Here is a 115343-nt window from a genome sequence, read left to right as displayed (position 1 = left end):
GAAAAGCTTCTTGACATCTCTCCAGAAAGTGATGAAGGTTTCTGAACCTCTGTAAGCGTTTAAAGCATCCGTACCCGTCCAGTGGCTGTAGGTCAAAATCATGCCTTTGTCTTTAATTCCACAGCTTATTTCGAGGTAGCTACAACCGTCCATTGCTCTTACTTTCGGAGCGATGGCTTCCAGTTTTTCCAAAGCCAATGGCAGGTTTTCTTTTTCAAATTTGAGCTTTACTACGCGTACGATCATTCACCAAAAATAGGCAGAGTCATTGAATAGTTGTGTTTAGGAAGACGTGGCCGCCTATCTACCGAAGTAGCGCACCAAAAGTACGATGACACAAATCAGAAACATGAAAATGGAGATGCGGTTAATTCCGTGCATCATTCTCAGATTAACGTTTTCTTTTCCTTTTTTGAAAAAAGTGGCGGGATTCAGATAATGCAAAATTTTCTTTAAAATCATCGCTTGGTGTTCTGTGTTTTGAGGATTCAAGGTAAGCAATCAGTAGATTTGTCCTTCCAATGAAATTTAAACTCACATCCGAATTCGAACCTACGGGCGATCAGCCTCGAGCCATAGAACAGTTGGTCAAAGGAATTGTTGAAGACGATCGCCATCAAACCCTCCTCGGTGTTACGGGATCGGGTAAAACTTTTACGGTGGCGAATGTCATCAACCAAGTGGAACGCCCCACGTTGATCCTTTCGCACAACAAAACGCTGGCAGCTCAGCTTTACAGCGAGTTTAAAAGCTTCTTCCCTGACAATCTGGTGGAATACTTCGTCTCCTACTACGACTATTATCAGCCCGAGGCATTTATTCCCACTTCCAATACCTTTATCGAAAAGGACCTCAGCATCAATCAAGAGATTGAAAAGCTGAGACTGAGCGCCACCTCTGCCCTACTCTCGGGCCGAAGAGATGTGATCATCGTGGCTTCCGTATCCTGCATTTACGGTATCGGAAATCCCAATGAGTTTCACAAAAGTGTCATCCCCATTGAGAAGGGGCAGCTCGTTTCGCGAAACTCCCTCTTGCACCTTTTGGTGGCCAGCCTCTACTCGCGGAATGATCATGAGCTCGATCGGGGAAAATTTCGGGTGAAAGGTGATACCGTCGACATCTTTTTGGCATACGCCGATCATGCCATTCGGGTAGAATTCTTCGGAGATGAAATAGACAATATCAGCAGCTTCGATCCGGAAAGCGGTGCCACCATTGCCGAATTTGACAAGCTCAATATCTACCCTGCCAACCTCTTTGTGACCACTAAGCAAACGATGAACGATGCCATTTGGCAAATTCAACAGGATATGGTGGCGCAGGTGCAATTCTTTGAAGACCAAGGACGCCACCTCGAAGCCAAGCGACTGGAAGAACGCACCACCTACGATCTGGAAATGATGCGCGAACTGGGCTACTGCTCGGGGATAGAAAATTACTCGCGGTACTTCGATCGTCGCGAGCCGGGACAAAGACCTTTCTGCCTCTTGGATTACTTTCCCGAGGACTACATGATGGTCATTGACGAAAGTCACGTAACCGTGCCCCAAGTCCGGGCCATGTATGGGGGTGACCGATCGCGAAAGGTAAACCTGGTGGATTATGGTTTCCGACTGCCTGCCGCCATGGACAACCGCCCGCTCAAGTTCGAGGAATTTGAAGATATGCGGGGTCAGACGCTTTTTGTCAGCGCCACCCCCGCCGATTACGAATTGGAGAAATCCGAAGGTATTATCGTGGAGCAATTGATCCGACCCACGGGCCTCCTCGACCCGAAGATTTACGTGCGGCCAAGTGAAAATCAGATTGATGACCTCTTGGAGGAAATCAATGTGCGAGCCGAGAAAGACGAACGTGTTTTGGTGACCACGCTTACCAAGCGAATGGCCGAGGAACTGCAAGCTTACTTTGACAAAACGGGCGTAAAGAGCCGCTATATCCATAGCGATGTGGACACGCTCGATCGGATTGACATCATCGCAGATTTGCGCGAGGGAGTCTTTGATGTGCTGATTGGTGTCAACCTGCTGCGTGAAGGGCTCGACCTTCCCGAAGTATCACTGGTGGCCATCCTCGATGCCGACAAAGAAGGATTTTTAAGAAGCGAGCGCTCGCTGGTGCAAACGGTGGGTCGCGCTGCGCGAAATGTAAACGGAATGGTGATCATGTATGCCGATAAGATTACCGACAGCATGCGCATGACCATTGACGAAACGGACAGACGCCGCTTGACGCAACAAGCCTACAACGAGGAACACGGCATCACGCCGACACAGATTAAGAAATCGGCTGCGGCTCTGGTGGGCCAAGGCAAGAAGCGCCAAAGCAAGGCATACGTGGAGCCCGACGGAATGAACATCGCGGCTGACCCCGTGATGAAATACATGAGCGCCGACGACTTGGATCAGACGATTGACATCACCCGAAAGAAGATGCAAAAAGCCGCCAAGGATCAAGACTTTATGGAAGCCGCCAGATTGCGGGATGAGCTGTTTGCGCTGATGAAGGCGAAGGAATAGGTTGTCAGGCTTCAATTCAAAATTAAAGTGGTAAAGCACTTAAAGTCCGACTGTCATCTAGGGTGAAGAAGACTATTGTCGATTCCTTTTATCCACTCCCAAATTGAAAAACCCTTCTTAGCGATAAGAGGGGTTTTTATTTCTAAAAAAACCCCGCGCAGAGCGCAGGGCTTTTATAAATTACTAATTAAACTTTCGGCTTATTCAGCTTTAACAATTCTACCGGTATCCATTAATTCTCCATCTATAAACACGGAGTAGATCAACACTCCCGATGGGAATGCGGAACCGTCGATCACGATTTGTGGATTTACTCCATAGTTTTTTTCAAATACTACCCGACCGAGTAGATCATATATCACGACACGTGATTCATCATACTCTTCAGAGTAGTTCAATCCTAAGACAAAGTTGACGTTAAAAGGATTTGGTCTCACCTCAACAAGAGATGGTAAATCTGTCTCAGAACTATTCGCCTTACCTTCTTCATCACCACCGAAACTATCGGGAAGTTCAGCTTCAATTTGCATTGGGTAAGGCAAGAAGAATTTATCATTTTCCGCATACAAACTCACTAAAGCTGAAGTATTGGCAGCCGAATTGAAAAAGGAATCATCCAATACTCCTCCTATTTCAATAGGAAGAACAGCTGCCGTGAATAATGCCAATTGATCAGCATCAAATTCGGCAATATGATTATCTTTTTCTCCAACCCATATCGGTACTTCAACTCCGAGTTCAATAGATAAAGCCGAAGCGAATCTGGCGGCGACAGATGAGGGTTGATATTCGTTCAATAATTCCAAAACTTCAACCTCAGGGAAATGACCCAATGTATCCCATTGAGTCGCACTAATCATTCCATTCCACAGGTAGTATTCTTGATTCCTCAAATTTCTGATTTCACTTTTAATGGATTCATCAAATTCTGCAAAACCCATTTCGCTTTGCTCCATCATATCGATAACACTCACATTTTCCTGATAAAGCACTGATACGGCATCAGCATAATCTTGTAAAGTCGGCGACTCAATATCCCCTAAACCATTTGACTTTCCACCTTCAATACCACTACCGCCTTTGCCGGGAGGTGCGGCCGTATTCTTAATGGGACAATCATTTTGAGTAGGGAATAAAGCAGGACACATCTGTGGATCGACACGTTCTTGTGTTGGATAATTCGTGTAGGTGAGTGGTTCAAGCCTTAGCACTAACGGACTCCCTCCTGTCACATCATGGAAATTGTACTCAATGTCAAAGAATACATTATTACAAGTCAATATATCATCAATACGAACTTTGATATCGAAACCATTGGTAGTATGACTAAATATATTTCCGGCAGGCGCAGGCGTTGAGCATTCTCCTTGGTCATCACTAACGTTACCGCTGTACACATAAATGTCGGCAACAGGAATAGTCTGTTCAAATCGATTACATATCCACCTCAAGCCATTTTGATAGGTACTTACACAATCAGCATTTTGACCAGCGCTTGCTATCCCCAAAGCAATATTCTTGAAAATATTATTGTAAATCTCATTCATGGCTTCTCCTGAATTTTGTACGTAGATTCCAATGTTGGTGGCTACGGGAGATAGTGCCATGGAAGTAAAGTAATTATTTTCTACCATATAACCGGTTGAATTGGTCAACGTTATGCCCGACCTGTTCGTCGTGTTGGGCACTTTAAAATCGTTATCCAAGAGTTTAGGGTTCTCAAGACCTATAGCATGAATTCCGATGTAATTGTTTTCGTAAATGCCATATCCTGCTTCTAAAGTTCTGGTAGAGCCCGAAGAAGTTGCATTGATTCCTTTAACCATATTAAGGAATTTGGACCTGACGATATTGCCACAATTCACCGGTTCCGGATTTTCATTGCACAACCATCTCTCTACTACTCGGGAGTTAACTATGTTAATACCAATTCCTCTGGAAAGCGGACTGAAGGAAGTCCAATCCTGTAGTTCGTAAAGGTTTCCTCTTAGAGTTATACCGCTGGACTTGTAGATGTCTACATGATATTTCAGCGAGTAGCTAAAATGAAGTAGAGTATCCGTCCAAAAGAAATGCATATTGTTTATCTCAGCTAAATTGAAAATTTCGCTCGTACCATCAGTTGCAAAGTACTTGTCAAAACGGATGCCTGTCGGGCAATCTTTGATAAAAGAATCTTTGATGCGGACTATACCTCCACCATACTGATTGAATTGCTCATGTCCCGCCAGAATTCCAAGCTCTGCAAACTCAAGAGTCGACCCTTTGTCCATATTCAAACGACCTTGTTTGGTTGGACTTGATATGGATTGTGATAAATCATCATGGCCTTCCACTCGGATTCCCTGCCAGAATATGGCTTTGCAATCATCAGAATCGGGGTCGGGACAGTTGTATTTCAATTCACTGCAGCGAAAATCAGTAGTGATGTGGGTAGAATCTGTCAGGGTTAAAACAGCACCATCTGTGGTCTCGTTACCACGCTTTACCACTATCACGCCCTCTTTTCCAAATCTGAAGTTAAGGTCACTGATCCTTAAATTAACCCCTTCTGATACATAAATGGAATCTCGAATAAAAATAGTATCGGTAGACAGTGCATCCCAAGGATTACCATTTAATCCCGGAGCCCAAGTGTCGCTTACCGTTACGATTAGGCTCGTGTCCTGCTTAGGCTTTGCATAAGCATACTTGCGGCAGCAGTCACAGGATGCCTTGACAAACATGGAGTCATAGTCCATATAATCGATTTGATCGGGGACGATTCGTTTGATGTCTTCCAGACTGGTTGAAGGATTTCCTCCCAGATTGGATGAATATCCACCACTTAATGCAATAGCATTTGGATTCCAAGTTCCTGTTACGGGAAAATCAGGATCGGATAAGGTACCAAGATGGCTCCCACTTGCCAAGTAAAGGGTATAATTGCCCGGTGATCCGCTTATCTGTATCTGCGAACGTTCAAAAGCTGATATTCCCGTAAAATTGAGATTTACAAGCTGGTCTGAGCTGAAATCGTACACGCTAAAGGGACTCGGGTAGCCCGGCATGGGATCGTGTATAAAAAACAATGCGCTCCCATCAGGCGAAAATTCCATTCCATGAACATAGGATGGAACAGCATTGATTTGGTCGGGAAACTCTATATCTACTCGACTACCGGGAATGACATTACCTGTTATTGAATCAAGGTCGACCACCATTACTTTTACATCACCTGTTGTTAGTGATTGTTGCTTGTAAGGAGTAGCTACTCGAATGACATTATTCGCAGTGTCTTCAAACAATTCCATCTCACTACGCCAACCTTGCTCCACTATGTCATCAGCTCCCGGTGCGATGGTGTAATTCCACCCATAAGAAACAAGCCCGTTACACGTGAGATGAACCCGAAAAATCTTGTGACCACTTGACACAAGAACCCACCTCTCCCCATTGGCAAACTCATTCGTAGCAGCAAAATGTACACCTTTTACACCATGATCAGTATTTCCCCAATTGGAAATAAGCGAAAAGTCCGTTACCATATTCCACGAGGTTTTGTAGACTCCATTCGGATCGTCTTCGAGCAAAATGTTTAACGTATCATCGTAGACTGAAAAGTGTGGAAACTCCGAGGTTTGACCGACTCCTTCAGCCTTGCCTTGAAAAATGTAAAACCGATTACAACTACCGGGTTGAGGCACAACCAATGCTTCACTGGTGCCTTTGATTAAGTCACTACCATCATCAAACTCCGATCTTTCTTCTCCCGTCTTATCATACAGTCTGCCATCTACGGCAAAAAACAGTATCTCCCCATAGGGATCTTTTAGCCCCACGTGGACGTAATCGGCCTCCTGACCTGTGTAGTCGTCGGTGGGGAGGGGGTTTATACCAAGTCCTGGTACGTCTAGTCCTTGCTCAGGAAAAGTCCAAAACGGGTTTTGTGCGAATGCGTTGATGCTTATTGCGCACAATAATACTATGGCGTATATGCCTTTATCTATTTTCATAATAGTCTTTTTTTAATTAGTTGCCTCCATTATGGAGGTCTTCGTAGATACACGGATGTGAACAACGGATAATATAAATTGGCGATCTTAGAAATATCGCTCTACCTTTGTCATCTCATTTGCACCTCCCTTCTATTTCGCGATGGATACAGGACAAATATTATGGCCTGAACGGGTGTATGTGATGGCCCGAAAGGTTGGAGCCTTTCGGGCTTACTTATGCATGCATTTGTGGATAGTCGTCTCATTTATTTTGGTCAGAACCGTAAGGTAAGAATTATCCTTATAATTCTGATTACAAGCGTTCAGAAATAGAACGCAATTGTATACACTTCTAGCAAAGTGCTAAAAGTCATAGTGTCTCCCATCATTTTATTCCTTAAGTGTTCATAAATTCGGGTAAATCACTTAGTCTTCGAGTACTTGAATTCTGCTTCAGTTCCGAGAGAGATTTCATTTAAGCTGTTCACACCATTCTGACCGTTGCTAAATTGGAAAGTCGTTAATAGGTTACTTTTCACTATATTTGAATACGATGCATGAAAGACGAAAACCATACCATAATTTTTTCTTGTTGGCGATTTGGTGCGTCTTGCTTCCGTACTTTGCTTCAGCACAAAATCTATTCTTGGAAGAATGCTTTACAGGCGGAGTAACAGCTGCTGGACGAACGGGCACTCTTGGGGCGACAAACGGAACATTTCAGATAAAGTGGGAAGAAGATTACATATTGAGAAAAGCCATTGCGCTGACATATCGCTACGGCAGACCAATGGATAATGAAATTATTCTCAACGGGGTTTCCGTGCCTCTCAATATGTCTAGTCAAATAGGTGATGAACAACCTGACGGCCCGTTCGTCGAACTGTTTGCTGTTAATGGAATCGATATCACTGATCTCGTTGAAATAACGGACAATAGCATTTCTGTTTTTTTAGATGGGTTTGATGACACCATACCCGTGAATACTGGATGGTGGAGTGTGATGTGTGTTTTTCTTTATGAAAGCCCAACTGTCGATCAGCCAATGTGTTTGAGAGTTTACACGGCCGACCGAACTCAGTATGCTCCACAAGAGTACAGCTTTGCAACACCGCTTTTCGATAACGATAAAGATTTTGGGTTTTCTCTTTATTCTGATCGAGTTGGAGCAGATGAAAGTGACCGATCAATCGTTGGCATCAATTCTGAATTTCTCGGTAATATTGGAGGATCGGATGCCACTAACCCAATGTCTGGTTTTAATGATGGCGGAGTTAGAGGGCATTTCTACTACGAAAATGGAGAACTATTCGGATTGGACGACGATGTTCCGAACAATACGGTGGATGAGTCAGATGGTATAGCTGTAATTAATGGTTATCTTGTGTCTGACGTTCAACAAGATTTATATTTGAGCGCTCTAAGCTACCCAATTAACTTCGGCAGATTCAACCCCCACCCTGCCTTTTTCCTCACCTACACTCCCGATTGCACCGACTTACCTGACTTGGGTTCATTGCAGCGTGCTTATGACTTCTGCCGTGGCGACACCATCCAACTCACTACCACCACAGAATACGACACCCATTCTTGGAGCACCTCTACAGGCATAAGCGACTCCACCCTCTCCAATCCCCTTTGCTTTGCCGATAGCAGCCAATGGTACACCGTAACCATGTGGAACGAAGGCGAGGAAGGCTGCAGCCAGACCATTCCCATCTTTGTAGAGGTGAATGCTATTCCCAGACCTGCCAGTCTCAATGTCAATCCTTCTTCTTGTCCCGACCCTACTGGGCTGATCCAAGCCAATAGCCCTGCGGGCAGATCGCCTTTTACCTATCGGCTGGATGGGGCAGTACAAAGCAACAATGCTTCGGCGGGTTTGTCTCCGGGTACCTATAAGTACCGCATCAACTCTGCGGCGGGCTGTCGGTGGGATACGACAGTAACCGTACCCCTCGACCCGCTGCAAGAAGCTTCTTTTGATCCTTTTCCCACCACGGGTTTCTCGCCGCTCTTCGTGGGCTTTGCCAATACTTCTACCAATGCCACCGGCTACCAATGGCTGATAGACGGTGTGCCCATCTCCACCAGTGAAGACATGTCCTACACCTTTCCCGATTCGGGGAGTTTTGAGGTATCGCTTATCGCCTACCGCCTGGAAGAGTCCTGCGCCGATACGGCCACTTTTACCCTTAGGGTAGAGCCGGGTATCCAAGTCTTAATGCCCAATATCATCACCCCGAATTCTGATGGCCGCAATGATGCGCTGATTGCCCAAGTGCAGGGCGTGGCCTCTTGCCGCTGGGTGATCTACAACCGTTGGGGAAATGAAGTGGCGTCAGGTTCAGACGGTGCGCCCTTCCAAAAAGTAGAACTCTGGAAACCCTCGAGCGACGTCGCAGCGGGGCAGTACTCGGTAGTCTTCATCTCCGAAGGGCTGGCAGGACAGGTGGAGAAGATGGTGTTTGAGTTTACCCTTACTAAGTAAAGAATTAAGAATGTTCAATTAAAAATGGTAAGGCGAGGGTAGCGCTGAGTACTCAGAGATAAGGGACAAGCAAAGCCTAATACCGTGAGGTCGCTGAGCATCGCTGAAGCGATGATTTGAGAAACCGAACACTTGTCTTCTGTAATCGCTCTACATCTCATCCGAACGCTTGCGTTCCTCTGTGCCCTCATGTTTTCGGACTTTGCTATTCATTTATTCTCTGTGTGCTCAGTGTAAAAATCGGCTGCACAAAAACATTCTTATTAATCTAGTGCAGAGTATTCAGAGAAAACGGACAAGCAGAGCTTCATACCGCTATGGCGCTGAGCGCGGACAAAAAGCGGAGTCGAGGTGGAGACTAAGCAGAATTCGTAATTCGTAATTCGTAATTCGTAATTGAAAATTCCAAATTCACCTCGTAAAAACCAAATCCCTCGAAAACTGCCCCGTGATCAATGCCTTGGTCAATTCTTTTCTCGGGTTAAAAGGTTTGCCATTGATAAAGGAGCACTTGTAGCCTTTGAACGCTTTTAGCAGGGCTTGGTGCTTGGCAAAAAAAGCTTTTCGAATTAGCGATGTTTTGAGTTTTCCTGAAGGAATTTCTGCGCTGAGCTTTTCAAGAAGAAATTGAGGATGGAGGCTGATAAGAAAATTGGCATTTGGCAAAGATTGAATTGTATATCCCAAAGCGGGTAGGATTTCGTATTCAAAACCCTCTACATCCATTTTTACAAAGAGTTTCTCATCAGTCAATCCACGTTCAGAAATAAAGTCGCTGAGATTTACCGATTGCACCTTGGTGCTTCCTTCAGCATTTCCGAGAAGGACGCTGGACATGGAGTCTCCGCTTTCGTGGCGAAAACCAATACTTACCGAACCACTCTCGGGTGCAATCGCTGCTTGAATAACTTCGGTATGAGAATACCAAGGGGCTGACTCGTTCTGAGAAAGATTGGAAGACAATTCTTTAAAAGCCACTTCATCGGGCTCAAACACAATGGACTTTTTGACCAACTGTGAAGCATAGAGAAATGTGCTGCCAATCCAGCCACCGATATCCAGAAAGACGGTATCCTTATCGAGAAAGCGATCGAAAACGTCAAAGGTATCTGACTCCCACTTGCCCGATTCGAGTTCTTCCCAAAACCAAAGCTTATCGGTGACTTCCACGTGAAAAGATCTATTGCGAAAAGAAACTTCTTTGAGTGGAGGCTCAGTAAAAGATTCGGCATTGTCGAGAACGAATTCTTTGAGTTGATCTGAGAACGCCAAGAGTTCGGTGGCATCCATTTTCTCAACGATTGCGTCGTTGCTCAGCAGAGCGGCACCATTGTCTTGTTTTTTGATCTTCATCCTACTAGAATCAAGATCAAATTTACCCTTCCACATTGAGGCTACCTCAAAAGGATATTACTGTTTTTCAACAACCGATAAAAACTAGAATTCGAGTAAGGCAGCACCCCACGTAAATCCCGAGCCAAAGGCGGCCAAACAGAGCATATCGCCTCGCTTGAGTTTACCCTCTTCCAGCGCTTGCGCCATGGCTATGGGAATGGAGCCTGCCGTGGTGTTTCCCACCGTTTGAATATTGTTGAAGACTTTTGAATCAGGCATTTTGAAATGCCGCTGCACCATCGCGCTGATGCGTAAATTGGCTTGATGCGGAATCAGTAGGTCAATATCGTCGGAAGTCTTTCCCGCTTTCTCTAAAACTTCTTCAATGGCTTCGGGCATCCGTGTAATGGCGTGTTTGAAAACAAAATTTCCGTTCATATGCGGACGCCAAGAAGCCTCATTGGGGTCATCAGCAGCTAGGATTTCATCAACCCAATGAGAGGTGGTAGGACCTTGTATCATAAGCTCCTCCGCATACTGACCTTCGGAGTGCATGCAGGTAGAAAGAATTCCTTTCTCATCTCCTTCGGCAGCTGAGAGGATGACGGCACCGGCACCATCTCCAAAAATGACGGAGACCGCTCTACCATTGGTGGTTTTTTCCAAAGCCCCGCTGTGCAGCTCACTGCCGATCAGGAGAATGTTCTTATACATTCCCGTTTTGATAAACTGATCGGCTACAGACAAGCCGTAAATAAAGCCTGAGCATTGATTCCGCAAATCCATGGCACCAACATTTTTAAGCCCCAAGTCTCGTTGGACCAGTACACCGCTGCCCGGGAAATAATAATCAGGAGATAAAGTGGCGAATATGACGAAGTCAATGTCTTCAGGACCTATGCCTGCCATATCCATGGCTTTCCTAGCGGCTTTAACGCCCATGGTGCTGGTAGTCTCCTTCACGTCGTCTACCCAACGTCGTTCTTTGATACCGGTGCGCTCTTGAATCCACTCATCATTGGTATCCATGAGTTTTTCCAAATCTGAGTTTCGGATCACGTTTTCGGGAAGAAAGCTCCCTACTCCTTTTATAATTGTTCTGTTCATTTTCGAGATAGATGGTGACCTAAAGGTAATTAGACAAGTCGAAACTATTGAACAAATCTGCATTTCGGGAAGAACTCTCTACAGCAAATAGAAGATTTATAAGGTCTTAACATTTTACCATGTACTCAATTTCCTATTTTTCTTACATTTGCCGGGCAAAAAAAAAAAATAAATTCAGATACTTATGAAACAGATCTTGCTTAGAGCAACGTTTTTAGCTTCAATTTTGTTGATTGCAGCTTCTTGTAACGATGATGATGATGACGGGAATTCTACTCCGACTCCACTTCCATACACATTTACCGCAACTGAAAATGATCCGATTAACAATACCAACTCTGATTGGGTTGCTACTTCGGCTTCTGCTCAATTGAATTTGGACGGAACATTTGAAGTGACTGCAACAAATGGTTCAGACGAAGTTTTCTTTAAAATTTCAGGAAATCAAGTTGGTGCTTTCGTAGTGGATACTTTGAGCGTATTGAGAGATGACAATTACTATGTAGCTTCTAACAGCGATGAGTTTGGAATCACTGATAGCACGGGAACCTTGAGTTTCGTAATTACTGCAAACGATGTAGACAACCAAATGATCAGTGGATCTTTCAATGCTGTATTCTACAACTTGGATGGTTCTTTGGATTTGGTTGTGTTGCAAGACGGAGTAGTTATCGACTTGCCTTACACTATTGAGACTCCTGATCTAGGAGGCGCTGGTTCTATTTCTTTCACAGCGGATGGCACCAATGTAGTTCTTGATCAAATTTTCAGTTCAAACAATTCAGGAATGGTTCAGCTTACAGCTTCTTCTTTGAGCAGTCCTACTACATCTTTGACGATGTCATTCCCTGAAGATATTGCTCCGGGTGATTACGACTTGTCGAGCATATTCAGTGATGTTTCAGTGACGTACTCTTCAGGTTCACAGGTATTCTTTTCAGACTCGGGAACTATGACGGTTTCTTCAAATGATACGGATGCCGATCAATTAGAAGGTACCTTCAACCTTACAGGTTCAGAACTTCTAGGATCAGGTACAGTTACTATCACCAATGGCGTATTTGATATTGAGTACTAGTCATTAACCTATTTTTTAAAAAACCGCTTGAAAGGATCAAGCGGTTTTTTTGTTTTCGCCTAGGTCATCGGCAACAGGTTCTGTGCGATTAATTACATTTACCACGCGAATTAAACAAGCAACATTACTATGAAGCATACCCTGCTACAAGCGACGGCTCTGATCTTTGTCCTTTTGTTTTCAGCATCTTGCAACAACAGTGAAGATCCCCCTGCGGCGCCTGCGCCTAGTTTCAAGCTCAGCGGGCAACTTGTTGATCCGGCAACCGGTGAAACCTCAGCTTGGTCAACGAACACGGTTACGGCAGAACTTGATGCTGAAGGCTTTCGCATAAAGGCCGTAAGAGGCTCAGACACCTTATTTATTACCATAGCCGCAGCTGATTCGGGATCCTATTCCATTACTCAACAATCTCCTCTTGGATCGTTGAACAGGGTTGAGTCAGTTGGTGAAAACGGACTGACACTTTATACCTTCCAAGCTAACGGAAACGGTGGCGGTGTTTTTAACATCACCAATAGTGACTCTTTAAACAAAACCATCACGGGTGATTTCTTCGTGAAGTATTTTAACCCGATTAATAATTCTGACTTCTTCGAACTGACCGATGGACAGTTTAGAAATATCTCTTACAATATGGGGGATGATGGTCCCGATATTGAAAATCCGGGAATAGGAACGATCAGTTTTATGGTTGGAAGCAGCAACTATGATTTTAACATGGCGACGGGGGATGCAGCAGCATCCGTCATTACACTTACAGGAGTCACGCCACCCTTAAGTGTCCCTTCGATTAGCCTTACCATGGCTCAGGACATCGAGCCCGGGACATATGCACTCGACGGAACTTCTTCAGTCACGGGACTCTTCGTACAAAGTGTTACCGAGTTTTTTGTTGCTGATTCGGGTTCAATGGAAATTACTGCACACGATACGATCAACAATAATATCTCTGGAAATTTTGCCTTCAAAGGCCTACTCACATCAGGCGGTCCCGATTCTATTCAGGTTACAAATGGAACCTTCGAAATGAACTACATCGAGTAGTAAAACGTCACCGAAAATCAACTTTCTACAACCCACTTTGCATCCGCCTGGTGGGTTTTTTTGTCTTTTTGGGAACTAGCAAATAAGCTAACAGAGCCGCAAGCAAGCCGAAGGTGATGGGATCCAATCCAAACGGCAATTCAATAGTGAGAATGGTGAGTGCCAAAGTGAGGCTTCCGCCAATGATCATGGAAAATAGTGCGGCGGTTTCGGAAGGACGTCGAGAATAAAGCCCGAACAATACAGGAATAAAAAGCCCGGAAACCATAAAGGCATAAGAATGCAGCATGAGTTCGAGAACACTCTCCATATAAAGTGCTATCAACAAAGCCACACCACCGATCACCAGGGTGGCCCATTGACTCAATCGCAAATCATCTTTTGCCCGAAAGACACCGAATCGCATCATTATATCTGACACAATATTTCCAGAGCACGCCATCAAGCAGCTATCGGCGGTAGAGAGAATCGCACTGAAATAGGCAGACATCATAAGCCCCATAAGGCCCACAGGGAGGATGGTCCGCAATAAGAGAGGTAGGCCTATTTCGGCATCCATTCCCGCAGCTGACGCATAACCGATCTCTGCAAACATACCTTGCTCGGCTGCTACTTTGGCAAAAAGCCCGAGAAGCACTCCCATAAAAGCCATGATAGGCCATTCAAAAAGCCCGGCGATGTACCAAGCCTTCTTAGCCTGCTTCACATCTCGAGAAGCATATATTCTTTGGTAGAGCGTCATACCGATAAACCAAATGGGTATGATCGTGATGGACCAGTTGACCATATTTTGCCAAGAAAGATTGGTCAAACTGAGGAGCGCTTGATCCGTCTCGGCGTGCAACCCTTCCATTCCACCTATGGAAATAAAACCCAGAGGAAGCCCAATGAATATGAGACCGGCTAAGAGTATAATCCACTGAATGGTATCAGTATAAATGACCGCCTTCAAGCCTCCCATGACCGTGTAGACTACGGCGACTATTCCCATAATCAAAAGTGCCTGATCAAGGCTAACGGAAGGGAAAGTGGCAGATGCCAATTTGGCCCCTGCCAACATTTGTGAGGAAGTAAAACCCAAGTAGCCTATGGCAGATATAATGGCGGCTAGCAGGGCAACCCGTTTTCCATAGATCTCGCCAAAAACCTGCGGAAATGTGAAGAGGTTAACCCTTCTGCCCAACTCAAAAACCTTTGGGATGAGAAAGGCAGCAGCGAGCCAAGCACCGATTAATCCTGTGAATAGCATCCAACTACCGCTGATGCCCATGGTAAATCCCAGCCCTCCGAGACCGATAGAGAATCCACCTCCAACATCGGTAGCCACCACGGACATCCCGATATGCCAAGGACCCATATTTCTGCCTGCGAGGTAATAGTCTTCTGATCCCTTATTTGATTTCAGGAAGTAGTACCCAACGCCCAGCATGGCTATCATGTAGACAAAGAAAATAGAGAGATCTATCCAGTTCATGCAATGTATTTAAATGCGAAAGGCTCAAAGCTTATATAAAGCCTTGAGCCAATCATAGTATAATAAAATTGAATTAATTCACAACGAAAGTCCTTCGAATCACTGATCCATTCTTACTCGAAACGGACAACAAATAGAATCCATTTGACCACAAAGAAACGTCCAGTTTGATCGATCCTTTCTCCTCCGAATTGATTGATTGAGAATGAATGATTCTTCCATTCACATCAAATACGTGCAACATATCCGCATTGATGGAGGAAACAGTCAAAACATCTGTAGCTGGATTGGGATACAAAACTATTTCTTGATCAGAAACAGCACCCGAGAATACGTCACCTGAAACGGACGAGCCAAAGCTGAAGAAATCAGTAGACGACCAAGGGCCCACTACCAAAGGATTGGCCGAACAGCCGCATCGCACTTGCCACTGATACTCAGCACCTGATTGGATGGCAGTAGCAGGCACAAAAAACCCGGATGCATTGGATTCAAAAACAGTTACAGTAGTTTGAAATCCGACAGAACTCAATCCTGCTCTGATCTGACAGCCAATTGATCCCTCAATGGGGGTCCAAGAAAGTTGAATACCGTTTGCAACAGTGTTGCTTGACAAATTTGAAACTTCGGGGTAAGGCGCTTGACAATCGGCTACATCACCTGAGCAGGCATTGCTTGAGAGAAGTTGAACCCTGCGTGGGCTGTTTAACAATACGGCATCAACACGCGCTTTTTGATCTTGAGTGAAAATATTCATGCAAGCGTCATCGCTGTAGTCCATGTAGTTTTCGACCATATCAATCGAACCGCAAGAGCTCGAACCGATTTGGCAACCCGCATTGGAGCCATTAGATTCGGGCGTATCCAAGCAGAAATCATCTACACTGCAACCACCATCACCCCAAATATGGCGCAGGCCAAAGAAATGTCCTAGTTCGTGAGTCAGTGTTCGTCCACCACCAACTGCTCCTCCTGAGGGATTGGGAAAAGAGATGGAACCAACAGTCTCAGTGGAAACGACAACACCATCGGTCGATGCTGCTCCTTCATTGGCATTGAGACCCGCAAGTCCCGAAGCACTGGGAAATTGGGCATACCCAAGCACATTAAAGAAGAATAAATTAATGGGCGTTATCCAAACATTTACGTACTGTTCAGGATCCCATATCGTTGCGGGCTTAACGGTATTGTCCATGTAGCCTGTTGTGTAGCCTGGGTTTTGCAATCCATTGGCAGGAGCATTGATGCGATCTATACCGGGCTCAGCCAAAACATTGCCATCAGGATCGACTACCGCCATACAAAATTCAATTTCTAAGTCTGCCCCTACAGGATTGGTATTGAATCCAGCCGTACCGGGAACTCGTCTGAAATCATCGTTTAACTGCTGTAGTTGTGCGTTGATAAAACTTGAGGATAGATTCAAACCGCTTCCTACTGCAGTTCCCGAATGTAAAACGTGAAAAACAATAGGCAGCACAACGACTCCCCTCTCCGATTTCATTTGATCGTTTTTCAATTCCTCTGATATCCATTCTTCAAATTGCTCAAGATTGGCTCGATCAGAATATTGTTGTTGCAGCTCTAGCTCATGTTCCGTGGAATAGCATTTTATAGCTTCTTGCGCATTGGCCGAAAAAGTTAATAAAGCAACGAACAATGCCGCGTACAATTTTTTCATATTATTTAGTTTTACAGAAGTGGATTTAAAAGGTTGGCGCAAGGTATTGATGATATTGTAAAAACGCGAATATGTCAACAGAGTCATGAAAGATTCGTTCAAAATAGTAAGCAAGCTTACCTCGATACATAGTGATCTTTGGTCGAATATTCTACCTGTTGAAAATTCAGTTGCTGACCAATTGATTGAAGGTAAGGATAGGCGAATCATCTGCAGTATCGAGGGAATCAGGCCATTCCATTGTGCACTACTGCCCGATGGAAACGGCTCGTGGTATATCTTACTCAACAACAAAAGGAAGAATGAATTGGGAATAAGAGACGGAGAGGAAATCTCTGTGGTGCTCGAAAAAGACCGGAGCGAATATGGGATGGAAATGCCCATAGAACTGCGAGAAGTGCTGGACCAAGATGAACATGCCGACACCCTTTTTCACAAACTCACCCCAGGGAGGATGAGAAATATTATTCACGCCGTTTCCTCGGTTAAGTCTTCGGAAATCAAGATTCGCAGAGCATTGGTCTATGCCGAACACTTGAAGAAGAACAAAGGAAAAATTGAGTTCAAGGAGCTGGGTCAAGAGATGAAAGAAGCAAATCGAATAGCCCGCGACTTTCCATCTTAAGTTGGAATTGACTAACTTCAAGCCAACCATCAACCACATGTCAGATCTTACTTTCAGACCACGATTCAGGATAGAAACATCCCTATCTTGTGAGGAGACAGAGGCTCTTATTGATTCCAAATTGAAATCAAATAACCCCGAAGGCTTTGGCTCAAGCCATATAAAAGGCCACATCATCCTGAGTATACATGCATCGAAAAGGCATTTTTGGTCTCCACAAATGGATATCTCCATTCGAAAAGATGACGATGACGATCATACCGTCATTCGCTGTTTGCTCGCGCCTGCGCCTGTCGTTTGGACCATGTTTATGTTCTTTTATGCTTTGACGGGATTCGGCGCATTGGTCGGTTTTATGATTGCTTCATCTCAATACAGCTTAGATAAAGATATGTGGGGTCTCTGGATGGCGCTGGGTTCGGTGGTGCTCGGAGTTGTGCTATTTCTGGTGGCTCAAGGAGGGCAAAAGCTCTCCAAAGATGAAATGTATCGTCTTCGACATTTCATAGTGGACTTGAACTTTCCGCCTATACAGGAAGCCGAGGGTACTGAGCAAGCCCTGATTTGAATGACTATATCTTTCGTTTATATTTATGCACAGATCAGCCTTGTGCAAATTTTCTCAACGATAGATTAAAATAAACCAAGACTCAACTTGAAGCGGATTTACAAACTAGCCTTAGGACCTATCGTTTTTTTACTGCTGGTCTTTTTGGTTCCGCTAGACTATTCGCAAACCAAAGTAATCGGGGTTGCAGGGTGGATGATCACTTGGTGGATCACCCAAGTGATACCCATCGGAGCCACGGCTATACTGCCAATGGTTCTATTTCCCGCTTTGGGCGTTGAAAGCTTAAAGTCGGTTACGTCAAATTATGCGAACCCGATCATCTACCTCTTTTTCGGCGGGTTTGTTCTGGGCTTGGCCATTGAACGTTGGAACCTCCACCAAAGATTTGCTCTGGTCATACTTAAGAAAAGTGGGAATCAGCCGAGAATGATCATTTTTGGAAGCATGCTGGCCACGGCTGTTATGTCAATGTGGATCAGCAATACAGCTTCTACCATGATGATGCTGCCCATTGGCTTGTCCATTACGCAGCTTCTACAAGATCAATTCCCATCGGAAAAGGCCTGTAATCAATTCACGCTCTGCTTGCTTTTGGGATTGGCCTATGCAGCAAATATCGGCGGAATAGCTACCCTGATCGGAACCCCGCCCAATCTCGTTTTAGCCGCCTTGGCAGGCGAAACCTTGGGCATTGAGATTGGTTTTACCAACTGGCTCATCATGGCGCTGCCGATAACGATTCTACTGTTTTTCCTTGCCCACTTTATCAATACACGGATTCTATTTCGGGTTCAGAGCAACAGACTGGTGGGTATGCGGGAGCTTTTGGATCAAAAAATTGAAAAGCTTGGGCCTCAGGGGTCGGGCGAAAAACGGGTGCAATTGGTATTTTTGGCTACTGCCTTACTTTGGATTTTCAGAACACCACTGTCAAAGCTACCCGGAATGGATTTTCTCAGCGATCCGATCATAGCAGTAGCCTCAGCAGTGAGCCTATTCATTATCCCTAGCGGAGAGCGAGGGCCTCTGCTAATTTGGGACGATACCCGATCGCTTCCTTGGGATATACTGTTGCTATTCGGCGGCGGACTATCCATGGCTTCAGGTCTCGCGAGCAGCGGGCTAGTGGAGTTATTGGGCAGTGTACTTTCAGACTCAGGAGCTATTCCATGGTTCCTCGTTATTGCCATCATCGTACTCGCTGCGATCTTTTTTACCGAGGGAATGAGCAATGTAGCTTTGGTTTCCATATTGGTACCCATCGCTTTTGCCGTAGCTATTCCGCTTGGAGGAGACCCGATGGAACTGGCTATACCTCTCACCATAGCAGCCAGTTGTGCCTTTATGCTACCCATTGCTACACCTCCCAATGCCATCGTTTTTTCCAGTAATTGCATTACTATGCAGGAAATGATGCGCGCGGGATTCTTGTTAAATATTTTGGCAGCCATGATTATTTCAGCCTATGCCTATTTCATCGTTCCATTGATATTTTGATGGGATCGAAAAGTAAAATCTCAGCTGTTCTGGGCAGTTTGGGTCCTGGCTTGCTTTATGCAGGAGCGGCAATCGGTGTATCGCACTTGGTACAATCTACCCGGGCGGGCGCCTCCTATGGCTGGTGGCCAGTCATTGCCATCATCTTCATTCACTTGGCAAAGTATCCTTTTTTTAAAGCAGGTCCCGCATACGCATTGTCAACCAATACGAGTTTGATCCAAGGCTATTTCAACCGTGGCAAGGTCTACGTAGCGCTGTTTCTTCTCTTCACTATCGGAACCATGTTTGCCATTATAGCCGCGATCGTTGCAGTGACGAGTGGAGTCTCCGCTTTCTTCTTTGGCATTGAAGCCTCTTCACAAATAGTGGCAGGAGGAATTTTAACAATCGCCGTCGTCATTCTCTTGATCGGTCAATACAAATGGCTGGACCGATTCATCAAGCTCATCATCTTCTTATTGACCATTTGTACGCTGGTGGCATTTGGCTCTGCGCTTTTTGATCCGTCGCCTCACAAGCTCGAAGCGTTGGGCCCTGTTTTCGACGGGCTATTCCTGGCCATGCTGGTGAAGCTGATGGGCTGGATGCCCGCACCGCTGGATCTTTCCGTGTGGCACTCGCTTTGGGCACTGGAGAAAAAAGCTGAGTTGGGAGGAAATTTGACCAAAGCAGAATCTTTACGTGACTTCAATTTTGGCTATTGGGGCACCATGATCATGGGTGTTCTTTTTTTGGGAATGGGAGCTTTAATTCTTTACGGAAGCCATCAAGAAATCCCGTCTTCGGGTGTGGCTTTTGCCAATATGCTCATCGGAATGTACACGACCCAATTGGGCCAATGGGCCTTCTACATTGTAGGACTAGCCGCCGTTGCAACTATGGCGAGCACAACGCTCACTTGCATGGATGCCATTCCGCGCTCTCTGGCAGAATGCAGAAAAATTGCCTTTAGCAATGATAAGAAGTGGGCTTATCCTACTTTCCTGATTATTCTGGCAGTCGGTTCTTTTACTTTGCTTTCGATCCTCTCAGCTTCGATGACCACGATGGTCGATATCGCAACTGTTATTTCGTTTTGTTCCGCACCGGTAATTGCTTGGATGAATTTCAAAACGGTAAGGGGTCATGAAGTTCCCGAAAAGGATCGGCCGTCTCAAATCTCCACGATTTGGGAAATTGCATCAATTTTTTCACTCGTGGCGCTCACGGTTCTGTTCTTCGCCTTCGGCTAAAAAAGAAACACCGCCGCAGGATTTCTCCTTTGGCGGTGATTCTCGCTATGAAAACAGCAGCTAACCTAAAACTGTATCCTATACATTACATCAGGAAAGAAGCCGATTTGGTTTACATCGTTGATTTCATCCGTTACAGGATTGTATCGTTTCACGAAGATGTTTTCTCGATTCGTCACATTTTGAAGATCTACGAAAAACTGGTGGCTCACTTTGCTCTTTTTTCCGTTCAATCGAAATCCGAATTTTACGTCCCAGCGGAAGTAATCAGAATATGTTTCGCTGAACGCCAGTTCTTCAAACAATACTTCTCGACCGTCATTCTCTCTGGTGGCTTCAAGATCGATAGGTGTGTAAGGACGACCTCCTGAAAAAGTCACTTTAGTATCGAAGGTGAGGACATTTCTCTTTTCTTTTCCAATAGGCCATTCCTTACCAAAGAGAGCATTAGCGACGTACTGATTATTGAAGGCGGTACTTCTTTCAACCCCATCGCTACCTTCATACTGAGAATCAAAGAGAGAGATGGTTGCCAATCCGTAGTATCCATTGCTAAAGAATTTTTCGGCTGTAAATTCCACCCCCACATTCATTCCCGTTCCTTCGTTTACCAAAGAACCTCTTGGGTCAAAAGCGAAGTCAGCACCTTCGTTCAATACAGAATAACTGGAAGAAACCGACTCAACCGGTGCATCGAAAATACTTTGGAGGTATGCCTCAGCCTTGAATCTCCAGCTTGGACTTGGTTTGAAATCATAACCTACCACCACATGGTGACTTTTGGTAAATTCAAGCTCGTCATTGGTGGTCTCGAAAACACCATCCCCAAGGTTTTCTTCAAATGCCAGTATAGGAAGTGGAACCATTTGGCCATGCAATCCATAAGCTACCGAGAATCTATGCTTTGGATTGAGTTGGTAACTCAGGGCCGTTCTGGGACCCACCATAGCGTCTCCCGTCAACTCAAGAAACTGTCCGTGCAATCCAAATGTCCAACTCAACTTGTCTGAAAACTTATACTCGCCTTGGGCGTAAAGCTGAGTTAGTGGTGAAGAGTTGTCCACGTCTCTTAGTGGAATGAAGAAGTCTGGAATTCCGTCACCATTATCGTCAGGGATTTCAGGTCGGCGGTCTCTATCCAAAACCGTGCTGTTGAGGTTGTAAAGTTCCATTATACCACCGGCTCTTATGTTAAAGCGTGCGTTGAACTTTCTATTGTACTGAGAAGATATGGTGTACCGTGTTTCAATATCATCAACCTCAGTAGCTCTATACTTTACGTTTCGATCATCGGTAGTGTAGTTATCTTGATTAAAAGAACTAGACATTAGTGTAGCACCAACCGTTGTTTTCAAGTATGACTTGTTTTGAAATAACAGTGTGTGATTGATTCCTACCAGTCCCAATTGGTTTTCTACAAAGGCATCCTCATTGGGATCTGCAAAAAGATCATCCTCTTCAATTTCATCACCCAAAAAGTCGATGCTACTAATTCCGCCCATACCGAATAGCTCAAATCTTCCAAGTCTGGTTTCTCCAAAATTGAACTTAAACGAGAGGTCTTGATAAAAAGGCACGGCAGATGTTCCCGTCGCTGCCACACTGGCTATGCCGTATCGGTATGAAACAAGGAAGGAAGCTCCTTTATTAAAATTTAGCGGTCCTTCTACCATTGCCTCAGCCCCGCTAAATGCGGATACTTGACCAGTGAATTCCAATTCCTCAGAATTTCCATTTCTGAACTTCACATCAAATACAGCGGCATTGGCATTCCCATACTCGGCTGGGAAGGCTCCTGTAATGAAATCACTCGTTCTCAAAAGGTTCGTGTTCAAAGCACTAACCGGACCACCTGTTGTACCCAGAGTAGAAAAATGATTAGTGGTTCCGATGGGCAATCCCTCAACTCGCCATAAAAGTCCGGTTGGAGAGTTTCCGCGAACAACGAGGTCATTTCTAGAATCATTGGCACCGCTAACTCCTGCAAAGTTTGTGGCAAGCCTTGCGACATCATTTCTACCTCCACTGAATCTTGTCACTTCCTCTAAGCTGAATGTTCTGGCACTGACTTTTGCCATCTCATTGTTGGGTAGATCTTTATCCGAATCAGCCGTAATAACGACTTCGTTTAATGCTTCAACTGATTCTTCCAATTGGATATTCAGAACCACTTGCTTTCCTGCGGTTACAAGCACGTTAGGAATCGTTTGAGATTTGTAACCAATGTATTGGACCAGAAAGTTTTGCCGACCAACCGGGACACCTTCTATCCGAAAGTTTCCATTCATATCGGTGACGCCTCCCAAAAAGGGATCAGAATCAATCAAGATGATGTTTACACCGGGTAAAGGTGTTTGAGAATCCATATCATTAATGGTTCCTCGTACTATTTGTGTTTGAGTTTCCGTTTGAGCGAATATCGTCGCGGAAATAAGAAATAAGGTAATTTGTAAAAGCGTTTTCATACCGAGAATATTTGTTTGAGGCCAAATCTATTTCGGACATAGTGCCCTCAGAAGGAATTTTTCGGTAAGCGGAAAACGAGTAATATGAAACCCGAAATAATTCAGCTGAAATGAAAACAATTGGCCAAATGACTTACCTTCCATTTTAAGTCCATGTTTTGCCGTTTCAGGGGCAAAAAGTTCCGTCTCAGCCCACCACATTATTCTCTTTTGAAATGGAAAGTCGTAATTTGAACTCGATGAAAATTTCATTCCTCATAAAAGAGCCTTGGCCTCGGATCATCGGTATACCAATAGTTGGGGTAATTGCTGCCTGGCTACATAACGGATGGCCTCTTCCATTTGAAAGCTTCCTACAGGCTACTGTATTTACTGCTGTAATGTGGAATGGAGACTACTTTATTATCAAATTTTTTAGGAAAAGATGGCCTTCACTTGATGCTACTCACAAGCGGATTCTAACCACTATTTTGGCTGTCTGTACTTACAATATTCTTGCTGACTACGCGCTATGCTACCTTTTTAATTCAGCAGAGGAATCTCAGGAATATTGGGGTAGTGAAATGGCATCGAATCTTCTAAAGAATTTGATGCTGACCGCTATTGTGGGTACTTTGTACGAAGCGGGCTATTTCTTCTCTAAATGGAAAAAGCAAACCATTGAAATGGAGCAGCTTCGGAACCAGCAACTCCGATCTGAATTGAGTGTATTAAAAAACCAAATCTCTCCTCACTTCCTTTTTAACAGTTTGAATACCTTGGTTACTTTGATTCACGAGAATCAGGATCAAGCGGCCAAATTCACTGAAAAACTTTCAGAAGTCTATCGATACATATTACAGTTCAAAGACAAGGAGCTAGTGCGATTGAGTACGGAAATCAAATTCTCAAAGGCATTCATATACCTTCTCAAAATGCGCTTTGAAGAAGGCTTGGAAATTGAAATTAACTTGGACATAGTGGATCAAGATAGATATGTGGCACCGCTTACCATACAAATGCTGATCGAAAATGCAGTCAAGCATAATGTGGTTTCAAAAAATCAACCGCTTCACATCAAAATCTATTCGGAACAAGGCAAATCTCTGATTGTGAAGAATAATCTGCAGCACAAACCTGCCGATGGAAAATCAACTCATACGGGATTGGAAAATATTCAATCGAGATACGCGCTTTTAACGAATAGAGAAGTGGATATCATAAAAACACAAAGTCATTTTATGGTAGCGCTACCTCTGGTGGAGCTCGTTTTGGATGACGAAGGAATCTATGAAGAAGTGAAACTATGATTCGAATCTTGATCATAGAAGATGAAGCGCCGGCTTACAGAAGACTCGACAACTTATTGCGGAATCAAGATTTGGATTTTGAAATCGCAGACGTTATAGACTCCATTTCAGATTCAGTGAAATGGCTCAACAACCATTCTACTCCTGATCTGATCTTCAGCGACATTCAGCTCTCTGATGGGTTGAGTTTTGAGATTTACAAACAGGTCGAAGTACACTGTCCCATCATTTTCACCACAGCCTTTGACGAGTATATGCTGAATGCTTTTCAAACCAATGGAATAGACTATTTGCTCAAGCCCATTCAAGAAGAGGAATTAAAGCGCAGCCTTGAAAAATTCAAGCGCTTCAGGTTACAAGAAAATGCCGATTCAGGAAAGCAAGTAGAGAAACTCCTGGAAGTTCTGGAAAGCGGTGAAAGCCGATTTCGCAACCGTTTTCTTGTGCGGCTAGGCGATAGACTCATCCCTGTTAAAACTGAAGCTGTAGCATACTTTTGCTATAAAGATGGCGCAACAGAAATGATTCAAAGCTCGGGTAAACGTTATGTCATCGACCAACCATTGGACGAGCTCGAAAAACAACTCAACCCAAATAAGTTCTTTCGATTGAACAGGCAGTTCTTAGCCTCAGAAGAATCCATTGGTTTGATCCACCGCTATTTTAAGGGAAAGCTCAAAGTTGAGCTGAGCCCTGAGGCGGATGATGAAGTTATCGTGAGTCGTGAAAAAGCCGCCAAGTTCAAAATTTGGATGGACGGGCAAGTCCTCTAGGGTTTTGACTGAATCAGCTGCTCAAGTTGTGCAAAAAGCTTTTTCTCGTCAAACTTTTCCTGCAAGATTTCCCACCCTTTATTTTGGATCGACGCGTACTTCTCAGGACTTGCCCTTAATTCGAGCAAAAGGGTTTTTATGTTTTCGACCTCATATGGTTTGACTAAATACCCATTAACATCGTTTTCCACGATTTCTGAATTGGAAGCGATATCGTAGCAAATAATGGGTTTTCCATATTGCAAAGACTCTAGCATGGCATTGGACAGTCCTTCGAATCGAGATGGGAAAACGAAATAGTCGATAAGCGGAAAAAAATCAGGCGGTTTCACTTCTCCTAAAAGTGTGATGTGGTTTTGAAGTCCTAATCGTTCGATCTCATTTTCTAAATCAGACCGCAACGGTCCTTCTCCACCGATGTGAATATGGAAATCCGTACCTTCAGACTGAAGCAGAGCACCCAGCTCAATAAGATCTGACTGACCTTTTTGTTCAACTAATCTACCAAGATTTCCAATTAATAGTTTTTCGCTACGAGGAGGACTTTTCTCCATGGCTTTGGAGATGTCTATTCCGTTTGGGAGAACCGTGATTTTCTTTTCCAATTCGGGAATGAATCTGAAAACGCTACGCTTTACATCTTCAGAATTAGCAATAATATCGGTGATAAAGGTCTTGTAGATATACCTATTTAGCCAAGAGGCCTTTATAGGATGATTCATCCCTCTACGGTAGATGATTTTCTTTATTCCGGATTTAGATGCGGGTTTTGCAAACACCTTCACATCACTCGGCAAATTCATGATAATAGCATCAAATTGCTGAGTGTTGAAAAGTTTTCTTAATCGTTTAAAAATCTGAGGATTAAGAAAAGAAAGCTTCCCTATTTTAAATTCCAATACTTCTACAGAATTCCGCAAAGCTTGAGCTAGAGATGAATTCGGATAGGCAATCATAGTAACCTCGTATCCTTTTTTGGCCAGTTTAAGCGCTGTTTGTGAATGCCATTTTTCGCCTCCACCCCACTTTCGGTTTGTATTAATCAAGCATACTTTCACAATAAATTCTATATTGGCACGCAGTTGTTTTTAACCAAAACCGATCTGCTCTCCAAGATTACATCATTTTATCTGAATATCTATCCTGGAGACCGCTTGGAACATTTATTCTATCTGCCAAGTCAGTTTTCAAGCAAGAATAAAGAGAAAATCTGTGAAACTCTAACAGAGATTTCTCGTATGTCAATCTACCACTTTAAACTCCCTTATGTCTTTAATCAAACTTTCTTCTGCCTTCCTAGGCATTTTTTGTGTCAGCTTGAGCTATGCTCAACTTGAAGTCTATAACGATTACGTGGGTGGTGGACATTCACAAGATATCATCATCAGTTCAAGCAGTAGTTATTCTGACCCCGATTGGGTTGATAATTCGGTACCGTTAAAAACCATCAATGGCGAGGGTTTGGATGGAAGAAAAGCCGAGGCTACAAGATTTCTTTATCAAGCTGCTCTCGGCGGTCGAAAAGTTGATATAGAGAGTCTATCTGCTACCCTCGATTTCGAGGGGTGGATTGATGAGCAAATGGAACTACCACAGACCAATTTTCTTTCCTTAACACGTCAAACATACTTGGCCGCAAGACAACGCAACGAAGATATAAATGGCACTTCAGCAGAATACGCTTATAATGAAGTCCACTTTCAGTTTGCATGGTGGCAAGCTGCGCTTTCCAGACAGGATGTGCTCAGGCAAAGAGTTGCTTTCGCTCTAAGCGAAATATTTGTCATTTCTACAGACTCAGATATCAGAAATGATGGTGACGGGGTGGCATCCTACTATAATATGCTCATGTCTAATGCATTCGGAAACTATCGCGAACTCATAGAAGATGTGACCTATCATCCGGCTATGGGAATTTACCTAAGTCATTTCCGAAATAGGGTTACAGATTTGGAGAATAATGTTTATCCCGATGAAAATTACGCCAGAGAAATCATGCAATTGTTTTCAATCGGTTTGTTCGAACTTGAGCAAAATGGCGCGCTGAAGCTAAACTCCGAAGACCTCCCCATACCTACCTACGATGCAGAAGATATAAGGAACATGGCAAAAGTGATGACAGGCTTGGGTGCCGGAGCAATTACAGACGAGGGAGTAGAAGATGGGAGAGAGTTAAATTTTAACTCTACGGCCAATATTCTCGACTACACCGTACCATTAGTCATGTACGACGAGTACCACGAAGAGGGGCAAAAAATTATTTTGGGAGACAAAGAAATTCCCGAAGGCCAAACGGGTGAAGAAGATATTGATATGGCATTGGACTATTTATTCAATCATCCCAATGTAGCTCCATTCATAGCCAGGAGACTGATTCAACAATTGGTGAAATCTAACCCCAGCCCATCATATGTATTGGATGTGGCTCAAACTTTCAATAACAATGGAGATGGAGTTCGCGGAGATCTTGCTGCAGTTGTAAAAGAAATATTGTTACATGAAGAAGCCAGAGATTGCTTATGGAAAGAGGAGCCAACGAATGGCAAGCTTAAATCGCCGGTAGGAAGATACATTCAAATGGCGCGAGAATTTGTAGATCGAGAGAATGTTTCAAAGTATTGGACATCCGGTTTTACTTTTGAAAATGAAACCTACCAGTTGCCCTTATCATCTCCATCGGTATTTAACTTCTATTTACCTGACCATCAACCAAACGGCGATATTTACGATCAAGATTTGTATGCGCCTGAGTTCGAAATACACAACTCGGTAACATCTCTTGGTTTTGCCAATCAGGCAGACATATGGGCGCGACAGCAGCAAAGCATCTTCTCAATATTCGACTTGGAGTATTTCGTACCACTGAAACAAGATGACTTGAAAGATCTTGCCAAAAATCCCGAGGTATTGGTAAACGAGATGGATATGCGCCTTTGTCATGGCGATATGACTGCCGAAACCCGCAGCACTATAATAGGAGCGTTAGAAGAAATGAATTTTGGAACTGAATATCTTCAAAACAGGGTAGAACTCGCATTTTATTTAACATTAATCAGTCCCGATTTTGCAATTCAGAAATAACCTATGAGCCCTAAGAACAAAAATATTCAGAGCAGACGGACATTCTTGAGAAATACAGGATGTGCTGCATTGGCAAGCACAACCCTGTTTTCTTCTTTGGTCAATATGAAAGCGATCGCAGCGGCAACACTTGACAAAAAAGAAGAATTTGGTGACTACAAAGCAATGGTGTGCATATTACTGGCGGGTGGAGCAGACTCGCACAATATGCTGATCCCTCGCGGTGGAATTGAATACAATGAGTATTTAACCACTAGGTCGAATCTAGCCATTCCACAAAGTCAAATCCTACCACTGAACCATACCGCAGTAAGCGGGAAACTTTTCGGAGTGCATCCTGAAATGCCGCAAACACAAAGTCTTTTCAACTCGGGAAAACTAGCCTGGTTGTCAAATGTGGGAACCTTGATTGAGCCCATTACTAAGGCACAATACGAATCAAATTCAGCATTAACCCCTCTTGGGCTTTTTTCACACTCAGATCAAATTAAGCACTGGCAAACAGGTAGGCCGGGAGATAGAACCGTACATGGTTGGGCAGGAAGAATGGCCGATTTGATTCAATCTCAAAATGCAAACAAAAACTTATCAATGAATGTATCATTGAGCGGAAACAATTTCTTTCAGAGTGGAAATAACACAAATGAGTTTTCTATAAAGTCATCAGGCGAGTTTGGTCTGGACGGATACGCTACTGAAAACAACTACCACACTATAAGAGACGCCGCAATTAATGATATGCTGGAACGAGACTATGCAGATATTTACAAAAAGACTTACATCAATACAATGAAGAAATCTCTGGAAGGCAGTCTGGAGATGGAAGAAGCTCTGGCTTCTGTTGGAGAATTTAACACGCAGTTCTCAAATACTAAGCTTTCAGATCAGCTAAAAATGATCGCAAAAGTAATAGGTGCTCGTGAGGAGCTAGGGTTTAGTCGACAGACCTTCTTTATTAATCTCAGTGGGTGGGATCACCACGATGAAATTCTTGAATCTCAACAAGAGCAATTACCAATATTAGATTCTGCATTGGGTGAATTCATGAGTGTCTTGGAAGAGCTTGGAGTAGACAATGATGTGACCACATTTACCATATCCGATTTCGGACGCACACTCACTTCAAATGGTGATGGTTCCGACCACGCTTGGGGTGGAAATGCAATGGTAATGGGAGGAGCAGTAAACGGCGGACAAATTTTCGGTGAGGCACCTTCACTTGAATTGGGTAGCGATTTAATGCTCCCGAGAGGAGTATTAATCCCAACTACTTCAGCTTCAGAATATTTTGCCGAATTGGCCGCTTGGTATGGTGTAAGTCAAGGAGATATTTTTGAAATTTTCCCCGATCTGGAAAACTTCTACTCGCCCGGAAGTGGATACCCCATCGGATTTATGGACCCAAACGCATAATAAAATGAAAAATCTCACACTGGTTTTAGCTCTTTTGGTGTCTGTGCAATTGTATTCGCAATGCTATCCTGATCGACACAATACATCTTGGAATGATGCTTGGTACTCTTGTGAAGAGTCCGAAAATCCTAATACTGAAAGAGACATGGGTCACTGGATCATGTATGATTTCAGACACAAATACAAGTTGGGACAAGGAAAGCTTTGGAATATAAACGCACCTGATCGATTGACCGATGGCTTCAATAGCTTCACTGTCGATTACAGTCTTGACGCTGAAAACTGGGAAACTCTCGGGGAGTTTACTGCATCGCAAGGCCCTGGAGATCCTCTGTACGAAGGCGAGGAACTATTTAATTTTGCAGGAGATTCAGCCAGATACGTACTACTAACTGCTGCCTCAAATTATGGAGGTGACTGCTACGGTATCGCCGAAATGCGCATAGATGTGGTAGACTTGGTGGAAGATTTAAACGAGACTCAAGACGAGTGCCTTTATGTAGATGTCTATCCTAATCCACACGAATCAAATTTCACACTGAATGTGGGAAGTTTTTGTGAGGGCCCCATATACTACCAATTGTATAATTCTTCGGCTGTTCAAGTAAAACAGGGTAATATACCCGAGGGTGGAATACAGAATTTCCAAATGACAACATCAGGAATTCCAAGCGGTGTGTACTATTTAGTGGTTATTCAAAACGGAAATTCCAAACAAACTCCGATTGTGAAAATCAACAATTGATGGTCTGGCGCTTTGCTCAATGTGTTTCTATTGCTAATTTCGGCAGAAATACTTCCCTATGAGCACTATGTCTGAAAAAACCGCTTCCGCGAAATCCGGTGCAAAAAAATTTCTACGTCGACTACTCGCAATCGTCATTGTCCTTTTTATTGCAGTTATGCTATTCTTCTATTATGGAGTTTACAGCTCAGGCGTAAGAGCTGGCGTAGTTCTAAAAGTCAGCAATAAAGGAGCGATCTTCAAAACGTACGAAGGACAGTTAGACCTACTCAGTTTTGGAGCGGTAAAAAGCGATAATCAACTTTCACAGACATTTGAATTTAGTATCGAAAAGGATAATACTGATTTAATTCAGGAATTAGAGGCGGTCGCACTTAGCGGAGAACGAGTAAGACTTCGTTACGACGAGAAATACGTCGTATTGCCTTGGAGGGGTGACACAAAGTATTTCGTAACTGAAATTGAACGAAGCGAAAAACCTGCTGTACCCAATAGAACGGGAGGAGAGTTTCCTCAATAAAGGTTTAGATCGACTTCACCTCGGTCATTACAAAACTACTTCTAACCTGACTGATATTTTCCAGTGAGGCGAGTTTTTTAGTGACGAAGTTTTGGTATGATTCCATGTCAGGAGTCATTACTCGAAGGAGATAATCAAATTGTCCCGCAACGTGGAGGCATTCGGTCACTTCGTTAAAGTCGACAATCTCCTTTTCAAACTTTGTCAAAAACTCCGTTCGGTGTTGATTCAGCGAAATGGAACATATGGCCATAATACTTCGCCCCATAAATTCACGATTCACCTTTGCACGGTAACCCAGAATCACACCGCTTCTTTCCAATCGTTTGATTCGTTCAAACACGGGAGTAGTACTCAGTCCAACTTTGATGGCAATTTCTTTTGTTCTAAGCTTCGAATCTGCTTCTAGCAACGTGAGAATTTTCATGTCCACGGAATCGAGAGAGATATTCATTCTGTTGAGTTCTTTTTGACCAACCTTAGCAGGTTTTTAATTCCATAATTTGAACTAATTTAGAATTATATTCTATTATATGAAATTCATTCAGACATTTCATACTTTTGAATAAACACTTTTGTCATGAAAAAATTGAAGCCCGAAAGTCTTATGATGTCCTATGGGTATCACCCTGAATGGTCAGAAGGAGCGATCAAATCACCCATATTTCAAACCAGTACATTCGAATTCAAGACCGCTGAAGAAGGCAAGCGATTTTTTGAAGTTGCTTACGGACATAAAAAAGCAGAGCCAAATGAAAAGTTAGGTCTGATCTACAGTCGGATCAACAACCCCGATTTAGAGATTCTAGAAAACAGACTCTGCCTTTGGGATGAAGCAGATGATGCAGCCGTTTTTGAAAGCGGTATGTCTGCGATATCTACGGTAATGCTTGAGTTTTTAAATCCGGGAGATTTACTCCTAATGAGCTCACCTGTCTACGGAGGTACTGATCACTTTACCAAGCACGTGTTGGATCGCTTCAAGATTAACGTGCTGGAGTTTTCTGCGCATGATTCTAACGAAGAAATTGAACAGCGACTAAGTGAATCGGGCTTAGCAGATAAGTTGGCTATGATCTATGTAGAAACACCTGCCAATCCTACCAATGCGATGATAGACTTGGAGGCCCTCTCAGCACTAGGAAAACAACACAGTTCGGAAGAAAGACAAGTTGTATTTGCGGTGGACAACACTTATATGGGGCCGCTGTGGCAACATCCGTTGAAGCACGGTGCCGACTTGGTAATATATTCGGCTACCAAATACATCGGCGGGCATAGCGACCTTATTGCGGGTGCTGTTTTGGGCTCAAAAGAACTCATGGGAAGAATTAAAACCTTACGCACTTTCTTGGGAAATATGGCAGGGCCTTGGACCGGCTGGTTACTCATGAGAAGTCTCGAAACGTTGAAAGTACGAATGACTCAACAAGCACAAAACGCAGAAGAGCTAGCAGTATTTTTAGATAATCATGCCCTTGTAGAAAAGGTTTACTACCCGTCGATTATGCGAAAGTCTGACGATCACCTTGACAAAATCATGAAGAAGCAGTGCCTTAGTAATGGCGCCATGATCAGTTTTGACGTGCGTGGGGGGGAGAAAGAAGCATTCGCTTTTCTCAACCGCTTGTCGTTGGTGAAATTGGCGGTAAGCCTCGGCAGCACAGAGAGTCTGGCTCAACATCCCGCCACTATGACCCACGTAGATGTTTCAGAAGAAGGGAGGCAAAAAATGAATATCACAGGTAAGTTGGTAAGGCTTTCTGTTGGAGTAGAAAATGTAGAAGACCTTAAATGGGATTTAGGCCAAGCACTTGAAGCCATTCAAGAAATAGAAAAGAAGCAAGTTCCGGCTTAAGTTTTGTTTGGTAACAAAATGCATTCTTCACTTGTTACTAAAAATAAAAACATGAGATTTCTCTTCTTTCTGACCTTTTCATTCTTGGTATCTTGCAGCACTGCACAGTACGAAAAGGACGAATCATTTGCCGAACTTCCGAAAAACACTGAAAATCTCTCCATAGCTACTTTTGCGGGAGGATGTTTTTGGTGCACTGAAGCTGTCTTCGAAAGAGTAGAAGGCGTAAAGTATGTCATCTCAGGGTACTCAGGAGGAGAGGGTGCCAACCCTACCTACCGCGAAGTAAGTACAGGAACAACAACCCATGCTGAGGCTATTCAAATATACTATGATGCTGATGTGGTAAGTTTCGAGACACTACTCGAAGTCTTTTTTCTTGGAGCCCATGATCCCACTCAAGTTAATCGGCAAGGACCCGATCGTGGACCACAATACCGGTCGATAGCTTTCTACAGAAATGACAGGGAAAAAAAAGCCATCCAATCCAAAATTGAAGAATTGGAAAACTCTAAGTTCGACAAACCAATTGCCACCCAAGTGGTAGAATTTAAAGTATTTTATCCGGCTGAGAAATACCACCAAGACTACTACCCCGCCAATCAAGGAAACGGCTATGTTCAGCAAGTCAGCAAACCAAAAGTGGAGAAATTTGAAAAATCTTTTCCGCAACTTCTTAAGGATGAATACAAGAAATAACCTTTCTTTAAACTCTAATTACGCTCACCCGAAAAAAATCAAAGTATGAACAAACTTTACACTCTTTTATTCTCAATAAGTATTGCGACAATTGTTTCGGCACAAACCACACACAATGTTACGGTCTTTAATTTTGGGTTTGATCCCGAAGTTCTCACCATTGACCAAGGCGACATTGTGATATGGACCAATACCGAAGGGTTTCACAATGTAGACGGTAATACAGAAACATTCCCTAATAATCCTGTGGCCTTTGGCAATGAGGCGAGCAGTGAACTATGGACATATCAATTCACATTTGAAAACGTCGGGAACTATGACTACCAGTGTGCTATACACCCTGCGCTAATGTCTGGGACTGTGATCGTTCAAGGTGTAAACAGCACTGATGATAAAGAAAAGCAGATCATGCGCGCTTTCCCCGTTCCTGCAAAAGATTTTGTGGTAATCAATGGACTGGAGGATTTCCCGGGCAAATCTCAACTCGTAGTATTTGACATAACGGGAAAGAAGACAATGGAGAAACTCGTATCAGCTAACGAACAAATAAATGTCAGCTCGCTAAGGGCAGGAATTTACCTCTTCAACCTTACGACCAGCGACAACGTCCGTTTTACCGGTAAAATATTAATTCGGTAGAATCGAACTCATTCGAATGGAATTATTCGAACCGTATCTAAGCTCAACCGAACAAGCATAAGCTCGTTTAGTTGAGCTTCTTTTTTGAGCCGGTTTTTCTTAGAAAGCTTGGGATCCCACTTTACCAAAAAGCTCGGAATGGTATCCACTCCATTCGTTTGAAAGTCTTTTTCGAAAGATGTAGCATAGGCTATGCTCTTGAGTTCAGAAAAAGTGATGGCCAGCTCCTTGCTCAAAACGTCAATATTAACTTCTGATTGAGCTCTGCGATTGAGTTCCCGCTCCAATAATCTGATTCGCTCTTCCTTGTCTTCCAGCAGCGCCTCGTTTCGATCATAAATATCTTTTACGATGTCTGCTCGAATACTGGCTTGGAGCTTTCCCGAAAGCAAGTCCAACTCTTTTTCATCATCTCTATTATCCCCATCAAAAACTTCAAGCTGACAGGTTTCCAGCCCGTAAGTTGGCAATTTTGAACGCCATTTAACTATTGTATCTTCAGGTATTTGAGAACCAAAAACAAAAACTTCAATGGTAGAAAGAGAATCGTTGTAAACAAAGTTTTGATTGACAATTCTGGCACCATCCATTTTGACCACCTCGGCTACGAAACTCTCTGCATGCCCTTTGAACCATGACTCTTTCAATACTCCCCAAAAAATCCAAAGACTAGGGAGAATTACGATAGTTGTAAAAAGAGCCATGTAAAATCTCACTCTCTTTTCTCGCTTGACATTGACGAATTTCCGCAGAGGAAATCGCAAGTATCTCACTCCAATCAAGGTCGCTGCACAAATGAAAATTGAGTTAAGTAAGAAGAGATAAAACGCTCCAAAAAAGAATGGCCAATTACCTGTAGCCAATCCAAATCCCGCAGTGCACAGCGGAGGCATGAGTGCCGTGGCTATCGCTACACCTGGAATTACATTGCTCTTCTCTTTTCGCGAACCTGCCACGATTCCTGCCACACCTCCAAATATGGCAACAAAAATATCGAGCGTGGTCGGTTTCGTCCTTGCCAAAAGTTCAGGCTGATATTCAACCAATGGAGTGAGAATAAAATATACTGTACTCGTGATCAAACTAATGCTCACCATCACACCAAAATTCTTCAAGGATTTGATCAACAGCTCGTCGTCGTTGGTACCAAGAGCGAGACCGATTCCCAAAATTGGCCCCATCAGCGGAGCAATAAGCATGGCTCCGATTATTACAGCGGGAGAATTTAGGTTGAGTCCGATAGAAGCTATGAAAATGGAACAGATAAGAATGTAGACCGTGTGACCTCTAAATGATACATCCTTGACAATTCCCTCTCGGGTTTTCTCGTAGTCGGTTTCTTCTCTTATGCTGAGTAAAGCAGAGAAAAAACGATAGAGTTCTAACCATAAAAGCGAAAAACGCCTTGCCAGATTTCTACTGCTCTCCTCTACTTTTTTCTCTTGCCCAATACGGGCGGTGTCCTCGTTTGATTTTGAATGTTCCTCTGCCATATGCCAAGATATAATCAGGCAAAATAGCAGAATTTTTCCTTCATTTTACTGAACGGAAAATTTCAAGACCTCAATTTCGAAAGAGTCTTGAATTCTTGCGACGTAGAATCCTTTTGGCAAAAAGGAAATATTGACACTTCCGCTAAAATCAGAGACATTATGTTCCAATACCTTTTCCCCTCTGATGTTTTGGATTGAAACATTTGCGAGCCCTCTTGAAGTGCCATAGTCCAAAGTCAATCCGTTCTTGTTATTCAATGAAAGGGACAAGGCAGAACCTGACTGCCAGCTACTAAAACTCCCCAAACCTTGCGCCGGGCAAAAAGCTCTGATCCTAAACTGTAAATCCAGTGTATTGTCTAATTGAGTCACTGAGAAAGAGGTGCCAAAAGAATTGATCGATCCAATAATGTTTCCGTCCAAACGTGCTTGAATTTGATACCCCAGTGCATCTTCTACCGGCTGCCAATCCAAAACAAAACCTGCTGCTTCTTCAGTTATCAGAAAAGATTGGGGTATTTCACAGTCAGCAGCACAAAGGAGAAAATCTCCTCCGAACACTTGACTTGTCCATTTGCCTTCGGCTTCTCCTGCCTGCAGTTCCGTTAGGAAGAATTCCCCTGACGAGCAATTTGAACGTAGATACTGATCGAGCCAAGGCAGCAATACATCAAGTACGCGCTCGTGCTGCTCCGATAAGGAAATAAATGGACCTGACGCAATGCAAGGAAATACCTCTCCTAAGTAGCAAAGGCTAGCACTGCCATCAGTAAAATTGCAATGAGAAGCATTGTCAATAGTTACCAAAGCCTTCTCTCCCGAAGGTAAGTTTTCAAAGATAGGCGACTGATTGGAAGCAACAGGCGTAACGCAATCCTCTTCGGCTGCAATTACGAGAGATGGCACATTTACATTTAAAGCTGCAGAAATCGCTGATGGATCTGTGTCGGCCGCAGCAAACGTTATCGTGGTGATGACATTGTCAGATTCAGACGCTCCCAAATAAGTCGCTCCTCCTCCCATGGAATGCCCCATAATAGCATACCGAGGTAATACTTTTCCTGAAAGGGGATTTCCACTGAGTTCACTTAACCGAATGATTTCCTCGGCACAAAAGCGAATGTCACGACCAAAATTCAAATGATCAGGAGCAGGAAGCAGTTGAGCTTCCGTCGAGGGCAAAACCAAAATGTAGCCATTGGTCGCTAAAACCTCACCTAACCACCCATATGCCGCAGGCTCAATGACGAAGCCATGCCCAAAAGACACCACGGGAAATCCGAGGGTAGAATTGGCAGGAGCGGTATTCGCACCACTCGTGTTTGACGGATAATAGAGCAATGCAGGGATCTCTCTATTTCTTTCGGAATCAAAAAAGGTGTATTCAGCAGTTCCGACTTCAAAGGATTGGGCATTACCAGTTATTCCCAAAAAGATAAGGGCAGCTGTAGCAAATAATTTGTGCATGACTAAACTTCGGTTTGAGACAATATCGTGGGTTTTTGTAAGATTTTCAATTTTTTGTCAAAAAGCTCTTCTGATGAAGGGCTTTTTAATACCTCGCTTTTTAACTTGGCACCCATGAAGTACATGGCAGCAATAATTATTAGTGTGTTCGTATTTAGCGCAAACGCACAGGATTATATCAAAAAGCGAGTCGTGAGCGAAGAAGGGATTCCACTGCCCTACTCCTCCGTCAGACTTCAACCGATCAGTGCGGGCGTGATTGCCAATGAAGATGGCTTCTTTTCCATCTCAAAAACCGTGCTTTTTGAGGCAGAATTCGTGCACATATCACACTTGGGATATAAATCGCTCAGTCTAAAACCAACTGAACTCGAAAAACTACCGATTGTCGCCTTGACGAAATCGATCAATGAATTAGGCCAAGTGAACATCTTGGCTGATAGTGAAAAAAAATGGGCTGAAATTATTTTTGAAGCTTTCCAAAAACGGAGAAACGAAGAATTGGAAGCTCAGGTCATCGGTCAGCTTACCGTGCGGTCATACCTGGAAGCCAGACCAATAGAAATTTTGGAAGGAGAAGGAATTGTACTTATCGACAATACCGGCGTACCTGAAGATTTGGAGTTTGCCTTTGTGCAAAGCAACGTTGATCCAACAAACGAAATTCAGTTTTTCAGCATTCACACCGCTGGATTGCTCAGTAAATTTTCGCCTTTTGAAAGGTCAGAAGTATCCGTTTGGCCTTTGCATCCCGGTAGACTCGGTAAAAGAAGTTTGCACAAGGATTTCCAAATAAATCTGGTTAATTACAATCATGAGACGGGCATATCAGAATTTGAACTTATCTCAAAATCACCTGAATTTCTTTCTGCCAAAGTCTGGATCTCCGAAGATGATCTTACCATTCTTCGATACGATATTTTTGGAGACAATCTGTCGAAACTGCCCATTCAATCCATAATCAAAGACAAGTCCATCACTGATTTCTCGATGAATCTCACAATGGATTTTGGCTCAGAATCGGGTCGACTCAATTACCTTCTATGGAATTACAATTTCAAATACGGAGATAAGGATAGAATTAATACTCAGGTAAAATTGCCGATAGTCAATGGTCAAATTGAACTCCCACGATTTCTTCGCAAGGACGAGTACCATGACTACGCTATGGCAGCCATTTTGCCACAAAAGGTGGAAGAGATAAATGAAGAAATGGCCAGAAGTCGATCGGCAAAGGATATTAAAGCTTTGGAAGCTCTTCAAACAGGTAGCAATTTGTTGGATATGGGGCTAATATTTTGGGGCAGGAATTTACCGCTTGACGTTTCAACCATTCCCGAAAACACTGAATACGAAAAGGTCTCATACGACGCATTGGCAGACCCCTCACAAATCCAGTCTCTGAAAGATAAATTCAGACTCGCGTTCAACTCGGTAGTTTATGAAACTTCCGGAGGAAAATATGAGCACCGCACCTTCCTTGACCAAATGAATTCAGCCATCCCCGCTATTTCAAATTTGGAAGTGGCGCTGCTCGTCAACTTAATTTTCGACGAACATGACTATGCAGCTCAGCGCATTTCTAACGCAGCTACCAAGGAAAACATAAATGCACTAACAGAGTCTGAACGGGATGAACTCCAGCTAAGAACGGACAGGCTTCTGATAAATTCCCGTGGAGCCACTGACCTGGTTTATCTACTCGAAAGAAACTACTCTAATTATGAATTGCACCGAATTGATCGATTCTATCAACTGAACCAAAAGATACTGGACAGTGCCATTTTTGCGAGATTCAACAAACACTTGAACCCGGGATTTACCGAAGACCTCGCCTTGGCTTTCATGCTGAATGGCGAATACGACAATGCGCTAAAGGAAATAAAATCGGTAAAAGACCCAAGTGCACAATCTATCTATTTGCAGGCTTTGATTTATTACTTTAGTGGTGATTGCAAAAAGTTCAGAATCCATCTGAAGAAGGCCACTGAAGAAGGTTACAAAATACCTGCAGAAGTGACTGACTTCTGTCTATAATTAAAAGTTATTACACTTTCGCAATATGCCTGAAACCTTGGATAAAATATCGGTTCACAAAACTCCCATTACACCTGACGTCTTCGATCTCAAGAGAGCTTTTTTTGATACCGGCTCAACTCTCGAATTCTCTTTTCGATCGACACAGCTGGAGCGTTTAGAGCAAGCTATAAAGCGAAATGAAAAAGAAATTCTCAAGGCTCTTCACGCAGATTTGAGAAAATCAGAAATGGAGGCCTACATGACCGAAATATCAGTCGTTATAGATGAAATTAAGTACCTCCGAAAAAACCTTGAGGAATGGATGAATCCTGTAAAACGGGATACTCCATTGGCCATGCAGCCTTCTACCACTGCCATGCGCTACGAGCCAAAAGGAGTGGTGCTCATCATCGCCCCTTGGAATTACCCTTTTCAGTTGGTGATGGACCCACTGGCAGGGGCAATTGCAGCAGGTTGTTGTGCAGTCGTAAAACCGAGCGAAGATGCTTCGGCGATAGCCAGAATTGTTGAAGACATTATCTCGGAAGTCTTCGAACCTTCCTTCGTCAGCACGGTTCAAGGCTTGGGACACGAGGTAGTACCCGAGTTGATGAGTTCTTTTCAATTCAATCACGTTTTCTTCACAGGAAGCCCACAAGTAGGAAGTGCTATTGCGAAAATGGCTGCAGAAAAACTCACTTCTACCACTTTGGAATTGGGAGGGAAAAGCCCGGCCATAGTTGATGGCACCGGAAGTATGAAGACAACAGTAAAGCGACTGCTTTGGGGAAAATTCATGAATGCCGGACAGACTTGTGTCAGTCCCGACTACGTATTAATCAAGGAAGGATTTCGCGATGAGTTTCTTGAGGAGGCAAAAAAAGCGATTGAAGAATTTTACGGCACGGATCCAAAGAAGAGTGAATCCTTCTCTCGCATCGTAAACTTGAAGAGGTTTGACGCCATTAAGAAGTTGATGAATTCAGGAGACATCATGATCGGTGGACAATCAGATCGTGATGATTTGTACATCGCCCCTACCCTGCTGGCGAATGTTTCGATGGACGATGACGTGATGAAAGAAGAGATTTTCGGACCTGTATTACCTATCCTTACATGGCAAACGGAAAAAGAAATTCTCGAAATCGTAAGAAGAAATCGCTATCCTCTGGCCTGTTACTACTTTGGAAAGAATAAAGCATTGCGGGATTTCGTTTTGTCTCGAATAGAATTCGGCGGCGGCTGCATCAACAATACGTTGCTACAATTCGGTAACCCCGACCTTCCCGTGGGCGGTCTCCAGCAAAGTGGAAGTGGTCATTACCACGGTTTCTATAGCTTCGAGTGTTTCAGTAATGCCAAAACCATTGTCGATTCAGCAACGTGGATCGATCCGTCCATCAAATACCCGCCGTATACCAAAAGTAAATTCACCTGGATCAAGCGAATTCTAGGCTAATCCAAGAAAAAAATCTCTTCCACTTTCTTCTTCAGTTCTCGGCAGATTTTAAGTGCAAGTTCGGTAGAGGGAACATATTTTCCTTTTTCGATGGCATGAATACTCTGCCTGCTAACGCCCGTCCTTTCTGCTAAAGCTTGCTGAGAAAGGTTCTCACTCATGCGAATTTCTCTGAGTCTATTCTGCATGAGCTGACTTTTTAAGTTTCATTAATTGGAAATGATAACGGCCGATGTAGAAAACGTAAAAAGAGACCAGTGCAATCATCATAAACTGCAAGAAGGCAATATTATAAAGGAACAAAATGGCCAAAAGCAAAAGAAGAGACTGAATTTTCAACGCCCAAATTAATGACTTGAATCTGAGCTGCTGAAAAAACTCATCTTCCACCTTTTCTTTTGAAAAAGCGATGAACACTGACCCGATTAGCACGAGCAAGGCAACGATCTCGTTCGTGAAATTATCGTTTATAAAAATCGGAAATGCGGCTTCATCCTGACCCGAAATGAGAGAAATCTCCTCTCCAATGCCTAGAACTTTAAATTCCAGCCAAGGAATGGAGAACTCAAAAAAGACCACAAAAAAGCCGAGAATCAAGCCTGCAATCAACAGTGGCCAACCAATGTAACGGTATGAATAGGGAAATAAGGTAGATTTCATAATGTAAAGTTTGCTTTACAAATGTAAAGAATACTTTACATAACTAACAAACCGTTTAACACTTTTTTCATTGAAGCAATCGAAAAAGAATTCATCTTTGGTACCAGATGAAATTTATTCCCTTCGTCTTCTCTTTTCTATTTCTGGCACAAAGTCAATTCCATGACTCGGCTCCGAAAGAAGCACTATTCTCCTTATCCACCACAGATCCTGAGGCAACTTGTGATGTGGATGTGGTGACAATTCCTTTTAAGCGAGCCGGGAGATTACTGATCATAGAGGCTCAAGTCGATTCACTTCGGGGAAATTTCATTTTTGATACGGGTGCCCCCTATCTGATATTGAATCGCACCTATTTCAGAGATTATAAGAAAAGAAAGAGCGCAAATGCGAAGGGCATAACGGGAGCATCTAACTTGATCGATTTGGTTAGAGTGGAAAGCTTAAAACTCAAAAATATAAGCTACGCCAACTTAGACGCCGATTTGATAAACCTTGGGGAGATAGAAAATGTAAGAGGTATCAAAGTTCTAGGACTCCTCGGCCTTAATCTCTTCAAAGGTTTTGAAATGGAGATTGACGTCAGAAACAATGTTCTCAAATTGTACAAAACGGATAAAGATGGAAACTGCATAAAAGCTCCACCGACTTTTAAGTGTGAAATCACACAAAGCATCGGCGTCTTTGACAATACGGTTTTTACCGATTGCTACATAGCAGGAAAAAAACTTCGCTTTGGCTTCGATACGGGTGCTGAGACCAACGCATTGAATTCAAGAGTAAACAAGAAAGTACTGGAAACCATTTCGATTACTGGCCGTCGCAGTTTGAGCGGTGTTGGAGAAGGAAACGTTGAGATCCTCTTTGGCCGATTAAATGACTTTCAGATAAGTAACAATACCATTTTGGGAATGCAAACGCTCATCACCAATCTCGATGGAATAAGCGATGTTTACGGAACTCAAATAGACGGTATGCTCGGATTTGATTTTCTAGCCAAAGGAGTGGTTAGAATAAACTGCAAGAAAAATTACCTCAAGCTGTGCTTATTTGATAAATTTAGTAGCGAATGAAGATGTGCGTAAGACATATAGCACTATTGGTCTTCATGGTATTTAGCCTTGTGGCAAAAGGCCAAGACGACGTTTGTGTGCTCGAGGATGGAAACTTGGTGTTCTACCTTCATAAAGATTGGGATGTGAAGAAGCGCGCAGAAGTGAGTTTACAATATGGATTGGACTCACTGATGCTCGAACAAATTTTGAGCACGGCATCAAATGGCAATTTCGAATTTGAGGGAGAAGATTGGACTGTCCTACAAGTCAAAGGCGGTAAGATTAAATTATCCAAAACCATTGGGGATATGAAAGGTCAAATAAACTGGAAAAATGATGTGATTTTTTCTCCAAATGATCCTGTCTCAGGTCTGGATGGAGGTCCCGGTTATGTAGATATGGATTACGTGACTTACGGTGTTAACCGTTTGACAGAACCGGTGATTGTCCAATACCCAAGTGGCAAGACTAAGTTCATAGTACCGAAATACGAAGATGCGGAAGAGGTCCTCATTTCAGGATCGTTCAATGGCTGGAGTACTTCAGGCCTGCCCTTAAAAAGAACGGGAGAAGGCTGGGAAATCGAGCTAAACTTATTACCAGGAAAGTACCTGTACAAATTCATCGTGGATGGAAATTGGATTAAAGCTCCCGGCAATTCACTGAGCGAGAATGACGGCTGGGGTGCTGAAAACAGCGTCTTCTACAGGTACAATTACAAGTTCGAATTGGATGATTTTCAAGATTCCAAAAAAGTCTATTTAGCAGGTAGCTTTAATGGATGGAACAAAAAGGAACTCAAAATGGCTAAAACTTCGAAAGGTTGGGTTTTACCAATGTTCCTAAAAGAGGGTACTCACGCTTACAAGTTTGTGGTAGATGGGGAATGGGTTACGGATCCTGAAAATCCAATTGTACGACCCGATGGTGCGGGAAACTTCAACTCTTTCATGGCGATTGGAGATACCACAATGTTTCGTCTTAATGGTCATACGGATGCCAACCAGGTAAGACTAGCAGGAAACTTCAATGCTTGGAATCCGGAAGAGTTGGTCATGACTAAAACAGCCGGCGGATGGGAGCTACCCTACGTATTGCCTTCCGGAAATCACGAGTATAAGTTCATAGTAGACGGCGAGTGGATTACCGACCCCAACAATCCTTATCTAATGCGCCATGGTGAATACGAAAATAGTTTCATTGCCCCTGATGCAAACTGGACTTTTATCCTTGAACAATATGCCGATGCTACTGAGGTTTTAGCTACGGGAACTTTTACAGGTTGGAGCGAAGAAAACAATCGAATGATAAGAGAGGATGGCGTTTGGAAATTTCCCATTCATTTAAAACCAGGAAAGTACCTCTATAAATTCAGGGTAGACGGCGAATGGATTATCGATCCTTCAAATCCTGCTTATGAGGAAAATGAATTCGGGACGGGTAATTCCGTTTTATGGATAGAACCTGAAGGGTTTACTCCCTAGTTTCATCTTCTATCTCGTCGAAAAGACAATTAGCGCCGTCTCGGTGCAGAACAAAGTCAAGGATAAATCCAGCTCTTCTCAAAGAATAAAACCAGCTGTCTGAATAGTTCGCAATTTTTCGGTTTCCCGTGCATCTTTTCAATCTATCGTTCGTCAAAATTGTGAAACCGTTAGGTCCACTATTGTGGACAATTATTAGTAGACATTTAGATGCGATATTTTTACCTTCGCAGCACCTTGCAAGAGCTCATTATGAAAGTAATAGTTTCCTTTTTTTTCATTTCCTTTTCACTCCTTTGTTTTGCCCAAGAACAAGGGGATCGTCCTGACAGATGTCATACGAATCAGTACCACGAACAAATGATGCAAGACCCTGATTTTGCTGAAGCGCACGAGCAAAAGATGGAAAACATCCGTCAATGGCTTAAGGTGAACAAAGATGAGTCGAAAATGGATTGTGATGAAATACTCTACATCCCGGTGGCCGTTCACTTTCAAAACAGCGGAGGAACCAGTATTGGCGTAACTGCTGCCTGTGCTGAAGAAATGGCGCTAAGCCAAATTGCGGCAATTAATGCTGACTACGCAGCAACAAATACCGACATTACCAAATGGGAAGATAGCCAAGGTACTTGGCCCGGTATTAACAACAAAGAATCTTGTATTCAGTTTTGCCTCGCCACGTTGAACCATCCTGTAGGCTCAGGCATTGCCGAGGGAGACTATGCGATAACAATTGATGAATACGACGAAATCGAAAATATCCCCGAATGGAGTGGATACATGAATTGGTATGTGCGCGATATGGCAAATCCACTAGGATTCTCCCCTTTAGGAGGAACTGGAAATGGAGACGGAGTGGTATGTGGCCTTCCTTATTTTGGAACCAGCAATTGTAACGGGACACTAAGCGGCCAATTCAACTTGGGTCGAACTATTACTCACGAAGTCGGTCACTACCTGTCTCTATCGCACCCGTTTGATTCAGGAGATTGCGTTACGGACGGAGATGGAGTTGCAGACACTCCACTTACCGATCAAGCCACCTTCGGGTGTTTTCCGGATGGAGAAGTTATAGTAAACTGCACGGATCCCGTGCTTTGGCCTACTTATATGGAATACTGCGACGACGCTTGCCTATACATGTGGACGGAAGATCAAGTGATTCAAATGGAAGCTCACGTCAATGCCAACCTTCAAAATTTATTGGGCAATGCCACCACTGTTTGCGAAGACGCCGCATGTCTTGGAAAAGATTTGAATATCACCGTTTCGCAAGAAACTTGCTTGAATGGAACCGATGGATCTATTGCACTTCAACTTGTAGGAGGAGCAGATCCGATTGAATATTCGTTTAACGGTGGTCAATCTTTTCAAGCCAATAGCACCTTGCCAAATTTGGCTGCCGGGCGTTACGATGTGACGGTTATCGATGCAAGTGGATGTGAATTGATCGATAGTGTATTCTTGAGCAGAGAAGTGCCACCTATTGATATAACGAGCATTACGAATTCCTTCTGTGGAAATCCTGACGGATCAGTATTTGCAGAGGTAGATTATCCCGATGTCTTTGAATACAATCTAGGCTCGGGATGGCAAGACACTGCCTTCTTTGATGGGCTAATATCAGGGCCATACATTTTAAGCGTGAGAAATGATGCAGGATGCACGAATAATATAGATGTAGTAATCAATGACGACACAGATCTCAATCTCGCCATTGAACGAATCAGACCAGTAAATTGTCCGCTATTCGACAATGGTTTGATCGATGCAAACCTCCGAAATGGAGTGCCTCCCTTTGAATTCCGTTTGAACGGAGAGGATCCAAAACCAAATGGATTCTATGAAAACCTTTCCACAGGTCTTTATACTTTATCAGTTGAAGATCAACGAGGATGCAAAGAGAATTATGACTTTGCCATCAATATTTCTTTCGCCAATATTGCCGACGATTGCCCTTGCGAAGTGTTTATCCCAAATGCCATGACACCGGGTGGAAATGACGCCCTGAACAATACATTTAAACCAATACCTTCATGCCCCATCACCGATTATACTTTTCAAGTATTCAATCGATGGGGAGATATTGTGTTTGAATCCAGAAATATCGAAGAGGTCTGGAATGGTGGAGATGGAGATTATTTTGGTCAGAACCAGCTCTACTTTTACAAGATGACCTATCGCTGGGGAGAGGAAAGAAACGAAAGTTTGGAACTTCAGCAAAAGACTGGTTTTATTACTGTTTTGAGATAAAAAAGGCCCCGAAATCGCGGGGTTTTTTATTTTCCTGAGCAACTATTTCATAGTAACAGCGGTCATATTACCAAACCAATTAACCCAACTATGAAATCCTACCTCATCGCCATCTGCTGTCTTTTTTCGGCAACTCTTTTTTCTCAAAACCCAGGAGTAATTGTTCAGATTGATCTTTTCAATCCTCCTCAAGAACCTGTTATCGCAACGGTTGATTTTATCGGATCCACGGAAACAGAATCTTACACTGTCTTTTTGAATGATGGACTATTTTCAACCTTCTATTTTGATCCACAGATCACTTGGGGAGAAGGACTCGTTCACATAGAGGATTGTAATGGTGACTCTCTTTTTGATTCATTTGCCAACATTGATAGCACAGGCTATTACTACACCTCATTTTTCTACTGCGAATCTGACTCGATACTCGGCTGTACAGATCCATCAGCCCTAAACTTCAATTCCTTCGCAACGATCGATGATGGCTCTTGCATCTACACCGGTCCTGAAAATGACCTTTGCTCAGGAGCGCAGCCTTTAGAGCAAGGAACAATTTTAATTGACAATTCATTCGCAACTCAAAATGAAGGAATTTTTGGAGAGTGCTGGAACTTTGGTTCAGGCGAAGGAGAACAAAGCAGCTTATGGTTTACATTTACCACTCCTGCCACACCCGCTCAAATAAGTATAGAAGCCATAGGTGATGGATCGTGGACGCTCACAGACACCCAATTCGGGCTCTTTACAGAATGCGGCGGCGAGATGATATATTGCGACGGAAATTCGGGCGAAGGATTGCTATCAGCATTCGAATTTTCATGTGGAGAGCTTGACACGAATGCCACTTACCTTCTCATGGTAGATGGATGGAATGGCGATGCAGGAACTTGTTTTCTTGAATACGAGGTGACCAACCCTTGTGCAGAACCACTATTCGGTTGTACTGATCCAAGTGCCGCTAACTTTAATCCGGATGCCACGGTAGATGATGGTTCCTGCATATACGATTGTACAGAGGTTTACCTGGGCTTCGATTTTTTCGGTGGAGCACCACAGGATAGTTCGTTTATGTCTTGGACCATTACAAATGATTTCGGTGAAATAGTTGAAGACGGTTTCTTTTACAACTGGGCTCCTCAGTATGATCTATGCCTGGGAGATGGCTGTTATTCACTTAACATCTATAATATTGACCCTGATTGGGCTGGTATTTACAGCATCTTCATACTTGACCAAAGCGAATATTTCGGCGAGTTTGATGGTTCTTCAAATCAATTTACCGTTCAATTTGGAGTGAACAATACCGAATGCGGTGAACCTGTTGATATTGAAGGCTGTACTGACCCAACGGCACTTAACTACAATCCATCTGCAACCATTGACGATGGCTCATGTGAGTACTTTGAATGTGAAAACAACGAGGTCATCGTTTTGATTAATACTCAAAACTGGGGATACGAGATTTCTTGGAATATCAGAAACGATGAAGGCGATGAAGTTGCCGGATCAGGAGATTACCCTAGTTATTCGACCATAACTGAATTGGCTTGCCTGGAAGACGGATGCTATACCTTCGAGCTTTTCGATTCATTTGGCGACGGATGGAACGATGGTACTTTTGAACTCATCCTGAACGGAAATACCCTGGTTTCAGGAACACTGGAAGATGGAGAATTCGGGTCAGTTCCTTTTGGCGTGAATGCAGAAGGATGTGAAGAAGTAGTTCTCGGATGTACCGATCCCGAAGCTCTGAATTACAATCCGGATGCCACCGAAGATGACGGAAGTTGTGAGTACTTCGAGTGCGAGAACAATGAAGTAATGGTGGTAGTTTTCACGGAAAACTGGGGCTATGAAATTTCTTGGAACATCAGAAATGAAGAAGGCGATGAAGTTGCCGGGTCTGGGGATTACCCGAACTATTCAACCATCACTGAATCGACTTGTCTTGAAAACGGTTGCTACACCTTCGAACTCTTCGATTCTTTCGGTGACGGATGGAATGGAGGTTCTTTTCAAGTCATCTTAAACAACAATATTTTAGCTTCGGGAACGCTGGCCGATGGAGAGTTCGGATCTGTAGCTTTCGGGGTGAATACAGAAGGGTGCGAAGAAGAGGTTTTCGGTTGTACCGACCCTCTTGCAATAAACTACTCCCCTGAAGCTACCATTGATGACGGATCTTGCCAATATGCTTGCACTGAGGTTTATCTGGGATTCGACTTCTTAGACGGAGCGCCTGACGATAGCTCTTTCACTTTTATGAATTGGGTTATTTTAAACCAATTTGGCGAACAAGTGGCCAGTGATTACTTCTACAATTGGGCTCCGCAATACAACTTATGCTTGGAAACGGGCTGCTACACTTTTGCTATCTACAATGTATCTCCCGACTGGAATGGGATCTACAATATTATAATGTTCAATGAGGTTCTCGCCTCGGGCGAGTTCTCAGGAGCAGATGAAAGCTTTCAATTCAACTTTGGAGTGAATGAAGAAGGCTGCGGAGACCCACAGGAAATATACGGATGTACAGATCCTGAAGCTCTGAACTACAATCCGGCAGCAACTGTCGATGACGGATCTTGTGAGTATGAGTTTGAATGTGGAATCAGTTTCGATGTAATTGCAGATAGCACGGGAGAAAACACGTTCTACATCATTCCTTCTGATAACATTGTTAACGCATCTAGTGTTCTTTGGGACTTCGGTGATGGTGGGACATCAAATGAATACTACCCTACACACATTTATGAGGATGATGGACCATACGTCCTCTGCCTGTTTGTGACTTTCGGGGATTCAATCGGAAATTTGTGTCAGATTTCATACTGCGAAGTCTTGGACGGAAGCGCATTGGGAGGATCAGGAGTGCTTTCAGGCGGGTTCAATATAAACGTGATTCAGCCGGGAACGCTTAGCGACAATATTGACTTTGCAGAGAAAGAGATTGCCGTATACCCAAATCCTACCAATGACCTCACGACAATCAGCTATCAATCCGACCGAAGCGAAGAACTGACATTAAGAGTGACGGATTTAACCGGAAAAGTACTGAAGCAAAGAGTTCTTTCGAGTTCTATTGGTCAACAGAAAATACAAGTCGATCTGTCCGAATTCCCTCAAGGAATATACTTGATAGGACTAGAACAAAAAGGATCAAGTTCTTACGCCAAAGTGGTTAGGCGTTAAAATACCACCATCTTAAACCTTAAAAATGAGAGACTCCTGCCTTACGGTGGGAGTTTTCATTTCAGGGCTTTGAGCAAAATCTCAGCAGGGTGAAAGCTTTCTTTGTGCACACCATCTTTGATTTGATGGCGACAGCTGGTTCCCGCCGCCACGACTAAGGTTTTATCAGAGAGAGCTCTCAGTCGCGGAAATAAGATCTGTTCCCCTATTTGGTTGCTCATTTCAAAGTGCTCTTCCTCATAGCCGAAGCTGCCGGCCATTCCGCAGCATCCAGCAGGAATTTTCACGGCCGAATAATTCTTGGGGAAATTGAGAATTTCCAAGCTGTACTTTGGGCTTGACAAAGCCTTTTGATGGCAATGAATATGAACTTCGATATTCTGCTTTTCTTCTGTAAAAGCCTGTTGGGAAATAGCTCCGTTGCTTATCTCGCGTGCCACGAACTCTTCAAAAGTGAAGGCGAGTGACGATAGCTTTTCCACCGCTCGCTTTTTATCACTGGTAAAGAGACGTTTGTATTCATCCCTAAATCCAAGTATTCCGGATGGTTCCAGTCCTATGATGGGTAGGCCTTTCGAAATGAAACCATCGAGCTTCTGAAGAACTACCTCGGCACAGTTTCTTGCCTCTTTCAGTAATGACTTAGAGAAATAGGCTCGCCCTGAAGGGGCATATACCACGGCGAATGAATAGCCCAACTGCTGGAAAAAATCACCTGCGGCTTTCGCAATATGCGCATCTTGGTATTGCGTAAACTCATCGATGTAAAGCACAAATTGGGGAGATTTGGTCTTTTTTGGATTGATCAAAGTGGTGGCTTTCTTCCTTGACAATGGCGGGATGCTTCGTTGATCTGCTATTCCGAATCTGGATTTGAAGACCTTCTCAAAAAATGGAATCCGTAATAACACATTACTCAAGGGAGCTAGTGCGCTTCCCCACTTTGCGCTTTTGTGAAAAGCGCCAAAAAATTTATTCCTCTTAGGGATTCCGTTTCTACGGTAATAGTGGTAGTCAGACTCCATTTTTAAAAGCGACATATCCACCGAACTCGGACATTCACGCTTACAGGCCTTGCAACTGATGCAAAGATCAAGTACCTCATGAACCTCATCATTATCAAACGGAAACGCCTGATGTGTAGATTGTGTCAATGCCTCCCGAAGTACATTTGCTCGAGCTCGAGTGGAGTCCTTTTCGTTTCTTGTGGCGTGATAGCTCGGACACATTGTAGCCCCTGTGTATGGAAGTCTACGGCAATCTCCTGAACCATTGCACTTCTCAGCCAGAGAGAGCATTCCACCTTCTTCCGAGAAATCAAAAAACGTAGGATAATTAAAAGTGCGCTGATTTTCTTCATAGCGAAAGTCAGCATCCATTGGATCCGGATCTACGATTTTTCCAGGGTTGAAAATATTCTTTGGATCCCAAATCTCCTTGATCCTTTTGAGTAATGCGTAATTTTTCGGACCAATCATTTCGGGAATAAACTCTGCACGCACCCTACCATCCCCATGCTCTCCGCTCAATGAGCCTCGGTACTTATTCACCAATTTGGCAGAAGCCTCTCCGATCCTACGAAAATCTTCCCTTCCTTTCTTGGCCTTCAGGTCTAAGACAGGCCTTAGGTGCAGTTCGCCGGCACCTGCATGAGCATAATACACCGCCTTCTGACCAAAGCCATCCATAAGTTTTTCGAAGTCGACAATATACTCTGGTAGATCTGCAAGTTCTACCGCGGTGTCTTCAACGAAAGCCACTGGTTTGGCCTTTCCCTTCAAGTTGCTCAAAACACCCAGACCAGCAGCCCGAAGTGTCCAAACTTTTAACGTTTCGGGCGCATGAACGATTGGAAAAGCAAAACCCAATTCTTTTTCTTTTAGTCGCTCAATCAACATAGAGCATTCCGATTGAAGCAATTCTTGAGTATCAGCTCGAAGCTCGATACACAAGATCGCGCCGGGATCGCCTTCGACAAAAAATCTATTCTCAGCTTGTTCGGCATTTCCTTTCGTCAGATCGAGAATGGTTTTATCCATCACCTCACATGCATATGGCTCACTTTTCATAGCTTCTACTGTAGCCGTCATGGCCTCATGAATACTTTCAAAATGGGCGCAAACGACAGCCTCAAATGAAGGCGGCAGATCGTCGAGCTTCAATTTCAATTTGGTCACAGCACAAAGCGTCCCTTCGGATCCGGCGATGAGCTTAGCCGGATTAAAGGAATCTCCATTAGTATTAAAAGGCTGCATTTCTGCCAAGAGGTCTATGGCATACCCTGTATTTCTTCGGTGAATTTCTTTTTTAGGAAATCTCTCCTTAATTTCCGTTCTAACCGTTTCAGGACTAAGCTCTTTGATGATCGAATTAATGATGTTAGCTTCGGGAGCAGTAGATTCCAAAAGCCCCGCCAGCTCTTCTTGATTGAGTTCCTTTAGTGTCGCTTCAGAACCGTCAGCCAAAACTACCTCTAGTTCTATCACTTTATCTCTCGTGACTCCATAGCGAATGGAAGTTGTGCCTGAGGAATTGTTGCCGAGCATCCCTCCCATCATACATCGATTTGCAGTAGACGTATTTGGCCCGAAGAAAAGACCGTCTTTCTTCACAAACTCATTTAGCTCATCGCGAATCACGCCAGGCTCCAAAACCACCCACTTCTCGACTGTATTCACCTCGAGTATCTTGGTCATAAAACGCGAAAAATCTATCACTAAACCTTCACCTACGCATTGGCCCGCAAGAGATGTTCCTGCCGTTCGGGGTATCATAGAAACAGACTCAGATTGGCACCACCGCACTATGGCGACCACATCTGATTTTCCGTGAGGGTATGCAACTGCCAAAGGAACCTTCCGATAGACGGAAGCGTCAGTGGCGTAAAGAACTCTGGTAAGGTGATCGAGGTGTAACCTTTCGCCCAATGCATTTTGTAAATTTTGCCAATTCGGATTCTTTTCTTGATTTCTCTCCATAATGCGTCAGGGTGAAACTAAGAAAGAAGATTCGATTTCACTTTCTTTGAAAAAAAATTCGGCATGGAAATCAGTAATCTCAGTATCGCCATAATTGGAGCAGGAAATTTAGGACAAGCAATGGCCCTTGGGTTAATTGATTCAGGCTATCCTGCCGCCAAACTTACCTTGACAAGAAGGAATGTCGGTAAACTCGGTGCCTTCACGGACAGAGGCTGCTCTGTGTTGATGGACAATTCTGAAGCCGTAAAAGGGTCAGAGCTAATTATACTTGCCGTAAAACCTTACAACGTTCGTGAAATATTGGCAGGCGTAGCAAAGGATATCGATCCGAAAAAACACGTTGTAGTCAGCGTAGTAACAGGAGTTGGGATGACGGAGTTGACCGAGATTCTTCCGAAAGGCACGCCCTTCTTTCGAGCCATGCCGAATACAGCCGCAGATGTAAATGAATCTATCACCTGCATCTGCCACACCCATGCCGGACCTGAGCAAATCGATGTGGTGAATTCAGTATTTACTACCATGGGTGAAACCACTTTTATACAAGAAGAATTGATGGATGCCGCCACGGTTCTAGGCGCTTGCGGAATTGCTTATGTGATGCGTTTTATAAGAGCAATGGTACAGGGCGGCATCGAAATAGGCTTTGACGCCAAAACGGCATCGTCCATTGTAACCCAAACGGTGAAGGGAGCGGCTGAACTATTGATCGAAAGAGGATCCCATCCCGAAAGCGAAATTGACAAGGTGACAACCCCCAAAGGCTGTACCATTGCAGGTCTCAATGAGATGGAACATCACGGATTTAGCTCGGCACTAATCAAAGGAATTCGAACTAGCTACGAAAGAATAGATTAGCCTATTCACATCCTATCTTAGCGATTCTAGCTTCCAGACTGTCGTTAAAAACTCTCTTCTGGTCCAGGTTCATCTCGCCTGTCAAATCATCAAGCCTCAGTCGAATCTGCTCGGCGAGCTCACGACTTTGACTTGCCAACGCATTCTTTAGGCTATCAGGGTTACTCACATAGTTTTCGTCCTTCCTAAGCTTTTCAGCCAAAGTGAATCGCTCATCTTTGAGCTTTCGCGCTTCGCAGTTTAAATCCAGAAACTCCCCAAATGCAGGTTGATCGTAAACACTCTCCTTGTCAGAAACCTCGCAATTCGCCAAGCCTAACAAGAGAATACCAAGAAAAATATACCTCATACCTTACTCTATATTGTCTGGCCAAGAAATGTCATTTACAACAGCATCTCCCACAGCGAAACCGAGATCCAATCCTTTTGAATTGTCCATCTCAAAGTGAATACCACCGTAAAAACGAGAAAGGGCGCACTCATCGGCCATTTCATAGAAATTGTCATAGGTCCGAGCTGAGAAACCATATTGAAGCTGACTCAAATCAGTGAATGTATAGTCTCCGTTTTCTTCAGAGAAAAGATGAATCAGCACCTTTACTCCGGCTCCTATTTCGGCAGAGTGACCGGAAGTATAAGCAGGAAATGGAGGTGTTCCGATTGTAGTCTCAAAACTAGGATCGATATATTGCTTGATGTAAGTAACGGGTCTGATCAAGATATAGTCATACTTCGCCTTCCAGCAAGAAATAAAAGCGTCGTTCTCAGCAACTGCCATCATCCCAAGACCTACAGCTGTCTTCTCGAGAGTCGCGTTGGCTTCGCCTAGCAATTGATTAACAATATTAAATGTATGACCTGCCGGTGTGCAAGTAGCGAATGGATCATCTGCCCAGTACTCAGCGATGGTTCTTTCTTCATCCGTATTAAATTCGACAACCTGCTGATAAGTATCATAGGCTTGACCGTAAAATTCAGAGGTAGGTTCAGTGGAAAAGGGAACGTGTGCTCCGGGCTGACTAGAATTGACAATGCCCGAGATAAACGACCTGTTGTCCATCCAATAGGGAGACAAGGGTTGTAGCGTATTATCAGTGGGAGCCCAGCAAAAATCATCAACTTCTACAGTGTAAGGAAGTTGAAATGGATCCAAATAAGACTCATGGCCACCATCTGTGATAGAAGCATCATAAATTGCTTCAGCCACGGAAATACCATAAGCAATGGATCGGTCTATAACATCTTGCGTTTCTCCGATGCTCAGATTTGCCAAATTATCACCTTCCATTGCATCAATCTCATTTCGATTTTCATCTGAAAGATTTAGGTCGAACATAAGACGCATAATTTCAGCAGTAGCTGCATTGCAAGAGATGGCCCAATTGTATTTCAAGTTTGAATCAGGATTAGGAATACTTCCTTCACTGATTCCGTCGAGCTGCCCTTCCATTCGGTATGCAGGGTCGATTCCGTAGACCACCGACTCATATGCAGCAACACCAATGTAGCCGTATGCTCGTGCAGCTTGGGTCGGGAAAAAACCATCAGTAGTTTGGGCTACTTTACAAGTAAGAGTAATGTAATCCTGTAGAAATTCACCTTCGTAGGTTTTGGCTTTAGCGCTCACGGGAGCATTGACGGGATCTTCGTTTTCATCGTCATTTTGGCACGATGAGACCAATAGTGCGAGGATTAAAAAAATACTTAGACGCTTCATTGAAATAGTAGTATTGATAGGTTATGAAAACAAAGATATGTCGTCTTGTCGACAAATGAAACTATTTCGTCGACACAATAAGCTACTTCAGGAGTAAGGCATCACGTACCCATTCTTTTTGTTTAACATTTTAAACCCATCGTTAAACAATATGATTTTCCTGTGTGTTAAAGAATCATAACTAAAAACAAATAATTATGAGATCAGTCTTACTTGATGTTATGGCGATTCCGGCAGATGATCCGGTAGCGTTTACATTCTTTACAGGTTACATGGCAATGTTGGCCGCTTCGATTTTTTTCTTTTTTGAACGCGGTAGAGTAGATGGCAAATGGAAAACGAGTTTGTTAGTAAGCGGTCTCATCACCGGGATAGCAGCAGTCCATTATTATTACATGCGCGATTATTACGCTGCCACAGGTAGTAATCCAACTGCGCTTCGCTACATTGACTGGACGTTGACAGTTCCATTAATGTGTGTAGAATTTTATCTACTCACAAAAGCTGCAGGAGCTAAAATCGGATTGCTATGGAAGCTAATTATCGCAGCAGTTTGGATGCTTGTCTTTGGTTACATAGGAGAAGCATTTGTTCCATTGAATCCAGACGGAACCGCCGCTGACGGAGCAACAATGCACAGTGTTATCTATGGTGTGCTGTCTACCCTCGGTTATGTATACATTCTGTATACAGCCTGGTTTGGAGAAGTGAAACAACTTGCTGAAAAAACCAATAATCCACTCGTTTTAAAAGGTATTAAAACCTTGGCGTGGTTTGTTTTGGTAGGATGGGCCATTTATCCAATTGGGTATATGTGTATGCCAGGCGGATGGCTTAATACTGGTTTGGGCTGGGAAAGCAGCAGTGTAGATTTATTCTATAACATAGCCGATGCCGTGAATAAAATAGGATTTGGTTTGGTTGTATATAGCATTGCGATTAATTCTTCTTCTACAAGTGATTCGGCTGCTACTGCCTAATTCGTAGGATTAAACAAACAAAACATTAAAGAAAGGCCGATGTAGATCGGCCTTTCTTCGTTACTACATGCTACGACCTATGCTAAGGTAAAGAACCAACGTGGCCATCTATATTGAACAATTTTTATCGCATTTTTGGATCACTCACAACAATCACCTACCTTGCAGGATTGCGAGTTGGTTCATAGCCCTAACGCAAAATATCATAGCATGCAAAACCCGGGTAAGCACCGGGTTTTGTGTTTATATACTTTTCTCCAGCTTCCTGAATTCTTCAAATTGTTTTAAACCTGTTCATAAGCCGACGCTTTAGGAAGCGGCGAAAACTATTTGGTTACTTATTTTTGTTGCTCAAAACGTAGAGCATGAACTTTTTTATAGACACGGCAAATCTTGATCAAATAAAAGAAGCCCAGGATTTAGGAGTATTGGATGGGGTGACGACTAACCCATCGTTAATGGCAAAAGAAGGCATCACGGGTGAGGCAAATATCATTGACCATTATTTAAAAATCTGTGAAATCGTTACGGGCCCCGTAAGTGCCGAAGTTATCGCTACAGACTTTGAAGGAATGGTAGAAGAAGGCGAGCGCCTTGCCAAACTCCACAAGAACATCGTGGTGAAAGTACCCATGATTAAGGATGGAGTAAAAGCGTTGAAATACTTTTCTGATAAAGGAATCAAAACGAATTGCACCTTGGTCTTCTCTCCCGGTCAGGCCCTTTTGGCCGCTAAAGCCGGAGCGACTTACGTTTCTCCTTTCATCGGAAGGCTGGACGACATATCCACAGACGGACTCGCTTTGATCGAGCAAATCCGACTGATCTATGACAACTACGCATACGAGACCCAAATTCTAGCTGCCTCAGTGAGACATACCATGCACTTGATTCAATGTGCAGAAATTGGAGCTGACGTCATGACAGGCCCACTAAGCGTTATCACCGGTTTGCTCAAGCACCCTCTAACGGATAGTGGTCTTCAGCAATTCTTAGCTGACCATAAGAAAGCGGCAACTACAGTTTAACAATTAAGAACAAACAAACTCAAATCCGCGCTCTTAGTGCGGATTTTTTTGTTTCAGAATAGTAATTTTAGTCTTCAATACTCTCGCTTATGATTCTCAAGATCTATCCGGATAATCCCAATCCAAAAAGAATTCAAGAAGTTGCAGACATTCTAAGGAATGGAGGTCTCATTATTTATCCCACCGATACCGTATACAGTATCGGTTGCGATTTGATGAATCAAAAAGCAATAGCCAAAGTTGCAGCAATAAAAGGCTTGAAGCCTGAGAAGGCTAACTTTTCTATCATCTGCTACGATTTGAGCCACATCAGCGAATATGCCAGAGTGAACACCCCCGAGTACAAACTATTGAAGAAATCACTTCCCGGAGCTTTTACCTTCATTCTCAATGCTACCGGAAACGTTCCTAAAATCTTTAAGAGCAAAAAGAAGACCATCGGAATCAGAGTTCCTGATAACAACATCGCCCGCGAAATTGTGAAAGAATTCGGTAATCCAATCATCGCTACTTCGGTGCACGATGATGACGAAATACTGGAATACACCACAGATCCCGAATTGATCCATGAAAAGTACGGTAAACTGGTCGATGCAGTGATAGATGGTGGCATGGGAAATAATGAAGCCTCAACCATCGTAGATCTTACTGATGGAGAGCCTGTAATCGTGCGGCAAGGCCTCGGCGAATTGGAATATTAAGACCCCTCCAAAGGAACAGGCTTCACCTCGTAGATCTTACTCCAGTATTTGCCTGTCACGAGTAAATTCCCGGTGAGCGGATTGATGGCTATTCCGTTTAATACATCCATATCAGAGTTGGCTTCGGCCCGATCTACAATCCCTAGAGCCGTGTATCGATTGATGACCTGGCCGCTACTCGCATCTATCTCGACGATGTATGGCTCTGTATAAATATTGGCGTAGATTCTACCATCTATGAACTCCAATTCATTTAGTCGATTTACGTTTCCGTTTTCATCGAATACATTCAGTCGCTTCTGCACTTCCATGGTGTTTGGATCGATAAAGAAGAGGAATGACGACCCATCTGAAAGAATCAAATAAGAGTTGTTGTGCGTGAGTCCCCAACCTTCTGAGGTTTCGGTGTAATAAGTGAATTCATCGAGCTGAGCAAAACTCTCCCGATCATAGATAAACCCTCTTCCCGACTTATATGTCACCTGATAAATCTTGTCGTTGAAAATGGTGATCCCCTCACCAAAAATATCCTCGCTCAAACTCTTCTCTTGGATCAACTCGCCCGTAGTGAGATCCAATTGTCTCAATCTCGATTCGCCATAATTACCCGTTCCTTCGTAGATATAGCCGCCATAAACCAAGAAACCTTGGGTGTAGGCACTCACATCGTGAGGATACTTTTTAACCACATCAAATTTCCAGTCAACTGGTGCAGATGTTGGCTTAACCATAACTTCCTTGTAGCGCGTGGTAGACTTTCCATCTTCGTAAATGGCTTTGAACTTTAGCCTTACCTCTCCCCCTCCTGTTAATTCAGAGGCCACTTTAAAATCGTTTTCAGAAACTGTAGCAAAGGGCTTTTTATCGTCTTTTCCGCTTATCTCAATCGTGGCAATGTCCTGATCAGGTGAATCTGACTTCACTTCAAAGTGAAGTGAATCTCCATAAGTGAGACCCTGCGCATTGAGCAGTCTGATTCGAAAAGAAGCTCCTACCGACCCAAGGGAGGGCCGATCTATTCCCCTTTTTATTGGCTGATCATCTTCGCAACCAACTATCAATAGTGCCAATGCGGCTATCAAAAAAATTCTCATTCTCATCTTACAATGATTGAAATGCCCTGCCAAGATACTTTACAACGTCAGTGGCAATTAAAGATTCTACACTTTCTTTTTCCAGAGCTATATCGGCAGCTCTACCGTGAATATACATTCCCAATGCAGCGGCTTGCATCGGTTGATATCCAGACGCCAAAAGGCCAGCGATGATACCTGTCAAAACATCTCCCATTCCACCCGTTCCCATGCCCGGATTACCTGTATTGTTGATCAATACCTGTCCGTCAGGCAGGCTCAAGGTACTCTTACCACCTTTCAGTAAAATATAGATGCCGTATTTTCTACTCAGCTCGATTTGGGATGCTATGTTTTGGTAATGGGTTTTCTTATCTCTAATCAGTCTGGCAAACTCCCCCGGGTGGGGCGTGAGGATACTGCCTTTCGGCAAAAAAGCGAGCCAAGTAGGATTCTCTGCCAAAATATTGAGCGCATCCGCATCGAGCAAAAGGGGAACATGGCTGTTTTGGATTAAGAGCTTTAAGGCTTTGGCTGTTTCATCAGCTGTTCCCGATCCCGGCCCAATTGCAATGGAATTATACTTCTTCAAATTAGGCAATTCCGTAAGCCTGCCATTATCAGAAGGATCGACAGAAACCATGGCCTCAGGGGCATATCCATGCAAAAGTATGGCACCTGATTTATCCGTATGCAGTGTCACCAATCCCGCACCTGCCCTTAGCGCCCCCTGAACGGCCATCATGGCGGCACCACGTTTCCCTTCGGAACCTGCTATGATCAGGGCATGCCCAAAGGTTCCTTTGTGATCAAAAACCCTTCTAGGGCTCCTCATCGCAGCTACATTACCGTCTGTAAGTAAATGGAAATTCGTTTCGACTTTATTCAAAAAACCCGAGTGCAATCCAATGTCCAAAATGATCAACTCACCAATCAAAGGCGCCGATTCCGCTAAGAAAAAAGCCAGCTTAGGGACTTGAAAAGTGAGAAGACAGTCTGATCTCACAATCGAATTCCGATTGTTTTCAGAGTTGTCTTCGCTGAACATTCCACTGGGAAGGTCGATACTCACCACAGTAGCCCCCGATTCATTGATTTTATCAATTACCGAGGAAGCTATTCCCTCAGCAGGTCGATTCAAACCGGTTCCAAATATGGCATCGATGATGACTGTATTCGGAGAATAATCAATTATCTCCTTCTCCGAAGAAATCTCAACCACAGCTTTTTTAAGTTTTCCGAGTTTGGCAAAATTGGTTGTAAAGTCGCGAGAAGGCTTATTGGTGAGTTTTACATAAGAAATCTCCACGTCGTAGCCTACGCGTTGGAGCATTCTGGCAATGACCAAACCGTCACCGCCGTTATTTCCGGGACCTACTATAACATTGAAAAGCCAATCTTTTTCTTCAGTGTTCTTAGAGTCAAATAAGCGCGGCGCATTTTCATATATCCAATCAAAACACTTGGCCGCAGCACGCTCCATTAAATCGATCGATTTGATCGGCTCATTTTTAATGGTGTAGGCGTCAGCCTCTCGAATCTGTTCTGCAGCAAGTATTTTCAAGTCACGGTAGCTCTGACCTGCGAAATTAGAAATAAAAGGTCAGGAAGAGGGCTCCTCCGGAGAGGTCATTATCGAATTTAAATGATGAGCTTCCTCCCTCATTACTAATGGTTGTGACAAACTGCTCAGCACTCCCGCCAACAGGCACTGCCCATTGCTCTTCCACTATTTCGCTATTGCCTTCGTATGAGAAGCCCATGGCCACTCCGTACTCAAAACCAAGCGACATTTTTGGGAAAAGAAAAACCTCGGCGCCTATAAAAGCTCTAGCTCCAAGAGTAAATTGAGCACCTTTGGTAAACTCTGTCATAAAAGCACCCGTTTCAGAAAAATTAGTCAGTTCGCGCGGGTCATCTTGAAACTGCAATTCGAACTCGGTTCTAATCGGGCTTGTATTCTCCTGAGTAATGTCATTACCGTATTCAAACTTGTGTGATTCGGTGCCGAAGCCAATAAACCCCTCTGCTCCATAAAATCCTTGAACTCGGGTCTTCCCTTTTCGTTTCTCGATTCCAAAAGAGAGGAAAGCATTGGTAAAAGTTCGACTGTAAGAATCTTCTACGGTCGTATTGGTAGGATCTACACTAAACTCGGGACTAAAAGCACGAATCTTATCGTTAAAGACATTTAGGCGAAAGCCGGCTCTGTATGCAAAGTCATCGCGAACGAAGTACTTGCCTGTAATCGCCAATCGGTCATTGGTGTATTCGGCAAATGGTGCTGGGTTATCTGCTTGTGAAAAGAAGTTACCGAAATAACGCAAAAACGGCGAGGCATCAATTCCCACGGCCCAATCGCCTTCTCGAGGCAAATAAGATTCTCCTTTTTTTGAAACAGGTTGGGCAAAGGCTGCTGCGGCCATTGCTATAAACGCAGAACTAAGCACTAATTTCTTCATCATTTCTGATTGGGTTACGGACAAATAAACTCTTTCTCTTGCGATTTATTATCAGAAGCTTCTTTAAACACCTTCTTTGTCTGGTAGCATGGGTACAAATCGAAAACCTCCATGACGGGTTTCTTCATACTTTCCGTCGGCCAATTTTCTGATTTTCAGCATTTCTTGATCAGCACCTTCTCCTACGGGAATCACCATTATCCCGCCTTCGACCAATTGGTCGAGAAGAGCTTGAGGAACGAAAGGCGCCCCACAAGTAATCAGGACGCGCTCGAAAGGAACGAAAGCCGGCAATCCTTTGTACCCATCTCCATAAAACCCTTTCACCGTTGTGTTCATATCGGCGAGGTTTTTCTTGGCCTTTTTAAAAAGCAGCTTCTGCCTTTCGATTGAAAACACCTTACAGCCAATAGCATTGAGCACCGCTGCTTGATATCCGCTACCAGTGCCAATTTCTAATACTTTGGTACCATGCTTTACTTCCAAAAGTGTGGTTTGCACCGCAACGGTATACGGTTGCGAGATCGTCTGATCTGCCCCGATAGGAAATGCGGTATCCTCGTATGCAAATTGAAGAAAGGCAGAATCCATGAACACATGCCTGGGAATCGATCCGATGGCATCCAATACGGGTTGATTTTTTATACCCTTATCAATCAGTGTCCTTACCAATTGACGTCGCAGTCCTTGGTGTTTATGTGTATCTAAAACCTTCATGAATGAACAAATGTAATAACCTGACTCCAACAAAAAATCAAAGATTTCGATTTTCATCAAGTAGCCCGTGTAAGCAGCTGATCTAAATGAAAAATCAAACTGTTGATAATTTTGACAGCATTCTTTGATGAGCGAAATCACAGAGCGTACATTTGTAAAAACGCAAAGAATAATGCTTAAAATCGGAGTTTTAGGTGCAGGTCACCTCGGCAAGATCCACATCAAATGCATCAAGGAATTGAAGCAATATCAATTGGTTGGATTTTATGATCCCGATGAAAGAGCGGCCACAGAGACTGCGCAGAAACTAGGGGTGAAAAAGTTTGCCGACATGGACGAACTTATCGATGCGGTAGATGTCGTTGATATCGTAACACCTACCCTGAGTCATTACACTTGCGCTAGTGTAGCTATCAGAAAGTCCAAACACGTTTTTATTGAAAAGCCCATCACCAATACCATTGAGGAGGCAAAATCCTTAATGTCGCTTTCGCGTGAAGCGGATGTAAAGGTGCAGGTAGGTCATGTCGAACGATTCAATCCCGCTTTCGTTTCGGCGAGGAAAGATTTGGATAATCCGATGTTTATAGAAACACACCGATTGGCTCAGTTCAACCCGCGAGGAACAGATGTTTCCGTCGTACTCGACTTAATGATTCACGACTTGGATATCGTGCTAAGCGTCGTCGGATCAAACATCAAGCGCATCAGCGCCAGCGGTGTAGCTATCGTAAGCGATGAGCCTGATATTGCCAATGCCCGCCTTGAATTTGATAATGGCTGCGTGGCCAATCTGACTGCCAGCCGATTCTCACTGAAGAATATGCGCAAGTCAAGGTTCTTTCAAAGAAACGCTTACGTTTCAGTCGATTTTCTAAATAAAACGACTGAAGTTGTGAAGATGCGCGACATCGAAGGAGAGCCCGATCCATTTTCTATGAGCATTGACTTAGGAGAAGGTCGCGGTGAAAAAGAAATTTTCTTCGAGAAGCCCACCATCGAACCTAACAATGCCATCAAAGATGAATTAGAGAGTTTTGCGGAAGCCATCATAAACAACACTACTCCGCCTGTAACCGTAGAAGACGGCTACAATGCATTGGACGTGGCTTATAAGATTCAGGCCAAGCTAAAAATGAGCACACCAACAGGATCAAATTCTTGAGCCCCTGCACAATTGGTTAAACATTTTCGGCGTTATCTCTAGAGTTTACGGTTATTATAGGTGACGAATGCCCCGCATTTTCTATTTTTGCGGCCCATCGATCCTATCATGCACTTATGAGAAAATTTTACTGCCTTCTAATTCTTTTAGTTTCGGCGTGTGATGTGTTTGACAAAGACGAACCCATCCCGTCATTTGTGTACATAGAAGCAGCAGATCTCATTGTGGACTCTGACGGTAGCCAAGGAACCAATACCAGCGAAATCATCGATGCCCACGTTTTTGCCAATGACTTTTTCGTAGGTACTATCGAACTTCCCGGAAGTGTACCCATTCTGGAGGAAGGCCCAACCAAAATCACCCTGGGTGGAGGTATTAGAAACAATGGCATTTCTTCTGATCGAATCATATACCCTTTCTACGCTTTTTACGAAACCAATATAGACCTCAAGCCTGGCTTGGTCAGTCCCATTAGCGAAGACAGCCTTGCACAATTTGAGTATTTTGATTCGGATGGGTTTGGCCAGTTGGGATTTTTATTCGAAGGATTCGAAAATATTGGAAACGTTTGGGAGCCAGCAGAAATCAATGGAACGCCCATCATCAATACATCAAACGACGACGAAGTTCTAACCGGATCAAGTAGTGGAAAGATTATTTTGGATGATGATTTCCCCGTCTTTGAAGTGTACTCCCAGGAACCAGAGTGGGACCTGTCTGATATAGATCCGGGATCTACCGTGTACCTCGAGCTCGACTATCGCGGTAACAATCCCCTCGAAATAGGGATAAGAACCCGAAACCCTTCTGTGACCAAAATATTTGCCTTAGGACTAAACCCCACGGAAGAGTGGACTAAGATATATGTCGAACTGACTAACGAGATAGGTCTGGGTCAAACCAACGATTTTCAAATCTACCTGGAAGCCGTCAAAACAACCACTGATCAACAAGCCATTATTTACCTGGATAATATGAAAGTCGTTTACCCGGCTAGCTTATGAATAGAACTCTACAAACATCGAAGTACGTTCTTTTTGATGTGCTAAGTTCAGGCTTGGCGTGGTTCCTCTTTTTCAGCTTCCGCAAAAAAGTGATCGAGCCGGCCAAATTTGGCTACCCGATACCTTTAGAGTACGACGACCGATTTTATTACGGCCTTATATTGATTCCCGTTTTCTGGGTATCGCTTTATGCCCTTCTGGGAATGTATAAAAACATTTACCGAAGACACCGACTCAAAGAGCTTGGTCAGGTCATGTTTTCGACTGTGATCGGGGTAATCATACTCTTCTTCACAGTCCTCATCGACGATCAGATTGCCAATTACCAAAATTACTACCGCTCCATCTTATTTTTACTGGGCGTTCATTTTACCCTCACTTTTACCTTTCGCTTTGTACTGACCACCCGAACGGTAAAACAAATACACAAACGCAAGCTCGGATTCAACACCATTATTATTGGTGGAAATGAAGAGGCACTCAACGTGTACCGGGAGATGGAAACAATGAAGCCTGCCCCGGGTTTTAATTTCGTCGGGTACGTCAGCATCAACGGAAAAGATCATCTGCTCGAAGCAGAGCTGCCATGGTTGGGAAAGTTTGACTCCATCGAAAGAGTAATTAAAGAAAGTGCCGCCGAAGAAGTCATCATAGCCGTAGAAACCTCCGAACACAAAAACCTTGGTGGGATATTAAGTCGACTGGAAGGGTTGGATGTTCGGATCAAGATCATCCCCGATATCTACGACATCTTAGCCGGCTCCGTGAAGATGTCGAGTATTTTCGGTGCTCCACTCATAGAGATCAATACGCAGATCATGCCCGAGTGGCAGAAGTTCTTGAAGCGCTTTCTTGACGTAACAGCATCCATTTCAGCTCTGATCATTCTGGCTCCCGTTTACCTCATTGTAGGTATCTTAGTGAAATCTACTTCACCCGGGCCCATCATTTTTAAGCAGGAGCGAATCGGACAATTCAATAAACCTTTCTTTATCTATAAATTTCGCTCGATGCGCGAGGATGCCGAAACGGACACACCGAAATTGGCAAGTGAGGGCGACCCTCGAATTACTCCCATTGGTCTATTCATGCGAAAGACCCGAATCGACGAATTGCCTCAATTCTTCAATGTGATCAAGGGAGATATGAGTTTGGTAGGCCCTCGTCCTGAGCGGCAATACTTCATTGATCAGATTCTAGAAGTAGCCCCGCACTACCGCCACTTGCAAAAAGTGAAGCCGGGCATCACAAGCTGGGGACAAGTAAAGTATGGCTACGCCGAAAATGTAGACGAAATGGTACAGCGACTTAAATACGACGTGCTTTACATCGAAAACATGTCGCTGGCAATTGACTTTAAAATAATGGCATACACCCTCCTCACCGTTATCAGAGGAGACGGAAAATAAAACACCACCTACAAAACACCACCTTATTATGAAAAACATCGCCGTAATCGGAGCAGGAACCATGGGAAACGGAATCGCTCACGTCTTTGCTCAAAACGGATACAACGTGCAGTTGATCGACGTTTCGCAAGATGCTTTGGAAAGAGCTTTAGCCACAATTGGTAAGAACATGGACCGAATGATCGCGAAGGAGAAAATATCGGAAGCCGATAAGTCAGACGCTTTGGGACGATTGAAAACCTCCACCGATATGAAGTCGGGAGTGGCAAATGCCGACCTCGTTGTAGAAGCAGCCACTGAAAACACCGATCTCAAAAAGAAAATATTCCGTGATATGGATGCCCATGCTCCCGAAGGATGCATCTTGGCGACCAATACCTCATCGATATCCATTACCCAAATAGCCGCTGAGACCAGCCGCCCGGATAAGGTAATCGGCATGCACTTCATGAACCCTGTTCCGGTGATGAAATTGGTAGAGGTTATTCGTGGATACGCCACTTCTGACGAAGTAACGAACACGGTGATGGAAATTTCCAAAAAACTGGGCAAGGTACCCACTGAGGTAAACGACTACCCTGGCTTTGTAGCTAATCGAATCTTGATGCCGATGATCAACGAAGCCATCATCACCCTGCACGAAGGGGTAGCGGGTGTGGAAGAAATTGATACCGTGATGAAACTGGGAATGGCACACCCGATGGGTCCTCTTCAACTAGCTGACTTTATTGGATTGGACGTGTGCCTCAGCATCCTTCACGTAATGCACGACGGTTTTGGTAATCCGAAGTACGCTCCATGTCCCTTATTGGTAAATATGGTAACTGCAGGAAAGCTCGGCGTAAAGTCAGGCGAAGGTTTCTACAAGCACACCCGCGGAAGCAAGGAATTGGTTGTGTCGGAGAATTTCAGGAAGTAGAGTATATTGCTAGTTGGCTTTGAATGTTGATTGCTCTGGTTTCCTTTAAAAGTTGTGGTTTACCATCAACGTGCGCATATGATGTGATAGAAAATCACGTTTAAGAGGGTACCACTAAAAACCTAACCATGAAGAAACTACTCTATTTAGCTTTCGCATTATTTGTACTACAGGCCAATGCCCAAGATGACATTTTTGTTCTCCCTCCTTCCCAAAGTATGTCCATAACCGGTCTGGGTGAAGGACAAGATGCGGCGATCAATCCATACTCAAACGAGAAAAGCATTGCCGTAGTGGAAAACAATAGCAAAAACGAATTTGTCATCCGCGTTCAAATGGATGGCAAGGTCGTGAACAAATGCACGATCAAGCCGAAAGAGACCAAGATGATCGAATTGGAAAAAGGCGCTGAACTGTATCTGGACAGCGACAAGAAAGCAAAAGCTAGGGTGAGTTTCAAAAAAGCCGACTAGCTTCCGGGTAGATCGTTCAAAGATTTAAGATCAAATCAAAGGTCTGAAAATGTGTGGCTCCGTTCTCCTTAAAGGTTAAAATCACTTCTTAGCATTCCGCTTCTTCTCCCGCTCAATCTTCCTGCGTAAGCGATCACTCTTATTAGCCAATACCTCTTCAGCGGCTTTGGTGGTAATCTCGCGCGTCGCCACGGGAATGCTACCATCCTCAATTTGAAGAACGATTTCTTCGATTATATCGTCTGTCTCGTTGGCATTGGGATCGTACTGGTCTTTCAAATCGGTGCCAAATAGCTTCGCCACTCCCTGCCACATAAAGGCTGTAAAACCACTCTTAAGGTCTTTAATGAGTTCGTAGCTCGTCTGTCCCGTTTCACGATCGATGAGCTTGATGAGCACTCGCCCTTGACTGGTTGTCATCTTGCGAAGATCTCCTTCAAATTCAGCCTTGAGGTCTTCCTCACATTGATCCAGATAGGCCTCTCGTTCCGCCTCCGTTTCGAGGGCCTCCAAGTTACGGTTGTACTCATTGATCAGGTCTCCCGCCACTTTGGCATATGGATAAACCTTGATCACATTGCGGTGCATCTTGTCCCATTTCCTTTGGTAGCGTCGGCTACGACTTTTGCGGTAAGCTGATACACGCTTGGGTCTGAGGGTAACTACGGGTATGGTATCACCGTCGACAATCACCGTTTCCAATAGGTACAAACCGTCCACCTCCTCTGCATTTTCGGGAGTTTGAGCGTGTACAGCCATAGCCAAAAAGAAGGCTATAAGGAGCAATAGCTTGGGCATACCTATTTGTAAACGTAGCATAGTTCGTACCGGTATACGCAGATTTAATCGCAAAGGCTGTCTATAAAGCCCGATATCTGCCTTCCACTTGGCCTATAAACAGTTCCTTCGACTGCGCTCAGGACATCGCATTGACATACAAATCATCGGTTTATTGCCCTACGCGAGCGTTGTTATCGATCTTTCTAGTTCAGCCCTAGAATAACTTGCAGAAGTCTGAACTACGCTAGTACTTCTTTGACTTTATCGGCAGCCTCCTGCAGTAAGACCACTGAGTGAACCTCAAGTCCTGAATCTTCGATGAGTTGCTTGGCTTCAATGGCATTGGTACCCTGCAAACGCACAATGATCGGCACGTCTATTCCTTCAATGTTTTTGTAAGCATCTACAATACCTTGAGCTACACGGTCGCAGCGCACGATTCCACCGAAAATGTTGACCAAAATGGCTTTCACCTTCTTGTCTTGAAGTATGATGCGGAAAGCTTTCTCCACACGTTCAGCATCTGCCGTACCACCCACATCGAGGAAGTTGGCAGGCTCTCCTCCGGATAGTTTAATGATGTCCATGGTAGCCATGGCCAGTCCGGCACCGTTTACCATACAACCTACGTTTCCGTCTAGCTGCACATAGTTGAGACCGGCTTCTCCCGCTTCTACTTCCGTAGGATCTTCCTCGGTCTTGTCGCGCATCTCTGCGTAGTCTTTGTGACGGAACAGAGCGTTGTCGTCCAAGGTCACCTTGGCATCTACCGCTATCACACGATTATCAGATGTTTTTAACACCGGGTTGATTTCAAAAAGAGAGGCATCCGAACCGACGTAAGCGTTGTATAATGAGCGCACGAATTTCGTCATCTCCTTCATGGCTTTGCCTGAGAGGCCAAGGTTGAAGGCAATCTTGCGGCACTGGAATCCTTGGATACCAAGTCCAGGATCGATTTCTTCTTTGAAGATCAACTCAGGAGTCTTCTCTGCAACAGCTTCGATGTCCATTCCACCTTCGGTAGAGTACATGATGGTCACCTTACCGTGTGCACGGTCAAGCAATACCGACATATAGATCTCAGAAGTCTCGCTTTCGCCGGGGTAGTACACATCCTCGGCTACAAGGACTTTGCTTACCAACTTTCCTTCAGGCGGAGTTTGAGGAGTCACGAGATCCATCCCGATAATATCTCCTGCGATGGTCTTTACATCATCGAGGCTTTTGGCGATTTTCACACCGCCACCTTTTCCACGTCCACCAGCGTGGATTTGAGCTTTCACCACGAACCATTCCGAACCGGTTGTTTCATTGATTTTCTTGGCGGCTTCAACGGCCTCTTCGGCTGTATCGGCTACAAGGCCGCGTTGGATGGCCACGCCAAAAGATTCGAGTATAGATTTACCTTGATATTCGTGAATGTTCATGGGTTCAATTTTGTTTGGGCAAATGTAATATCGTGGGTGGGTTTATCAAAGGAGGTGGAGAGGAGATTTAACAACTTCTTAGGATTAACCGCCTCGCTGTTTTTATAACCTTGGTCAATCGCCGAATCCTACTATTTTTGATAGAACTTCCACTAACCTATCCAATCAACCGAATCAATGAAAAATCTACTCCTATCCTGCCTGTTCCTATTCGTGACATGGAATATTAGTGCTCAGCCTTTCTTCTTGTTCAATGATTTCACTTCAAAGGAATTTGCTCCGCTCGAAGAGACGTGGGAACGTAACTATACATTGAAGATGGACTCCCTCTACTGGGGAAATGTTATCTCGGTGTTTTACTTGCATTCTGTCATGAATCTTTCAGAAGATGCTGATTTTCAGCCTGACGAAAATGATCCCGACGAGTGTTTCGGCTGGGGAGGCTGCTTTGCCAATACCGGTTCTACCGGATTCGGAGATATGATCTTTTCGCCTGTGCCATTTGCCTACGACTTTTACACTTTGAGTGGCGACACCCTGCGGCTGGACTTCCTTGCCGATTCATCGGTATTCTACCAAAACGAATCCGAACTGTTTGCGATGATCTATGAAAGCGAAACTGAACAAATGGTTTTTGGCAGCATGGAGATGGTGCAGTCTTACCGAATAGGACATTACAATACAGATGGAGCTGAGCTATTGACGCCTTTGCACGGAAGTGCCATCACAGTGGGCGAAAACACGGGACTGATCGATTTCTTTCAGGTGGATGAATTCCCACAAGTAGAAATGCCATTAACGCTCATAGGCGATGCCAATCACGGTGAAAGCCTGACCCTCTTGACAGGCGAAATGATCTACGATTTCCAAGTAGGTGATACCATACAATACAAGATTTCCTATTTCGAGTCGGAGCCGTTTGGCCCCAATCCCATTGAAGAAGTTAGCTACTTGAATCGTATCTTCCTGAACCGAATGGAAGAAGCGGATACTTTGCGCTATACCGTCGTGCACCAATCATTTGATCAAGGCGAACTGAACTTTGAAGAATGGACGGAAGAATTGGCCTATGCGCGTTTTGATACCTTGGCGTCAATGCCTTTTTACCGAAGAAAAGACGCAGGCCTCAATGCTTATGGTAGCTTTCAAGAATTTTTGTTTCAGCGAGACTTTTGTGGAGACGTACGCATAGGTTTTGGCGGTCTTTCTTCGCCATTTGCCAGGTGCGAAGAACACGACGCTTGGTGCGGGTTCGACACCAATGGCCCTCCTCCCATCACGAGCTACGAGTACGTACCCGGATTGGGGCAATACCTGCACGAAGTAGATAGAAATGGATTTGGCACATTTACCTCTTGGCGAGAAGCTACGGAGGTGGTTTTCTTTTCCAAAGGTGAAAGTAGCTGCGGGCAGGAGGCGATTCTATCCAGCCGAGATCAAGATCACCCTCGAATAGCTTTTACCGTTTTTCCGAATCCCACTGACGATATGATCAAGATTCGCATTTCATCAGAAGTGGAGTCTCAACTCTCGGGCTTAACTGTTTTGGACATGTCAGGCCGCACTGTGGTTGCTTACCCTTGGAAAGGAGCCAATGGGACTTTTGACATTGCAGGATTGGCCGCGGGCATTTACCTCTTGCAGGTGACCTCGGCAGATGGGATTCTTGGGACAGAGCGCTTTGTGGTAGAATAAGTTTAGTCGGGATAACTGATTGAGGTCCAGAGATGTAAAGCGGGAAATATATTGAGAACCCAGCCTTATGAGGATTAATCTTCTTTTACTCAACATTCCCAAACCGCCTGAGCTTGTTATTTAGCTTGCTTACGGTAATGGCATGGTCAATATTGAGAAAAGGCAACAGTGGGAATAAGAAAATCAATTCTTCGGGAGTCTCCCTATAGCTCTTCTTAAAGCTTCTCACATAGTAAGGAAAGGGATCGCAGAGCTGTACGAAGTTATGATCCTTAATCACCAATGCGCGAAAATCAGCACCAATATCACTATCGCCATAGCGCTTTACCCGACGCAAGCCGCCATTGGGGTCGGGCTCAATTCGCGTGTCAATGTAGTAGCGCGCCGTGTCAGGCTTTAGGTTGGCAAACTCGGCAATGAAGAAATCAGGCAAGCTATCTCCCCGGACAAAAGAAACGTTGTCAAAGTCGGCATTCATTAAAGAGGAAAAATTGCCGTTTCGAATGTCTTCAGAATAATTGCTGTAGAAGAAATAAACCTCGGAAAATGAGTAGTTCGCCTTAAATGCAGAAACGATAGCTCGGTTCTCCGTTTCCACAGCTCTAATCACTTCTTGGGTTTTATCAGTCGCTCCCCGCTCGTTCAAGGCAGTAATCAAAGGCTGGGAGGTTGGGAGCCGCACCAAAAGTGCTCCTCTGCGCAAATCTCTGATTTGATTCATTGCCACCATCCGTCGGCTTGGTGGCCTTTGTTCTGTTGGCGTCACTCGAATGGGAAAACGGAAAGTCACGGCAGCATTATTAAAACCTCCATTTAAGCCGATACCATATGTGAAGTGAAGGGTGGCCTCATTGTGAAACTGAAATCCCAATTCCAGCGGCACCACCATTTGCGTTAGGCTTGACACGTCTTCAAAATCTCGCTCAAAGACACTTTGGGTACTCTCGCGATTGATCGCCCGAGCACTCAAAGCATAGTAATATCCGATACCTGAACTGAAAGAGAAGGCATTGAGAAAATGAATCCTCAGCAGCGCATGTGCATCAATGAAGTTGCTCTCAAAGCGGAGGGTTGTTTGGTCAAATCTTTCACCGCGCATGGAATAGGCCGCGTTCAATTCTGCCGAAAGGAATTTGGTAGAGTGGTACTGTCCGTAAAATCCGATGAATGGCCGAGCAGTACCCGACACATCTTCCACCCCTTTTGAAACCTTGCTGAAGTTTAATCCCGCCATCGGACCGAAGGAATATCCCCTTTGTCCAACTGTCATCTTTGCAAAGCCCAGCAGTAGAATAAGAATGAGTAATCGTCTCACGGAAAAGAAATTCTGCGGCAAATATAGGTTTTCGTATTAGATATATTTTTAAGGATATCCTCTGTTCGAACTCACTGAAAACTCAATTATATTTACACGCTTGAAAGAACGATACTCCTCCGAACTCATTCAACACCCGAAGGGATACCAAACCTGTATACATCGGTTTACACCAAATGAAGGCTGCGGCATACCGGTATTGCTGATACATGGAAGTATCGAAAATTCACGGATCTTCTATTCTGCTTCAGGAAAAGGCTTCGCACCTTTTTTGGCCCAAAAGGGTTTTGATGTCTTTGTTCCCGACCTTCCCGGTAAGGGGAAAAGTACACCGAAAGCGGCCAGAGGTTTTGAGCACAGTCAGCAGCAGTTTATCGATGGCGACTTTAACGATTACATCCGCTATATCCGCTCCTTTTATCCTACCAAAAAAATCAGAGTGGGAGGACACTCTTGGGGTGGTGTATTGGCTTTGGCTTGGTATGCCAAGTTCGGTACAACCGAAACCATCGGGCCCATGGTATTTTTTGGCTCCAAAAGAAAACTGGCTACTCGATCGCTCAGCCGTCTGTTTATGATTGACATCATGTGGTCGGCAGTGGGGAATTTATCGACTTCAATGATGGGATATTTGCCCGCAGTGAAGTTGAAAATGGGAAGTGACAATGAGCCGGCACATTTTTACCGCGAGACGGCTAAGTGGGTGCGATCAGCCAAATGGTGCGACTTCCAAACCGGAGAAGATATGGCGGCAAAGCTTCAATGCAAAACGCTCCCGCCCGCTCTCTTCTTTGCAGGAATTAACGATAAGGTCTTGGGAAACCCACAAGATGTTAGGAGATTGATGGCTGAAACGGGAGGAGACTCAACAGAGTTTATACTACTTTCCAAAAAAAATGGCAACCATAAAGACTATGACCACATCGATATGTTGACGGCTCGAACTTGTCCCGAAGACCATTTTCCAATGGCTGCCGAATGGTTAACGGCAGGAAATTTGAAATGAGGTGTTAACTTTTATCCGACCTATCCGTCACATGAATGTGAAGACAACTATCCCACCAATAGCCATTCTGTTTTGCCTCTTGTTAAATATGGCTGCTTACACCCAGGGAGTGCGCGGTCGAGTTATCGATCAAGAAGGAAATCCACTTTCGTTTACCACGATATTCATTCCCGAAACGGGATCGGGTAGCGTTACGAATATCAACGGTACTTACGAAATCAAGCTAAGCCCGGGAACATACAACCTAAACTACCAATACTTAGGTTATGCGAGCACTGCTAAAAAAGTAACGGTGGCCAATGATTGGATTACCGTGGATGTAGTTTTAACCAAACAAGCCTATACGCTAAACGCCGCAGAGATAGACGGAGGGAAAGAAGATCCCGCGTACAAGATCATGCGAAAGGCCATTGCCAAAAGCGCTTTCCACCGCCAGCAGGTGGAGAAATACACGTGCATCGTGTACCTCAAAGGAGGAGGACGATTAGTAGACTACCCGTGGTTCATGAGGAAAACAATGGAAGAAGAAGGCATTGATACTGCCGCCACATTTGTACAAGAATCCGTAACGGAAGTTACTTACGAGCGGCCTGCCACTTATACTGAAAACGTCATCAGCATTCGCACGAGCGGCGACGATCAAGATGTGAGTCCCATGAATTACATTAACGGAAGCTTTTATGAAGATAAGGTGGCAGGTGTTGTATCTCCGCTTTCGCGAAAAGCATTTGGCTACTACCGTTTTGAGTACATCAGCACATTCGTAGACGGCAATTACAACATCAATAAAATAAAAGTTACCCCGCGAGTAGACGACGAAGAATTCCTGTCGGGATACCTCTACATAGTAGAAGACTTATGGAGTATTCATAGCGTAGACTTCATGATTCACCCGCAAGGAATAAATATCGGAATTGAGCAAAACTACGCCCCGATCAAGCCCGACGTTTGGCTACCGATCTCGCATCATTTTAAAGGCGATGGGAAACTCTTTGGTTTTGAATTTGAATTTGAATATTTAGCCACTGTGAGTAAGTACGACGTCGAGGTCAACCCCGACCTCGACACCGAATTTGAAGTATTGGACATCAAAACCGAGCAGGAAGAAATAGCCCTTGCCGAAAAAAAGGAAAAGCCCCGAAGTGAGACGGAAGAAAAGCTGTTCAACGGTGAAGAAGTATCTACCAAAGATTTGCGCAAGCTAATGCGCGAATACGCAAAAGAAGAGCGCAAGGAACAAGACGAGCCCGATATAGTCTTTGAACGGAAAATCAACATCGATACCTTGGCCTACAAGCAAGACAGCCTGTACTGGAAAGAAGTAAGGCCCGTCCCACTCACGGAAAGCGAAGTGAAAGGCTATGCCCTGCAAGACAGCCTGGCAGCAGAATACGCTAAAAAAGCTGAGGGTGACACCCTTTCGGGGAAAAAGGGATTCAAAGTGCAGGACTTAATCCTGGGTAGCGGATATGACCTGGGAAACGACCACTACTTAAATATTAAAAATCCGCTTCTGTCCATTCGCTACAATACAGTGGACGGATGGAACGGTGAGTACGGTCTGAAATACTATAAGCGTTTTGAAAACAAGAACCGGCTGGAGATATTGCCTGTCTTTCGATATGCCGTTTCACGCGGTAAGGGTTTTGGAAAAGTGAGCACAGGCTATACTTATGGCCAAGGCTTGAAACAGGGAAAGGTAAGCCTTAGCGGAGGGGCGTACTATTCGCAATTCAATTCTCAAGAAGCCATTCTACCCTTTACGAATACCTTCACAAGCCTGCTTGCTCAAAACAACTTCATGAAGGTATACGATAGGGATTTCGTTGAAGTAAATTGGAGGCAGAACGTCTCCACCAAATGGAAGGTAACCGCATCGGTGGACTACTCCAGCAGAAAGGAGACATATAATACAACAGGTCAGGTTTGGTTTCCCGCTGAAAACAAGGATTACACTCCCAACCGCCCTGAAAACATTGAGTTGGAATCTACGGCTTTTGGCGTAAGCGATGCATTTAAAGTCAATCTATCCACCACTTGGCTTCCATTTGCTTACGCCTATAAGCGCGACGACAAGTATTACCGAGTAGATAAACAACCCACTTTCACGTTGAGATACGAGAAGGCCATTCCCGGTATTGCCGATGCCACTATGGATTATGACCGACTCTCACTAGAGGTAAAATACAGCATGACACTGGGACTGCTCGGTGACTTAAATCTGCGAACCGAAGGAGGTACATTTTTCACCAATAAGCGGATGGATTTTATGGACTACGCCCATTTTATGGGAAACCAAACCATCTTCACACGCTTCGATCAATTGAAGGGATATGCCATTGCACCATACCACCTCTACTCTACCAATGATCAGTATTTAAGCACCTACGTAAACCTGGAATTGCGCCGTTTTGTATTCAGTCAATTTCCGACTTTGAGATTGGCAGGCCTCACTGAGAATATCAATGTGAATCACCTCATCACTCCCTCTGTAGATAATTATACGGAAGTGAGCTATAGTCTGTCGAATATATTCAGGCTCTTCCGTATCGATGTAACGGGAGCCTTCGTAGATGGAAAGTATGAGGATTTCCGCGTTCAAGTGGGGATTACATCCAATCTTTTTAGCGTCGATTAAACGCACCTAGAATTTTTTCATCTTTTTCAAGAGTTTCAATAATCCACTAGATTGAAATGAATCGCTTGTAATTTTTGCTCTTATCTATCGAATTCAATTGCCTTTGAGTATGCTGAAGATGATTTACTCGATCTCTCTTTCAAGTCTGATTTGATCCTATTTTGGCGAAATTCAGGTCAATCTGTATTCTTTTAGCTTTTTATAAATGATTGTCAATTCTATTTACAGACACTATAGTATTCCTACTAAAACACATTTGAATATTCATTGAAGCATGCTAAAACAGACGGACTCACAACCCATTGTCTTTATGACACTTTGAGCTCTAATTCTGATTACATCGATCATTTCTCCTCGCAAATACTAGTGATATTTTGGATTCCCAAGAACCAACTGTCAATAATTTAACTACTTTTAGTCAACCAATCAAAGCAACCAACCAACCGACAATCTAGCTCTGCTATTGCTATCTAGTCTCTTGCTGCTTTGTGTTTGGATACAAATTGAAATCAATTTATAACCCAAATACCAATCACAATGAAAACCAATCTACTCCGTGGTCACAGGCACCACATCAAAAACGGCATCTTTGCCGTGGCACTTCTTTTATTCTCGGGCCTGTACAATTTGGCCAACGCGCAAACAATTAATATTGGTCCGAATCAGTATGCCTTTCAGTTTACTGGAAATCCCAATTTCGGATTGTTCTTTAATTCTACCAATTCTCAGTACGAATTCAGAAATGGTGCGGCATCACCAATCTTCGCGATAGGTGCTGCCAATGGTGATTTGAGAAGTAATCTATCCTTTTCATCAGGTAGTGATTTTCTAGTAGGCCCTGATAGATATGCCTTTCGGTATATAAATCAACCGAATTTCGGACTCTACTTTAACGATACCGACTCACGTTATGAGTTCTTGAATGGTGGAGCCAATCCCATTTTTGGTTTTAGTGCACTTGACGGTAAAATGACAACTGATCTTCAATTCTCGCCATCGGCGTCTTACATCGTTGCTCCAAATAACTATGCTCTACGTTCTGCCGCTAATGCGAATATCGGGCTTTACTTTGGGCCATCCGATTATGAATTTCGCAATTCTGCAGGGACCTCGGTACTGAACATCAATGCCAACACCGGACAAATGGTTTCAACTTCTAGCATCACAGCGAGCGGAGGTAACTCTGCACAGTGGACATCTGCATTTAACTGGGGTGATCATGCTGCAGCTGGTTACATCTCATCAGAGGTAGATCCACAGGTAGGTGTCATAGCAAATAACCGCATACCCAGATGGAACGGATCTTCACTAATTTCAGGTTCGGTAACGGATGCCGGATCAGGAATTACAGTAGCGGGAAACTCTGTTTTTAACAACAGCTTGCGCGTTGGAGGAGGATTTAACGGATCCACTTCTTCATCTGCATTTACCGTAGGTAGTGCAACTACTTATACTGCACTTGATAATAATGAGATTCAAGCTTATACAGGCGGATCCCAAGGTTTACTTTACTTAAACTTTTGGGGTGGAGACATCAACTTTGCCAATAATACCATGTGGCTGGATAGAGCTGATGCACGACTCGGCTTAAACACATCCACGCCTACTGCGAAGCTGGATGTTCAGGGAGAAACGGACAATACAGAAGCAGTGATCAATGCTACGGGGAATTACAATTTAGGAAATTCAGATGTACGAGCAGTAAACGCTGATGCCGTGATAGCCCCCGGCTATGGATACGGAGTAGACGCTTCAGGTGGATACCGAGGTGTCTATGGTTTTGGAAATGGAACCACTTACACGGGAACGACTACCGGTGTCTATGGAACGGCTTCAGGTTCGGCAGGTACGCGCATAGGTGTTTATGGTTCTGCATCAGGTGGAACTACTAACTGGGCCATGTATTCCGCAGGAAATCACTATGTATCAGGTGATCTGAGAGTTGGGTTCGGCGCTATAAATGGAGCAACAGGTTTTAAAGTAGCCGTAGATGGAAAAATGATTTGCGAGGAGCTCAAAGTTCAATTAAGCCAAGACTGGCCTGACTACGTTTTCGCAGATGACTACTCTATGATGAATTTGAATGAACTCGAAGAGTACATCAAAACGGAGAATCATCTTCCAGGCGTTCCATCAGCTTCAGAAGTAGAAGAAGCCGACGGAATCATGTTGGGAGAAATGCAACGTGTAACCGTTGAAAAGCTGGAGGAATTAACACTCTACATTCTTGAGCTCAAGAAAGAAAACGATCAGTTAAAAGAAAGAATTGAAGCACTTGAAAACTAAACCAATCATGAAAAACGCAAACTACAACAAGGCGGTTTTCAGGTGGGTTGGCATTCTATGTCTTTCCATAATGGGATTTTCCTCCATTCAGGCGCAAAGCCTACTAACGAATGTGGGGGATCCAGGATTAGACAGAGAACAAGGGCACTTTCTGAAAACCGTTACAGACAATGCAATGAACCATTCACTCGAATTCGTCGAAGTGAACTTGGAAGCATTGAAAGGAAATTCGTTTACGTTCCAACCGAACAAACACGAAAGCTATACCGTGATCAAGAATGAACGCGGAGAGAATTATGCAAGCCTTGTATCTTGGTGCGGGTCGATTAATACCGAACAGGAGTTTGGTGATGTAAACATGGTCATCAATGGAGATGAGCTTGTTGCGCACTTTACTCTGGGAACACGAATTTTTGCACTTACTCCGCTTGGAAAAGGCCTACATGTATTCTATGAGGTAGACTCGAGTATGATGCCCAAAGAAGACTGTGAACACGGCGATACAGAGCTGGATTATGACTATGTACCCGACAAAGAAGGTATTCCTCAAAACGAGGATATGCTTTGGGAGGATATAGGGTTACCGAAAGCTACCGGAGAATGTAAAATCCGTGTACTCGTTGGCTTCACCACTTCTGCTCAGGGTCAGTACACCAGTATTTTGGCCGAATTAGCGAATCAAGTGAATTTGGCAAATGCAGCTTATGACAATGCACAGGTCGGATTCAATATAGAACTCGCAATGGCCTACAATGTGGGATACACCGAATCGGGTGATTTAGGAACTGACCTATCAAGGTGGCGGGCCACATCAGATGGATTTATGGATGATGTTCATAGCAATCGGACCCTGTTTGATGCAGACATGTGCGCTTTAATTGTCAATGATGGCGGTGGAATTGCCTATTTATCGCTTGACTATGAAGACACCTTTTCCGTGACAGGAACTGGTAATTTCGGGGTATTTACTTTTCATCATGAGCTAGGGCATAATATGCTTTGCACGCACGATCTTGTAAATCCCACCCAGCCTGGTACTGCACCATATGCCGGTTATGGAGAACCAACAGTTGGTTGCTTCAGGACCATTATGGCTTATCAACCGGCTTGTGGAACAGGAGCATGCGGCAGAGTAAATGTTTTCTCACGTTCTGTAGGGACCTACACTTGCGGTGGCACCGCATACGCAAAAGGAGGCCCGAATAATAGAAACCGAGATAGACTTGTACTATCTAAGAACGCCACGAACAACCATACCACTGTGCTGGCCAATGCTACCTACGGCGCTGATTACAACTGGTTCAATCAAGAAGCCATTAATTTTGTGGCTGAAGAGACTGTGGGTTACAGTTCTGCGGTCAACAATTGGGAAATGTTCAGCGGTTCAGAAGGTAGCTTCCGTGCCAGCGATGAGGTAACACTTGGTGAAGGTTTCTGGGCGCGCAGTGGGTCTACCTTCACTGCCTACCTGGAGTCGTGTACCGACATTTCTCCTGACGCTGCCGCATTGGCAATAGTTGATCCTGGATACGAGCCTACAGAAGAATCGGTCAGTCCGATTTCTGACGCACCTGCAGAAGGCTCTAAATTCTTCCACGACCTGACCGTTTTCCCGAATCCCTTCATCGAAAGCACTACCGTACAGTTCAACTTTCACGGAGATAAACGGGTGAGCATTACGCTAATGGATATTCTAGGAAGAGAAATGATGCAGATAGCCAATGCAGTAGAATTTGCCGAAGGACAACACAGAATTGAGATTCAAACCTCAGATCTGCCTACAGGTATTTACCTTATCACCCTTAGAGCAGGAGATGATGTGATGGTAAAAAGAATCATCAAGGGTAATTAAACCTAATCAATCATAATCAGAAAGAGCACCGCCACAGTGGCGGTGCTTTTTTATTTTGTTTTGAAGAGAATGGATTTGTCTACTTTTGACTACATGATTTCGGCAAAAGAAGTGCAAAAATCCTACGGTGAACTCCAAGTTCTCAAAGGAGTAAATCTTGAGATTAAAAAAGGGGAAGTAGTATCCATTGTTGGAGATTCAGGAGCAGGCAAGACCACCTTACTTCAAATCTTGGGAACACTCGATCAAGCCGACAATGGTGAAGTGGAAATAAACGGACAAAAGACTACAGGCCTTTCAGGAAAGAAATTGGCTGCTTTTCGAAACGAGCACATCGGCTTTATTTTCCAGTTTCACCACCTCTTACCTGAGTTCACTGCGTTGGAGAACATCTGCATAGCCGGATATATAGCAGGGATGAGCAAAGCATCTGCGGAGGAAAGAGGTCTGCATTTGCTGGAGCGCCTAGGTCTAAAACCCCGAGCCGACCACAAGCCTAATGAACTCTCGGGAGGCGAGCAACAAAGAGTAGCCGTGGCACGCGCCATGATGAACAATCCTTCGGTGATCTTTGCCGATGAACCTTCGGGCAATCTGGATTCTAAAAATGCCAAAGCGCTTCATGAACTCTTCTTTGAATTGAGAGATGAGCTCGGACAAACATTTGTGATCGTAACTCACAACCTTGAGCTAGCCAAAATGGCCGACAGAATGCTGACGATGGTCGACGGAAAATTTGAAGAAAAACAAACCTTGGTTTGAACAAACAAGAAGTAGAAAAGCTCCTTCGTGAAAAGACTTCTCTTTACAATCATTCGGATTTTATAGCTACCGATCCCATTCAAATCCCACATCGGTTTGAAAAGAAGGAAGACATCGAGATTAGTGGTTTCTTGACAGCCGTTATCGCTTGGGGGCAGCGAGTGACCATCATCAACAATGCCACCCGACTCATGCAAATGATGGACAATTCTCCGCATGACTTCATCGTCAATCACCAGGATAAAGACTTGATTCCCTTTGAAAATTTCGTTCACCGAACCTTCAATGGAGATGATTGTCTCACTTTTATTGCCGCGCTCAAAAGATTCTACCTCGACCTGGGTGGATTGGAAAGCGTTATGGCTCGATCATTCAAAAACGACCAAGCTTCTCCGGGTTCTGGTTGGACCCGGTTTAAATCCACCTTTTTTGAAGTACCACATCTCAAGCGCTCCGAGAAGCACCTCCCCGACCCTGCCAAAGGTTCGGCCGCCAAACGGATGAATATGTACCTGAGGTGGATGATTCGCAAAGACGACGCGGGGGTAGATTTCGGTATTTGGGATCAAATGAACCCGAGCCAGCTCTACCTGCCACTTGATGTCCACACGGGACGTGTGGCGCGAAAACTCAAACTACTCAAACGAAAGCAAGACGACTGGAAAGCCGTCTTAGAACTAAACGAAAAACTGAAGCAGTTTGACTCGGAAGATCCCGTTCGCTTTGATTTTGGACTTTTCGGTTTGGGTGCCTTCGAAAAATTTTAATTTTAACCATTATGAAAAAGACCATCGCCTTAATCTTCTTTGGGGTTCTAATTTTTTATTTCATTGGGCCCACTCCCGATACCCCTGATTATAATGCCAATCTGCCTGAAGTACCTTCAATTAATGAAATTGAAAGCTTCGTTAAGGCCGAAGAAGCGATGTATGACATTAAACCCGGCAACGGTGCAGAAATAGTGTGGTGGGATTCAGTGGAAAAGGGTCCAACTAACGTGGCCATTGTTTACCTGCACGGCTTTACCGCAAGTCAAGAGGAAGGTGCACCTACACACCGCGAGGTTGCAAAACGGTTTGGTTGCAATCTCTACTTAGCTCGACTGTCTGAGCACGGACTGAATTCAGAAGAGCCTTTATTCAACTTCACGGCAGAAGGAATTTGGCAAAGCGCCAAAGAGGCATACGCTATTGGAAAGACTCTTGGAAAAGAAGTCATAATCATGAGCACGAGTACAGGCGGAACATTGGCATTGAAGCTAGCCGCCACCTATCCCGAGATAAAAGGACTGATAAATTACTCTCCAAACATTGAAATAAATGATCCCGCTGCTTTTTTGCTCAATGACCCTTGGGGATTGCGGATAGCCCGAATCAATTTCGGAAGTGAGTACCGCACGGTGCCCTCAGACGACAATTATCGAAAATACTGGTATGACAAGTATCGACTGGAGTCGGTCGTGGAGCTACAAGAACTGGTAGAAACAGCCGCCACAAGAGAAACGTTTGAAAAGGTAACCTGCCCTGTCTTTAACGGTGCGTACTACAAAGATGAGGACCATCAAGACAATACGGTTAGGGTTGATGCCATCCGACGAATGCATGAGGAATTAGGAACTCCTGTAGACAAAAAACAACTTGTAGAGTTTCCAAATGCCGGTGGTCACGTGATCGCCTATGGACCGCAATCGGGCGCGACAGCCGAGGTAATACAAGCCACCATCAGCTTTTTGGAAAAGAATATGGGTATGTTACAGGAAAAGATAGACTAGGAAATCACCAAAAACAATTCATCCAATTCTTGAGTTTGTTGAATTAACTTGTATCTTAACTTTTCTTGGTTGTATAGTGCTAAGCTTTATTTCTCTTCAATGAAGCCGATTGCGACATATTATTGTTTTAGACTAGAGTCTGATGTTTCCGCCATAATCAGAGACGTTTTTCACGACCTGAAAAAACCTGGCCCTGAAAGTACTGATGATCCTAATAAGCTAAACGATAAGTCGTTTTCGATTGTATATTACAACGCAGACATCATTGATGTTAAGACTATCATTCGCGAAACGGGGAACATTTACTTTATCGCAATATGTCAAAACCACCAAAATGGAATCAAGGCCATAGAGAATGGTGCGGCAGATTACATCCAATTGCCTGATCTCAATGAGTTTTCAATTTCCAAAAGTCTCATACTCACCGGACGTTTCATTGAGGCGCATAATGAGTTCGAGCAAACCGGTGAATATGGTAAGAGCAATCTTCTACTTACCGAGAAAAAGTACCGCACACTGGTTGAAACCATCTCAAACGGAGTTTGGGAATATGACAAAGAAAAAAGCGAAATCACATGGAGTGATAGCTTATATCAAATATTGGGATATGCCCCGAATGCTGGTATACCTCCGGCAATGATCTCTGAATTGGCCCATCCTGACCATCGACAAAAAATTCGGAAAGAGATGAGCGATCATTTAGATCGAGGACTACCGTATGAATCTGAATTTCCAGTTATAAAAAACGACGGAAATTACATCTGGGTCCGTGCGGAGTGTAATGGAATTAAAGACGGCAATGGGGAAGTCATGCATATTCTGGGCTCCGTGAAAAACATCGATCTGAGAAAGCGTGCTGAGCTGGACCTGGCAAATACCCAAAATAGAATTGAAAATATTGCTGACGGAATCAACGGGGTTTTGGCTCGATACAGACTCCGTCCTGATGGGGTAATAGAAAACTTATACCTCAGTTCAGGAGCGAAAGAAATGTGGGGATTGAAGGCTGAAGAGGTCATTTCAAATCCCCGTAGTGTATGGAATCTTCTAGATGAATCTCAATATAATCTCCTCGCATCTGAATTTCGCAGTGCCATCTGTGAGAACAAAAAATTAGATCATGTTTATTCCTTTACCGACAGCGAAGGAAATGAAAAGCACCTCCACGTAATTGCTATTCCAAAAAGATTTGAAGATGGAACCATCGAATGGGACTCCATCACCACTGACGTCACTGCCTTAAAAAATATTGAGGATGAATCCAATGATCAGCAGCTCATGCTTCAAAACATCATTTCCAATATTGATGGATTCGTACAACGTCATAAAATCTATCCTGATGGAAAATCCGAATTGGCATTCATCAGCAAAGGATATGAAAGGTTAAGTGGAATTTCGGTTAGCGAAATAATGGATAATAATGAATTGGTTTGGGATCAGATCAATGAAGAAGATCGACAAGCCATAACCAATTCAGTGGAGCATTCATTGAAGACTTTGACAAAGTGGCAACAGACGTGGCGTATCATAAATCGAAACGGCGAATTAAAGTGGATTCAAGGATCAGGAACCCCTAATCAACAAAAGGATGGGAGTATTATTTTCGACACCGTTACAACTGAGATTACTCAATTAATAGACATTACAACTGAACTCACCGAAGCTAGAAGGGAATTCCGGCTAGCGGCCAAGGCTGCACATTTAGGCCTTTGGAAGTACGATCCTATAAAAGATACACTCGAATGGGATGATCAAATGTTTGAAATCTTTGGGGTTGATCCCAAAAAATTCTCAGGCAAACGTCAAGAGTGGGTCGATAGTCTACATCCCGATGACAAAGCAAAATCTATTAACGCGCTAACCGACACAGTAAACACGGGAACTGACCTTGAGTTTCAGTTTAGAATCTTAAGAAAAGACAACAATGAAATAAGACATATTAGAGCCTCGGCAAATGCAATCTTAGATAAAAATGGAGAAGTTGTATTTCTAGTAGGACTCAATTGGGATGTAACTCATCTGGTGAGAGCACAAGAGAAAATCAAGGAGAGTAACAACCGATATGCCTTGGCATCCAAAGCCACCCAAGATGCTATTTGGGACTTAGACATAAAAACCAATATCCTGAAATGGAACGCCTCATTTAATGAACTCTTCGGACATGAAATTGATTTGGACAAAGATCACCTCGACGATTGGGCCAAATTGGTTCATCCGGATGATTACGAACGTGTAGTGCTTGGTCTTGAGAATTTTATCAAGTCCAGTCAAAACAAGTGGGAAGAGCGATACCGATTCAAAAAGGGTGATGGCGAATATGCTCATGTGCATGACCGAGGATTTATAGTCAGAGACCATAATGGTATCGCAATAAGAATGGTAGGTGCAATGCGAGACGTTAGCGCGCACACAGAGTTTCTCAATGCCATAGAGGCCCAAAACGAAAAGCTCAAAAGAATCGCTTGGACTCAGTCTCACGAACTTCGTGGTCCATTGACGCGCATAATGGGGTTGACCACTATGGTAGAGCAAGATGGCTTTAAAGATATTTCCATAGAGGAATTTCTTAGTTACCTGAAAACTGCTTCAGCCGAACTCGATGAGGTGATTAAAGAAATAGTAGATGCATCAGAAGAAGTGGGAATCTATGTGCCCGAAGAGAAAAATGCATCGCGAAATTAATGGACTCTTAAAATCGAATAGGCAGACACTTAAAGATAAGACTGGAGTAACGGATTAACAAAATACTAGCTTTGACAAAACGGGCATTTCTTTTTCCACCATTTTATCAATTATTGGTTCATAAGTTGAATTGTCTCTGAACGAACTAAGATTTATTTTCGTTCTAAATGAATACACAAGTGGAAGTAGCATCAAAGTATGCACCCATCATCGAAATAATTGAAGGAGAATATGAGATCCCTCAACTCGGTAGAAAGCGAAGGATCTCTGCACTCCTTCCCTACAACTATCATGAAACCGACAAGTTGCATCGCGTTCTCTATTTGAATGATGGTCAAAATTTGTTTGATGAGTTTGCACCATTTGGCAACTGGGCCATAGATAAGTCATTGGAATATCTAGCCTCCAAAGGTTTGGACGATGTAATCGTTATCGCTATTGATCATGGAGGTGAGGATCGGATTACCGAATATATGCCCTACTTCAATCCTCGATTTGGAAAAGGACAAGGTGAGCTTTACGTTCGGTTTTTAGAAGATACTCTGATTCCCTATGTGAACAAAAAATACCGTGTACTTACAGAAAGAGAACATACAGGTATAGGAGGTAGCTCTATGGGAGGCCTGATTAGTCTTTTTGCCGGACTCAACCATCAAAATAATTTTGGCAAGCTCATGGTATTTTCTCCGAGCCTTTGGATTGCTCCGAAAATATTTCGGCAGGCTGAGCATTTTCACCCTGAATTACCTACGGAGTTGTACATCTACGCGGGCGGTAAGGAAAGTCAAAATCACATGCCCAATGTACTTCGATTTAAAAAACGACTACTCGAAGGCAAATCAATCTTCAATCAAATTCGACTGCATTTGTCTTTGAATCCCGAAGGAACGCATGGTGAATCTTTTTGGCGAGATGAATTTCCCAAAGCCATTGAATGGTTGTATTTTAGAGAAAACCAATAATTATGAACTTTCGACTAGCGGATACTTGTCCCGACCTTGTCTCTGCAAAGATATACCCAACAACCACTAGTGACGATGGTCTGAAACATGGAGAATGGGATTGGGTAAGAGCTAACGAAACTCCTGAGATCCATTTCTTCATCAAACCCGATTCTGAAGACAAAGAGATTTGCCATCAATTCAGGTTGTTAGCGCACCGGACCAAACACCGCTGGGGAAGTGTTCCGGTTTTGGATTTCTCAACATTTGAAGCCAGTGAGACTGCCGCAATAAAAGGTCTTGCGCTGAGTAATTATAAAATTGACCAACTTAAGACTACCGGTCAGAAAAAGAAAACGGAACGTTCACTCTACATCATCGCAAAGCATACAGATGCAAAAATGCTGAATGATGCCGAAATTGAAGCAGAAGTTCAGATGCGAATCATGGAATTAGTAGATCTGCCGCCAAACAAAAAAACGCCGGAATATCTTGGCCATTGGGCAAAGGCTTCTGCCAAAAAATACAACTACGACTGCGAAGTTTGGAACAAAGATCACGTGATTTCGGCGAAACTGTTTGCTCTTCATGCCGTGGGAAAAGGGAGTATAAATGAACCTGTTTTTATCGTTTCACAATACTTTGGCAAAAAAGAAGAAGGCATTGACCTTGCCCTAGTGGGTAAAGGAGTCACCTTCGATACGGGAGGAATTTCCATCAAGCCCTCCACTAATATGCATTTCATGAAATGCGATATGGCAGGTGGTGCAGCGGTTTTGGGAGCAATTGAACTGGCAGCCAGATTAAAGCTTCCCATCAATTTGGCAGCCATCGTTCCGGCCGCCGAAAACAGCGTAGATGCCAACAGCGTTCTGCCCGGAGAGGTGATCAATACCTACTCGGGGAAAACCGTTGAGGTGATTGACACCGACGCAGAAGGTCGATTGATACTGGCCGATGCCTTGTCGTGGACCGTGAGAAATCTCAAGCCAAAAACTCTGGTGGATATGGCTACCTTAACAGGAAGTTCAGTAAGAGCTTTGGGGTATGAAGCTGCCGCACTCTATTCTTCGAGTCAAGACTTGAGCAATGACCTCTTTAAGTCAGGACTTGACTCGGGAGATAAATGCTGGCCTATGCCGCTCTGGAAAGATTACGAATCCTACGTTCAAAGTGATGTAGCTGATCTTGCCAATTTTCCCTCCAAACCCGTGGCAGGTTCTATTGCAGCAGCTAAGTTTTTGGAAGCATTTACCGACGAGCATCCTCGGTGGGCGCATATAGATATGCCCGGTGTGTCCTTTCAAAGCAATCCATTTGTAAAAAACAAGAGTGCCACCGGTTACGGCATTGCCCTCTTCCGTAACTTTATGCTCCATTTAATCAAAGAATAACCTACTCGCTATGAATGACCAATACACTTTCCTCTGCATCTGCTCATACTTTAAGGGCGAAGACTTTTTAATAGGCTGCAAAGAAGCGGGTAACAGAGTTTACTTGATCACTTCTCATAAACTGAAAGATGAGAATTGGCCTTGGGATCATATCGACGATGTTTTCTTCATGGAAGAAGAGGAGGATGGGACTTGGAATATGGATCACCTCATTCAAGCTGTAGCTTATCAAATGAGGGAAATTCGTTTTGATCGGTTTGTAGCTTTAGATGATTTTGACGTAGAAAAAGTATCTCGATTGAGAGAGCAGTTTCGGATTCCCGGAATGGGAGATACAACCAGTCGCTACTTTCGTGATAAGTTGGCCATGCGTGTAAAAGCCAGATTAGAAAGTATTCCGGTACCCGCATTTACTGCACTCTTCAATAATGATCAAATCAACCAATACGCCGATACCATATCTCCACCTTGGATGATCAAACCAAGATCGGAAGCATCAGCTGTTGGGATCAAGAAAATCGATAACAAAGAAACGCTCTGGCGAATCCTTGACGACCTAGGAGATGATCGGCACAAATACCTACTCGAAAAATTTTCGCCTGGACAAGTGTTTCACGCAGATGCGTTGACGTATGAAGGCAAAGTTGTTTTCTCAAGAGTGAGCGGATACTTGGATACACCCTTTGAAGTAGCTCACGGAGGTGGAATTTTTCGCTCGCAAACATTGGCACCTAGCGACCCTGACAACAAAGCTTTAATCGCTTTAAATAAAAAAGTGTTGACGGCATTCGGAATGCAATACAGCGCTTCACACACCGAATTTATCAAGTCCAACGAAACAGGTGAATACTTCTTCTTAGAAACATCATCACGCGTTGGCGGAGCCCATTTGGCCGAGATGGTTGAAGCGGCGAGTGGCGTCAATCTATGGAGAGAATGGGCCAATCTGGAAAATGCCGTTGCCAAAAACCAAATGTACACCGCTCCCAAAGACAAGAAAAAGCATGCGGGGATCGTCGTTTCTTTAAGCCGTTTTGAGCATCCCGACATGAGCGTATTCAACGATCCTGAAGTGGTTTGGAAAATCAACAAGCCATGGCATGTTGGCATGATCGTGCTTTCCAATTCTCATAAAACTGTGAGGACAAAACTCGATGAATACACGACAAGAATTGGAAGAGACTTTCACGCAAGCGCACCCGCTCCTGCAAGGTCGCTGTAAGAGTTTCAGTTTGCTAAGCGGTCATTTCGGCTGTGCTCAATGCCCTTACATTTTAGTAGCTTGACAAAGCTGGCACTCCTGAGAATTAAAAATTACCTCGGAAAGAATCCAACGCTGGCACCTACCCAGTCTTTGTCTTTGTTGTAGCGAACGCCTACCATTTCGCCTTTTGAGACTCTCACGAGGTTATTCACCAATTTGATCTTAGCCTCTTCCTTCTCCCAAATCATCATCACTCGTAGCTCGCACTTGGCAGGACCTGATGGCGTTTCGATCAAAGGAGCATAATTGACTTTTCTTTGGAGAATGTAGTTTTCCTTCTCCTCAATTGCGTCAAGATCTTTTGCTGAAATACTTAGCATTACTCCGCTTCCTGCGAATGAATACAATGGCTTGAGGACGTAATTATGAAGATCCTCAGGATATTCAGACAGTTGATCAAGGTAATAGCACTCGGGCACGTAAGGACTATTGAAAAGGGGCATTGTGTATTTGCTGATGCGGAAGAACCAGTTCGGATGCCCTACCCACTCCACGTCTACTTCATCGTGAAAAAAGTACTCTCTTTTTAGGTCCGGGCGTTGTTTCAATTCGTCAAAAATGACACGATTATAAATCCTTTGGATAAGTACGTCATCACCGTTTTGATCCTTGTAAAACAATTGCTTGCCTCTTTTCTTCAGGCCCGTCAGACAAAGCACCTTGATACCCAGATGAGCTTCCGCTCCAAGAAAATCAATATAAGTGGCCTGCTTCTCAGGCTCAACTTCCAGTAGTACTACACTTTTAGGGTCAAAATCTCCCACAATTTCCTTTCGGAGAAGTTCCATATACCGAACGGAATCCAATCCATCAAAATGAACAGTGAACTCATCAGGGATATCGAAATTCTCGATGTATGCCTTGTAAAGAAGGTCTTGAAAAAAGTAAAGAGAAGGAAAGCCCTGAACCTCGATAAGCTGAGGAACAATCTCGCCATCATCGTTCCGGCAAATACCGAAATCCATTTGAAGAAACCGCGTATGGTAATCTTCGTTTGGCACCACAAGATCGGGGTGTTTGATTGCCCCTTTGGTAAGCTCTTTGAAATTGGGTTGAAGTATCGTTTTATTAATATCCTCACAGGCTTGGAGGACTTTCTCCTTCAAGTCACTGTCAAAAAACACCGGAGTTTCAGCCAATCGAAAAGCGGGAGTGTGATTGAAAGCCTTTGAGATACTTTTTTTGAATAAATCGTACTTAGCGTCCGTATAATTGGCATTATACCAACTCCTCATGTCCTTGTCCATCTATTATGCCGTTGTCACGGTTTCTATTTGCAATTTATCCAAAGCATTATCGATAAAAGCAGGAATGACCGTATTGTGAGTATATTTTATTTTATCAGGATCCTCCAAGTGCTTCATCATGCTGTTGTACTTGCGGATACTGTAATTGGTCAAAACTTTTTGTTTGTTCTCCTCTTTGGCAAAATGAATCTTCATGCCATAAGGGTCTGCCTCGGGATGGTATTGGGTACCAGCCATTTCATCCGAAAATCTCACCGACATAATAGCACGCTCATATTCCACATGAGTTCTGATTTTTTCCAAAGACAAAATCTCAGCACCGTGGTCTCGAAAAACCTTTCTTCTTGGCTGAATAAGTTGCCAGTCGCGAATATCCACTACCCAATACGGATCTGCAAGATCTCTCAAAAGCCGATCTTCCCTACCCTCTTTGGTCTTGTGACAAGGATAAACCCCGAAGGAAGAGACCTTTCTTCGCGTCAACTCGCCCAACTCGAAGTGGTGACAAGCCATTTGAAATGAATGACAGATAAAGAACATATACTTCCGATCAGCAGGATTTTCGGTGGAAAGATTGTGGTTCTTGATATCATCAATGAGTCCTTTCCAAGCTACATCCCATTTCCCGTCTCCTTCCAACGGACTTCCAGGACCACCTGTCGAAATAAACATATCGTAATTGAGGTCGGCAATTTCGTGCTTGGCTCTTACATCAAAAACCTGGTAATCTATGCGATCAGCATATTGATCTAGCATCGCAGTAATGGAACGCATCCCTTGATTGGGATGCCCTTCATACATATCGAGTAATGCGAGTTTCGCCTTCATATTAGTTGAAGTCTTTTGTTTCAGTTATTATAAAATCGACGACTTTCTTTAAATCTTGATTCTTAGAGAAAACATCCAACTGCCTGTCGGCACCTGTTCCGACTGCGAGGATTTTCTCAATGTAGCTCAAGTTCTTTTTTGAACCTAAGTCGCCCGCAACATCATCCACAAAGTTCAGCATTTCATAAACCAAATCCTTGCATGGTTTCTCTTCTTCTGTCCCAAAATCAATCAGCTTTCCGTCAATCCCGTATCGACCTGCACGCCACTTATTCTCATTGATCAAGGTGCGGCTATAGTTATTAAAGCTCGAATTCATTTCGTGCATCTTGTACAATTTAGCCACTAACCCTTGTACCATGGCTGCAATAGCAATAGTCTCTTCGGCTCTAAGCGTCACGTCACAGACACGCACTTCAATGGTTGGGTAGACAGGATGAACCCGAATATCCCACCAAATCTTTTTTGCACTGTCAATACATTTGGTCTTTACCAAAAGCTCAAGAAACCTGTCGTATTCGGCTAAACTGGTGAAGTGTTCAGGTATTCCCGTTCGGGGAAACTTGTCAAATACCTTCGACCGAAAGGACTTAAAGCCTGTATTTCGGCCTTCCCAAAAAGGAGAATTTGCCGACAGGGCGTACAAGTGTGGCAAGAAGTACCGCATGCCATTGGCCATTTGAAGAGCCAATGATCTATTCGGAATTCCTACGTGCACGTGCATACCGAAAATGAGGTTGCTCCGCGCGGCATCTTGCAATTCCAGAATGATCTCATCGTATCTTGGATTCGATGTGATAGTCTGGTTCTGCCAACTCGAAAAAGGATGAGTTCCTGCAGCGCCAATTGCCAAGCCTAACCCTTCGGCGGTCTCGATGATGGTATTGCGTAGTAGCTTAACCTGGTCTTCAGCCTCGAGAATGTCTCGGCAAATGCTCGTTCCACCCTCTACTTGAGACTCGTGAAGCTCAGCCTTGATTTGATCGGGCAATAACTCTTCCCCCAGCCTCACCAGCTCTTGCTTGTGCGAAACCAGTTCTCTAGTCGTTGGATCAATGACTTGATACTCCTCTTCTATACCAAGAGTGAAATTCATCTACCTGTCCAATTTAGGACTTAGAAGGCTTTTTTGGGCTTACTTTCGCCCTAGTTGCACTCACCTTCTTTGCCACAGCCTTCGGCTTCGTTGATTTAGGAGCAGTCGTTTTAGTTGCAGTTACTCTCTTAGCCTTTGGTGCTGTTGTCGGCTTTTTAGCGGCTGACGTAGTCTTCTTAGCCGGTGTTGCTTTTTTAGCGGGAGCTTTTTTCGCAACAGGTGCTTTTGAAGTAGTCACTTTTTTAGCAGTAACTGACTTCTTTACAACAGGTGCTTTCTTTGCAACAGGTGTTTTCTTTGCAACAGGTGCTTTCTTTGCTACAGGTGCCTTCTTAGCAACAGGTGCCTTCTTAGCAACGGGAGCTTTTGCAGCTACTGCTTTCTTCGCAGGTGTTGATTTCTTAGAAGTAGCTTTTTTAGCAGGAGCGGCTTTCTTAGTAACTGAAGCCTTAGCGGGAGTCGCTTTTTTTGTCGGAGTAACTTTGGCTGGAGCAGCCTTTGCTGTAGCTTTCTTAGGTGCTACTTTCTTCGCAACTCTTTTGGCAGGAGCCTTCATTGGAGCTGCCATTTGGTCTTTCACAAAATTACCCCAAGTCAAGTTCATCTGACCATCTTTATGAGCCTTCGCTCTTTCGATAGCCATATTTGCTGCATTCTCTACGATCCATTCAAAATTGTCCTCACCTACTGAATGAATATCAGCATCGGGAGCAGGATTGCAAAAATCAATTGCATAAGGAATTCCATCTCTGATAGCAAATTCTACCGTATTGAAGTCGTATCCGAGGGCATGGTTCAATTTGATCACTCCTTCGTGAACTTTATCCAAAATTTTCTTGTCAATGGACGCTCCATCGCGAACGTAGCGCAAGTGATGAGGATTACGCGGTTCGTATTGCATGATGTGAACGCGGTCTCCACCTAAGTAATAGCAACGGAAGTACTCAGTAAACTGAATCTCTTCCTGAAGCATCATTACCAATTGACCTGTTTCAGAATGCTTGGCAAAAAGGTCATCCGGATTCTCAACGCGGTATACGCTTTTCCATCCTCCACCTGAGTGAGGCTTCATGTAGGCAGGAAATCCGATGTACTGGAAAATAGAGTCCCAGTTAAATGGAAATTCCAAGTTACGGAAAGAGTTCTCGTCTGTATCTGTTGGTCGCTCGTGCGAGGGAAGCAATACCGTATTTGGAACTGCTACGTCTACACTTAGGGCAAGAGCGTTATTGAAAAATTTCTCGTCTGCACTCCACCAAAATGGATTGTTGATCACGGCAGTTCCACCGATTGCAGCATTTTTCAAGTAGGCACGGTAAAATGGTACATCCTGAGATATACGGTCTATGATAACGGCGTAGTCAGTGGCTTTGCCTTGACGTACTTGTTCAATATTCACGGCTTCGGCTACTATTCCGTCCACATTCTTGCTGTTCACTCGGTCTATGAAAGCTTGTGGGAAGGTGTTTTCTTGTCCGAAAAGGATTCCAATCTTTTTCATGGTATGTATTTTAAGAGATCTTGTTAAAGTTTAGAAATGTAATCAGGGAACATCATGCGCCAAAGTGGCCAATCATGTTCTGCCCATCGACGCTCATCCAGCCAATGGGGAATATTTTTTGAGCTCAGTATATTCGAAAGGGCAAGGTTTGCATCCTTGCATATATCCCACTCTCCATAGCCCAAGGTAATCTTAAGATTCCAAAGCTCGGGATTATCACTATTGTGCAAATAATCCACAGGGTTGTTAAAGTACACATTGTCATCGTAGTGTCCGTCCATAAATGAACGAATATCAAATGATCCGCTCATGCTGATCAAGTGACTTACCAAGTGCGGGTTTTTAAAAGCAAAGTTGGCAGCTGAATAGCCACCGAAGCTTGCACCGCCAACAGCTACTTTATCGATACCGTATTCATGTCGAATGGCGTCAACTACTTCGTCCTTGATAAACTGCTCGAAAACAATATGGTTTTTGACCCTATCAGCCGGGTGAATACCCTTATTGTACCAACTCAAATCATTGATGGTATCAGGACAGTAAATCTTAACCTTTCCTTCGTTTACCAAATGCCGGGCAGACTCAATCAGTTTGAAGTCTCTACTTTCGTAGAAACGACCCAAGGTAGTTGGAAAAATAATCAAGGGAGTTCCATAGTGCCCGTAGACGAGCATCTCCATATCTTTTCCCAGTGTGGGCGAATACCACTTTTTGTACTCTTCTTTCACAATTTAATCATATTGAATGAGCGATTGTTAAAATGACACTAAGCGCTCAAAATGCGGCGCAAAAGTACGTATTATTAAGACTTTAGCTTCAATATATTTCTAGTTGAATGCCAATTAGATCATTCTTGTAGGTAATCCTTTGCGAATAGCAGTAATGATGCGATTATGGCGAGAACTTCGCTCGAAAGATTTAACAATTAATTAATCCATCGATAACAAAAAATGAAAGCAATGATCTCCTACCATTGTTAATCTGCTCTTGCTTTCCTAATTTCGACCTCCCGAAATAATTCGGAAATTCCTACAATGCAAGGTGTAGAAGGAAAGTTCAATTTTAAAGGTGGCCGAAGGCTCAAAGGTAGTTTTCGACTTACTTCTGACCGTAAGAAGTTAAAAGTGGGTAAGAAGAAATGGAAACCCGTGACTTGGTCAGGAAAGCTGAATGACCACAAAATTGAAATTATTCAACTCTGCGATCTCCCCACAACTATTGAAGACTTCACTTGGGAAAAATTTCCTGAAAAGTATGAAGTCGTGAAGGCCTATATCGCAGATGCTATCGAGCAGTACATCTCAACATCAGTTGAAGACTAGGCTTTAGACTTTGCTGAAGATTTCTTACCGAAAACTGCTTTTAGAGCGTGGATATAAGACTCATCATAAGCCGACATAAGCACCTTCCAATCAAAATCTTCAGAAAAATCTTCCAACTTGTTTCTTTGGAACATTCGGTATCGTCGATTTGATTTCACAAAGTGTAAAAGATACTTTGCCAAATTCTCAACTGACTTCTTCTCTGTTTCCTTGCTCCGTTGCATGACGTAAACACCTTTATCTTCGTGCTCGGTATCCATATTTTCAACGTACTTCCCAAAACCGGAAAGATCGGAGGTAACCGTAGGCACACCGCGAGCTACACACTCTAAAGGGGTGTATCCCCATGGCTCGTAATAACTTGGGAAAATACCAAGGTGGCATCCTCTCACAAACTGTCCATAGTCCATTCCAAAAAGGGGATTAGTAGAATCTATAAAATCAGGATGGTAAACCATTTTCACTCGATCTAAAGGTGAATTGACCATCTGCTCATTTCGAAGATAATTCAGAAGCTCATCATCAATGTCATCAACGAGATTATGTGTTACAATAATTGGCCATTGGTTGGTTTTCCAGCTCTGAATGGTTCTGCGGTAGCGCAACTTCCAGTAATCATCTATCAAAGCGTTCAAATCAGGAAGCTTGTGTTCATCCTTAGAAGAGGCAGCAGCGTGAAATAGCCTTTCACCCAACTGCTTTTCAATCGACTCGCAATTCCTTTTAATCTCTTGCATTACTCCACGAGACTCCAAGACTTCCGGGTTTATAGACCAGGTGGGACGCTTTGTGATGAAAAACATCACCACCGTTTTATCAATCCCCTCGTGCACCATCATCTGGTTGAGCAGTTTTAGTGCTTTCAGTGTGACATCAAAGCCTTTATTCCGATACTCATATCTGCCGGAAGTGAAGAAGTAAATCGTATTATCTAAGTCAAAGTCATAGGAGTTAAAGAAATGACCTATGATAAATTCATGAATCTTGTCCTTGTACTTCTCGTGCCGATTGTGCACTTCGTGATAAGCCACATACTTATTGATGTTAAGTCCGTTAGGAGTAATCACATCCGGTTTTTTACCCAATAAATGTTCACACTCCATTCCCGTTACTTCACTCACCGTGGTAAAAGTATTTGCGGCCATTGCGCACTCTCTCTCGATTTGGGTTTGAGCCAATATCCCATAACGTTTGGCCTCAAGTTCCCAGTTGTACTTGCTGAGATTCTTGTAAAAATCGGTGTCGTTTCCCGCTAAGTAGCGACCTAGCATAGTGGCATGTGTCGTAAAGACCGTAGAGATGGGCAAACCATGTTTGGCGATATCAAGAATAGGCAAAGCTGCCATCCACTCGTGGAAGTGTGCAACGACTTCGCGCTTTCCTTTTAGTACTTCTTTGCTTAGAATAGTAAAGAAGGTGCGGTTGAGGTCCGCCCAAAGTACCATCTTCTCCAAGAGTTCATCACCTGTATTGGTGGTGATACCATGATCGGCCTTCAAATGCCGATGAAGAGTGTCTAATCGATTGAATACGTTTTGGGGATTTAACAGAACCACCTTCGGCCTGCCCGTTACGAGCCAGGTGCCGTACCAAACCTCGTATCCCATGTTCCGCATTTTTTCAACGGTGCGCCCAATAGGATCACTCAAATTATTGATCGGATCAAACTCAGCAGAAATGTTTTCATTCTCGAGCGGACCAAGAAGACAATAGTTTTCTCCTCTGCGCGCAACGGCAGCGGGAACTTTGGAACGGATAACCGTGTAGATTCCTCCCACTTGGTTGCAAACTTCCCAAGCGCATTCTATGATTAACGGATCTTGACTAGTGGTAGACATGTGATTTGTTAGATTGTCAGCTAAAGAAACTAAAGTTTTGACAATTCAACACCTTCCTAGCGCTTCATGATCGAAAACTCGTAATTCATGCCTAAGCGAAACCATCGACCTGGTTGGATTACGCTACCTATATCATTGTATGTTTCGTCGAAGAGATTTGAAACTTGAACGAAGAGCTTCAACTTCCCAAACTGTGGACTCACCCTCAAGTCTGACAAAACTACCGGCTGGTAGTTCGATTCCATTCCGTCGGCATCCACAAATGATCCCAATCGATCTTGGTAGCTAAAAAACCAGTTTACATGAAAGTTTTTTCCGAACTGAAAGTAGAACCCTAAATCTGCTTTTTGCTCAAGGAAATCGAGTACATAAAGTGATTCGAAGTCATTGCTGAGCGAATCAGAAAACATGTAGGAATATCCGGTTTGTATCGATTTTAAGGGGCTCTTCCCCCCTAGTACGTTTAACATGTCCCATGTGAAGTTTGCCTCTACTCCACTGATACGAACTTCCGTAATGTTGGCAGCTGTAGTCATATCACTTCCGCTAAAGCGAATCCAATCGATCAAATTGGAACCATCTCTTGTAAAGACCGCCACATCTCCCCTTCCAACAGCATAATCAAACTTAGCACCTAACTCATAATTGATTGAAGACTCGGGCTCAAGATCTATACTTCCTACTGCGCCACCTAGATTGTAATATAAATCGGTGTAGCTGGGCAATCTGAATGAACGATTTACAGACGCATAAGGACGAATATGATCAGTAACCTGATAACTCACATCTGCTCCTGGGAAAAATTCATCACCAAAGTCCGTATTGTGATTGTACATCACCCCCGCGGATATAAAGAAGTCTCCTTTTGAATAGGTATGCTCTATGTATATGCTATGATTCTGACGGTCGGCGCCATTTCTGTAGAATGCTCCCGGAAACTCTCCTGGCACTTCTAGGGGATTGTCCAAAGGCTCTCCCAACACATTGCTCAAGACCTCTTCTGATCTAAACTCATAACCGACCGAGCTCGTCCCAAACTTCCATTTATAAGCCCCATTAACCTCCGCACCATACACATCAGTTTGGTGATAGTTGTGACCTGTATACCAGGGTATGGTATCTCCTTGATTGCTCGTGAAACCGCCGTCGTCAGGAATTCTGCGGTAGAACCCTTCGCTTTCGCGAAATAGCTCAAACCGATCATTGTGGCGGCGGTAATATGCCTTTGGGCTAATGGTTAATTGATCAAATCTCATTTCGCCACCCAGAGAAACAAACTGTGATTTTGTTGACTCAAATTGATCAGGAAACCTAGCTGAATAAAAATTCAGGGCTCCGAAGCTCTTTTCATTTTGACCTAGATTCAAAAACCAATCCGACTTTTCGGTATGAAATTCTGACTGCCAAAAGATATTGAGCAAGTCAAAGTCGGTATTTCGAATATACCCGTCTCCTTGTCTTTGCAAGATACTCAGGGAATGATTGTGTTTATCTGCAGCGATATTGGCCCTGGCGCCTAATTGGCTGTAGCCAAAATCACCGGCTTCTGCTGAAATCCGCACACCTGATTCTGCTGGATTTTTGGTGATAATATTAATCGCTCCGGCAAAAGCTCCGGGGCCAAAGATTCTCGAAGCACCGCCGTTGAGGACTTCTATTCGCTCAATATCCATCAATTCGACAGGAATATTCATATTGTGATGCCCTGTCTGTGGGTCGGTCATTTTCACTCCATTCAAGAGAATTAAAACCTGTTCAAAACCCGAACCGCGGATACTTATATCAGCTTGTACTCCTTGAGCGCCTCTTTGCCGCACATCGACATTAGTAGCGTATTCCAAAAGTTCATTGATCGTATTAACGGGAGCTTCCTCAATTTCCTTTTTAGTAATGATCCTGACGGTTCGAGATGCTTCAGAAAACTCAACTGAAGACCGCGTAGCACTTACCTGTAATTCCTGAAGATCTACTTCGTTCTGAGCGCTAACTACCTTAGAAATTCCGACAAGAAAAACAACGGAAAAGAATCTGAATCGAGACATACACAATTGATAAAAAGGTGGCAATGATAGGAAAATGTATTGAGAGAAATTTGCAAACCAATACATGATCTAAAAGGAGTTAAGAGAAACAAAAAAAGGCGACTTTTCAGCCGCCTTGATTCTTATGTTTCTAATTCATTAGTCCTGTCTGGGATATAATTCATTGAAAAACTCCTTCATACGCTCCCAAGATTTCGTATCCGCTTCAGCATTATAAGCCAAAGGCAAATTGAATTTTTCACCCAGGCTGTCTGCATTTTTGTTCGTATAGGCATGCACAGCCCCGGGATAACTTTCGTACACGTATGGCTTCTGCAACGAGTCCATGGCTGCTTTGAAATTTGCAACACTTTCAGGACTCACGAATGGATCGTCAGCTCCGTTTTGTACAAGGACCATAGCGTGCAAATTTTCACTTGGCCCAACAGGCAATTGCACTCCACTGTGAAATGCAGCGACTCCATCGAGATCTACTCCTTTATTTGCCATAGCCAGAATCAAAGATCCCCCAAAACAATAGCCTATAGCAGAGATGTTCTCATCAGCCGTTTGCGGGTGGTTCTTCAAAACTTTAATAGCCTCTGTAAAACGCGATTCAGCGCCGTCCATATTCTGCATCACCATACCTGAAAACTTCATAGCATTATCGGGGTGCTCAGCTTTTTTTCCGTCACCGTACATATCTACCGCCAGTGCCACATAGCCGAGTTCTGCAAGCATTTCTGCTCTCTCACGAACATAGTCGGTATGCCCCCACCATTCGTGCACAACTATGATTCCTGGTCTTTGGGTAGTATCGGTTTCATCATAGGCAATGTATCCCTTCATGGTAACTGAGTCGGAGGTATAACTCACCTCTTCTCCTACTATACTCATCTCGGTGATTAATGACTCTTCATCTATACTCTCTTTGACGTTGGGCTCGGAGCCGCATGACGAGAAGAAAAAAACAGTAGCTGTGAGGAACAAAAAATAGAATTGTTTGATCATAATTTTGGGGTTTTAAAAAATAGAACAAGAGATAGATAGGAAGGTGTGTCAAACCAAACCTCGAGAAGCGCGAAAATTAATTCGTCTCCTCATTAAATTCGCAGGAAGAACAATCCGTCGAATTTCTTCTAAAAAATTTACGATAGACGAAAAAGGCAATTACACCAAAAAAAAGAATGAATACGATGGCCTCTTGCATGCTGCAAAGTTAAGAAAGCAACTGATAAACAAATAAGGCTGAAACATATGCCAAGGCCGTCATATAGACAGTTTGGATGATGGGCCACTTCCAGCCATTAGTTTCCCTTTTTACTATAGCTATAGTACTCATACATTGCATGGCAAATGCATAGAAAACGAGCAACGACCAAACTGTAGCTGAAGTAAAAGTTGGCTCACCGGTATCATCTCTTTTTTCAGTACTCAGCAGCTGCTGTAGTGTTTGGATATCTTCGCTATCTGCTCCGATGCTGTAAATTGTAGCCATCGTACTTACAAATACTTCTCTGGCTGCAAAGCTACATATCAAGGCTATTCCGATTTTCCAATCATATCCCAGCGGTCTGATAACCGGTTCAACCCATTTTCCAACTATCCCGGCGTAAGAAGCTTGTATTTTTTTAGACGAAACTTCGGTGTGATACTCATGCATGGCTTCGGCCGTTTCTACTTTTGGCAAAGCGACGGAAGAAGCAGCTTGCTCCATGGAATCGCCGGGACCATATGAGGCCAGTACCCAAAGAACTATGCTGATGGCAAGAATAATTTTTCCCGCCTCCAGTACGAAAGTCTTTGACTTTTCATACATAGTAGTAACAACAGTTTGAAGCTGAGGCACTCGGTATCTCGGAAGCTCTAGCACCAAAGTACCTGATCTTTCCGTTTTCATTATGGCCTTCATTCCTGCTGCAGATACCAGAGCAGCTAATATACCCAACAGATACAACCCAAAGAAAGCAGTACCTTTTGAATTAAAGAAGGTAGACTCACCGTCAGGAAATAGCAATCCCACCAATACAATGTAGACGGGTAACCGAGCTGAACAGCTCATAAAAGGTGTCACAAAAATGGTAATGAGTCTGTCGCGACGGTTTGAAATGGTGCGAGCAGCCATGATTCCAGGTATGGCGCAGGCAAAGCCTGAAATCAAAGGCACTACACTACGACCATTGAGACCGAAAGGCCTCATAACACGATCAGTAATAAAAACTGCACGCGCCATATAGCCAGACCCTTCCAGAAGAGACAAAAAGGCGAAAAGAAGTGCTATTTGAGGTACAAAGATGACAATCCCACCAAGTCCAGGGATAATTCCTTCCGTTAGTAAATCAGTAAGTGCTCCTGAAGGCAAGGCTTCGCTGACCCATTGTGCTATGAATGCAAAGGAGGTATCAATGAAATCCATAGGGCCTTCAGCCCATGAAAAAATAGCTTGGAAAACCATGAAAAGTATGGCCAGAAAGATTCCAAACCCGAATACGGGATGTAAAAAAATACTATCTAACTTTCTCGTAAGTCCTGCCCTTTTCTTCTGAGGAGACTTCAGGCATTTGGACAAGATTTCTCGAACGTGATCATAACGAATCTTGGTCTCTTCCCTTTGCACTTGAGCAGGATTGAAACTGTACTCTTCAACCAATTCAGAAAGCCGCTCGCGAATCTCTTTCGGGATTTGCTTCTCTTCGTCTTTAAATTTCAAAACCTGAAGAGCTTGATATGGGTTGCTCTGTTTTGTAATACCGGAAACCTTGAGAAGAAGTGACTCATCACAAAATTCAGCAGGGTCAACTACTTTTCGACCTTCTGAAAAGCCATTTTCTTCAATCGCTTTTTTAATTTGATCTATGCCAATTCCTTTATCGGCAGAGGCTGTAAAAACAGGAATTCCCAGTAACCGCTGCAGTAGAATCTTATTTATTTCCAGACCTTCTTTTTTAGCCTGGTCCTCCATATTCAGAACGAGCGCTGTGGGGTAGCCCATATCCACCAACTGTGTTACCAGAAAGAGGCTCCTCTCCGGATTGCTCATATCGGCAATCGTTATAACAGCGGCAACCTCTATATCAGGCTCCAAACCTGAAAGAACCCTAAATACGACTCTTTCATCTTCAGACCTGGGATAAAGATTGTATGTTCCGGGGAGATCAAGAATGTCAACAGTACCGGTCGATGTTTTCATGCGACCGATGACCTTATCGACTGTAACCCCAGGGTAATTCCCGACCTTTTGGTTCAGTCCTGTAAGCTTATTAAAAATTGTGGTCTTGCCTACATTAGGAACTCCAGTGAGGGCAATAAGAGGTGAGCTTTTAGACTTGGCCATATACTACGCGGCGGAAGTCTTGACTTTGATCAATCTAGCCTCATTCTTGCGCAAAGCTATTACCGTATTATCTACTTCAAACGCCATCGGGTCTCCGAAAGGAGCTGACAAAACGAGTGTAATACTCTTACCGGGCCAGAATCCCATTTCCCCCAAACGCTGTCCGGTTTCATTGCTGTCGAGATCAACAATTTCAACTGTCTGATTGGTTCTTATGGTATCTGCGGTGACCGAATTCATTCTACGCTATTTAAAATGAGTCTAAACAGTGACAATAATACAACTGAAAACCATTTGGGCAAAGCCTCAAGTCTAAAATACCTTAAACAAGGTATCGATCATTCAAGCTTCTACTAATTCACCATTTCGAAGCAATCGTCATTGAACCTTACCTCCTTGAGACAGCATGAATCTAATAAGGCTGCCCAAAGTCCGTTTATAATTTACATATTTGGTTTTAAAATCAAGAGAACTGACTTAACATGAAAAATGTAGCATTTATCCTTTTAATTTTTACGGCTTTGAGCTCGTGCGTTAGCCCGGAGGCTGAAACTGAACTGGAGTCACTGCGAATGAAAAATGACTCTTTAGAAAATCAATTGGTAATGAAAGATTCTACCATGCGACTATTTGAAGAAAGCTTCACAGCTATTCAACAAAACCTTTCTTTGATTGGAGAAAGAGAAGAATCTATTTCTCTCAACGCAGGTGAGCTGAGAGAAGGCGAGGATACACGGGAAGAAATAACTCGAGATATTCAGGCCATCAATAATCTACTTGAAGAAAACAAACAGACGATCAACCGATTGAACAATAAGCTTTCCGCCTATGGCAGTGAAGTTACAGGGTTCAAAAAACTGATTTCACAGCTTAATGAGGATATCGAAACCAAAGAAGAGCAAGTATCCTATTTGAAGGAAAACCTGACTGCCGCGAACTTCACTATCGAGATACTGAATGAAATGCTCGATTCCGCTGAATTCCGAAACGAAATTCAAGCAGATCTTATCCAAATGCAGAGCGATGAGATGAATACAGTCTACTATGCAATCGGAAGTTTTAAAGATTTAGAAGAAGCAGGAGTAGTTGAGAAGCAAGGAGGCATAATTGGAATTGCAGGTTCAAAGCAATTGAAAAGCGACTTCAACAAAGATTTTTTTGCACAGATAGATTTAACCAGAACAAGGTCCATACCTGTGAATTCGGAAAAAGTAAATATAGTGACTACGCATCCTCCTGAAACTTATTCCATAGAAGGTGAAAAGGAAAAAACACTTAAAATATTGGAACCTATGCGGTTTTGGGAAGCGACGAAATACTTGGTTATCATTACTGATTAGAAATCAAAAAGGTTTAAGACATAAAAAACCCGCCTCGTTTGGCGGGTTTTTTATTTAACCAATCATTTTAACCAATCAGAGTAACCAATTCTGATGAAGTAAGATGCTTACTCTTAGATAAACGACAATATTTTAAAAAGGTTTTGTCGTTAACAGATTTTTTGAATCATCTTTCGACTAAACCAAATATGAAGTAGATCAAGAACTCGCTAATGTTTATACAACGATAAAATAAAAAACCCGCCTCGTTAGGCGGGTTTTTTATTTAACCAATCATTTTAACCAATCAGAGTAACCAGCTCTGATAAAAATAAGATGCTTACTGGTTATTAAAACGCAGTTTATTCCATAAGGTTACATCATTAACAGATTTTCTCATCTTCAGCTTTTGAAATGCTTCGCAAACAACTGTCTGCATTGAGATAGGGAAAAAACACCATAAACAAGAAACCCGCCTCGTTAGGCGGGTTTCTTGTTTAACCAATCATTTTAACCAATCAGAATAACCAATTCTGATGAAGTAAGATGCTTACAATGTTTTTCACGTCAATTTACGTGCCGGACTACATTGCGAGCCGGTATTTTACGTTAACTGTGATAATAATATGATTTATATTTGAAATTCAATCATTTACAGTCATATTTTTTTCGACTACCCCTTTTTAATAAAAGCAGTAAACATCCAATGCTTCTCTTCTGTGCGAGACAGAATTTCTCTCATCAATGTTTCTGTTCCTATGTCTCCATGCTCAATTGCTGCATCAGCTGCATCGACCATAAACGAGAGTAGCGTTTCGTAATCTTCTACGATTATTTCCATCATTTGGGCTCCGCTGAGGTCTTCTTCAGTCTCCTCGATGTCTGATTTTTCAATGTAGGCAGAAAGTGTACTCAATGGCTTGAATCCAAGAATTCGAATTCTCTCCGCTACTGAATCGATGTATTCCGCAGCTGCAGTATATTCTTCCTCCAATTTTTCGTGGATATCAAAGAAATCCCCACCCGTAACATTCCAATGAAAATTTCTGATCTTTTGATATAGAACCGCATAATTTGCCAAGAGGGCGTTAAGGGTTTCTACTACTTCATATGCTTCATCTTTATCAAAACCCAATTTGATAAATGACTTTTCTTTTGCTTTAGTTTCCATAATTATTTTGTTTTAATCCAATACAAAGTTACAAAGCACATGCCTCAAAGCAATCGTCATAGCCTATAGCGTAAGAGTATTTAATTATGTTAGGTTAATCAGAGGGTCTTTTGAAGCAATAAGCGACCTGTAGCGATAAAGCGATCGAAAAAGCGATCGATATCTTCAGGATTTAAATCGGGATTGAGCAAAACGAGTCGAATGGATAGCCCTGCCTCAAGTGTGCAATAATTCACCATAGCGAGGCCTTTTTGAACCAGTTCGTAGCGTAACCTCTTATTGAACTCATCCGCATTTTCACCTTCCGGAACGACAAACCGAAAATTAACATTTAAACTTTCAGTCGAAAACATGAGCTCCAGTTCCGCAGATTCCTTCACTTTTTCAGTGGCATAATCCGCGAGTTGCATACATTTCTCTACTCTTTCTCGATACCCCTCTTCTCCCCAATAGTTCCATGAGAGCCATAGCTTGAGCGAGTCTACTCGCCTGCCACAAGACAAACTTGAGGGTCCTGTATCAAACTCTGAATTGTCGTAATCGTGGTAGATATAATCTGCGTTATTGGATTGTATCTCCTTTCTCATTATACCTTTTTCCTTAGCCATGAAGGCCGAGCAAGTAAGAGGGATACTCATCAACTTATGCGGATTCCACGTAAAGCTGTCAGCTCTTTCGAGTCCTTTGAAAAAAGGCTGGTACTTATCACTTAGAATTAAGCTTCCACCCCAAGAACCATCCACATGGTGCCAAAGCCCATGATTTTCAGCAAGCTCGGTGATTTCATCGATAGAATCGAATGATCCCGTTTCAGTAGTTCCAGCCGTAGAGCAGATCATGAACGGAACCATTCCTTTCTTTATGGTTTCTTCCAGTGCCTGAGCCACAGCGGCTCCTCGCATTTTACCTCTTTCATCTGTCTTAACCTTCACTACACCATTATGACCAATACCTATAGTATTTGCTGCTTTCAGGAGTGAAAAATGACTCCGCTCAGAGACGAGAACGGCCAATTTCGGAAGAGCTGTTATTCCTTGGGTCTTAACTTCAGAAAAGGTGGCATTTCGCGCCAACAACATGGCGTAAAGATTCGACTGCGAACCACCCGATGTGAAAATTCCTTCACCTTGTCTCCAACCGGTGAAAGTGAGCATTTTCTCGATGAGTGCTTTTTCCATTAAAGTGGCAACCGGGGCTACTTCATACGTATACATTGAAGTATTGGTGAGTGCTGTAATCAGCTCTCCCACAAAACCAGGGAATCCAAATCCTCCGAATAGTTGATTGAGGTATGCCGGATTGGCGGTCCTAACCGCGTAAGTAAGGTATTGCTTCACCTCTTCAATCATCATCTCATTTCCTCCACCTTCACGGCGAAGGCCAAAATCGAGCTTTTCACTCAATTCTTGAGGGGCTAAGTAATTAATGACTGATGTTTCAGGATTGCGACTCTCTTCAATCCAATTCTGCATCAAGTCAAAAATTTCTCTTAAGGTCGCTTCTTCAGCAGGCTGCTTTTTCATGCTATCCTCCTCAATGGGATCGGCAAAATTAAGATTATTCATTCAGCCAACGTTTCTTCCTTTCTCAAGAACCCCTTCTTGCTAAGGTCGTAATAATCATAAGTTCCGTTAAACCTCTTTAGCTGAACTACTTTCTTGTCTATTCGACTAATTTTATCGTATTGTAAGGGCACAAGAGTATCTTGAGTCAAACTTATAATACCAAAGGCGGTATCCTGCACCAATAAAAGTGTATCAATCCACTCCACGGAACGAAATACCAATGGAGTTTTGGTCTTCCCCAAAGTATCAATTACTCCAAATAAACCATCCTCAGATACAATGGCCAGTGAATCTGAAAAGTTAGAGACATAGTCATACTGATATCCAAGAGCGAGATTCACGTCAAGATCGGAATATCCCCATTTACCTCGTTTTTTCACCGGAATCAGATTGCCTGTAAAGGTACCGATGTCTTCAAAAATGGCAGGAAATACTTTAAAACCAGTCGAGTCAATCACTCCAACTTTGTCTTTTTGATAAACCTTAGCATAACCATTTTCAAACTTTGAGTTTGTCAATGCAGCGGGCGAGTATGAATACAAGAAATCAATAACGGTATCTCCCTTGGTATTTAGAAATCCATACAAATCATCAGAGGAAGCCAAAATAAGCCCATCACTAAATTCACCTAGAGCCTGGTACAAGCTGTCAGTCAAATTGAGTCCACCGCGGTTCAATAATCCGAATGATCCATTTTGTCTATACCGAACGGGGAGCTCTATTGAAGTGAAAGACTCGATCCAATCATAATTAAAAGGAGTTATCTGATTTCCTACTTTATTGATAAGTCCTTTCGCCCCTGATGAATCCGAAACTACAGCTACTCCTTGATGAAAATCCTGTGCATCGGCATAAATAAAGGGTATGACATTTTCCCCTGCTTCATTTACATAACCGAAAAAACCATCCTTTTCAACATAGAAAAAGCCTTCTGAGTTTTCGCCAATATCATCATAAATGGGTTCAACGACGAATTCACCTATTCGATTAATTATTCCGTAACCATCGTCTTTTTCAACTACGGCAAGACCTCTATTGAAGGCAAAGCCGTCAGAAAAACGTTTCTTGGAAATCTCTTTCTCTTCTTTATCGATATACGTTACTTCATCACCGATGCCTACCATAGCAATTCCGTCAGAAAAATTTTCTACCCATTCGTATTTCGGTGCAATGGCCACTTCTCCCTTATCATTGATGAAACCCCAATAATCTCCATCGGTGATGGGATAAAAACGAGTGACGGCCAACTCAAATTGCTGTTTCAGCTCTGGCATAAATGGATAGTTGGGGTAGTTCAACGTAAACTCTGCAATGCTCTGGGCGGTGATCTCTTTTACTTCAAGCGCATAAATTCTTTTCCAAGCGATATCGGTGTAAGGATTAGAAATGAATAACTCAACAAAAGACAAATAGTCTTGAGCCTTACCACCGGCAGTAGCCAGATTAAAAATCCTCTCCTCGGCATCAGGCACATACGGACTCAATGGAAAGGAATCAATAAAACTTTGATAGCTCTCAAGAGTATTGTCGGCTGTTCGCTCCTCAAAATTCCTCTCGTCATATAGTTTCTCAGCTTCTTCTTTTTGCTCCGCATTGGGGAAATTTGTTAAAAAAGTCGCATAAGCTTCCGAAGTGTTTTCGGCTTTGGCCGACTGAAATAATATTTCATTTCTTTTCTCAATGGCCAATGCTTGGAACTCAGCATTGTCAAAATTATCTATAAATTCATTCCAATCGGAGATTTCGTTTACTGCTTTAGCTCTCAGAAAAGCCAGACTATCTACTGTATAAGCCTGCCCCAAAATGGACAAGCTATCAACCCCAACTACAGAATAGTCGATTCTGGATTTAGCATCAACACTTGCCCAATTTTGCTCAGAAATATTAATGTACTTATGAGCCGAATCAATATGAGTAAATGGGTTGTCGTTTCTACCGTAGATGATACTTAAGCCATAACTCGCCGCCACGGGGTCATTCTTGAGGCTTTTGTAAAACAACTCCTTCGCTTGAAAATAGTCGTAAATAGCCAGAGCATTGTAGGCTTTTTGAAGCCGCCCCGGGAGCCCGGCACTCAGCAGAAGAAAACCAAAGCAAAGTATCGAGAATGAAATCAAATGATTTTTCACGGTGCAAAAATAGGAAGTCAGCGCTTTTTTCAAGCAATAATCCCGATTATCGGCTCATAGCTGAAATCGAATTACTTTTGTGGCAAATAAAAGGCCAAACATGAGGATAGATATTTTGACCGGTTTGCCAAACCTGTTGCAAAGTCCGCTTAACGATAGTATCGTCAAGCGATCACAGAGCAAGGGAATCGTGGAAATTGTAGTCCATGATCTTCGGGGCTTCAGTCTGCAGAATCAGCGAAGCATTGATGACTATGCTTACGGCGGTGGTGCAGGGATGGTCATGTCAGCCGAACCTATAGCACGGTGCTTCGATCAAATAATGGCCGAAAGAGAATACGATGACCTCATCTACATGACTCCTGACGGGGCGACCCTAACTCAATCAAAGGCTAATTCGCTATCAACGAAAAAGAATATTGCAATTCTTTGTGGCCACTACAAAGGCGTTGACGAACGAATCAGAGAGCAATACATCACCAAAGAAATCTCCATAGGAGACTATGTTTTGAGCGGTGGAGAACTGGCTGCAGCGGTATTAACGGATGCAATTGTAAGATTGGTGCCAGGAGTGCTAAACGATGAAACTTCGGCTTTAACCGACTCCTTTCAAGATGACTTACTGGCCCCACCCGTCTATACAAGACCCGCCGATTTCAGAGGTTGGAAGGTTCCTGAAATTCTTCTTTCCGGAAATGAAGGCGCAATCGAAGTCTGGCGTGAAGAAAAAGCACTAGAACGAACCAAGTCCAGAAGACCTGATTTATGGGAAAAATTCAATGGAAATGAGTAGTCTTGAATTTGTTTTTGGAATTGCTGCATAACTCAAAACTTCTTCGTAATATTGCACCCCGAAATTCGAATGGGTAATCCAAGAGCCAACGACTATGGACTTTGTAAAAGAAATAAGCGCAAAACTTAACGAACAAGCAGCACTACCCGATTTTGCTGCAGGAGATACCGTTACAGTTCACTATAAAATTAAGGAAGGAAATAAGGAGCGTATCCAGCAATTTCAAGGTGTTGTAATCCAACGCAGAGGTTCAGGTACTACAGCGACTTTTACCGTTCGAAAAATTTCAGGAGGTATTGGTGTAGAAAGAATCTTTCCTGCTGCTTCTCCTTTTATTGATAAAGTTGATGTGAACAAGCAAGGTAAAGTTCGTAGAGCAAGAATCTTCTACCTACGTGACCTTAAAGGAAAAGCGGCTCGTATTAAAGAGAAAAGATACGTTTCTAAGAAGGCAAAGTAAGCTTTTAGAAGAAATTCAGAGATTCAGACCGCCGCATTCAATTGCGGCGGTTTTTTTATCGAAACTTCAACCACAATCGATCAAATTCCTTAGCGAATTCTTTGACGAGTCCTGATTCGTTGCTCACCACTATGTTCTCATAATTCTTATGCGCTGCTGATCGCGTCCAATTGTAACTTCCCGTGATAAGAACATCATCCATCAAAGCAAATTTATGATGCATATGGACAGGACCAGGATCAAAACGAATTTCAATTCCCTTTTCTCTTAACTCAAATAAATCCGAGCCACGATCAAAGGCCTTATCATTGTCACTGATGATTCGAACCGGTACTCTTAGATTATGCCTTTCCATGATCGTTTCTGATATGCGGTCATCACTAATTGTAAAAACACAGATATCAATATTGTGAGTAGCAGATTTTAAGCTATTGACTATCTTATCTCTACACTCCTCTCCAGGACTGAAAAAAGCACTATTCCATACTTTTCTTTCATTGTCTTTAGCAATAGTTTGAAAGGCTCCGTACATCCACGAAATCAAATTTTTAACCTCTGCGCTATCCGTTTGCCCATGAGCCAAACCTTTAACTTCACTCATCAACTTGATTCTATCGTTGGTATTCAGGCTCGCACTACTCAAAGCTTCTCTTAAGCTCCGTTTCTCTGCGCGAGTCATTGAAACATCCATCAGCGAATCTCTTAGTATATCTATTAAAGAATCAATACTATCACTCATCTGTCTTAAGTCTATTTTTTATGATCTGTAGCTCCTCTTCCAAGGCCGAAAGTCGTTTTTCAAAAAAGCTTTTTTCGCTAACGCTATTAGCTATTACGGCTCTGATTTCCCAAATTCGCATCAAATCCCTGGTATCATATTCCTTGGGATAAGAAAATTCAGATTCATCACCTAATTTTAATTTGCTTAAACTTCTAGCCAAGACTCTACTCACGAGAAACGTTTCTTTGAACTCAAACAGGTAAACGCGACTAACCTCTAATGCTTCTGGTTTCTGCCTATCAGAAAGTCGACAAATTGCTACATCTCCTCTTGACAACATGGAGTCTTTCAACAGAATTCCTTCCAGCCCAATTTCATACGCCAAGTATCGACGCCCCTTCTCCAATGGTAAAGACAACACAGGTAGTTCATCTAAAGGTCGTTCATACTTAAAATAATCCTTCTCAGATTCTATCTCCATGTAAGGAACCTCAATAATTCCAGCGACTTTATTCTTAGGTGTCAAATTATTCGGAGCGTCTCCATTAAAATCATCCTTAAAAATATCCAATCGAAACAATGTATTCACACTCAAGTCCTTTAACAGTAAATCATCTACACTAATGCCAAAATAATTGGCTATTTCTACAATAGTGCTAATCTTTGGCTCTGCCCTACCTTCTTCATAAGCACCGATACTTGCACGCTTCAATTTAAATAATTGAGCGAATGCACTCTGGCTCATATTTTTAACACCTCTTATTTTTCGAATATTCTTTCCAATTAGTGTCATATCCGTGACTATTTATCGCCAATTTTATTGGCTATTCCATTTTTATTAGTATATTAGCCGTGTAAAGCTAATATAATTATCATGAATGTACATTTTATTAATCAACGGGATAGTCAACCGCCCTAAAAAAAGCCTATATTGCTTACCGGTTTTCATATCCAATAACATTTAAAACTACCAATCGGAAATGAGTGAGTACTTCGAAAAAATAAAAGAATACACATTGGAGCTTGGCTGCGAGCACAGCTTCACTAATCAAGAGGAATGTGTTTTGGTTGTCGCGCAAGAAAATGCGGGAATTAAAAACCTTGTATTGGCAATGGCCGATCCTATTTTAATTATTGAACAGTTTCTTTTCGAGATCAATACAGACTCACTAACTCTGTTCAGAGATCTACTAAAGAAAAACCGAGATATCGTTCATGGAGCATTTGCCCTTGACGAAACAGGGAAAAAAGTCATATTCAGAGACACCTTGCAATTAGAGAATCTTGATTTAAACGAATTAGAAGGATCAATCAATTCTCTCAGTTTATTGCTGAGTGAGTATTCTGATGAATTGATTCAATTCTCAAAAAACTAAAAAAAAAAGGCATGAATTTATTAAGGAGATTGTTTTCCATCGGCAAAGCTGAAGCGAACTCTGCTGTCGACAAGTTGGAAGACCCGATAAAAATGACAGAGCAAGGAATTCGCAACTTGAAGCAAGATTTAGACAAAGCACTTCACGCTCTGGCCGAAGTAAAAGCTTTGAGCATTAGATCGCGCAATGACGTAGAGTCTCATAAAGAAAAAGCAAAGGACTATGAACAGAAAGCCATCTTAATATTGCAGAGAGCCCAAAAAGGTGAATTGGATGTGGCAGAGGCAGACAGACTGGCAAGTGAAGCTTTGGTAAAAAAAGAAGAGAACAATAAACACTCTGAAAGGAGCAAACGAGAAAAAGAAAAGTTCGACCAAAGCATTTCTGACATGGACGGCAATATAAAAAGGCTGAAGCAACAAATCAGCCATTACGAAAACGAATTGAAGACACTGAAAGCAAGGGTGAAGGTGAGTAGCGCCACAAAAAACATTAACAAGCAAATGGCTCAACTCGATTCATCAGGTACTGTTTCTATGTTGGAAAGAATGAAAGAAAAAGTCGCTCAGGAAGAAGCACTTGCCGAAAGTTATGGTGAAATAGCCAAGGAAAGTCGATCAGTAGATGAAGAACTGGATCGAGCAGTGGCCGGAGCAGAAAATGCCAAAGCAGGAGAAGAATTAAAAGATCTCAAGAAAAAACTTGGGATGAATAAAAAGTAGATAGAACGAAAAATGATCGATTTTATAAATACAATATTTAATGCTGCAAATGCGATCCCTACCGGGCTAATGGTATTTGTGTTGTTTTATTGGTTGATCGTGATTACCGGATTTTTAGGCACTGACTTTTTGGACTTTGACATTGACGTGGAAAGCGATATAGATGTTGACACCGATATGGATATTGATACGGCCTCGGCAGATATTTCTTGGATAAATCACATCTTAGTGTTTTTCAATCTGGGGAAGATGCCAGTTATGATTTGGCTTAGTTTCCTCGTATTTCCTTTATGGCTGATATGCATCAATGTCAATAGTCTCCTAGGCTTCAGCGGCTTCTTCTCAGGTCTTATCATCTTCTTTCCCGCTCTACTTATCAGTCTTTTTATTGCAAAGTTCATCACATGGCCCTTTGCCCGATTTTTTCAAAAAATCGATGAGGAAACAAAGGAAAAAGAAGTTTTGGGGAGAATTGGGATTGTTACTATCCCCGCTGATGACATTAGCAATGGTCAAGCTGAAATAAACCACGGAGGATCCTTTCTAAGGATGAGCATTCGTACTTCAAAACATATAAAAGTAACCAAGGGGCAAAAAGTACTATTCGTCCAGCCATTCGGCGACAGAGGAGTTTACTTGGTAGAACCTTACGCTGAAATGGATTAACAAAACAAAAACCTATGGAATCGATATTTGAAAATTCACTTTTGGTCTCAATCGTAGTCGGGGTGATCATTCTGTTTGGAATCATCGCATTGTTTTCGCGATTTTACCACAAAACCTCACAAGGGCAAGCCTTGGTAAGAACCGGAGTTGGAGGTATACAAATATCCTTTAATGGAATGTTGGTCATTCCCGTTCTTCACAAGTTGGAAGTAATGGATATTTCCCTAAGCACCATCACCATTGAACGAAATGGGAAGGATGGTCTTGTTTGCAAAGACAACTTGAGAGCGGACATTAAAGTGGCTTTTTTCGTGAGAGTTAACGAACGTGCAGAGGACGTTAAAAAGGTGGCTCAAGCGATTGGTTGCAGCAGGGCTTCCTCAAAAGAAGCTCTAAGACTATTATTCGATGCCAAATTCTCTGAAGCGCTCAAAACAGTTGGTAAAAAATTCGAATTTGTTGACTTGTACAACCAGCGAGATGAGTTTAGAAAAGAAATTCTGAATTCGATAGGAACTGACCTGAACGGTTACATATTAGATGATGCAGCCATCGACTTTTTGGAGCAAACCCCCTTGGCATCACTAGATCCTAGTAACATACTCGATGCTGAGGGTATCAAAAAGATTACTGAAATCACCGCCAGGGAAGCCGTGAAGGCAAACTATATTCAGCGCGATAAGGAGAAAACATTAAAACAGCAAGACGTGGAGGCTCGTGAAGCTATTCTGGTATTGGAAAGGCAACTTTCTGAAAGTGAGGAGAAGCAACACAGAGAAGTAGAGAACATCAAATCTCGAGAAAAAGCTGAAATAGAGCGCGTTCAACATGAAGAACGCTTAAAATCAGAAAAAGCCAGAATTGCAACCGACGAAGAGGTTCACATTGCAGAAGAAAACAAACTGAGACAGGTTATCGTTGCTGCAAAAAATAAAGAGAGAACCGAAGCAGTCGAAAACGAAAGAGTAGAGAAGGATCGACTACTTGAAGTTACTGAGCGAGAAAGAATCGTGACCTTGGCTGATATTGAAAAAGAGAAATCAATTGAACAGCAGAAGAAATCTATTCAAGAGGTCATTAGAGAAAGAATTGCTATTGAAAAAACGGTGGTAGATGAGGAAGAACTTATCAAGGATACCCGAGCATTTGCGGAAGCGGAGCGTTTAAAGAAAGTGACTATTACCAAAGCCGAGGAGGAAGCGGAGCAGCAACTGGTTTTGGAAATTAAACGAGCAGAAGCAGCAAAACAAGCAAGCGAATTTAAGGCCAAACAAGTAGTTATAGATGCTGAGGCGGAGCAGCAATCAAGCGTTCAGAGAGCAGAAGCTATAAAAATTCTCGCCGACGCGGAAGCGGCAAAATTTGCAGCGACAGGACTTGCAGAGGCAAGAGTGATGGAAGCAAAAGCCGAAGCAAGGGAGAAACAAGGAGATGCAGAAGCAGCTGTACTGGAGTCAAGAGCCATTGCAGAAGCAAAAGGAATAGAGGCTAAAGCGAATGCTCAATCTGAAGCCGATTTGAAGCTTGGTAAGGCTGCCGCTGATGTATTGAAAGAAACAGGACTTTCGGAGGCTGATGTGATAAGAGAAAAAGCAGGTGCCGAAAAAGAGAAAGGCTTGGCAGAGGCTGCTGTAAGCGAGGAGAAATTCAACGCAGAAGCGCAAGGCTTAAGTAGAAAAGCAGCCGCAATGAAGGAACTGGATGGGGTCGGAAAAGATCACGAGGAGTTTAAACTGAGATTAAACAAAGACAAAGAAGTAGAGCTGGCAGGGATTCATATCAATAAAGATATTGCCGACGCACAAGCTGAAGTCCTTTCAACTGCACTAAGAAGTGCTAAAATCGATATCGTCGGAGGAGAAAATGTCTTTTTCGACAAAATTGTTGGTGCCATTTCTAATGGGAAAGCAATTGATCGAGCAGTCGAAAACAGCGGAGTTCTATCTAATCTTAAAGGACGTCTTCTCGATGAAAATGGTGAAGGAAAATCGCTGATGGATAACTTGAAAACCATTATCGGCACATCCGACATTGACTCGGAAGATTTGAAAAACCTTTCGATTGTTGCTCTGATCACTAAACTGATGGTCAACTCCAACGACCTTGATCAACGAAGCACATTGAGTAAAATACTGGATCTGGCTAAGAAGGCAGGTGTGGAGAATCAAACCCCGAAAAACCTCGGGCTAATTGATTAAGGGGGTTCGTTTAAAACGAAACACGCCAAACTTTTGACGATTCATGGTAGAAAATAATCAGGAGACCGAGCAGAAAGGAAAAATAGCGAAGGGCTCTTACGATATTATTCGTAATAGGCTTCAGAACCAACGAGATGACTTACGAAGCAGGCTTGAAGCTTTAAATACACAGCGAAAAGAAGTTTTTGGGTCCATATCTACGGTACTAAAAGCAACCGAAAGAGTGACCACAGATAACAATTGTCTCGCCAGAGACATTGTTTCCCTGGGTCAAAACAAATTCCTCTTTGGCTACAATGTATTTATGGGATTGAGATCTGAGACAAAAATCTCAGAAGTATTCTCATCTTTCATTTACCATGAGAAGGACAATTCTTTCAAAGCCACCGAGGCCGAATTTCTGCAGAACGAGCAGTTTTTAGAAGACTTTAAAAACCTCTATAAATACTACCGTGATACGAGGTTTATCAAATTTGCCGAGCGTGGCCCACACCTGTTTATGGTATTTCAAGTCGGTAAAACCACT

At 43.3% G+C, this 115343-nt stretch carries 90 protein-coding genes and 1 pseudogene (2 of these 91 only partly in view); 53 read left to right on the top strand and 38 right to left on the bottom strand.

Translation table 11 applies throughout. The features are described from left to right. Window positions 1-246 carry the 5' portion of an antibiotic biosynthesis monooxygenase gene (locus tag O3Q51_02665; protein ID MCZ4407696.1) on the bottom strand. It extends 51 nt beyond the left edge of the window, so 246 of the gene's 297 nt are visible here — the first part of the coding sequence; its start codon is at window positions 244-246; the stop codon falls past the left edge of the window. 275 nt (window positions 247-521) lie between these two features. Here O3Q51_02665 and uvrB point away from each other — a divergent pair, with 275 nt between their 5' ends. Beyond that, on the top strand, window positions 522-2522 hold the full coding sequence (gene uvrB / locus O3Q51_02660; GenBank protein MCZ4407695.1) for an excinuclease ABC subunit UvrB: 2001 nt from the start codon (window positions 522-524) through the stop codon (window positions 2520-2522). A gap of 200 nt (window positions 2523-2722) precedes the next feature. Here uvrB and O3Q51_02655 read toward each other — a convergent pair whose 3' ends face one another. Beyond that, window positions 2723-6517, bottom strand: coding sequence for a T9SS type A sorting domain-containing protein (locus O3Q51_02655; protein ID MCZ4407694.1), 3795 nt, complete (start codon window positions 6515-6517; stop codon window positions 2723-2725). A gap of 628 nt (window positions 6518-7145) precedes the next feature. Here O3Q51_02655 and O3Q51_02650 point away from each other — a divergent pair. After that, the gene (locus O3Q51_02650; GenBank protein ID MCZ4407693.1) at window positions 7146-8990 is read left to right on the top strand and encodes a gliding motility-associated C-terminal domain-containing protein; all 1845 of its coding nucleotides are present in this window, start codon (window positions 7146-7148) and stop codon (window positions 8988-8990) included. Window positions 8991-9401: 411 nt separating this feature from the next. Here the strand turns inward: O3Q51_02650 and O3Q51_02645 are convergent, their stop codons facing one another. Then, window positions 9402-10343, bottom strand: a complete 942-nt coding sequence (locus tag O3Q51_02645; GenBank protein ID MCZ4407692.1) for an FkbM family methyltransferase — start codon at window positions 10341-10343, stop codon at window positions 9402-9404. Between the two features lie 84 nt (window positions 10344-10427). Continuing rightward, window positions 10428-11432: a ketoacyl-ACP synthase III gene (locus O3Q51_02640; protein MCZ4407691.1), complete on the bottom strand. Its 1005-nt coding sequence runs from the start codon at window positions 11430-11432 to the stop codon at window positions 10428-10430. Window positions 11433-11616: 184 nt separating this feature from the next. On the opposite strand from O3Q51_02640, the gene O3Q51_02635 reads away from it, so the two are divergent. Continuing rightward, window positions 11617-12510: a DUF6252 family protein gene (locus tag O3Q51_02635; GenBank protein MCZ4407690.1), complete on the top strand. Its 894-nt coding sequence runs from the start codon at window positions 11617-11619 to the stop codon at window positions 12508-12510. Between the two features lie 129 nt (window positions 12511-12639). Next, on the top strand, window positions 12640-13557 hold the full coding sequence (locus tag O3Q51_02630; protein MCZ4407689.1) for a DUF6252 family protein: 918 nt from the start codon (window positions 12640-12642) through the stop codon (window positions 13555-13557). 25 nt (window positions 13558-13582) lie between these two features. On the opposite strand, the gene O3Q51_02625 is transcribed toward O3Q51_02630, so the two are convergent. Both O3Q51_02625 and O3Q51_02620 read right to left on the bottom strand, forming a co-directional pair. Further along, window positions 13583-15031, bottom strand: coding sequence for a sodium:solute symporter family protein (locus O3Q51_02625; GenBank protein ID MCZ4407688.1), 1449 nt, complete (start codon window positions 15029-15031; stop codon window positions 13583-13585). Window positions 15032-15104: 73 nt separating this feature from the next. After that, window positions 15105-16712, bottom strand: coding sequence for a M43 family zinc metalloprotease (locus tag O3Q51_02620; protein ID MCZ4407687.1), 1608 nt, complete (start codon window positions 16710-16712; stop codon window positions 15105-15107). Window positions 16713-16797: 85 nt separating this feature from the next. Between O3Q51_02620 and O3Q51_02615 the strand changes: the two genes are divergently transcribed. From O3Q51_02615 to O3Q51_02600, 4 genes are all read left to right on the top strand, one after another. Then, a complete protein-coding gene (locus tag O3Q51_02615; GenBank protein MCZ4407686.1) occupies window positions 16798-17337 on the top strand; it encodes a YdeI/OmpD-associated family protein in 540 nt (179 codons plus the stop codon). A 37-nt stretch (window positions 17338-17374) separates the two neighbouring features. Beyond that, window positions 17375-17905 (top strand): hypothetical protein, encoded by a 531-nt coding sequence (locus O3Q51_02610; GenBank protein MCZ4407685.1) that lies wholly within the window; start codon window positions 17375-17377, stop codon window positions 17903-17905. Between the two features lie 87 nt (window positions 17906-17992). Then, the gene (locus O3Q51_02605) at window positions 17993-19405 is read left to right on the top strand and encodes an SLC13 family permease (protein ID MCZ4407684.1); all 1413 of its coding nucleotides are present in this window, start codon (window positions 17993-17995) and stop codon (window positions 19403-19405) included. Continuing rightward, complete coding sequence (locus O3Q51_02600; protein MCZ4407683.1) at window positions 19405-20640, top strand: divalent metal cation transporter; 1236 nt, start codon at window positions 19405-19407, stop codon at window positions 20638-20640. Before O3Q51_02605 ends, O3Q51_02600 begins: the two co-directional genes overlap by 1 nt. 65 nt (window positions 20641-20705) lie before the next feature. On the opposite strand, the gene O3Q51_02595 is transcribed toward O3Q51_02600, so the two are convergent. Next, window positions 20706-23105, bottom strand: coding sequence for a carboxypeptidase-like regulatory domain-containing protein (locus O3Q51_02595; GenBank protein MCZ4407682.1), 2400 nt, complete (start codon window positions 23103-23105; stop codon window positions 20706-20708). A 239-nt stretch (window positions 23106-23344) separates the two neighbouring features. Here O3Q51_02595 and O3Q51_02590 point away from each other — a divergent pair, with 239 nt between their 5' ends. Both O3Q51_02590 and O3Q51_02585 read left to right on the top strand, forming a co-directional pair. Beyond that, the gene (locus O3Q51_02590; protein ID MCZ4407681.1) at window positions 23345-24394 is read left to right on the top strand and encodes a histidine kinase; all 1050 of its coding nucleotides are present in this window, start codon (window positions 23345-23347) and stop codon (window positions 24392-24394) included. Continuing rightward, complete coding sequence (locus O3Q51_02585) at window positions 24391-25167, top strand: LytTR family DNA-binding domain-containing protein (GenBank protein MCZ4407680.1); 777 nt, start codon at window positions 24391-24393, stop codon at window positions 25165-25167. Before O3Q51_02590 ends, O3Q51_02585 begins: the two co-directional genes overlap by 4 nt. Here O3Q51_02585 and O3Q51_02580 read toward each other — a convergent pair. After that, the gene (locus tag O3Q51_02580; GenBank protein MCZ4407679.1) at window positions 25164-26225 is read right to left on the bottom strand and encodes a glycosyltransferase; all 1062 of its coding nucleotides are present in this window, start codon (window positions 26223-26225) and stop codon (window positions 25164-25166) included. The two genes, O3Q51_02585 and O3Q51_02580, sit on opposite strands and share 4 nt — an antisense overlap. A gap of 208 nt (window positions 26226-26433) precedes the next feature. Between O3Q51_02580 and O3Q51_02575 the strand changes: the two genes are divergently transcribed. Genes O3Q51_02575 through O3Q51_02560 form a run of 4 tightly spaced genes read left to right on the top strand, consistent with a single transcriptional unit; the run spans window position 26434 to window position 30926 of the window. Beyond that, entirely contained in the window at window positions 26434-28248 is a 1815-nt protein-coding gene (locus tag O3Q51_02575) for a DUF1800 family protein (GenBank protein MCZ4407678.1), read from the top strand. A gap of 3 nt (window positions 28249-28251) precedes the next feature. Then, window positions 28252-29661 carry a DUF1501 domain-containing protein gene (locus O3Q51_02570; GenBank protein ID MCZ4407677.1) on the top strand — a complete coding sequence of 470 codons (1410 nt, stop codon included), beginning with the start codon at window positions 28252-28254 and terminating at the stop codon, window positions 29659-29661. Between the two features lie 4 nt (window positions 29662-29665). Beyond that, complete coding sequence (locus O3Q51_02565) at window positions 29666-30406, top strand: T9SS type A sorting domain-containing protein (protein MCZ4407676.1); 741 nt, start codon at window positions 29666-29668, stop codon at window positions 30404-30406. Window positions 30407-30464: 58 nt separating this feature from the next. Next, window positions 30465-30926 carry a 6-phosphogluconate dehydrogenase gene (locus tag O3Q51_02560; GenBank protein ID MCZ4407675.1) on the top strand — a complete coding sequence of 154 codons (462 nt, stop codon included), beginning with the start codon at window positions 30465-30467 and terminating at the stop codon, window positions 30924-30926. A gap of 4 nt (window positions 30927-30930) precedes the next feature. Here O3Q51_02560 and O3Q51_02555 read toward each other — a convergent pair whose 3' ends face one another. After that, window positions 30931-31380, bottom strand: a complete 450-nt coding sequence (locus O3Q51_02555; GenBank protein ID MCZ4407674.1) for an Lrp/AsnC family transcriptional regulator — start codon at window positions 31378-31380, stop codon at window positions 30931-30933. Window positions 31381-31506: 126 nt separating this feature from the next. On the opposite strand from O3Q51_02555, the gene O3Q51_02550 reads away from it, so the two are divergent. Genes O3Q51_02550 through O3Q51_02540 form a run of 3 tightly spaced genes read left to right on the top strand, consistent with a single transcriptional unit; the run spans window position 31507 to window position 34122 of the window. Further along, window positions 31507-32784, top strand: coding sequence for a cystathionine gamma-synthase family protein (locus O3Q51_02550; protein ID MCZ4407673.1), 1278 nt, complete (start codon window positions 31507-31509; stop codon window positions 32782-32784). A 51-nt stretch (window positions 32785-32835) separates the two neighbouring features. Continuing rightward, entirely contained in the window at window positions 32836-33483 is a 648-nt protein-coding gene (gene msrA, locus O3Q51_02545; protein MCZ4407672.1) for a peptide-methionine (S)-S-oxide reductase MsrA, read from the top strand. 45 nt (window positions 33484-33528) lie between these two features. Then, window positions 33529-34122, top strand: a complete 594-nt coding sequence (locus O3Q51_02540; protein ID MCZ4407671.1) for a T9SS type A sorting domain-containing protein — start codon at window positions 33529-33531, stop codon at window positions 34120-34122. Between the two features lie 8 nt (window positions 34123-34130). On the opposite strand, the gene O3Q51_02535 is transcribed toward O3Q51_02540, so the two are convergent. After that, complete coding sequence (locus O3Q51_02535) at window positions 34131-35615, bottom strand: TIGR00341 family protein (protein MCZ4407670.1); 1485 nt, start codon at window positions 35613-35615, stop codon at window positions 34131-34133. A gap of 45 nt (window positions 35616-35660) precedes the next feature. Next, a complete protein-coding gene (locus tag O3Q51_02530; GenBank protein MCZ4407669.1) occupies window positions 35661-37082 on the bottom strand; it encodes a hypothetical protein in 1422 nt (473 codons plus the stop codon). Window positions 37083-37196: 114 nt separating this feature from the next. On the opposite strand from O3Q51_02530, the gene O3Q51_02525 reads away from it, so the two are divergent. After that, window positions 37197-39119, top strand: coding sequence for a hypothetical protein (locus O3Q51_02525; GenBank protein ID MCZ4407668.1), 1923 nt, complete (start codon window positions 37197-37199; stop codon window positions 39117-39119). A 25-nt stretch (window positions 39120-39144) separates the two neighbouring features. Beyond that, complete coding sequence (locus O3Q51_02520) at window positions 39145-40560, top strand: aldehyde dehydrogenase family protein (GenBank protein MCZ4407667.1); 1416 nt, start codon at window positions 39145-39147, stop codon at window positions 40558-40560. Here O3Q51_02520 and O3Q51_02515 read toward each other — a convergent pair. Next, on the bottom strand, window positions 40557-40748 hold the full coding sequence (locus O3Q51_02515; GenBank protein ID MCZ4407666.1) for a helix-turn-helix transcriptional regulator: 192 nt from the start codon (window positions 40746-40748) through the stop codon (window positions 40557-40559). The two genes, O3Q51_02520 and O3Q51_02515, sit on opposite strands and share 4 nt — an antisense overlap. Beyond that, window positions 40738-41220, bottom strand: coding sequence for a hypothetical protein (locus O3Q51_02510; protein ID MCZ4407665.1), 483 nt, complete (start codon window positions 41218-41220; stop codon window positions 40738-40740). The genes O3Q51_02515 and O3Q51_02510 overlap by 11 nt, the downstream gene beginning before the upstream one ends. 107 nt (window positions 41221-41327) lie before the next feature. Here O3Q51_02510 and O3Q51_02505 point away from each other — a divergent pair, with 107 nt between their 5' ends. The 4 genes from O3Q51_02505 (at window position 41328) to O3Q51_02490 (ending at window position 49207) form a co-directional block, all read left to right on the top strand. After that, window positions 41328-42293 carry a retropepsin-like aspartic protease gene (locus tag O3Q51_02505; GenBank protein ID MCZ4407664.1) on the top strand — a complete coding sequence of 322 codons (966 nt, stop codon included), beginning with the start codon at window positions 41328-41330 and terminating at the stop codon, window positions 42291-42293. After that, a complete protein-coding gene (locus O3Q51_02500; GenBank protein MCZ4407663.1) occupies window positions 42290-43759 on the top strand; it encodes a glycogen-binding domain-containing protein in 1470 nt (489 codons plus the stop codon). Before O3Q51_02505 ends, O3Q51_02500 begins: the two co-directional genes overlap by 4 nt. A 252-nt stretch (window positions 43760-44011) precedes the next feature. Continuing rightward, complete coding sequence (locus tag O3Q51_02495; protein ID MCZ4407662.1) at window positions 44012-46015, top strand: M43 family zinc metalloprotease; 2004 nt, start codon at window positions 44012-44014, stop codon at window positions 46013-46015. Between the two features lie 90 nt (window positions 46016-46105). Then, window positions 46106-49207 carry a T9SS type A sorting domain-containing protein gene (locus O3Q51_02490; GenBank protein ID MCZ4407661.1) on the top strand — a complete coding sequence of 1034 codons (3102 nt, stop codon included), beginning with the start codon at window positions 46106-46108 and terminating at the stop codon, window positions 49205-49207. Between the two features lie 56 nt (window positions 49208-49263). On the opposite strand, the gene O3Q51_02485 is transcribed toward O3Q51_02490, so the two are convergent. Then, window positions 49264-52185 (bottom strand): FAD-binding and (Fe-S)-binding domain-containing protein, encoded by a 2922-nt coding sequence (locus O3Q51_02485; protein ID MCZ4407660.1) that lies wholly within the window; start codon window positions 52183-52185, stop codon window positions 49264-49266. Between the two features lie 63 nt (window positions 52186-52248). Here O3Q51_02485 and proC point away from each other — a divergent pair, with 63 nt between their 5' ends. After that, on the top strand, window positions 52249-53046 hold the full coding sequence (gene proC, locus O3Q51_02480; protein ID MCZ4407659.1) for a pyrroline-5-carboxylate reductase: 798 nt from the start codon (window positions 52249-52251) through the stop codon (window positions 53044-53046). Window position 53047: 1 nt separating this feature from the next. On the opposite strand, the gene O3Q51_02475 is transcribed toward proC, so the two are convergent. Then, entirely contained in the window at window positions 53048-53395 is a 348-nt protein-coding gene (locus O3Q51_02475) for a hypothetical protein (GenBank protein MCZ4407658.1), read from the bottom strand. Between the two features lie 3 nt (window positions 53396-53398). Further along, window positions 53399-54763 carry a vanadium-dependent haloperoxidase gene (locus tag O3Q51_02470; protein MCZ4407657.1) on the bottom strand — a complete coding sequence of 455 codons (1365 nt, stop codon included), beginning with the start codon at window positions 54761-54763 and terminating at the stop codon, window positions 53399-53401. 197 nt (window positions 54764-54960) lie between these two features. Here O3Q51_02470 and O3Q51_02465 point away from each other — a divergent pair, with 197 nt between their 5' ends. From O3Q51_02465 to O3Q51_02455, 3 genes are all read left to right on the top strand, one after another. Further along, window positions 54961-55743 carry a bacteriorhodopsin gene (locus O3Q51_02465; GenBank protein ID MCZ4407656.1) on the top strand — a complete coding sequence of 261 codons (783 nt, stop codon included), beginning with the start codon at window positions 54961-54963 and terminating at the stop codon, window positions 55741-55743. Window positions 55744-56108: 365 nt separating this feature from the next. After that, complete coding sequence (gene fsa / locus O3Q51_02460; protein MCZ4407655.1) at window positions 56109-56771, top strand: fructose-6-phosphate aldolase; 663 nt, start codon at window positions 56109-56111, stop codon at window positions 56769-56771. 89 nt (window positions 56772-56860) lie between these two features. Next, on the top strand, window positions 56861-57472 hold the full coding sequence (locus O3Q51_02455) for an L-threonylcarbamoyladenylate synthase (GenBank protein MCZ4407654.1): 612 nt from the start codon (window positions 56861-56863) through the stop codon (window positions 57470-57472). On the opposite strand, the gene O3Q51_02450 is transcribed toward O3Q51_02455, so the two are convergent. From O3Q51_02450 to O3Q51_02435, 4 genes are read right to left on the bottom strand one after another with little or no spacing between them, the layout of a single operon-like run. Next, window positions 57469-58572 (bottom strand): glutaminyl-peptide cyclotransferase, encoded by a 1104-nt coding sequence (locus O3Q51_02450; GenBank protein MCZ4407653.1) that lies wholly within the window; start codon window positions 58570-58572, stop codon window positions 57469-57471. The two genes, O3Q51_02455 and O3Q51_02450, sit on opposite strands and share 4 nt — an antisense overlap. Before the next feature lies 1 nt (window position 58573). Continuing rightward, window positions 58574-60109 (bottom strand): NAD(P)H-hydrate dehydratase, encoded by a 1536-nt coding sequence (locus tag O3Q51_02445; GenBank protein ID MCZ4407652.1) that lies wholly within the window; start codon window positions 60107-60109, stop codon window positions 58574-58576. Between the two features lie 25 nt (window positions 60110-60134). After that, a complete protein-coding gene (locus O3Q51_02440) occupies window positions 60135-61010 on the bottom strand; it encodes a hypothetical protein (GenBank protein ID MCZ4407651.1) in 876 nt (291 codons plus the stop codon). A 60-nt stretch (window positions 61011-61070) separates the two neighbouring features. Beyond that, window positions 61071-61724, bottom strand: coding sequence for a protein-L-isoaspartate(D-aspartate) O-methyltransferase (locus tag O3Q51_02435; GenBank protein MCZ4407650.1), 654 nt, complete (start codon window positions 61722-61724; stop codon window positions 61071-61073). A 172-nt stretch (window positions 61725-61896) separates the two neighbouring features. Here O3Q51_02435 and O3Q51_02430 point away from each other — a divergent pair, with 172 nt between their 5' ends. The 5 genes from O3Q51_02430 to O3Q51_02410 all read left to right on the top strand — a co-directional run bounded on the left by O3Q51_02430 (window position 61897) and on the right by O3Q51_02410 (window position 66694). Continuing rightward, on the top strand, window positions 61897-62889 hold the full coding sequence (locus O3Q51_02430; GenBank protein ID MCZ4407649.1) for a Gfo/Idh/MocA family oxidoreductase: 993 nt from the start codon (window positions 61897-61899) through the stop codon (window positions 62887-62889). A gap of 116 nt (window positions 62890-63005) precedes the next feature. Continuing rightward, entirely contained in the window at window positions 63006-63893 is an 888-nt protein-coding gene (locus O3Q51_02425; GenBank protein MCZ4407648.1) for a hypothetical protein, read from the top strand. Then, window positions 63890-65302: a sugar transferase gene (locus O3Q51_02420; GenBank protein ID MCZ4407647.1), complete on the top strand. Its 1413-nt coding sequence runs from the start codon at window positions 63890-63892 to the stop codon at window positions 65300-65302. Before O3Q51_02425 ends, O3Q51_02420 begins: the two co-directional genes overlap by 4 nt. 28 nt (window positions 65303-65330) lie before the next feature. Further along, window positions 65331-66221: a 3-hydroxybutyryl-CoA dehydrogenase gene (locus tag O3Q51_02415; GenBank protein MCZ4407646.1), complete on the top strand. Its 891-nt coding sequence runs from the start codon at window positions 65331-65333 to the stop codon at window positions 66219-66221. A gap of 128 nt (window positions 66222-66349) precedes the next feature. Beyond that, entirely contained in the window at window positions 66350-66694 is a 345-nt protein-coding gene (locus tag O3Q51_02410; GenBank protein ID MCZ4407645.1) for a hypothetical protein, read from the top strand. Between the two features lie 81 nt (window positions 66695-66775). Here O3Q51_02410 and O3Q51_02405 read toward each other — a convergent pair whose 3' ends face one another. After that, a complete protein-coding gene (locus O3Q51_02405; protein ID MCZ4407644.1) occupies window positions 66776-67492 on the bottom strand; it encodes a DUF4294 domain-containing protein in 717 nt (238 codons plus the stop codon). A gap of 221 nt (window positions 67493-67713) precedes the next feature. Next, window positions 67714-68904, bottom strand: coding sequence for an ADP-forming succinate--CoA ligase subunit beta (gene sucC, locus O3Q51_02400; GenBank protein ID MCZ4407643.1), 1191 nt, complete (start codon window positions 68902-68904; stop codon window positions 67714-67716). A 177-nt stretch (window positions 68905-69081) separates the two neighbouring features. Between sucC and O3Q51_02395 the strand changes: the two genes are divergently transcribed. Next, the gene (locus O3Q51_02395) at window positions 69082-70599 is read left to right on the top strand and encodes a T9SS type A sorting domain-containing protein (protein ID MCZ4407642.1); all 1518 of its coding nucleotides are present in this window, start codon (window positions 69082-69084) and stop codon (window positions 70597-70599) included. An 85-nt stretch (window positions 70600-70684) separates the two neighbouring features. Here the strand turns inward: O3Q51_02395 and O3Q51_02390 are convergent, their stop codons facing one another. Further along, window positions 70685-71914 (bottom strand): hypothetical protein, encoded by a 1230-nt coding sequence (locus tag O3Q51_02390; protein MCZ4407641.1) that lies wholly within the window; start codon window positions 71912-71914, stop codon window positions 70685-70687. Between the two features lie 100 nt (window positions 71915-72014). On the opposite strand from O3Q51_02390, the gene O3Q51_02385 reads away from it, so the two are divergent. From O3Q51_02385 to O3Q51_02335, 11 genes are all read left to right on the top strand, one after another. After that, window positions 72015-72920 carry an alpha/beta fold hydrolase gene (locus O3Q51_02385; protein ID MCZ4407640.1) on the top strand — a complete coding sequence of 302 codons (906 nt, stop codon included), beginning with the start codon at window positions 72015-72017 and terminating at the stop codon, window positions 72918-72920. Between the two features lie 88 nt (window positions 72921-73008). Beyond that, window positions 73009-75558: a DUF5686 and carboxypeptidase regulatory-like domain-containing protein gene (locus O3Q51_02380; protein MCZ4407639.1), complete on the top strand. Its 2550-nt coding sequence runs from the start codon at window positions 73009-73011 to the stop codon at window positions 75556-75558. A 537-nt stretch (window positions 75559-76095) separates the two neighbouring features. Then, window positions 76096-77844, top strand: a complete 1749-nt coding sequence (locus O3Q51_02375; GenBank protein ID MCZ4407638.1) for a hypothetical protein — start codon at window positions 76096-76098, stop codon at window positions 77842-77844. A gap of 7 nt (window positions 77845-77851) precedes the next feature. Continuing rightward, window positions 77852-79696 (top strand): zinc-dependent metalloprotease, encoded by a 1845-nt coding sequence (locus tag O3Q51_02370; protein ID MCZ4407637.1) that lies wholly within the window; start codon window positions 77852-77854, stop codon window positions 79694-79696. Between the two features lie 93 nt (window positions 79697-79789). Next, a complete protein-coding gene (locus O3Q51_02365) occupies window positions 79790-80458 on the top strand; it encodes an ABC transporter ATP-binding protein (protein ID MCZ4407636.1) in 669 nt (222 codons plus the stop codon). Next, on the top strand, window positions 80455-81225 hold the full coding sequence (locus tag O3Q51_02360; GenBank protein MCZ4407635.1) for a TIGR02757 family protein: 771 nt from the start codon (window positions 80455-80457) through the stop codon (window positions 81223-81225). The genes O3Q51_02365 and O3Q51_02360 overlap by 4 nt, the downstream gene beginning before the upstream one ends. 11 nt (window positions 81226-81236) lie before the next feature. Then, window positions 81237-82229 (top strand): alpha/beta hydrolase, encoded by a 993-nt coding sequence (locus O3Q51_02355; protein ID MCZ4407634.1) that lies wholly within the window; start codon window positions 81237-81239, stop codon window positions 82227-82229. Between the two features lie 99 nt (window positions 82230-82328). Then, window positions 82329-84911 (top strand): PAS domain-containing protein, encoded by a 2583-nt coding sequence (locus tag O3Q51_02350; protein ID MCZ4407633.1) that lies wholly within the window; start codon window positions 82329-82331, stop codon window positions 84909-84911. 167 nt (window positions 84912-85078) lie between these two features. After that, window positions 85079-85873 carry an alpha/beta hydrolase-fold protein gene (locus tag O3Q51_02345; GenBank protein ID MCZ4407632.1) on the top strand — a complete coding sequence of 265 codons (795 nt, stop codon included), beginning with the start codon at window positions 85079-85081 and terminating at the stop codon, window positions 85871-85873. A 2-nt stretch (window positions 85874-85875) separates the two neighbouring features. Beyond that, on the top strand, window positions 85876-87246 hold the full coding sequence (locus O3Q51_02340; GenBank protein ID MCZ4407631.1) for a leucyl aminopeptidase family protein: 1371 nt from the start codon (window positions 85876-85878) through the stop codon (window positions 87244-87246). A 10-nt stretch (window positions 87247-87256) separates the two neighbouring features. Beyond that, window positions 87257-88468 (top strand): ATPase, encoded by a 1212-nt coding sequence (locus O3Q51_02335; protein ID MCZ4407630.1) that lies wholly within the window; start codon window positions 87257-87259, stop codon window positions 88466-88468. 92 nt (window positions 88469-88560) lie between these two features. On the opposite strand, the gene O3Q51_02330 is transcribed toward O3Q51_02335, so the two are convergent. The 5 genes and pseudogenes from O3Q51_02330 to O3Q51_02310 all read right to left on the bottom strand — a co-directional run bounded on the left by O3Q51_02330 (window position 88561) and on the right by O3Q51_02310 (window position 93910). Next, window positions 88561-89757, bottom strand: a complete 1197-nt coding sequence (locus O3Q51_02330; GenBank protein MCZ4407629.1) for a hypothetical protein — start codon at window positions 89755-89757, stop codon at window positions 88561-88563. Between the two features lie 3 nt (window positions 89758-89760). Next, window positions 89761-90585 carry a GMP synthase gene (locus tag O3Q51_02325; GenBank protein MCZ4407628.1) on the bottom strand — a complete coding sequence of 275 codons (825 nt, stop codon included), beginning with the start codon at window positions 90583-90585 and terminating at the stop codon, window positions 89761-89763. 1 nt (window position 90586) lies between these two features. Continuing rightward, window positions 90587-91681: a carboxylate-amine ligase gene (locus O3Q51_02320; GenBank protein ID MCZ4407627.1), complete on the bottom strand. Its 1095-nt coding sequence runs from the start codon at window positions 91679-91681 to the stop codon at window positions 90587-90589. A gap of 565 nt (window positions 91682-92246) precedes the next feature. Further along, a pseudogene (locus O3Q51_02315) lies at window positions 92247-93182 on the bottom strand (hypothetical protein). Between the two features lie 23 nt (window positions 93183-93205). Continuing rightward, window positions 93206-93910 carry an alpha/beta fold hydrolase gene (locus tag O3Q51_02310; GenBank protein ID MCZ4407626.1) on the bottom strand — a complete coding sequence of 235 codons (705 nt, stop codon included), beginning with the start codon at window positions 93908-93910 and terminating at the stop codon, window positions 93206-93208. Window positions 93911-94216: 306 nt separating this feature from the next. On the opposite strand from O3Q51_02310, the gene O3Q51_02305 reads away from it, so the two are divergent. Then, complete coding sequence (locus O3Q51_02305; protein MCZ4407625.1) at window positions 94217-94504, top strand: hypothetical protein; 288 nt, start codon at window positions 94217-94219, stop codon at window positions 94502-94504. On the opposite strand, the gene O3Q51_02300 is transcribed toward O3Q51_02305, so the two are convergent. The 5 genes from O3Q51_02300 to O3Q51_02280 form a co-directional block, all read right to left on the bottom strand. After that, on the bottom strand, window positions 94501-96342 hold the full coding sequence (locus O3Q51_02300; protein ID MCZ4407624.1) for a glycosyltransferase: 1842 nt from the start codon (window positions 96340-96342) through the stop codon (window positions 94501-94503). The two genes, O3Q51_02305 and O3Q51_02300, sit on opposite strands and share 4 nt — an antisense overlap. Before the next feature lie 56 nt (window positions 96343-96398). Continuing rightward, entirely contained in the window at window positions 96399-98384 is a 1986-nt protein-coding gene (locus O3Q51_02295) for a TonB-dependent receptor (GenBank protein MCZ4407623.1), read from the bottom strand. Between the two features lie 138 nt (window positions 98385-98522). Continuing rightward, entirely contained in the window at window positions 98523-99374 is an 852-nt protein-coding gene (locus tag O3Q51_02290) for a dienelactone hydrolase family protein (protein MCZ4407622.1), read from the bottom strand. Window positions 99375-99582: 208 nt separating this feature from the next. Beyond that, window positions 99583-101697 (bottom strand): ferrous iron transport protein B, encoded by a 2115-nt coding sequence (gene feoB / locus O3Q51_02285; GenBank protein ID MCZ4407621.1) that lies wholly within the window; start codon window positions 101695-101697, stop codon window positions 99583-99585. Window positions 101698-101700: 3 nt separating this feature from the next. Further along, window positions 101701-101937, bottom strand: coding sequence for a ferrous iron transport protein A (locus tag O3Q51_02280; protein MCZ4407620.1), 237 nt, complete (start codon window positions 101935-101937; stop codon window positions 101701-101703). Window positions 101938-102302: 365 nt separating this feature from the next. Between O3Q51_02280 and O3Q51_02275 the strand changes: the two genes are divergently transcribed. Continuing rightward, the gene (locus O3Q51_02275; GenBank protein ID MCZ4407619.1) at window positions 102303-103037 is read left to right on the top strand and encodes a hypothetical protein; all 735 of its coding nucleotides are present in this window, start codon (window positions 102303-102305) and stop codon (window positions 103035-103037) included. A gap of 652 nt (window positions 103038-103689) precedes the next feature. On the opposite strand, the gene O3Q51_02270 is transcribed toward O3Q51_02275, so the two are convergent. The 3 genes from O3Q51_02270 to O3Q51_02260 all read right to left on the bottom strand — a co-directional run bounded on the left by O3Q51_02270 (window position 103690) and on the right by O3Q51_02260 (window position 107881). Beyond that, window positions 103690-104187, bottom strand: a complete 498-nt coding sequence (locus tag O3Q51_02270; protein MCZ4407618.1) for a DNA starvation/stationary phase protection protein — start codon at window positions 104185-104187, stop codon at window positions 103690-103692. A 98-nt stretch (window positions 104188-104285) separates the two neighbouring features. After that, complete coding sequence (locus tag O3Q51_02265; protein MCZ4407617.1) at window positions 104286-105752, bottom strand: pyridoxal-dependent decarboxylase; 1467 nt, start codon at window positions 105750-105752, stop codon at window positions 104286-104288. Further along, on the bottom strand, window positions 105749-107881 hold the full coding sequence (locus O3Q51_02260; protein ID MCZ4407616.1) for a WG repeat-containing protein: 2133 nt from the start codon (window positions 107879-107881) through the stop codon (window positions 105749-105751). Before O3Q51_02260 ends, O3Q51_02265 begins: the two co-directional genes overlap by 4 nt. A 100-nt stretch (window positions 107882-107981) precedes the next feature. Between O3Q51_02260 and trmD the strand changes: the two genes are divergently transcribed. Next, complete coding sequence (gene trmD / locus O3Q51_02255) at window positions 107982-108674, top strand: tRNA (guanosine(37)-N1)-methyltransferase TrmD (GenBank protein ID MCZ4407615.1); 693 nt, start codon at window positions 107982-107984, stop codon at window positions 108672-108674. A 94-nt stretch (window positions 108675-108768) separates the two neighbouring features. Further along, entirely contained in the window at window positions 108769-109134 is a 366-nt protein-coding gene (rplS, locus tag O3Q51_02250; protein ID MCZ4407614.1) for a 50S ribosomal protein L19, read from the top strand. A gap of 55 nt (window positions 109135-109189) precedes the next feature. On the opposite strand, the gene O3Q51_02245 is transcribed toward rplS, so the two are convergent. Continuing rightward, the gene (locus O3Q51_02245; protein MCZ4407613.1) at window positions 109190-109873 is read right to left on the bottom strand and encodes a phospholipase D-like domain-containing protein; all 684 of its coding nucleotides are present in this window, start codon (window positions 109871-109873) and stop codon (window positions 109190-109192) included. Further along, window positions 109866-110648, bottom strand: a complete 783-nt coding sequence (locus tag O3Q51_02240; GenBank protein MCZ4407612.1) for a helix-turn-helix transcriptional regulator — start codon at window positions 110646-110648, stop codon at window positions 109866-109868. The genes O3Q51_02245 and O3Q51_02240 overlap by 8 nt, the downstream gene beginning before the upstream one ends. A 187-nt stretch (window positions 110649-110835) precedes the next feature. On the opposite strand from O3Q51_02240, the gene O3Q51_02235 reads away from it, so the two are divergent. The 5 genes in view from O3Q51_02235 to O3Q51_02215 are tightly spaced (at most 43 nt apart) and all read left to right on the top strand, a layout consistent with a single transcriptional unit that may run on beyond the window. Continuing rightward, a complete protein-coding gene (locus O3Q51_02235; GenBank protein ID MCZ4407611.1) occupies window positions 110836-111231 on the top strand; it encodes a CesT family type III secretion system chaperone in 396 nt (131 codons plus the stop codon). Window positions 111232-111242: 11 nt separating this feature from the next. Then, a complete protein-coding gene (locus O3Q51_02230; GenBank protein MCZ4407610.1) occupies window positions 111243-111953 on the top strand; it encodes a PspA/IM30 family protein in 711 nt (236 codons plus the stop codon). A 12-nt stretch (window positions 111954-111965) separates the two neighbouring features. Beyond that, complete coding sequence (locus tag O3Q51_02225) at window positions 111966-112619, top strand: DUF1449 family protein (GenBank protein MCZ4407609.1); 654 nt, start codon at window positions 111966-111968, stop codon at window positions 112617-112619. 14 nt (window positions 112620-112633) lie between these two features. Next, window positions 112634-114817: a flotillin family protein gene (locus O3Q51_02220; GenBank protein ID MCZ4407608.1), complete on the top strand. Its 2184-nt coding sequence runs from the start codon at window positions 112634-112636 to the stop codon at window positions 114815-114817. Window positions 114818-114860: 43 nt separating this feature from the next. Next, a protein-coding gene (locus tag O3Q51_02215; GenBank protein ID MCZ4407607.1) for a DNA repair ATPase crosses the window boundary here: on the top strand, window positions 114861-115343 show its start. The gene runs 4431 nt beyond the window's last position; only the first 483 of its 4914 coding nucleotides appear in the window; it begins with the start codon at window positions 114861-114863; its stop codon lies beyond the right edge, outside the window.

Source organism: Cryomorphaceae bacterium 1068, assembly GCA_027214385.1.
Classification (GTDB): domain Bacteria; phylum Bacteroidota; class Bacteroidia; order Flavobacteriales_D; family Cryomorphaceae; genus JAKVAV01.
Note: the sequence above shows the minus strand (reverse complement) of the source record. Positions and strands in the feature narration are given on the sequence as shown.

What these genes read in the sequence shown, in the direction of transcription:
- O3Q51_02420 (MCZ4407647.1), top strand. Translation starts at nt 63,890, where the DNA reads ATGAATAGAACTCTACAAACATCGAAGTACGTTCTTTTTGATGTGCTA.
- O3Q51_02490 (MCZ4407661.1), top strand. Translation starts at nt 46,106, where the DNA reads ATGAAATCCTACCTCATCGCCATCTGCTGTCTTTTTTCGGCAACTCTT.
- O3Q51_02330 (MCZ4407629.1), bottom strand. Translation starts at nt 89,757, where the DNA reads ATGGACAAGGACATGAGGAGTTGGTATAATGCCAATTATACGGACGCT.
- O3Q51_02520 (MCZ4407667.1), top strand. Translation starts at nt 39,145, where the DNA reads ATGCCTGAAACCTTGGATAAAATATCGGTTCACAAAACTCCCATTACA.
- O3Q51_02430 (MCZ4407649.1), top strand. Translation starts at nt 61,897, where the DNA reads ATGCTTAAAATCGGAGTTTTAGGTGCAGGTCACCTCGGCAAGATCCAC.
- O3Q51_02435 (MCZ4407650.1), bottom strand. Translation starts at nt 61,724, where the DNA reads ATGAAGGTTTTAGATACACATAAACACCAAGGACTGCGACGTCAATTG.
- O3Q51_02220 (MCZ4407608.1), top strand. Translation starts at nt 112,634, where the DNA reads ATGGAATCGATATTTGAAAATTCACTTTTGGTCTCAATCGTAGTCGGG.
- O3Q51_02375 (MCZ4407638.1), top strand. Translation starts at nt 76,096, where the DNA reads ATGAAAACCAATCTACTCCGTGGTCACAGGCACCACATCAAAAACGGC.
- O3Q51_02610 (MCZ4407685.1), top strand. Translation starts at nt 17,375, where the DNA reads ATGTCAGATCTTACTTTCAGACCACGATTCAGGATAGAAACATCCCTA.
- uvrB (MCZ4407695.1), top strand. Translation starts at nt 522, where the DNA reads ATGAAATTTAAACTCACATCCGAATTCGAACCTACGGGCGATCAGCCT.
- O3Q51_02405 (MCZ4407644.1), bottom strand. Translation starts at nt 67,492, where the DNA reads ATGCCCAAGCTATTGCTCCTTATAGCCTTCTTTTTGGCTATGGCTGTA.
- fsa (MCZ4407655.1), top strand. Translation starts at nt 56,109, where the DNA reads ATGAACTTTTTTATAGACACGGCAAATCTTGATCAAATAAAAGAAGCC.
- O3Q51_02345 (MCZ4407632.1), top strand. Translation starts at nt 85,079, where the DNA reads ATGAATACACAAGTGGAAGTAGCATCAAAGTATGCACCCATCATCGAA.
- O3Q51_02625 (MCZ4407688.1), bottom strand. Translation starts at nt 15,031, where the DNA reads ATGAACTGGATAGATCTCTCTATTTTCTTTGTCTACATGATAGCCATG.
- O3Q51_02510 (MCZ4407665.1), bottom strand. Translation starts at nt 41,220, where the DNA reads ATGAAATCTACCTTATTTCCCTATTCATACCGTTACATTGGTTGGCCA.
- O3Q51_02450 (MCZ4407653.1), bottom strand. Translation starts at nt 58,572, where the DNA reads ATGAGAATGAGAATTTTTTTGATAGCCGCATTGGCACTATTGATAGTT.
- O3Q51_02370 (MCZ4407637.1), top strand. Translation starts at nt 77,852, where the DNA reads ATGAAAAACGCAAACTACAACAAGGCGGTTTTCAGGTGGGTTGGCATT.
- O3Q51_02235 (MCZ4407611.1), top strand. Translation starts at nt 110,836, where the DNA reads ATGAGTGAGTACTTCGAAAAAATAAAAGAATACACATTGGAGCTTGGC.
- O3Q51_02515 (MCZ4407666.1), bottom strand. Translation starts at nt 40,748, where the DNA reads ATGCAGAATAGACTCAGAGAAATTCGCATGAGTGAGAACCTTTCTCAG.
- O3Q51_02470 (MCZ4407657.1), bottom strand. Translation starts at nt 54,763, where the DNA reads ATGAAGCGTCTAAGTATTTTTTTAATCCTCGCACTATTGGTCTCATCG.
- O3Q51_02635 (MCZ4407690.1), top strand. Translation starts at nt 11,617, where the DNA reads ATGAAACAGATCTTGCTTAGAGCAACGTTTTTAGCTTCAATTTTGTTG.
- O3Q51_02230 (MCZ4407610.1), top strand. Translation starts at nt 111,243, where the DNA reads ATGAATTTATTAAGGAGATTGTTTTCCATCGGCAAAGCTGAAGCGAAC.
- O3Q51_02300 (MCZ4407624.1), bottom strand. Translation starts at nt 96,342, where the DNA reads ATGTCTACCACTAGTCAAGATCCGTTAATCATAGAATGCGCTTGGGAA.
- O3Q51_02630 (MCZ4407689.1), top strand. Translation starts at nt 12,640, where the DNA reads ATGAAGCATACCCTGCTACAAGCGACGGCTCTGATCTTTGTCCTTTTG.
- O3Q51_02485 (MCZ4407660.1), bottom strand. Translation starts at nt 52,185, where the DNA reads ATGGAGAGAAATCAAGAAAAGAATCCGAATTGGCAAAATTTACAAAAT.
- O3Q51_02640 (MCZ4407691.1), bottom strand. Translation starts at nt 11,432, where the DNA reads ATGAACAGAACAATTATAAAAGGAGTAGGGAGCTTTCTTCCCGAAAAC.
- O3Q51_02595 (MCZ4407682.1), bottom strand. Translation starts at nt 23,105, where the DNA reads ATGAAAACGCTTTTACAAATTACCTTATTTCTTATTTCCGCGACGATA.
- O3Q51_02465 (MCZ4407656.1), top strand. Translation starts at nt 54,961, where the DNA reads ATGAGATCAGTCTTACTTGATGTTATGGCGATTCCGGCAGATGATCCG.
- O3Q51_02290 (MCZ4407622.1), bottom strand. Translation starts at nt 99,374, where the DNA reads ATGATCAAACAATTCTATTTTTTGTTCCTCACAGCTACTGTTTTTTTC.
- O3Q51_02320 (MCZ4407627.1), bottom strand. Translation starts at nt 91,681, where the DNA reads ATGAATTTCACTCTTGGTATAGAAGAGGAGTATCAAGTCATTGATCCA.
- O3Q51_02615 (MCZ4407686.1), top strand. Translation starts at nt 16,798, where the DNA reads ATGAAAGATTCGTTCAAAATAGTAAGCAAGCTTACCTCGATACATAGT.
- O3Q51_02495 (MCZ4407662.1), top strand. Translation starts at nt 44,012, where the DNA reads ATGAAAGTAATAGTTTCCTTTTTTTTCATTTCCTTTTCACTCCTTTGT.
- O3Q51_02355 (MCZ4407634.1), top strand. Translation starts at nt 81,237, where the DNA reads ATGAAAAAGACCATCGCCTTAATCTTCTTTGGGGTTCTAATTTTTTAT.
- O3Q51_02240 (MCZ4407612.1), bottom strand. Translation starts at nt 110,648, where the DNA reads ATGACACTAATTGGAAAGAATATTCGAAAAATAAGAGGTGTTAAAAAT.
- O3Q51_02305 (MCZ4407625.1), top strand. Translation starts at nt 94,217, where the DNA reads ATGCAAGGTGTAGAAGGAAAGTTCAATTTTAAAGGTGGCCGAAGGCTC.
- O3Q51_02575 (MCZ4407678.1), top strand. Translation starts at nt 26,434, where the DNA reads ATGTCTTTAATCAAACTTTCTTCTGCCTTCCTAGGCATTTTTTGTGTC.
- O3Q51_02620 (MCZ4407687.1), bottom strand. Translation starts at nt 16,712, where the DNA reads ATGAAAAAATTGTACGCGGCATTGTTCGTTGCTTTATTAACTTTTTCG.
- O3Q51_02555 (MCZ4407674.1), bottom strand. Translation starts at nt 31,380, where the DNA reads ATGAATATCTCTCTCGATTCCGTGGACATGAAAATTCTCACGTTGCTA.
- O3Q51_02530 (MCZ4407669.1), bottom strand. Translation starts at nt 37,082, where the DNA reads ATGCACAAATTATTTGCTACAGCTGCCCTTATCTTTTTGGGAATAACT.
- O3Q51_02365 (MCZ4407636.1), top strand. Translation starts at nt 79,790, where the DNA reads ATGATTTCGGCAAAAGAAGTGCAAAAATCCTACGGTGAACTCCAAGTT.
- O3Q51_02245 (MCZ4407613.1), bottom strand. Translation starts at nt 109,873, where the DNA reads ATGAGTGATAGTATTGATTCTTTAATAGATATACTAAGAGATTCGCTG.
- O3Q51_02455 (MCZ4407654.1), top strand. Translation starts at nt 56,861, where the DNA reads ATGATTCTCAAGATCTATCCGGATAATCCCAATCCAAAAAGAATTCAA.
- O3Q51_02225 (MCZ4407609.1), top strand. Translation starts at nt 111,966, where the DNA reads ATGATCGATTTTATAAATACAATATTTAATGCTGCAAATGCGATCCCT.
- O3Q51_02565 (MCZ4407676.1), top strand. Translation starts at nt 29,666, where the DNA reads ATGAAAAATCTCACACTGGTTTTAGCTCTTTTGGTGTCTGTGCAATTG.
- O3Q51_02280 (MCZ4407620.1), bottom strand. Translation starts at nt 101,937, where the DNA reads ATGAATTCGGTCACCGCAGATACCATAAGAACCAATCAGACAGTTGAA.
- O3Q51_02500 (MCZ4407663.1), top strand. Translation starts at nt 42,290, where the DNA reads ATGAAGATGTGCGTAAGACATATAGCACTATTGGTCTTCATGGTATTT.
- O3Q51_02535 (MCZ4407670.1), bottom strand. Translation starts at nt 35,615, where the DNA reads ATGGCAGAGGAACATTCAAAATCAAACGAGGACACCGCCCGTATTGGG.
- feoB (MCZ4407621.1), bottom strand. Translation starts at nt 101,697, where the DNA reads ATGGCCAAGTCTAAAAGCTCACCTCTTATTGCCCTCACTGGAGTTCCT.
- O3Q51_02395 (MCZ4407642.1), top strand. Translation starts at nt 69,082, where the DNA reads ATGAAAAATCTACTCCTATCCTGCCTGTTCCTATTCGTGACATGGAAT.
- O3Q51_02335 (MCZ4407630.1), top strand. Translation starts at nt 87,257, where the DNA reads ATGAATGACCAATACACTTTCCTCTGCATCTGCTCATACTTTAAGGGC.
- O3Q51_02265 (MCZ4407617.1), bottom strand. Translation starts at nt 105,752, where the DNA reads ATGAATAATCTTAATTTTGCCGATCCCATTGAGGAGGATAGCATGAAA.
- O3Q51_02475 (MCZ4407658.1), bottom strand. Translation starts at nt 53,395, where the DNA reads ATGAGGTATATTTTTCTTGGTATTCTCTTGTTAGGCTTGGCGAATTGC.
- O3Q51_02440 (MCZ4407651.1), bottom strand. Translation starts at nt 61,010, where the DNA reads ATGATGAAGAAATTAGTGCTTAGTTCTGCGTTTATAGCAATGGCCGCA.
- O3Q51_02560 (MCZ4407675.1), top strand. Translation starts at nt 30,465, where the DNA reads ATGAGCACTATGTCTGAAAAAACCGCTTCCGCGAAATCCGGTGCAAAA.
- O3Q51_02350 (MCZ4407633.1), top strand. Translation starts at nt 82,329, where the DNA reads ATGAAGCCGATTGCGACATATTATTGTTTTAGACTAGAGTCTGATGTT.
- O3Q51_02525 (MCZ4407668.1), top strand. Translation starts at nt 37,197, where the DNA reads ATGAAGTACATGGCAGCAATAATTATTAGTGTGTTCGTATTTAGCGCA.
- O3Q51_02505 (MCZ4407664.1), top strand. Translation starts at nt 41,328, where the DNA reads ATGAAATTTATTCCCTTCGTCTTCTCTTTTCTATTTCTGGCACAAAGT.
- O3Q51_02425 (MCZ4407648.1), top strand. Translation starts at nt 63,006, where the DNA reads ATGAGAAAATTTTACTGCCTTCTAATTCTTTTAGTTTCGGCGTGTGAT.
- O3Q51_02590 (MCZ4407681.1), top strand. Translation starts at nt 23,345, where the DNA reads ATGAAAATTTCATTCCTCATAAAAGAGCCTTGGCCTCGGATCATCGGT.
- O3Q51_02570 (MCZ4407677.1), top strand. Translation starts at nt 28,252, where the DNA reads ATGAGCCCTAAGAACAAAAATATTCAGAGCAGACGGACATTCTTGAGA.
- O3Q51_02380 (MCZ4407639.1), top strand. Translation starts at nt 73,009, where the DNA reads ATGGCTGCTTACACCCAGGGAGTGCGCGGTCGAGTTATCGATCAAGAA.
- O3Q51_02295 (MCZ4407623.1), bottom strand. Translation starts at nt 98,384, where the DNA reads ATGTCTCGATTCAGATTCTTTTCCGTTGTTTTTCTTGTCGGAATTTCT.
- proC (MCZ4407659.1), top strand. Translation starts at nt 52,249, where the DNA reads ATGGAAATCAGTAATCTCAGTATCGCCATAATTGGAGCAGGAAATTTA.
- O3Q51_02275 (MCZ4407619.1), top strand. Translation starts at nt 102,303, where the DNA reads ATGAAAGATTCTACCATGCGACTATTTGAAGAAAGCTTCACAGCTATT.
- trmD (MCZ4407615.1), top strand. Translation starts at nt 107,982, where the DNA reads ATGAGGATAGATATTTTGACCGGTTTGCCAAACCTGTTGCAAAGTCCG.
- O3Q51_02600 (MCZ4407683.1), top strand. Translation starts at nt 19,405, where the DNA reads ATGGGATCGAAAAGTAAAATCTCAGCTGTTCTGGGCAGTTTGGGTCCT.
- O3Q51_02645 (MCZ4407692.1), bottom strand. Translation starts at nt 10,343, where the DNA reads ATGAAGATCAAAAAACAAGACAATGGTGCCGCTCTGCTGAGCAACGAC.
- O3Q51_02270 (MCZ4407618.1), bottom strand. Translation starts at nt 104,187, where the DNA reads ATGGAAACTAAAGCAAAAGAAAAGTCATTTATCAAATTGGGTTTTGAT.
- O3Q51_02340 (MCZ4407631.1), top strand. Translation starts at nt 85,876, where the DNA reads ATGAACTTTCGACTAGCGGATACTTGTCCCGACCTTGTCTCTGCAAAG.
- O3Q51_02550 (MCZ4407673.1), top strand. Translation starts at nt 31,507, where the DNA reads ATGAAAAAATTGAAGCCCGAAAGTCTTATGATGTCCTATGGGTATCAC.
- msrA (MCZ4407672.1), top strand. Translation starts at nt 32,836, where the DNA reads ATGAGATTTCTCTTCTTTCTGACCTTTTCATTCTTGGTATCTTGCAGC.
- O3Q51_02540 (MCZ4407671.1), top strand. Translation starts at nt 33,529, where the DNA reads ATGAACAAACTTTACACTCTTTTATTCTCAATAAGTATTGCGACAATT.
- O3Q51_02410 (MCZ4407645.1), top strand. Translation starts at nt 66,350, where the DNA reads ATGAAGAAACTACTCTATTTAGCTTTCGCATTATTTGTACTACAGGCC.
- sucC (MCZ4407643.1), bottom strand. Translation starts at nt 68,904, where the DNA reads ATGAACATTCACGAATATCAAGGTAAATCTATACTCGAATCTTTTGGC.
- O3Q51_02325 (MCZ4407628.1), bottom strand. Translation starts at nt 90,585, where the DNA reads ATGAAGGCGAAACTCGCATTACTCGATATGTATGAAGGGCATCCCAAT.
- O3Q51_02415 (MCZ4407646.1), top strand. Translation starts at nt 65,331, where the DNA reads ATGAAAAACATCGCCGTAATCGGAGCAGGAACCATGGGAAACGGAATC.
- O3Q51_02655 (MCZ4407694.1), bottom strand. Translation starts at nt 6,517, where the DNA reads ATGAAAATAGATAAAGGCATATACGCCATAGTATTATTGTGCGCAATA.
- O3Q51_02585 (MCZ4407680.1), top strand. Translation starts at nt 24,391, where the DNA reads ATGATTCGAATCTTGATCATAGAAGATGAAGCGCCGGCTTACAGAAGA.
- rplS (MCZ4407614.1), top strand. Translation starts at nt 108,769, where the DNA reads ATGGACTTTGTAAAAGAAATAAGCGCAAAACTTAACGAACAAGCAGCA.